Source organism: Billgrantia gudaonensis (genome assembly GCF_900100195.1).
GTDB lineage: Bacteria > Pseudomonadota > Gammaproteobacteria > Pseudomonadales > Halomonadaceae > Halomonas > Halomonas gudaonensis.
The window spans coordinates 1-114,017 of the sequence record NZ_FNES01000012.1; the positions used below are offsets into that span (position 1 = coordinate 1).

At 67.5% G+C, this 114,017-nt stretch carries 97 protein-coding genes, 1 pseudogene and 2 riboswitches (1 of these 100 running past the window's edge); of the genes and pseudogenes, 54 read left to right on the top strand and 44 right to left on the bottom strand.

Annotated elements, in window-relative coordinates; translation table 11 throughout:
* Positions 1–298, top strand: a 298-nt coding sequence (locus BLP96_RS13770; RefSeq protein WP_143005115.1) for an integrase core domain-containing protein, incomplete at its 5' end; no start/stop codon positions are given.
* A 633-nt stretch (positions 299–931) separates the two neighbouring features.
* On the opposite strand, the gene trpC is transcribed toward BLP96_RS13770, so the two are convergent.
* From trpC to gph, 5 genes are all read right to left on the bottom strand, one after another.
* Positions 932–1,741, bottom strand: a complete 810-nt coding sequence (gene trpC, locus BLP96_RS13780; protein WP_089687120.1) for an indole-3-glycerol phosphate synthase TrpC — start codon at positions 1,739–1,741, stop codon at positions 932–934.
* A 25-nt stretch (positions 1,742–1,766) separates the two neighbouring features.
* Positions 1,767–2,786, bottom strand: coding sequence for an anthranilate phosphoribosyltransferase (gene trpD, locus BLP96_RS13785; RefSeq protein ID WP_089687122.1), 1,020 nt, complete (start codon positions 2,784–2,786; stop codon positions 1,767–1,769).
* A 43-nt stretch (positions 2,787–2,829) separates the two neighbouring features.
* Entirely contained in the window at positions 2,830–3,414 is a 585-nt protein-coding gene (locus tag BLP96_RS13790; protein WP_089687123.1) for an anthranilate synthase component II, read from the bottom strand.
* Between the two features lie 78 nt (positions 3,415–3,492).
* A complete protein-coding gene (gene trpE, locus BLP96_RS13795) occupies positions 3,493–4,989 on the bottom strand; it encodes an anthranilate synthase component I (protein ID WP_089687317.1) in 1,497 nt (498 codons plus the stop codon).
* A 250-nt stretch (positions 4,990–5,239) separates the two neighbouring features.
* Positions 5,240–6,052 carry a phosphoglycolate phosphatase gene (gene gph, locus BLP96_RS13800; protein WP_089687125.1) on the bottom strand — a complete coding sequence of 271 codons (813 nt, stop codon included), beginning with the start codon at positions 6,050–6,052 and terminating at the stop codon, positions 5,240–5,242.
* A 104-nt stretch (positions 6,053–6,156) separates the two neighbouring features.
* Between gph and BLP96_RS13805 the strand changes: the two genes are divergently transcribed.
* Positions 6,157–7,455, top strand: coding sequence for an NAD(P)/FAD-dependent oxidoreductase (locus BLP96_RS13805; protein WP_089687126.1), 1,299 nt, complete (start codon positions 6,157–6,159; stop codon positions 7,453–7,455).
* Here BLP96_RS13805 and BLP96_RS13810 read toward each other — a convergent pair.
* Both BLP96_RS13810 and rpe read right to left on the bottom strand, forming a co-directional pair.
* Positions 7,442–7,717 (bottom strand): GIY-YIG nuclease family protein, encoded by a 276-nt coding sequence (locus tag BLP96_RS13810; protein ID WP_089687128.1) that lies wholly within the window; start codon positions 7,715–7,717, stop codon positions 7,442–7,444. The two genes, BLP96_RS13805 and BLP96_RS13810, sit on opposite strands and share 14 nt — an antisense overlap.
* Entirely contained in the window at positions 7,714–8,415 is a 702-nt protein-coding gene (gene rpe, locus BLP96_RS13815) for a ribulose-phosphate 3-epimerase (protein ID WP_089687130.1), read from the bottom strand. Before rpe ends, BLP96_RS13810 begins: the two co-directional genes overlap by 4 nt.
* Positions 8,416–8,582: 167 nt before the next feature.
* Here rpe and cysP point away from each other — a divergent pair, with 167 nt between their 5' ends.
* The 5 genes from cysP to BLP96_RS13840 all read left to right on the top strand — a co-directional run bounded on the left by cysP (position 8,583) and on the right by BLP96_RS13840 (position 13,059).
* Positions 8,583–9,593, top strand: coding sequence for a thiosulfate ABC transporter substrate-binding protein CysP (cysP, locus tag BLP96_RS13820; RefSeq protein ID WP_089687132.1), 1,011 nt, complete (start codon positions 8,583–8,585; stop codon positions 9,591–9,593).
* The gene (gene cysT, locus BLP96_RS13825; protein WP_089687134.1) at positions 9,590–10,447 is read left to right on the top strand and encodes a sulfate ABC transporter permease subunit CysT; all 858 of its coding nucleotides are present in this window, start codon (positions 9,590–9,592) and stop codon (positions 10,445–10,447) included. The genes cysP and cysT overlap by 4 nt, the downstream gene beginning before the upstream one ends.
* Positions 10,447–11,274, top strand: coding sequence for a sulfate ABC transporter permease subunit CysW (cysW, locus tag BLP96_RS13830; RefSeq protein WP_089687136.1), 828 nt, complete (start codon positions 10,447–10,449; stop codon positions 11,272–11,274). The genes cysT and cysW overlap by 1 nt, the downstream gene beginning before the upstream one ends.
* Entirely contained in the window at positions 11,271–12,380 is a 1,110-nt protein-coding gene (locus BLP96_RS13835) for a sulfate/molybdate ABC transporter ATP-binding protein (protein WP_089687138.1), read from the top strand. Before cysW ends, BLP96_RS13835 begins: the two co-directional genes overlap by 4 nt.
* Before the next feature lie 88 nt (positions 12,381–12,468).
* Complete coding sequence (locus tag BLP96_RS13840; protein ID WP_089687141.1) at positions 12,469–13,059, top strand: YajG family lipoprotein; 591 nt, start codon at positions 12,469–12,471, stop codon at positions 13,057–13,059.
* A gap of 33 nt (positions 13,060–13,092) precedes the next feature.
* Here BLP96_RS13840 and BLP96_RS13845 read toward each other — a convergent pair whose 3' ends face one another.
* Both BLP96_RS13845 and BLP96_RS13850 read right to left on the bottom strand, forming a co-directional pair.
* Positions 13,093–13,731 (bottom strand): class I SAM-dependent methyltransferase, encoded by a 639-nt coding sequence (locus BLP96_RS13845; protein ID WP_089687143.1) that lies wholly within the window; start codon positions 13,729–13,731, stop codon positions 13,093–13,095.
* 86 nt (positions 13,732–13,817) lie between these two features.
* Entirely contained in the window at positions 13,818–14,447 is a 630-nt protein-coding gene (locus BLP96_RS13850; protein WP_089687319.1) for a TIGR04211 family SH3 domain-containing protein, read from the bottom strand.
* Between the two features lie 427 nt (positions 14,448–14,874).
* Here BLP96_RS13850 and miaB point away from each other — a divergent pair, with 427 nt between their 5' ends.
* From miaB to lnt, 5 genes are all read left to right on the top strand, one after another.
* Entirely contained in the window at positions 14,875–16,224 is a 1,350-nt protein-coding gene (gene miaB, locus BLP96_RS13855) for a tRNA (N6-isopentenyl adenosine(37)-C2)-methylthiotransferase MiaB (protein ID WP_089687145.1), read from the top strand.
* 88 nt (positions 16,225–16,312) lie between these two features.
* Entirely contained in the window at positions 16,313–17,413 is a 1,101-nt protein-coding gene (locus BLP96_RS13860) for a PhoH family protein (protein WP_089687147.1), read from the top strand.
* Positions 17,410–17,925 carry an rRNA maturation RNase YbeY gene (gene ybeY, locus BLP96_RS13865; protein WP_089687150.1) on the top strand — a complete coding sequence of 172 codons (516 nt, stop codon included), beginning with the start codon at positions 17,410–17,412 and terminating at the stop codon, positions 17,923–17,925. The genes BLP96_RS13860 and ybeY overlap by 4 nt, the downstream gene beginning before the upstream one ends.
* Positions 17,922–18,785, top strand: a complete 864-nt coding sequence (locus tag BLP96_RS13870) for an HlyC/CorC family transporter (RefSeq protein ID WP_089687152.1) — start codon at positions 17,922–17,924, stop codon at positions 18,783–18,785. Before ybeY ends, BLP96_RS13870 begins: the two co-directional genes overlap by 4 nt.
* A 33-nt stretch (positions 18,786–18,818) precedes the next feature.
* Positions 18,819–20,288 carry an apolipoprotein N-acyltransferase gene (gene lnt, locus BLP96_RS13875; protein WP_089687154.1) on the top strand — a complete coding sequence of 490 codons (1,470 nt, stop codon included), beginning with the start codon at positions 18,819–18,821 and terminating at the stop codon, positions 20,286–20,288.
* A gap of 15 nt (positions 20,289–20,303) precedes the next feature.
* Here the strand turns inward: lnt and BLP96_RS13880 are convergent, their stop codons facing one another.
* The 5 genes from BLP96_RS13880 to BLP96_RS13900 form a co-directional block, all read right to left on the bottom strand.
* Entirely contained in the window at positions 20,304–21,152 is an 849-nt protein-coding gene (locus tag BLP96_RS13880; protein WP_089687156.1) for a 3-hydroxybutyryl-CoA dehydrogenase, read from the bottom strand.
* A gap of 14 nt (positions 21,153–21,166) precedes the next feature.
* Positions 21,167–22,798, bottom strand: a complete 1,632-nt coding sequence (locus BLP96_RS13885; protein WP_089687159.1) for an acyl-CoA synthetase — start codon at positions 22,796–22,798, stop codon at positions 21,167–21,169.
* An 88-nt stretch (positions 22,799–22,886) separates the two neighbouring features.
* Positions 22,887–24,677, bottom strand: a complete 1,791-nt coding sequence (locus BLP96_RS13890) for an acyl-CoA dehydrogenase (protein WP_089687161.1) — start codon at positions 24,675–24,677, stop codon at positions 22,887–22,889.
* Between the two features lie 132 nt (positions 24,678–24,809).
* Entirely contained in the window at positions 24,810–26,240 is a 1,431-nt protein-coding gene (locus BLP96_RS13895; RefSeq protein WP_089687163.1) for an MFS transporter, read from the bottom strand.
* Positions 26,241–26,388: 148 nt separating this feature from the next.
* A complete protein-coding gene (locus BLP96_RS13900; protein WP_089687165.1) occupies positions 26,389–27,093 on the bottom strand; it encodes a class I SAM-dependent methyltransferase in 705 nt (234 codons plus the stop codon).
* Positions 27,094–27,133: 40 nt separating this feature from the next.
* On the opposite strand from BLP96_RS13900, the gene BLP96_RS13905 reads away from it, so the two are divergent.
* The 3 genes from BLP96_RS13905 (at position 27,134) to BLP96_RS13915 (ending at position 28,922) form a co-directional block, all read left to right on the top strand.
* Positions 27,134–27,526 carry a VOC family protein gene (locus BLP96_RS13905; protein WP_089687167.1) on the top strand — a complete coding sequence of 131 codons (393 nt, stop codon included), beginning with the start codon at positions 27,134–27,136 and terminating at the stop codon, positions 27,524–27,526.
* A gap of 82 nt (positions 27,527–27,608) precedes the next feature.
* The gene (locus tag BLP96_RS13910; protein ID WP_089687169.1) at positions 27,609–27,986 is read left to right on the top strand and encodes a DUF4870 family protein; all 378 of its coding nucleotides are present in this window, start codon (positions 27,609–27,611) and stop codon (positions 27,984–27,986) included.
* A 6-nt stretch (positions 27,987–27,992) separates the two neighbouring features.
* Positions 27,993–28,922: a lysophospholipid acyltransferase family protein gene (locus BLP96_RS13915; RefSeq protein ID WP_089687171.1), complete on the top strand. Its 930-nt coding sequence runs from the start codon at positions 27,993–27,995 to the stop codon at positions 28,920–28,922.
* 3 nt (positions 28,923–28,925) lie between these two features.
* Here BLP96_RS13915 and BLP96_RS13920 read toward each other — a convergent pair whose 3' ends face one another.
* The gene (locus BLP96_RS13920) at positions 28,926–30,332 is read right to left on the bottom strand and encodes a mannose-1-phosphate guanylyltransferase/mannose-6-phosphate isomerase (RefSeq protein ID WP_143005116.1); all 1,407 of its coding nucleotides are present in this window, start codon (positions 30,330–30,332) and stop codon (positions 28,926–28,928) included.
* Positions 30,329–31,897, bottom strand: a complete 1,569-nt coding sequence (locus tag BLP96_RS13925; RefSeq protein WP_089687176.1) for a sulfatase-like hydrolase/transferase — start codon at positions 31,895–31,897, stop codon at positions 30,329–30,331. Before BLP96_RS13925 ends, BLP96_RS13920 begins: the two co-directional genes overlap by 4 nt.
* Positions 31,898–32,082: 185 nt before the next feature.
* On the opposite strand from BLP96_RS13925, the gene BLP96_RS13930 reads away from it, so the two are divergent.
* Genes BLP96_RS13930 through BLP96_RS13945 form a run of 4 tightly spaced genes read left to right on the top strand, consistent with a single transcriptional unit; the run spans position 32,083 to position 37,115 of the window.
* Positions 32,083–33,630 (top strand): OpgD/OpgG family glucan biosynthesis protein, encoded by a 1,548-nt coding sequence (locus tag BLP96_RS13930; RefSeq protein WP_089687178.1) that lies wholly within the window; start codon positions 32,083–32,085, stop codon positions 33,628–33,630.
* The gene (gene mdoH, locus BLP96_RS13935; protein WP_089687180.1) at positions 33,602–35,503 is read left to right on the top strand and encodes a glucans biosynthesis glucosyltransferase MdoH; all 1,902 of its coding nucleotides are present in this window, start codon (positions 33,602–33,604) and stop codon (positions 35,501–35,503) included. Before BLP96_RS13930 ends, mdoH begins: the two co-directional genes overlap by 29 nt.
* A complete protein-coding gene (locus BLP96_RS13940) occupies positions 35,500–36,303 on the top strand; it encodes an FkbM family methyltransferase (RefSeq protein WP_089687182.1) in 804 nt (267 codons plus the stop codon). Before mdoH ends, BLP96_RS13940 begins: the two co-directional genes overlap by 4 nt.
* Positions 36,300–37,115: a creatininase family protein gene (locus BLP96_RS13945; protein ID WP_089687184.1), complete on the top strand. Its 816-nt coding sequence runs from the start codon at positions 36,300–36,302 to the stop codon at positions 37,113–37,115. The genes BLP96_RS13940 and BLP96_RS13945 overlap by 4 nt, the downstream gene beginning before the upstream one ends.
* Here BLP96_RS13945 and BLP96_RS13950 read toward each other — a convergent pair.
* Positions 37,090–38,196: a GTP cyclohydrolase II gene (locus BLP96_RS13950; RefSeq protein ID WP_089687186.1), complete on the bottom strand. Its 1,107-nt coding sequence runs from the start codon at positions 38,194–38,196 to the stop codon at positions 37,090–37,092. The two genes, BLP96_RS13945 and BLP96_RS13950, sit on opposite strands and share 26 nt — an antisense overlap.
* 86 nt (positions 38,197–38,282) lie before the next feature.
* On the opposite strand from BLP96_RS13950, the gene BLP96_RS13955 reads away from it, so the two are divergent.
* On the top strand, positions 38,283–39,125 hold the full coding sequence (locus BLP96_RS13955; RefSeq protein WP_089687321.1) for a RibD family protein: 843 nt from the start codon (positions 38,283–38,285) through the stop codon (positions 39,123–39,125).
* A 60-nt stretch (positions 39,126–39,185) separates the two neighbouring features.
* Here the strand turns inward: BLP96_RS13955 and BLP96_RS20385 are convergent.
* From BLP96_RS20385 to BLP96_RS13975, 5 genes and pseudogenes are all read right to left on the bottom strand, one after another.
* Positions 39,186–40,076, bottom strand: a pseudogene (locus tag BLP96_RS20385) (lysylphosphatidylglycerol synthase transmembrane domain-containing protein); the annotation flags it as partial.
* Positions 40,073–40,948, bottom strand: a complete 876-nt coding sequence (locus BLP96_RS20390) for a class I SAM-dependent methyltransferase (protein ID WP_245682260.1) — start codon at positions 40,946–40,948, stop codon at positions 40,073–40,075. The gene BLP96_RS20390 and the pseudogene BLP96_RS20385, both read right to left, overlap by 4 nt.
* A complete protein-coding gene (locus BLP96_RS20395) occupies positions 40,945–42,039 on the bottom strand; it encodes a glycosyltransferase family 4 protein (RefSeq protein WP_245682261.1) in 1,095 nt (364 codons plus the stop codon). Before BLP96_RS20395 ends, BLP96_RS20390 begins: the two co-directional genes overlap by 4 nt.
* Positions 42,036–42,434 carry a 6-pyruvoyl trahydropterin synthase family protein gene (locus BLP96_RS13970; RefSeq protein WP_089687188.1) on the bottom strand — a complete coding sequence of 133 codons (399 nt, stop codon included), beginning with the start codon at positions 42,432–42,434 and terminating at the stop codon, positions 42,036–42,038. Before BLP96_RS13970 ends, BLP96_RS20395 begins: the two co-directional genes overlap by 4 nt.
* 28 nt (positions 42,435–42,462) lie before the next feature.
* On the bottom strand, positions 42,463–43,440 hold the full coding sequence (locus tag BLP96_RS13975) for a zinc-dependent alcohol dehydrogenase (RefSeq protein WP_089687190.1): 978 nt from the start codon (positions 43,438–43,440) through the stop codon (positions 42,463–42,465).
* An 87-nt stretch (positions 43,441–43,527) separates the two neighbouring features.
* Between BLP96_RS13975 and BLP96_RS13980 the strand changes: the two genes are divergently transcribed.
* From BLP96_RS13980 to BLP96_RS14000, 5 genes are all read left to right on the top strand, one after another.
* Positions 43,528–44,268 (top strand): CDP-alcohol phosphatidyltransferase family protein, encoded by a 741-nt coding sequence (locus BLP96_RS13980; protein ID WP_089687192.1) that lies wholly within the window; start codon positions 43,528–43,530, stop codon positions 44,266–44,268.
* 51 nt (positions 44,269–44,319) lie between these two features.
* Positions 44,320–44,441, top strand: a riboswitch (TPP riboswitch).
* A gap of 76 nt (positions 44,442–44,517) precedes the next feature.
* Positions 44,518–45,186 (top strand): thiaminase II, encoded by a 669-nt coding sequence (gene tenA / locus BLP96_RS13985; RefSeq protein ID WP_089687194.1) that lies wholly within the window; start codon positions 44,518–44,520, stop codon positions 45,184–45,186.
* 140 nt (positions 45,187–45,326) lie between these two features.
* Positions 45,327–45,439: riboswitch (TPP riboswitch) on the top strand.
* 75 nt (positions 45,440–45,514) lie between these two features.
* Complete coding sequence (thiC, locus tag BLP96_RS13990; RefSeq protein WP_089687196.1) at positions 45,515–47,404, top strand: phosphomethylpyrimidine synthase ThiC; 1,890 nt, start codon at positions 45,515–45,517, stop codon at positions 47,402–47,404.
* A gap of 137 nt (positions 47,405–47,541) precedes the next feature.
* On the top strand, positions 47,542–48,768 hold the full coding sequence (locus BLP96_RS13995) for a Card1-like endonuclease domain-containing protein (RefSeq protein WP_089687199.1): 1,227 nt from the start codon (positions 47,542–47,544) through the stop codon (positions 48,766–48,768).
* A 152-nt stretch (positions 48,769–48,920) separates the two neighbouring features.
* Entirely contained in the window at positions 48,921–49,784 is an 864-nt protein-coding gene (locus BLP96_RS14000) for a diacylglycerol/lipid kinase family protein (protein WP_089687200.1), read from the top strand.
* Positions 49,785–49,837: 53 nt separating this feature from the next.
* Here the strand turns inward: BLP96_RS14000 and BLP96_RS14005 are convergent, their stop codons facing one another.
* Positions 49,838–50,338, bottom strand: coding sequence for a porin family protein (locus BLP96_RS14005; protein WP_089687202.1), 501 nt, complete (start codon positions 50,336–50,338; stop codon positions 49,838–49,840).
* Between the two features lie 203 nt (positions 50,339–50,541).
* Between BLP96_RS14005 and BLP96_RS14010 the strand changes: the two genes are divergently transcribed.
* Complete coding sequence (locus tag BLP96_RS14010) at positions 50,542–51,717, top strand: acetate/propionate family kinase (protein WP_089687204.1); 1,176 nt, start codon at positions 50,542–50,544, stop codon at positions 51,715–51,717.
* A complete protein-coding gene (gene pta, locus BLP96_RS14015; protein WP_089687206.1) occupies positions 51,714–53,897 on the top strand; it encodes a phosphate acetyltransferase in 2,184 nt (727 codons plus the stop codon). The genes BLP96_RS14010 and pta overlap by 4 nt, the downstream gene beginning before the upstream one ends.
* Here pta and BLP96_RS14020 read toward each other — a convergent pair.
* From BLP96_RS14020 to BLP96_RS14035, 4 genes are all read right to left on the bottom strand, one after another.
* On the bottom strand, positions 53,887–54,705 hold the full coding sequence (locus BLP96_RS14020; RefSeq protein WP_089687209.1) for an ABC transporter permease: 819 nt from the start codon (positions 54,703–54,705) through the stop codon (positions 53,887–53,889). The genes pta and BLP96_RS14020 overlap by 11 nt on opposite strands.
* 3 nt (positions 54,706–54,708) lie before the next feature.
* Positions 54,709–55,959, bottom strand: a complete 1,251-nt coding sequence (locus BLP96_RS14025; protein WP_089687211.1) for an ABC transporter permease — start codon at positions 55,957–55,959, stop codon at positions 54,709–54,711.
* Positions 55,960–56,040: 81 nt separating this feature from the next.
* Entirely contained in the window at positions 56,041–57,114 is a 1,074-nt protein-coding gene (locus tag BLP96_RS14030; protein WP_089687213.1) for an ABC transporter substrate-binding protein, read from the bottom strand.
* A 97-nt stretch (positions 57,115–57,211) separates the two neighbouring features.
* On the bottom strand, positions 57,212–58,330 hold the full coding sequence (locus BLP96_RS14035; RefSeq protein WP_089687215.1) for an ABC transporter ATP-binding protein: 1,119 nt from the start codon (positions 58,328–58,330) through the stop codon (positions 57,212–57,214).
* Positions 58,331–58,588: 258 nt separating this feature from the next.
* Here BLP96_RS14035 and BLP96_RS14040 point away from each other — a divergent pair, with 258 nt between their 5' ends.
* Together BLP96_RS14040 and BLP96_RS14045 are read left to right on the top strand one after the other, a co-directional pair.
* Positions 58,589–59,191, top strand: coding sequence for a class I SAM-dependent methyltransferase (locus BLP96_RS14040; RefSeq protein WP_089687217.1), 603 nt, complete (start codon positions 58,589–58,591; stop codon positions 59,189–59,191).
* A gap of 117 nt (positions 59,192–59,308) precedes the next feature.
* The gene (locus BLP96_RS14045) at positions 59,309–60,433 is read left to right on the top strand and encodes an aminotransferase class V-fold PLP-dependent enzyme (protein ID WP_089687219.1); all 1,125 of its coding nucleotides are present in this window, start codon (positions 59,309–59,311) and stop codon (positions 60,431–60,433) included.
* Positions 60,434–60,508: 75 nt separating this feature from the next.
* Here BLP96_RS14045 and BLP96_RS14050 read toward each other — a convergent pair whose 3' ends face one another.
* From BLP96_RS14050 to BLP96_RS14060, 3 genes are all read right to left on the bottom strand, one after another.
* Positions 60,509–61,204, bottom strand: coding sequence for a CBS domain-containing protein (locus BLP96_RS14050; RefSeq protein WP_089687221.1), 696 nt, complete (start codon positions 61,202–61,204; stop codon positions 60,509–60,511).
* Positions 61,205–61,309: 105 nt separating this feature from the next.
* Entirely contained in the window at positions 61,310–61,678 is a 369-nt protein-coding gene (locus BLP96_RS14055; RefSeq protein ID WP_089687222.1) for a glutaredoxin family protein, read from the bottom strand.
* Between the two features lie 60 nt (positions 61,679–61,738).
* Positions 61,739–64,066 carry a mechanosensitive ion channel family protein gene (locus BLP96_RS14060; protein ID WP_089687323.1) on the bottom strand — a complete coding sequence of 776 codons (2,328 nt, stop codon included), beginning with the start codon at positions 64,064–64,066 and terminating at the stop codon, positions 61,739–61,741.
* 133 nt (positions 64,067–64,199) lie between these two features.
* On the opposite strand from BLP96_RS14060, the gene BLP96_RS14065 reads away from it, so the two are divergent.
* Together BLP96_RS14065 and BLP96_RS14070 are read left to right on the top strand one after the other, a co-directional pair.
* Positions 64,200–65,216 (top strand): amidoligase family protein, encoded by a 1,017-nt coding sequence (locus BLP96_RS14065; RefSeq protein ID WP_089687224.1) that lies wholly within the window; start codon positions 64,200–64,202, stop codon positions 65,214–65,216.
* Positions 65,213–65,887 (top strand): gamma-glutamyl-gamma-aminobutyrate hydrolase family protein, encoded by a 675-nt coding sequence (locus BLP96_RS14070; protein WP_089687226.1) that lies wholly within the window; start codon positions 65,213–65,215, stop codon positions 65,885–65,887. Before BLP96_RS14065 ends, BLP96_RS14070 begins: the two co-directional genes overlap by 4 nt.
* A 51-nt stretch (positions 65,888–65,938) precedes the next feature.
* Here the strand turns inward: BLP96_RS14070 and BLP96_RS14075 are convergent, their stop codons facing one another.
* Positions 65,939–66,370, bottom strand: coding sequence for an OsmC family protein (locus BLP96_RS14075; RefSeq protein ID WP_089687230.1), 432 nt, complete (start codon positions 66,368–66,370; stop codon positions 65,939–65,941).
* A 151-nt stretch (positions 66,371–66,521) separates the two neighbouring features.
* Here BLP96_RS14075 and BLP96_RS14080 point away from each other — a divergent pair, with 151 nt between their 5' ends.
* Positions 66,522–67,409, top strand: a complete 888-nt coding sequence (locus BLP96_RS14080) for an aldo/keto reductase (RefSeq protein ID WP_089687231.1) — start codon at positions 66,522–66,524, stop codon at positions 67,407–67,409.
* 3 nt (positions 67,410–67,412) lie between these two features.
* On the opposite strand, the gene nfi is transcribed toward BLP96_RS14080, so the two are convergent.
* Entirely contained in the window at positions 67,413–68,096 is a 684-nt protein-coding gene (gene nfi / locus BLP96_RS14085) for a deoxyribonuclease V (RefSeq protein ID WP_245682263.1), read from the bottom strand.
* Positions 68,097–68,171: 75 nt separating this feature from the next.
* Between nfi and BLP96_RS14090 the strand changes: the two genes are divergently transcribed.
* The 3 genes from BLP96_RS14090 (at position 68,172) to BLP96_RS14100 (ending at position 73,241) form a co-directional block, all read left to right on the top strand.
* Positions 68,172–69,434: an exonuclease SbcCD subunit D gene (locus tag BLP96_RS14090; RefSeq protein WP_089687236.1), complete on the top strand. Its 1,263-nt coding sequence runs from the start codon at positions 68,172–68,174 to the stop codon at positions 69,432–69,434.
* Positions 69,431–72,736 carry an AAA family ATPase gene (locus BLP96_RS14095; RefSeq protein ID WP_089687238.1) on the top strand — a complete coding sequence of 1,102 codons (3,306 nt, stop codon included), beginning with the start codon at positions 69,431–69,433 and terminating at the stop codon, positions 72,734–72,736. The genes BLP96_RS14090 and BLP96_RS14095 overlap by 4 nt, the downstream gene beginning before the upstream one ends.
* A gap of 91 nt (positions 72,737–72,827) precedes the next feature.
* Positions 72,828–73,241 carry a gamma-glutamylcyclotransferase family protein gene (locus tag BLP96_RS14100; protein WP_089687240.1) on the top strand — a complete coding sequence of 138 codons (414 nt, stop codon included), beginning with the start codon at positions 72,828–72,830 and terminating at the stop codon, positions 73,239–73,241.
* 16 nt (positions 73,242–73,257) lie between these two features.
* On the opposite strand, the gene BLP96_RS14105 is transcribed toward BLP96_RS14100, so the two are convergent.
* Positions 73,258–73,677, bottom strand: a complete 420-nt coding sequence (locus tag BLP96_RS14105) for a SpoIIAA family protein (RefSeq protein WP_089687242.1) — start codon at positions 73,675–73,677, stop codon at positions 73,258–73,260.
* A gap of 346 nt (positions 73,678–74,023) precedes the next feature.
* Between BLP96_RS14105 and BLP96_RS14110 the strand changes: the two genes are divergently transcribed.
* Entirely contained in the window at positions 74,024–74,611 is a 588-nt protein-coding gene (locus tag BLP96_RS14110) for an NAD(P)H-dependent oxidoreductase (protein WP_089687245.1), read from the top strand.
* A gap of 102 nt (positions 74,612–74,713) precedes the next feature.
* On the opposite strand, the gene BLP96_RS14115 is transcribed toward BLP96_RS14110, so the two are convergent.
* Positions 74,714–75,073: a DUF1428 domain-containing protein gene (locus BLP96_RS14115; RefSeq protein ID WP_089687325.1), complete on the bottom strand. Its 360-nt coding sequence runs from the start codon at positions 75,071–75,073 to the stop codon at positions 74,714–74,716.
* A gap of 190 nt (positions 75,074–75,263) precedes the next feature.
* Here BLP96_RS14115 and argE point away from each other — a divergent pair, with 190 nt between their 5' ends.
* Complete coding sequence (gene argE / locus BLP96_RS14120) at positions 75,264–76,418, top strand: acetylornithine deacetylase (RefSeq protein ID WP_089687247.1); 1,155 nt, start codon at positions 75,264–75,266, stop codon at positions 76,416–76,418.
* Positions 76,419–76,535: 117 nt separating this feature from the next.
* Here the strand turns inward: argE and BLP96_RS14125 are convergent, their stop codons facing one another.
* Entirely contained in the window at positions 76,536–78,236 is a 1,701-nt protein-coding gene (locus BLP96_RS14125; RefSeq protein ID WP_089687249.1) for a DEAD/DEAH box helicase, read from the bottom strand.
* Positions 78,237–78,646: 410 nt separating this feature from the next.
* On the opposite strand from BLP96_RS14125, the gene BLP96_RS14130 reads away from it, so the two are divergent.
* Positions 78,647–79,096 (top strand): YaiI/YqxD family protein, encoded by a 450-nt coding sequence (locus BLP96_RS14130; RefSeq protein WP_089687251.1) that lies wholly within the window; start codon positions 78,647–78,649, stop codon positions 79,094–79,096.
* Between the two features lie 172 nt (positions 79,097–79,268).
* Here the strand turns inward: BLP96_RS14130 and BLP96_RS14135 are convergent, their stop codons facing one another.
* Both BLP96_RS14135 and BLP96_RS14140 read right to left on the bottom strand, forming a co-directional pair.
* Entirely contained in the window at positions 79,269–80,273 is a 1,005-nt protein-coding gene (locus BLP96_RS14135) for a glutathione S-transferase family protein (RefSeq protein ID WP_089687327.1), read from the bottom strand.
* Positions 80,274–80,353: 80 nt separating this feature from the next.
* Positions 80,354–81,271 carry a LysR family transcriptional regulator gene (locus BLP96_RS14140; protein WP_089687253.1) on the bottom strand — a complete coding sequence of 306 codons (918 nt, stop codon included), beginning with the start codon at positions 81,269–81,271 and terminating at the stop codon, positions 80,354–80,356.
* 98 nt (positions 81,272–81,369) lie between these two features.
* Here BLP96_RS14140 and BLP96_RS14145 point away from each other — a divergent pair, with 98 nt between their 5' ends.
* From BLP96_RS14145 to BLP96_RS14155, 3 genes are all read left to right on the top strand, one after another.
* Positions 81,370–82,233: a pirin family protein gene (locus BLP96_RS14145; protein WP_089687255.1), complete on the top strand. Its 864-nt coding sequence runs from the start codon at positions 81,370–81,372 to the stop codon at positions 82,231–82,233.
* A 204-nt stretch (positions 82,234–82,437) separates the two neighbouring features.
* A complete protein-coding gene (locus BLP96_RS14150) occupies positions 82,438–84,159 on the top strand; it encodes a peptidoglycan DD-metalloendopeptidase family protein (RefSeq protein WP_089687257.1) in 1,722 nt (573 codons plus the stop codon).
* Positions 84,160–84,247: 88 nt separating this feature from the next.
* The gene (locus tag BLP96_RS14155; RefSeq protein ID WP_422666824.1) at positions 84,248–86,104 is read left to right on the top strand and encodes an ABC transporter ATP-binding protein; all 1,857 of its coding nucleotides are present in this window, start codon (positions 84,248–84,250) and stop codon (positions 86,102–86,104) included.
* A gap of 1 nt (position 86,105) precedes the next feature.
* On the opposite strand, the gene BLP96_RS14160 is transcribed toward BLP96_RS14155, so the two are convergent.
* A complete protein-coding gene (locus tag BLP96_RS14160) occupies positions 86,106–87,689 on the bottom strand; it encodes a L,D-transpeptidase family protein (RefSeq protein WP_176761531.1) in 1,584 nt (527 codons plus the stop codon).
* A gap of 138 nt (positions 87,690–87,827) precedes the next feature.
* Between BLP96_RS14160 and BLP96_RS14165 the strand changes: the two genes are divergently transcribed.
* From BLP96_RS14165 to BLP96_RS14175, 3 genes are all read left to right on the top strand, one after another.
* Positions 87,828–88,544, top strand: coding sequence for a murein L,D-transpeptidase catalytic domain family protein (locus BLP96_RS14165; RefSeq protein WP_089687263.1), 717 nt, complete (start codon positions 87,828–87,830; stop codon positions 88,542–88,544).
* A gap of 276 nt (positions 88,545–88,820) precedes the next feature.
* Positions 88,821–90,173: a NarK family nitrate/nitrite MFS transporter gene (locus tag BLP96_RS14170; protein ID WP_089687265.1), complete on the top strand. Its 1,353-nt coding sequence runs from the start codon at positions 88,821–88,823 to the stop codon at positions 90,171–90,173.
* A 144-nt stretch (positions 90,174–90,317) separates the two neighbouring features.
* Positions 90,318–91,439 carry a histone deacetylase family protein gene (locus BLP96_RS14175; RefSeq protein WP_245682264.1) on the top strand — a complete coding sequence of 374 codons (1,122 nt, stop codon included), beginning with the start codon at positions 90,318–90,320 and terminating at the stop codon, positions 91,437–91,439.
* 10 nt (positions 91,440–91,449) lie between these two features.
* Here BLP96_RS14175 and BLP96_RS14180 read toward each other — a convergent pair whose 3' ends face one another.
* From BLP96_RS14180 to BLP96_RS14195, 4 genes are read right to left on the bottom strand one after another with little or no spacing between them, the layout of a single operon-like run.
* Positions 91,450–91,809 (bottom strand): AtuA-related protein, encoded by a 360-nt coding sequence (locus BLP96_RS14180; protein WP_089687267.1) that lies wholly within the window; start codon positions 91,807–91,809, stop codon positions 91,450–91,452.
* Complete coding sequence (locus tag BLP96_RS14185; protein WP_089687269.1) at positions 91,793–93,184, bottom strand: acyclic terpene utilization AtuA family protein; 1,392 nt, start codon at positions 93,182–93,184, stop codon at positions 91,793–91,795. Before BLP96_RS14185 ends, BLP96_RS14180 begins: the two co-directional genes overlap by 17 nt.
* Complete coding sequence (locus BLP96_RS14190) at positions 93,181–95,073, bottom strand: TRAP transporter permease (protein WP_089687271.1); 1,893 nt, start codon at positions 95,071–95,073, stop codon at positions 93,181–93,183. Before BLP96_RS14190 ends, BLP96_RS14185 begins: the two co-directional genes overlap by 4 nt.
* A 21-nt stretch (positions 95,074–95,094) precedes the next feature.
* Positions 95,095–96,060 (bottom strand): TAXI family TRAP transporter solute-binding subunit, encoded by a 966-nt coding sequence (locus BLP96_RS14195; protein ID WP_089687272.1) that lies wholly within the window; start codon positions 96,058–96,060, stop codon positions 95,095–95,097.
* A 174-nt stretch (positions 96,061–96,234) separates the two neighbouring features.
* Here BLP96_RS14195 and BLP96_RS14200 point away from each other — a divergent pair, with 174 nt between their 5' ends.
* From BLP96_RS14200 to BLP96_RS20500, 6 genes are all read left to right on the top strand, one after another.
* Entirely contained in the window at positions 96,235–97,125 is an 891-nt protein-coding gene (locus BLP96_RS14200) for a LysR family transcriptional regulator (RefSeq protein ID WP_089687274.1), read from the top strand.
* Positions 97,126–97,197: 72 nt separating this feature from the next.
* Positions 97,198–97,887, top strand: coding sequence for an SDR family oxidoreductase (locus BLP96_RS14205; protein ID WP_089687276.1), 690 nt, complete (start codon positions 97,198–97,200; stop codon positions 97,885–97,887).
* A 36-nt stretch (positions 97,888–97,923) separates the two neighbouring features.
* Positions 97,924–98,406: a peroxiredoxin gene (locus BLP96_RS14210; RefSeq protein ID WP_089687278.1), complete on the top strand. Its 483-nt coding sequence runs from the start codon at positions 97,924–97,926 to the stop codon at positions 98,404–98,406.
* Positions 98,407–98,514: 108 nt separating this feature from the next.
* Complete coding sequence (locus BLP96_RS14215) at positions 98,515–99,372, top strand: ATP-binding protein (protein ID WP_245682265.1); 858 nt, start codon at positions 98,515–98,517, stop codon at positions 99,370–99,372.
* A complete protein-coding gene (gene nosR / locus BLP96_RS14220; RefSeq protein WP_089687282.1) occupies positions 99,369–100,697 on the top strand; it encodes a response regulator c-di-GMP phosphodiesterase, NosR family in 1,329 nt (442 codons plus the stop codon). The genes BLP96_RS14215 and nosR overlap by 4 nt, the downstream gene beginning before the upstream one ends.
* Entirely contained in the window at positions 100,694–105,325 is a 4,632-nt protein-coding gene (locus tag BLP96_RS20500) for an EAL domain-containing protein (protein ID WP_340147976.1), read from the top strand. Before nosR ends, BLP96_RS20500 begins: the two co-directional genes overlap by 4 nt.
* A gap of 20 nt (positions 105,326–105,345) precedes the next feature.
* Here BLP96_RS20500 and cobA read toward each other — a convergent pair whose 3' ends face one another.
* Complete coding sequence (gene cobA / locus BLP96_RS14230) at positions 105,346–106,248, bottom strand: uroporphyrinogen-III C-methyltransferase (protein WP_245682266.1); 903 nt, start codon at positions 106,246–106,248, stop codon at positions 105,346–105,348.
* Complete coding sequence (locus tag BLP96_RS14235; protein WP_089687284.1) at positions 106,236–108,953, bottom strand: nitrate reductase; 2,718 nt, start codon at positions 108,951–108,953, stop codon at positions 106,236–106,238. The genes cobA and BLP96_RS14235 overlap by 13 nt, the downstream gene beginning before the upstream one ends.
* A gap of 386 nt (positions 108,954–109,339) precedes the next feature.
* On the opposite strand from BLP96_RS14235, the gene BLP96_RS14240 reads away from it, so the two are divergent.
* From BLP96_RS14240 to nirB, 4 genes are all read left to right on the top strand, one after another.
* Positions 109,340–109,936, top strand: coding sequence for an ANTAR domain-containing response regulator (locus BLP96_RS14240; protein ID WP_089687286.1), 597 nt, complete (start codon positions 109,340–109,342; stop codon positions 109,934–109,936).
* Positions 109,936–110,967, top strand: coding sequence for a CmpA/NrtA family ABC transporter substrate-binding protein (locus BLP96_RS14245; protein ID WP_089687288.1), 1,032 nt, complete (start codon positions 109,936–109,938; stop codon positions 110,965–110,967). Before BLP96_RS14240 ends, BLP96_RS14245 begins: the two co-directional genes overlap by 1 nt.
* A gap of 239 nt (positions 110,968–111,206) precedes the next feature.
* On the top strand, positions 111,207–112,520 hold the full coding sequence (locus BLP96_RS14250) for an NAD(P)/FAD-dependent oxidoreductase (protein ID WP_089687290.1): 1,314 nt from the start codon (positions 111,207–111,209) through the stop codon (positions 112,518–112,520).
* Positions 112,517–114,017, top strand: partial view of a nitrite reductase large subunit NirB gene (gene nirB / locus BLP96_RS14255; RefSeq protein WP_089687292.1) — the 5' portion only. It continues 1,046 nt past the right edge of the window; 1,501 of the gene's 2,547 nt are visible here — the first part of the coding sequence; the start codon lies at positions 112,517–112,519; the stop codon falls past the right edge of the window. Before BLP96_RS14250 ends, nirB begins: the two co-directional genes overlap by 4 nt.

Below are 114,017 nucleotides of genomic sequence, written 5' to 3' on the forward strand. Positions count from 1 at the left end.
CCGGCCGGGCTTCCCCGCTGACGGCTTCGCCACCCTGGCCGAGGCTCAGGACTGGGTTCAGCAATTTACCGAGTGGTACAACCACGAGCACCGGCACAGCGCCCTTCGCTACGTCACGCCGAGCCAGCGTCATAACGGCGAGGCCAAAGGCATCCTGGCCCAGCGCCGGGAGGTCTTCGAGGCGGCGAAGCAGCGTCACCCGGAGCGCTGGTCGGGTGACATCCGGAAGCTCAGCCTGCCTGAGATCGTGCACCTGAATCCCGAGCGGGACCCAGTGCCGCAGGCAGCAGGGTTTTAAAGAGCCAGAACTATTTCATATGCCAACTATGTTGACAGACTCCGAAGGCGATTGATCGCTCTCGCTACGATGTGGAAGTGGTCAATCTCGGCAACGACAAAGGGAGAATCGCCGAAGCCGAGGCGGCCGGGGTCAAGTCGGTCCCGGCTCTTGTATTGGAAGGTGCTCCGTTTCACATCAACTTTGGAGCGAGCATCTCCGATTTGAAGTAATCGTTTCCTGCACTTGCGGCGCCTCTGGTTGTTGAGGCGCCGCACCTTGAACCATTCTCCTAGCGTCGCCTCTAGCATTCCGGGCACGCTACCGCCCCTACCCTGCACGCTGCGATGGCACCCGCCATCCATGCGGTAGTGCCTTCTTGCTTGGCGGTCATCCCTGCCACCTCAGAGAAAACAAGTTATGTGAGTGAAAGTTGATCTGCAAAGCGGAAGGGGGCGTTTGCGGATCATCGGCTCGCTCTCTGCAGGCTCAGCGTCATGCAAGGCCTCCCGGGGCAAGGCTCCGAGACGTGCCGAGACCCCATCAACAGGGGGTAGCGTAGCAGCGATGAGCGGGATGGATGCGAGACCTGACAAGCCAACGGGCAGCCCTGGGGCTGCCCGCTGAAGGTCGATGGGTGCAATAAGCGGAAGCCTAGAAGAACAATCGCCGCAGCGCTTCGCCGGGCTCGGCCTCGCGCATGAACGCCTCGCCGACCAGGAAACCGTGCACGTCGTGCTCGCGCATGCGCAGCACGTCGTCGCGGGTGTGGATGCCGGATTCGGTGATCACCGTGACGTCCACGGGGATGCGCGGCAGCAGTTCCAGGGTGGTTTCCAGGCGCGTGTCGAAGGTGTGCAGGTTGCGGTTGTTGATGCCCACCAGGTCGATGCCCAGGGCCAGCGCGCGCTCGAGTTCCTGGGCATCGTGCACCTCCACCAGCACGTCCATGCCCAACGCCACGGCCTGCTGGTGCAGGTCGGCCATGCGGGCATCGTCGAGCGCGGCGACGATCAGCAAAATGCAGTCGGCGCCGATGGCGCGCGCCTCGCTGACCTGGTAACCGTGCACGATGAAGTCCTTGCGGATCACCGGTAACTCGCAGGCTTCGCGCGCTTCGATCAGAAAATCCTCGTGGCCCTGGAAGAAGTCGGCATCGGTGAGCACCGAAAGGCAGGCGGCACCGCCGGCGGCGTAGCTGGCGGCGATCTCGCCGGGCTGGAAGTCCTCGCGAATCACGCCCTTGGAGGGCGAGGCCTTCTTGATCTCGGCGATCACCGCCGGGTCGCCGTCGCCGAGATGGCGGTTCAGCGCGGCGACGAAGCCCCGCGGGGCGCTCTGCTGCCGGGCCAGGGTCAGCAGCTCGGCTTCGGAAATGGCGCGCTGGCGCTCGGCGACCTCTTCGTCCTTGCGGGCAAGGATGCGGGTGAGAACGGTCGGAGTGGCGTCCGGGGAGTGGCTCATGGTGTCACGCTCCTCGATGGGGGCTTCAGGGCGTCAGCACCCGGGTGAAGTCGGCGAGTTCCTTCATCTTTTCCTGCGGCAGCTTGGAGGCCTGGGCATCCTGGGCCATGAGCACGCCTTCCTTGAAGCTGTCGGCGATGCCCGAGCAGTAGAGCGCCGCGCCGGCATTGAGGGCGACGATGTCGGCGGCCGCCCCCTCGCCGACCAGCGCCTCGCGCACCAGGCGCAGGCTGTCCTCGGCGCTGACCACCTTGAGCGGGGCGAGCTCCTGGCGCTCGATGCCGACATCCTCGGGGGCGATGGTGTATTCGCGAATCGTACCGTCCTTGAGTTCGGCCACGCGGGTGGGTGCGGCCAGCGAGATCTCGTCGAGGCCGTCCTCGGCGTGCACCACCATCACGTGGCGGCTGCCCAGGGTCTGCAACACTTCGGCCATCAGCGGCACCAACTCGGGGGCGTATACGCCGAGAAGCTGGTTGGGCGCACCGGCCGGATTGGTGAGCGGGCCGAGGATGTTGAACAGGGTGCGCACGCCCATCTCGCGGCGCGCCCCGATGGCATGACGCATGGCCGGATGGTGGTTGGGGGCGAACATGAAGCCCACGCCCACCTGCTCGATGCAGCGCCCCACCTGTTCCGGCGAGAGATCGAGATGAATGCCGGCGACGTCGAACAGGTCGGCGCTGCCCGAGGACGAAGAGACGCTGCGATTGCCGTGCTTGGCCACGTGGGCTCCAGCGGCCGCGGCCACGAAGCTCGCCGCCGTGGAGACGTTGAAGAGGTTGGCGCCGTCGCCGCCGGTGCCGACGATGTCGACCACGTTGTCGGCATGCACCCGAACCGGCTTCATCAGCTCGCGCATCACCTGGGCGGCGGCGCTGATCTCCTCGGCGGTCTCGCCCTTCATGGCCAGGCCGATCAGCAAGCCGCCGATCTGGGCGTCGGTGGCCTCGCCGGTCATGATCTGGCGCATCACCGAGTGAGTGGCCTCGAAGCTCAGGTTCTCGCGGCGCATCACCGCGGCGATGGCGTCTCGCATCTGCATGGGCAGTTCTCCTAATGATCAGGCGCGGTTCGGCGGGCGCGATTCATTGACGCTCGAGAAAATTGGCCAGCAGCTCGTGCCCCTGGCGGGTCAGGATCGACTCAGGGTGAAACTGCACCCCCTCGATGTCCAGTTCGCGGTGACGCAGCCCCATGATCAGCCCCGGGGTCACGTCATCGTCGTCGGTCCAGGCAGTCACCTCGAGGCAGGCCGGCAGGCTTTCGGCGGCCACCACCAGGGAATGATAGCGCGTCACTTCCAGCGGGTCTTCCAGGCCGGCGAAAACGCCCTGGCCGCGATGGCGGATGCGCGAGGTCTTGCCGTGCATCACCTGTGGGGCGCGCACCACCTCGCCGCCGTAGACCTGGCCGATCGCCTGGTGGCCCAGGCACACGCCGAGAATGGGAAGGCGCCCGGCGAAGCGCTCGACGGCCGCCATGGAGATGCCCGCCTCGTTGGGCGTGCAGGGGCCCGGCGAGATCACCAGGTGGCTGGGCGCCATGGCCTCGATCTCGTCCAGCGTGATGGCGTCGTTGCGGTAGGTCACCACCTCGGCGCCCAACTCGCCGAGGTACTGCACCACGTTGAAGGTGAAGCTGTCGTAGTTGTCGATCATGCAGACTTTCATGACTCGTTCTCTCTCAGGCCCCTGGGGCACTCGCCCGACCGTGGTCGGACGCGGGGAAATCGGGGGGTGGCGGCTCGTCTACTCGAGGTTGTCGAGGCCGCGTTCGGCCATGGCCACGGCGCGGAAGATGGCACGGCCCTTGTTGAGGGTCTCCTGCCACTCCAGCTCGGGCACGGAGTCGGCCACCACGCCGGCGCCGGCCTGGACGTGGAGCTCGCCGTCCTTGATCACCGCAGTGCGGATGGCAATGGCGGTGTCCATGTTGCCGTGCCAGGAGAGATAGCCCACCGCCCCGGAGTAGACGCCGCGCTTGACCGGCTCCAGCTCGTCGATGATCTCCAGGGCGCGGATCTTGGGGGCACCGGAGAGCGTGCCCGCCGGAAAGGTGGCGCGCAGCACGTCCATGGCCGAAAGCCCCGGCTTCAGTCGCCCGGTGACGTTGGAGACGATGTGCATGACGTGGGAGTAGCGCTCCACCGCCATGTTGTCGGTGACCGTCACCGAGCCGGTCTCGCTGATGCGCCCCACGTCGTTGCGGCCCAGGTCGATCAGCATCAGGTGCTCGGCGCGTTCCTTGGGGTCGGCGAGCAGCTCGGCCTCCAGCGCCCGGTCCTCGGCCTCGCTCTTGCCGCGCACCCGGGTGCCGGCGATGGGCCGCACCGTCACTTCGCCATCTTCCAGGCGGGTGAGGATCTCCGGCGAGGAGCCCACCACGTGGTGGTCGCCGAGGTTGAAGAAGAACATGTACGGCGAGGGGTTGAGGCTGCGAAGCGCGCGGTAGAGATCCAGCGGCGAAGCGCGGTAGGGAATCGACATGCGCTGCGAAGGCACGCACTGCATCACGTCGCCGGCCAGCACGTACTCCTTGATGCGCTCCACCGCCGCCTTGAAGCCTTCCTCGGTGAAGCCGGAAGTGAAATGCCCCTCTTCCACCGCCGCCGCACCGCTGCCGGGACTGGTGGTGTTGAGGGTGGCGCTGCGCAAGCGGATCTCCAGGCGCTCGAGACGCTCACGGGCGTTGGCGTAGGCATCCTTTTCGGCCGGGTCGGCGTGGGTCCACAGGGTCAGGCGACCGGAGAGATTGTCGAAGACCACCAGCTCGTTGCACACCATCAGCAGGATGTCGGGCACGCCCAGCGGGTCGGGCTTGGCGGCCACCTGTGGGCCCCGCAGGCGCGGCTCGATGTAGCGGATGGTGTCGTAGCCGAAGTAGCCCACCAGCCCGCCGTCGAAACGCGGCTGGTCGTCGAGGCGCGGCACCTTGAAGCGTGCCTGGAAGCGTTCGATCCAGGCCAGCGGGTCGTCGACTTCTTCCGCCTCCACCACGCGCTCGTCGATCAGGTGACGCACGCGAAAGCCGCGCACCTCGACCCGCTCGGGGCTGGGCAGGCCGATGATCGAGTAGCGGCCCCATTTCTCGCCGCCCTGCACGGACTCCAGCAGAAAGGTCCAGGGAGAGTCGGCGAGCTTGAGGTAGGTGGAGAGCGGCGTGTCGAGATCGGCCAGCACCTCGCGGGTGACCGGAATGCGGTTGTAGCCGGCGTCGGCCAGCTCACGGAAACGTTCGGGGGTCATCATGCCCGAAATCCTCGATGTAGCGGATTGGCGATGAGGGCGCACGGGCGCCACGGCTCAGCGAAGCGGGGTGAGCGTCACCATCGCCAGCCGCCCCGAACGGGCGGTTGGGCAGGGGAACGAGCGACGCGCGGTGCGTCGTCGTGAAGCGTGGTGTCCGGCTGAGTGCGGGTGGTCATCGGATGGCGTCCGCTGCTTGTCGCAATAACGGGTTGAAAAGGCTCTACCCTTCACCTTGGCCGAAATCACGTTAAACGAGTTGGGCCAGCGATTCAACCAGACCGTCGGGGCCACTGTCGCGCACCGGCTCGCCGTGATTGTAGCCGTAGGGCACGGCCAGGGTGCGAAAACCGGCCGCCCGCCCGGCGGCGATGTCGTGACGCGAATCGCCCACCATCAGACAGGCCGCCGGCGGCACGCCGAAGTGCGCGGCCACGTGGAGCAGCGGCGCGGGGTCGGGCTTCTTCCGGGGCAGCGAGTCGCCGCCCAGGCACAGCGCGAAGTGCCCCTCCAGGCCGAAGCCGGCGAGAATCGGTGCGATGAAGGCCTCGGGCTTGTTGGTCACCAGCGCCAGCGTAAAGCCTGCCCCACGCAGGCCGTCCAGCGCCTCGCGCACGCCGAGGTAGAGCCGCGTGCGCGAACTCGGGTCGCGGGCGTAGTGCTCGAGGAAGGCGGCATGGGCGCGCTCCAGCAGGGCATGGTCGACCGACAGCCGATCACTGCCGGTGGCACCAGGCGAGGCGACGGGGACCGATCGCAGAGGGGGTCCTATGCCAGGGATGGCATCGGTAGCGCCCAGGGAGGGGTTCACAGCGCCCCCTCGGAGATCGGTCGCCGAATCGGCCTCGCCGTTACCGCTACGGGCCACGTGCTTCAGCGCCCGCTCCATCAGCACCCGCGAGCCGTTGCCCACCCAGTCGCGCACCTTGGTCTCGCCCGCCGCGGGCAGACCGAGATCGCCGAGGGCGGCGTCCACCGCCACGGCCAGGTCGGGCACGGAATCCACCAGGGTCCCGTCCAGATCGAAGGTCACCAGGCGAATGCCGGCCAGGATGGGATGCATGCGCTGACTCCAGGATTGAAAAAGTCGTATTGTGCCGCACGGGCCATGGGCAGGGAATGCCAGCAGGCCTATGCTGTTGTTTTCACGTGCCAAGGAGTGCCCTCATGAGCAAACCGAGAATCGTGGTGGTCGGCGGCGGCGCCGGCGGCCTGGAACTGGTGACCCGCCTGGGCCGGCGCCTGGGACGACGCGGCCGGGCCGAGATCGTGCTGGTCGACCGCAGTCCGACCCACATCTGGAAGCCACTGCTGCATGAGGTCGCCACCGGTGCGCTGGACTCCGGCCTCGACGAGATCGCCTATGCCAGTCATGCCCGCGGCAATGGCTACCGCTTTCAGCGTGGCACCCTGTGCGGGCTCGATCGACAGCAGCGCCGGCTGCAGCTCGCCGCAGTGCTCGACGACGACGGCCAGGAGATCCTGCCGCCCCGCGAGCTGGCCTACGACCGGCTGGTGCTGTCGTTGGGCAGCGTCAGCAACGACTTCGGCACCCCGGGGGTGGCCGAATACTGCCACTTCATCGACAGCCCCGAGCAGGCCGAAGCCTTCCGCCGCGACATGCTCGCCACCTTCCTGCGCTACAGCGCCACCGTGCAGCACCAGGCGCCGCAGCTGAGGGTGGGCATCGTGGGCGGCGGCGCCACGGGAGTGGAGCTCGCCGCCCAGCTCTACGACGCCCTGCTGATGCTGCACAGCTACGGGGTCACCGAACTGGACCGCCACCAGCTCGACGTACACCTCATCGAGGCCGCCGAGGACGTGCTGCCGGCCTTGCCCGAACGAGTCCGCCAGGCCGTTCGCGAGGAACTCGAGGGCCTCGGCGTCCAGGTGCACACCGCCACGAAGGTGACCGAGATCGACGCCGATGCCATTCACACCGCCGACGGCCGGCACATCGCCACCGATCTCAACGTCTGGGCGGCAGGCATCAAGGCGCCCGACATCCTCGCCGAGCTCGACCTGACCCTGGCCAAGGGCCAGCGCATCGCCGTGCACGAGACCCTGCAGAGCGTCGACGACCCGAACGTCTTCGCCTTCGGCGACTGCGCCAGCTGCCCGCAGGCCGACGGCGGCACGGTGCCGCCTCGCGCCCAGGCCGCCCATCAGCAGGCGCAGCGGCTCTACCGTAACCTGCTCGCGCAACTCGACGGCCGGCCGCTGAAGCCGTTCGTGTACCGCGACCGCGGCTCGCTGATCTCACTCGCCCACTTCGATGCAATAGGCACCTTGATGCGCGGCGCTTCGGCACGCCGCCTGTTCGTCGAGGGGCATCTGGCCAAGTTCTTCTACGCCTCGCTCTATCGCCTGCACCAGCGCGCCATTCACGGCAACCTGAAGACGGCGGTGATCGTGCTCGTGGATGGACTGAACCGGTTCATTCGGCCGCGTCTCAAGCTTCATTGAGTCGTCGCCGAGCCAGCCAGGCCCGCTTGGCGGCGGGCGAGAGCCGCTTCACGGCGGCTTCGAGGCGCTGTGCCTCGCCGCGGCCGCCCACCGCTTCCTGGTGGAGCAGCGTCAAGGGGCCGCGGCCGCGCAGCGCCTTGGCGCCGCGCCCCTCGGCGTGTTCGACCAGGCGCCGTGCCACGTCGGTGGTAACGCCGGTGTAGAGCGCCCCGCCGGCGGTCTCGATCACGTAGAGGTACCAGCAGGCGGCGGCTTGACTCATCGCGCCGTGGCGAGCTGCTCGCGCATGGCCCGCAGCACGCTGTCGTAGCGATGCGGATCGCTCGCCTCGGCGGCCTTGAAGATGGCCGAGCCGGCCACGAAGGTATCGGCCCCTGCGCGGGCGATCTCGGCGATGTTGTCGACCTTGACGCCACCGTCGATCTCCAGGCGAATGTCGCGTCCCGAGGCATCGATGCGGCGGCGCGCTTCGCGGAGCTTGTCGAGCGTACCGGGAATGAACGCCTGTCCGCCGAAGCCGGGGTTGACGCTCATCAGCAGGATCATGTCGACCTTGTCCATCACGTAGTCGAGATAGGCGAGCGGCGTGGCCGGATTGAACACCAGCCCCGACTGGCAGCCACCGTCGCGGATCAGCGAGAGCGAACGATCGATGTGGTCCGAGGCCTCGGGATGAAAGGTGATGTAGCTCGCCCCGGCGTCGATGAAATCGCCGATCAGCCGGTCCACCGGCTTGACCATCAAGTGGGCGTCGATGGGCGCGGTGACACCGTGCTTGCGCAGCGCCTCGCACACCATGGGCCCGATGGTCAGGTTGGGCACGTAGTGGTTGTCCATGACGTCGAAATGGACGATGTCGGCACCGGCGGCCAGCACATTGTCCACTTCCTCGCCGAGGCGAGCGAAGTCGGCGGAGAGAATCGAGGGGGCGATGAGAAAGTCGCGGGAAGCATCGGTCATGGCGAGTCCATCAAGCAGGTTGGCTCAGTCGAGGAGACGCACAGTTTATCAGGGGGCAGAGAGAGCCACACATATATTATCAAATAGAATAAAAGATCCCATTGTAATTCCAACAAGCTAGAATTAGCCTTGCCGACCAAGGTTCAAGAATTCAAGGAGTCTCTGGCATGGCATTGCTATCGACACTGCGCCGCTCTGCGCTGATCGCGGCACTGGGGGCCAGCCTGGCCACCCCGGCGCTGGCCGCGGAACGCGAGCTGCTCAACTCTTCCTACGACATCGCCCGCGAACTCTTCGCCGCCGTGAATCCCGAGTTTCAGGCCTGGTGGCAAGCCGAGCACGGCGAGGAAGTGACCATCAAGCAATCCCACGGCGGCTCCTCGGCCCAGGCCCGGGCCATCCTCCAGGGGCTGCGCGCCGACGTGGTCACCTACAATCAGGTCACCGACGTTCAGGTGCTGGCCGACGCCGGCCTGGTGGCCGAGGACTGGCAGCAGCAGTTGCCCAACAACGCCTCGCCCTATTATTCCACCACCGCTTTCCTGGTGCGCAAGGACAATCCCAAGGGCATCGAGAACTGGGACGACCTGGCACGCGAGGACGTGGAGATCGTCTTCCCGAACCCCAAGACGTCGGGCAACGGCCGCTACACCTACCTGGCCGCCTGGGGCTTCGCCGATCAGGCCTTCGACGGCGACGAGGAACGGATCCACGACTTCATGCGCACCTTCCTCGGCAACGTGGAAGTGTTCGACACCGGCGGTCGCGGCGCCACCACCAGCTTCATCGAGCGCGGCATCGGCGACGTGCTGATCAGCTTCGAATCCGAGGTCAACAACATCCGCGGCGAGTACGGCAGCGACGACTACGACGTGGTCGTGCCGCCGGTGAGCATCCTCGCCGAGTTTCCGGTGGCCGTGGTCGAGGAGAACGCCGAACGCAACGGTACCGAGGAGCTGGCCCGGGGCTACCTGGAATACCTCTATACCGAGGAGATGCAGCGCCTGCTTGCGGGCTTCAACTATCGGGTGCACCACGAGGCGGTGGTGGACGAGTTCGCCGACCAGTTTCCCGAGACCGAACTGCTGACGGTGGAAGAGATCGTCGGCGGCTGGGATGAGGCCATGGCGACCCACTTCGAAAGTGGCGCCCTGCTGGATCAGCTGCAACGCCGATGAGCACGCTGGCATCACTGGCCGGCAGCGCCCCGAAACGGGTGCTGCCCGGCTTCGGCCTTTCGCTGGGCATCAGCCTGACCTTCGTCTCGCTGGTGCTGCTGCTGCCGCTGACCGGACTCTTCGGTCAGCTGGCCGGGGTCAGCCTCGCCGAGTATTGGGCCATCGTCACCGATGGGCGGGTGGTCGCCAGCTACCTGGTGACCATCGGCGCCGCCGCCGTGGCGGCGCTGGCCAACGCCGTCTTCGGCTTGCTGCTGGCCTGGGTTCTGGTGCGCTACGACTTTCCCGGCAAGCGCCTGCTGGATGCGCTGATGGACCTGCCCTTCGCCCTGCCCACGGCCGTGGCCGGCATCACGCTGGCCACGCTCTACTCGAGCAACGGCTGGATGGGCGGACTGCTAGCCCCACTGGGGCTCGAGGTCGCCTACACCTGGGTGGGCATCGCGCTGGCCATGGCCTTCACCAGCATTCCCTTCGTGGTGCGCACGGTGCAGCCGGTGCTCGAGGACATGCCCCACGAAGTGGACGAGGCCGCCATGACGCTGGGTGCCCGCGATGGAGTCGCCTTCCGGCGAGTGATCCTGCCCCATCTGTGGCCGGCACTGGTCACCGGCACGGGGCTCGCCTTCGTTCGCTCGCTGGGCGAGTTCGGGGCGATCATCTTCATCGCCGGCAACACCCCCTACGAGACCGAGATCACTGCGCTGATGATCTTCGTCCGGCTGCAGGAGTACGACTACGCCGGCGCCTCGGCCATCGCCTCGGTGGTGCTCGCCGTCTCCTTGCTGCTGTTGCTGGCCATCAACGTCTGGCAGGGCCGCTTCGTCAGACGCCTGCACGGAGGAAACGGCTGATGCAACGTATCGGTGATGCCCCGGCGGTGCGTCGCGGCCTGATCCTCGCTGCCGTGGCGCTGGCCGGACTCTTCCTGCTGCTGCCGCTGGTGGCGATCTTCGCCCAGGCCTTCGCCGAAGGAGTGGGCGCTTTCTGGAGCAACGTCAGCGACGAGTACACCGTCGCGGCCATCGCCCTCACGCTGTTCGTGACGCTGATGACCATCCCGGTCAACCTGGTGTTCGGCGTGGCCCTGGCGTGGCTGGTGACCCGGTTCACCTTCCCGGGGCGGCGCCTGCTGCAGACCCTGATCGACATCCCCTTCGCGGTGTCGCCGGTGGTGGCGGGTCTGGTCTACCTGCTGCTCTACGGGCGCAACGGCTGGATCGGTGGCTGGCTCGACGCCCACGACATCCAGCTGATGTTCGCCTGGCCGGGCATTCTGATGGTGACCATCTTCGTCACCTGCCCCTTCGTGGCCCGCGAGCTGATCCCGCTGATGCAGGCCCAGGGCTCCCGCGAGGAAGAAGCCGCGGTGACGCTCGGCGCCCGGGGCTGGACGCTGTTTCGCCGGGTGACGCTGCCCAACATCCGCTGGGCGCTACTGTACGGGGTGATTCTCACCAACGCCCGGGCGGTGGGCGAATTCGGCGCCGTCTCGGTGGTTTCCGGAGCCATCCGCGGCGAGACCAACACCCTGCCGCTGCACGTCGAGCTGCTCTACCAGGACTACAACACCGTGGGCGCCTTCGCCAGCGCCGCCCTGCTGGCGCTGATCGCCCTGTTCACCCTGGCCGCCAAGGCCGGCCTGGAATGGCGCGCCGCGCGCCGGGAGGCTATTGCATGAGCATCCGTCTTCACAACGTCGCCAAGACCTTCGGGAAGCCGGGACGCCAGACCCGCGCGCTGGAGCCGGTGAACCTCGACATCCACGACGGCGAGCTGGTCGGGCTGCTCGGCCCCTCGGGATCGGGCAAGACCACTCTGTTGCGCATCATCGCCGGACTGGAGAGCGCCGACCGCGAACCCGCCGGACGCATCCTGTTCGGCGACCGCGACGTCACCCAGGTCCACGTGCGCGACCGTCGCATCGGCTTCGTCTTCCAGCACTACGCACTGTTCCGCCACATGACGGTGTTCGACAACGTGGCCTTCGGTCTCACCGTGCTGCCGCGCAAGAGCCGCCCGAGCAGCGGCGAGATCCGCGCCCGGGTGCTTCGCCTGCTGGAAATGGTGCAGCTCGAAGCCTTCGCCAGCCGCTATCCGGCGCAGCTCTCCGGCGGTCAGCAGCAGCGCGTGTCGCTGGCCCGCGCTCTGGCGCTGCGCCCCGACGTGCTGCTGCTCGACGAGCCCTTCGGCGCCCTCGACGCCAAGGTGCGCCAGGAACTGCGCCGCTGGCTTCGCCACCTGCACGACGAACTGAACTTCACCAGCGTCTTCGTCACCCACGACCAGGAGGAGGCGCTGGAGCTCTCCGACCGGGTGGTGGTGATGAGCAACGGCCGCATCGAGCAGATCGATGCCCCGGATACGCTCTACCGCGCGCCCGCCAATCGCTTCGTGTTCGAGTTCCTGGGCGACGTCAATCACCTGGAGGGCGAAGTGCGCAACGGCGTGCTGACCTGCGGCGATGCGCGACTGGCGGTGGAGCTGCCAGACGGCCCGGAGGAACTGCTGCTGCGCCCCCACGAGGTGCGATTGACCGAGGCGCCCAACGCCGAGGCCCACCTCCCCGTCACGGTGACTGCGATTTCGCCGGTCGGCGCCGAGGTACGCGTCGAACTCGAAGCGGATTGGCTCGCCAAGCCGTGGCTGGCCACGGTACGCCACGCCGACTTCGAGCGTCTCGAGTTGGCGCGCGGCCAGCGTCTGTTCGCCGTGCCGCGCCGCTGGCACCGCTTCCCCGAGAACCGCGACGCCGCAACCCACAGGACGTCAGAAGCCATTTCCTGATCGCCCCCGGCAGGCGCTATACTCGCCACGCGACAGGCCACCGACCTGTCGCGACTTGGCAAGGTGTTATCACGACCGGGAGATTCTCATGCTTGGACACCACCTGGGGCGCCTCGCGACCGCCCTGCTGGCCACCCTGGTACTGGCCGGCTGTGCCAGCCCGCATTATCTGCAACTGGACCCCAAGCGCAGCGCCGAGGTGCCTCAGGCCGGCAGCGGCCAGGCAGTGACCGTCAAGGCCGCCGATGCACGCGAAGACGAGGTGATCGGGACGCGCTCGGGCGATGCCATGTCCACGTCGGTCATCACCGTCACGCCCCGTGAGTTGACTCCCCGTCTGCAGCGCGAGGCCGAGCGCGCGGTTCGCGACATGGGCTTTTCGCCCACCACGGAGGCCGCCCCCGACCGCCCCTCCCTGACGCTCACCCTCCAGCACCTGGGCTACGCACGCGGGGACGGCCAGCCGCTGCTCGGCGAGGCCCGGCTGGAAGCCGTGCTCGAAGCCAAGGCCGTCAACGGCGGCACCACCTACACCGGCACCTACACCTCGCGGCGAACCCAGAGCTTCGCTCTGCGCCCCAACCGCGAGGAGAATGCGGAAATGCTCAACGAACTGATCGGCAACGCGCTGGACCGCGCCTTCCGCGATCCCGAGCTCGGGCAACTGCTCGCACGCTAGTCGGTCAGATGCGACCGACTCCCAGCGCGGCAGTCACACCCTTGGCCCGCGGCGCACCAATGCCCATGCGCTTTCTCGGAAACCGCTGCCGGGCTCCGGTTCGCCGTCTTCCAGATGCGTGATCCGGAAGTTGGGCTCGAAGAGTTCCCGCACCTCCGCGGCATCCGTGCTGTAGGGAGGCCCCCCGGTGTCGCCCGGCGCTCGTGTCAGGCTGATCAACAGACCGGGGGAACCGGGGGGAATCAGCTGAGCCAGATGGAAGGCATAGCGCTGGCGGGTGGCATCGGGCAGCGCGATCAACGCCGCCCGGTCGTAGAACGCACCGATCTCGGCGGCCTGCTCGATGTGGAAGTGGAAGAAGTCGCCGCACCACAACTCGACACTGCCTTGTCGGCAGATGGTGAAAGGCTCCTGACGGTAGCGCGACACCGCTCCGTCCCCTTCGGCCACGAACTGTTCGATGGCTTCCTCGGCGAGTTCGATGCCCAGCACCGGATGGTCATGGCGAGCCAGCCAGCGCATGTCGAGGCTCTTGCCGCATAGCGGTACCAGCACCTTGGTGCCGGGGCGTACGCCGAGCCGTGGCCAGTAGCGCATCAAGGCGGGATGCGTCGCATCGCGATGAAAGCCGATGCGCCCTTCGCGCCAGCGGTCGCGCCACTCCTGTCCCATATCGTCTCCTCGAGGATGCCTGGAGCCCGTCGGATGCATCCGATCGTCGCGCCTCGCCGTCGATCGGCGTCGAGTCCGGCAGGTCGCTAGAACCAGCGGTCGTTCTTGCGCCGTTTCCGCGGCAGGTGGGGAACGATCAGCCCCACCAGCAGGCCGGCGCCGGCTACGCCGCCGCCGTACATGAAGTAGCGGATCAGCAGGTCTTCTTCCTGGGTATCGAGGCGTGCCTGAAGCTCGCGAATGGTCGCGCTCGACTCCTCTTCCTGTCCCTCCAGCTGCCGGTTGCGCTCCTCGAGCTCGGCGATGCGCTGCTCACGCGTCTCGAGGGTTTCCGTCATGCTGGCCACCCGGTTCTCCCAGGTGTCGTTGATGCTGGCGAGCTCCGCTTCCAGGGTCTCCACCCGCGATTGCAGCTCCGGCAACCGCTGCTGGGCGCTGGGCTCCTGCTGCAGTTCTTCGCTGAGCACCCAGACGGTTTCCCCATCGCCGTTCTCGACGCGGCTGTAGTCGCCACTGGTCTCGAGCACCGTGACCGGTTCGCCGGCGGTGAGGGTGCCGACGATGCGATAGCCGTCGGTGGGGCCGCTGCGTACCCAGGTGGTCAGTTCCTCGGAAACCCAGTGGGTCGCGCCGTCATCCTGCTGGGCGGCGATGGGCAGGGCGCAAAGCCCCAGAATCGCTCCCGCCAACAGCGTCTTGCTTCGTTGCATGATCATGCCGTAGTCCTGACTGTCGAAGGCTCCTGCGGCAACCGTTCTACCGCGATCCATGCCATCGCCCAACCTCCCGTTGCGACGATGACCGATGAGACCTGTGCCACTCGGGCAGTTGTTCACAGATTCTGTGGACAACCATCGGGAAAAACGCTGGAGAGATGCTGCCAGGTACCGTCCCCCGGGCCCTACGGCACCTTGATCATCACATGACCGACCCGATATCGCGACGCGACCCTGGCCATGGAGCACCGGCCGCGGCCGGCTGACAGGTTACCACAGCCGAAGTGGAACCAGGGCCAGCCCGCGCTGGCCCCGCCTCCGGTGCTGGCGTATAATGACCGGCCTGCGCAACGGCCCTGCGCCACATCCTCGCGACGTTCCATTCACCGGTGACACGCGTCGGGCAACCGACGAAGACCCTATTCTTATGGCGAAGAAACTCTTCATCAAGACGCACGGCTGCCAGATGAACGAGTACGACTCCGCACGCATGGCGGATCTGCTCGGCGAGTCCCACCAGCTGGAGCTGACCGACGACGAAGGCGAGGCCGACGTCATCCTGCTCAATACCTGCTCGATTCGCGAAAAGGCGCAGGAGAAGGTGTTCCACCAGCTCGGCCGCTGGAAGAAACTCAAGGAGGCCAACCCCGATCTGGTGATCGGCGTGGGCGGCTGCGTGGCCAGCCAGGAAGGCGAGAATCTGCGCAAGCGCGCACCCCACGTGGACATGGTGTTCGGGCCGCAGACGCTGCACCGCGTACCCAACATGCTCGAGCAGCGCGGCAAGAGCGCCCAACCGATCTCGGTGGTCGACGTCACCTTCCCCGAGATCGAGAAGTTCGATCACCTGCCCAAGCCGAGCTCCGACGGCGCCACGGCCTTCGTGTCGATCATGGAGGGCTGTTCGAAGTACTGCACCTTCTGCGTGGTGCCCTACACGCGCGGCGAGGAGGTCTCGCGGCCCTTCGAGGCGGTGATGGACGAGGTGATTCACCTGGCCGATCAGGGCGTGCGCGAGATCAACCTGCTGGGCCAGAACGTCAACGCCTATCGCGGCCTCAACCGGCTGGGCGACGAGATCGACCTGGCCGAACTGATCGCCTGCGTGGCGGCGGTGGAAGGCATCGACCGCATCCGCTTCACCACCTCGCACCCGGTAGAGTTCTCCGACAGCCTGATCGAGGCCTATGGCGAGATACCCGAGCTGGTCAGCCACCTGCACCTACCGGTTCAGGCGGGCTCCAACCGCATTCTCGCGGCCATGAAGCGCGGCCACAGCGTCGAGGAGTACATCGACAAGCTGGAGCGCATCCGCGCCCTGCGGCCCGACATCAGTTTCTCCTCGGACTTCATCATCGGCTTCCCCGGCGAAACCGCGGAGGACTTCGAAGCCACCATGGACCTGATCCACCGCATCGGCTTCGACCACTCCTTCAGCTTCGTCTACTCGGCGCGTCCCGGTACCCCGGCGGCGGACCTCGCCGACGACACCCCGGAGAGCGTCAAGAAACAGCGCCTGGCGATCCTGCAGGAGCGCATCAACCAGCATGCCATGCAGATCAGCCGCCGCATGGTGGGCACCACCCAGCGCATTCTGGTCACCGGCTTCGCCCCCAAGGATCCCGGCCAGCTCTCCGGACGCACCGAGAACAACCGCGTGGTCAACTTCCGCGCCGCCAACCCCACCGAGCTGATCGGTTATTTCGTCGACGTGGAGATCAGCGAGGCGCTGCCCAACTCACTGCGCGGCGAGCTCGCCTCTCCCGAACTATACTGACGCCAGCGAGCCATCTTCACGCATTGCCCCGGCCATGGCCGGGGCAGTAAGCTGGCGCCATCACACGCAACGCAGGGATTCTTCCGCCTTGAGCCAGCATGCCACTCAGGCCAATCGCGTCATCACTCTGAGCCTCGAACCCAACGATCCCCAACGTCTGGCCAAGCTGTGCGGCCAACGCGACGAGCACCTCAAGCTCGTCGAATCGCGCCTCGGCATCACCCTGCGCAACCGTGGCAACGTCTTTCAGCTGGCCGGTCCCGGTCAGCGTGTCAAGGCCGCGGCCAACGTTCTCGAGCACCTCTACCGCGAGGCCGAGGCGAGCGACCTCTCTCCCCACACCGTGCATCTTTTCCTGCAGGAATCCGGCCGCGAGGCACTGGAGGAGGAAGAGGGGCACAACGACGACGAGGTGCTGCTGCGAACCCCCAAGCAGCTGATCAAGCCGCGCGGTGCCAACCAGCAGGGCTACGTCTCGAGCATTCGCGCCCACGACATCAACTTCGGCATCGGTCCCGCCGGTACCGGCAAGACCTATCTGGCGGTGGCAGCGGCGGTGGAAGCCCTCAACCAGCAGGAGGTGCGCCGCATCCTGCTGGTGCGCCCGGCGGTGGAGGCCGGCGAGAAGCTCGGCTTCCTGCCCGGCGACCTGGCGCAGAAGATCGACCCCTACCTGCGCCCGCTCTACGATGCGCTCTACGAGATGCTCGGCTTCGAGCAGGTGGGCAAGCTGATCGAGCGACAGGTGATCGAGATCGCCCCGTTGGCCTACATGCGCGGGCGTACGCTGAACAACGCCTTCATCATTCTCGACGAGAGCCAGAACACCACCCGCGAACAGATGAAGATGTTCCTGACCCGCATCGGCTTCGGCTCCACGGCGGTGATCACCGGCGACATCACCCAGGTCGACCTCCCGCGGGGCCAGAATTCCGGCCTGATCCAGGTGCTGGAAGTCCTCAAGGGAACGCCCGGCATCGGCGTCACCCACTTCTCCGCCAAAGACGTGGTGCGCCATCCGCTGGTGCAGCGCATCATCGAGGCCTACGAGAGCTTCGAGGCCGATCAGGAGGCGCAGGAGCGCGCCCAGCGCGAAGCGCGCGAGACCCTCCGGCAGGAGCGGCTGGAGCAGGCCCGGCAGAACAAGCGGCCCCCCGACCAGGGCAACGACGAGCGCAACGAATCATGACGGCGCCGCTCATCGACCGACAGGTCGCCGTCGAGACCGGCGGACTTCCGACCCAGGCCGAACTCGAGGCCTGGGTCGATGCCGTGCTCGCTCGCTACCCGCAGGAGTCGCGCCACGAGTTGACCGTGCGTTTCGTCGACGCCGCGGAGAGTCAGGCGCTGAATCGCGACTATCGCGGCCGCGACCGGCCAACCAACGTGCTCTCCTTTCCGTTCGAGGCACCGCCGGGCCTCGCACTGCCGCTGCTCGGCGACCTGGTGGTCTGCCATCCGGTGGTCGAGCGCGAGGCTGTCGAACAACGCAAGCCGCTTCGCGATCATTACGCCCACCTGGTCATTCATGGCACGCTGCACCTGCTGGGCCATGATCACATCGACGACGCCGAAGCCGAGGCCATGGAACGGCTGGAGCGCGAGCTACTGGCCGGCCTGGCCATTCCCGATCCCTACGTGCCCCGATCCGCCGCAGGTACGCCACCTGCCGACAGCGAGAACGAGAGACCCGACCCATGAGCGAAGACCGATCGAACGGCCCAGGCAACCGATCCTGGCTCGACAAACTGCTCGGCGCCCTCTCCGGTGACAACGACGAACCCAGTTCGCGGCTCGAACTCCTGGAGTTCCTCCGCCAGGCGGCCAGCCGCCTCAAGCTCGATCAGGACGCCATGCGCATCATCGAGGGCGCGATGCAGATCAGCGACCAGCAGGTTCGCGAGGTGCTGATTCCGCGCTCCCAGGTCGCCGCCATCGCCGTCGACCAGCCCATCGACGAGTACCTTTCGCTCATCAGCGATACCGGCCACTCGCGCTATCCGGTGATTGGCGAGAACCTGGACGAGGTCAAGGGGCTGCTGCTGGCCAAGGACCTGCTGCCGTTGATCAGCCGCTCGGCCGAAGAGCGCGAGGGCTTTCGCCTCGAGGAAGTGCTGCGCCCGGCGATGTTCATTCCCGAATCCAAGCGCCTCAACAGCCTGCTCAAGGAGTTCCGCGACACCCACAACCACATGGCGGTGGTGGTCGACGAATATGGAGGCACCGCCGGCATCGTCACCATCGAGGACATCCTCGAGCAGATCGTCGGCGACATCGAGGACGAGCACGACACCGAGGAGGAGGACGACATCCGCGACCTGGGCGATGGCCGCTACGCCATTCGCGCACTGACGCCCATCGAGGAATTCAACGAGCGCTTCGGCACCCGTTTCTCCGACGAGGAATTCGACACCCTGGGCGGCCTGGTGATGCAGCGCTTCGGGCACCTGCCCGGACGCGGCGAGCATGCCGAACTCGGCGGCTGGCGCTTCACCGTGCTCAATGCCGACAACCGCCGCATCCGCCTGCTCGAGGCCGCTCCCAGCACCGACCCCGAATAGCGAGCCAAACGGTATCATCCACAGGGACGAACGATGACCGAGACGCGCCTCTCCCCCGCCCTGCACTACCTGGCGGCCCTGGCCGCCGGGGTACTCACCACCCTCACCGCTGCCCCGTTCTCGCTCTGGTGGCTCGGCCCCGTGGCCGCCGGCCTGATGTACGTCGGCCTGCATGGTCTGACGCCCGGCCAGGTCGCGTTGAAGGGCTGGAGCTACGGGGTGGGCCTGTTCGGTTCCGGCGCCTCCTGGGTCTATGTCTCCATCCACGATTACGGCTATACCGGCGTCCCGCTGGCGCTGGCCCTGACCTCTCTCTTCGTGGCCGGCCTGGCCCTGTTCTTCGCCGTGACGCTGTGGCTCTACCGCCGGCTCACCGGGCCACGCCTGGCGTGGCTCTCCTTCGCCGGCGCCTGGGTGCTCGGCGAATGGCTGCGCACCTGGCTGTTCACCGGCTTTCCCTGGCTGTTGCTCGGCACGGCCCAGGTCGATTCGCCGCTGGCGGGCTGGGCACCGGTCGGCGGCGTCTACGCCCTGTCGCTGATCGTCGCGCTGACCGGCAGCCTCGGCGTGGAGTGCCTGCGCCGCCGCTGGTGGGCGGCCGCCCCCATCGCCGCACTGTGGCTCGCGCCGCTGGCCCTGCCCGGCCAATGGACCTCCCCCGCCGGCGATCCGCTCGGCGTGGCACTGCTGCAGGGCAACCTGCCGCAACTGATCAAGTGGACGCCGGAAGGACAGCGCACGGCTGCCAACACCTATCTCGAGCTGACCCGCGAGCTGGATGAGCGCCACGACCTCGTCGTCTGGCCCGAGGCGGCCCTGCCGATGCTCGAGGAGGAAGCGCGTCCCATCCTGGAACGCGCCCAGGCGAGCCTGCCGCCGGAAACCGCCCTGCTGACCGGCATCCTGCAGCGCGACGACGAGGGACTCTTCTTCAACAGCGTCATCGGCCTGGGCAATGCCGAGGGGCAGTACCGCAAGACGCACCTGGTGCCCTTCGGCGAATACCTGCCGCTGGAGACGCTGTTGCGCGGCGCCATCGCCTTCTTCGACCTGCCGATGCCGGCCATGACGCCGGGCCCTGCACAGCAGAGGCCCATCGAGGCGGCCGGTACGCGGCTCGGCAACGCCATCTGCTACGAGATCATCTATCCCGACCTGGTGGCGAGCCGTGCCCGCGATGCCGAGATGCTGCTGACGGTGTCCAACGACACCTGGTTCGGCGCCTCCATCGGCCCCCTGCAGCACCTGCAGATGGCCCGCCTGCGTGCCCTGGAGAACGGCCGTCCGGTGGTACGCGCCACCAGCAACGGCGTCACTGCGGTGATCGACGCCCAGGGGCGAGTCATCGCCCGGGCGCCGCAGTTCGAGACGACCACCCTAACGGCCGAGGTCGTCCCCACGAGCGGCCACACGCCCTTCACCCGCACCGGTAGCTGGCCGGTTTGGCTGCTGGCCGCGCTGCTGGTGCTGCCCGGTCTGAGCCGACGCCGAAAAGACGCGTAGCGCTCGAGCCGGCCGCTATTCGTAGACGTGGAAGCCGCGGCCGCTCTTCCTGCCAAGATAGCCGGCGGCCACCATGCGCTTGAGCAGGGGGCAAGGACGGTACTTGGGATCGCCGAAGCCCTCCTGCAACACCTCCATGATCGCCAGGCAGACGTCCAGGCCGATCAGGTCGGCAAGCTGCAGCGGGCCCATGGGATGAGCGGCACCGAGCTTCATGGCCTCGTCGATGGCATGCGGCGTGGCGGCCCCCTCCTGCACCAGGAAAGCCGCTTCGTTGATCATCGGCACCAGCAGGCGATTGACGGCGAACCCCGGCGAGTCGGCGATGGCTACCGGCGTCTTGCCGAGATCCTTGGCCAGCTGCTCGATGGTGGCCACGGTGGCGTCCGAAGTCTGCTCGGCGCGGATCACCTCGACGAGCCTGAGCACCGGCACCGGATTGAAGAAGTGCATCCCCACCACGCGCTCGGGACGCTCGCACACCGCAGCGAGGCGGGTCAGCGACAGCGACGAGGTGTTGGAGGCGAGTATCGCCTCATGGGTGAGGCGGCTGAGATCGCCGAACAGCTTCTCCTTGAGCGCCGGCTGCTCGGGAGCGGCCTCGATGATCACCGCACAGTCGCACAGCGCATCCAGAGCCGTAGTGGTGGCCAGCCGGTCCAGCGCGGCATCCTTCTCCACCTCGCTGAGCTTGTCCTTGGCCACCAACTTGCCCAAGCCCTTGTCGATGGCCGTCCTCGCGCGCTCGAGCTGCGCATCGGCCACGTCGTAGAGCTGGACGGGAAAGCCGCTGGCGGCCACTACCTGGGCGATGCCCTGACCCATGGTGCCGGCGCCGACGACACCGATCGCTCGTTGACTCATGCTGTCTCTCCCGTTCACTGCTGGCGCGCCTGTTCGCGCAGCACGAATTTCTGAATCTTGCCGGTGGACGTCTTGGGCAGTTCGGTGAAGATCACCGTCTTGGGCACCTTGTATCCGGCCAGATGCTCGCGGCAGTGGGCGATGATGTCGGCCTCGCTGACCTCCCCATAGCCCGTCTTGAGCTTGACGAAGGCGCACGGCGTCTCGCCCCACTTCTCGTCGGGCTTGGCCACCACGGCCGCTTCCTCCACGGCCGGATGGCCGTAGATCGCATCCTCGACCTCGATGGTGGAGATGTTCTCGCCGCCGGAGATGATGATGTCCTTGGAGCGGTCCTTGATCTCCACGTAGCCATCGGGATGCCACACGGCCAGATCGCCGGTATGGTACCAGCCGCCCTCCAGCGCCTGCTCGGTGGCCGCCTCGTTCTTGAGGTAGCCCTTCATGACGTTGTTGCCGCGCATCAGTATCTCGCCGATGGTCTGGCCATCCTTGGGCACCGGTTCGAGGGTGTTGGGGTCGGCCACGCACAGCGCCTCGAGCATGTGATAGCGCACGCCCTGACGCGCCTTTATCTTGGCGCGCTGCTCGAGCGGCAGCTCGTCCCACGCCTCGCGCCAGGCGCACACCGTCACCGGGCCGTAGACCTCGGTGAGGCCGTAGACGTGGGTCACCTCGATGCCGAGCGTCTCGACGCCGGCGATCACCGAAGCGGGCGGCGCGGCGCCGGCGGTGGTCACCTTCACGGGATGATCGAAGTCGCGCTTGTCGGCCTCGGGCAGATTGACCAGGCCGTTGAGCACGATGGGCGCGCCGCTGAAGTGGGTCACGCCCTCGTCGGCGATCAGGCTCATGATCCGCTTCGGATCGACCTTGCGCAGACAGACGCTGACGCCGGCGTTGGCGGCGATGGTCCAGGGGAAGCACCAGCCGTTGCAGTGAAACATCGGCAGCGTCCACAGGTAGACCGGGTGGTGCGGCATGGCCCATTCGAGGATGTTGCTCACCGCGTTCAGGTAAGCGCCGCGATGGTGGTAGACGACCCCCTTGGGCTTGCCGGTGGTGCCGGAGGTGTAGTTGAGCGAGATCGCCTGCCATTCGTCCTCGGGCAGGCGGTACGGGTACTCGGGATCGCCTTCGGCGAGCAGGGCTTCGTACTCGACCGCACCGATGCGGCGCGCTTCGCCCTCGAACAGGGCGTCGTCGACGTCGATCACCAGCGGCTTGATGGCCAGATCCGCAATGGCCTCCTCGATCACCGGCGCGAATTCCGGGTCGACGAGCACGGCCCGTGCCTCGCCATGCTCGAGCATGTAGGCGATGGCCGCTGCGTCCAGACGGATGTTGAGCGTGTTCAGCACGCAGCCGGCCAGCGGCACCCCGAAATGGGCCTCGAACATCGCCGGCACGTTGGGCAGCATCGCCGCCACCGTTTCGCCGGGCCTGATGCCGCGTTTCTCGAGCGCCGAGGCCAGCCGGCGACAGCGCGTCCAGGTCTCGGCCCAGTTGCGCCGGACCTCGCCGTGGATCACCGCCGGGTAGTCGGGATAGATGGAAGCGCTGCGCTCGATGAAGGTAAGCGGCGAGAGCGCGACGTGGTTGGCCGGCGTCTTGGGCAGGCCCTGTTCGAAGAGGCTGTCGTTCATGCTGTGTGGGCTCCGTGATGGCATTGTCGTTATGCTGACGCGATGATGGGGACCGGCGCTGCGGGAACGGAGCGCCGGGCCTCACCGGTCACTGAGAGCGGGCGTCGAAGGCGGCCAGGCTTTCCATGCCGGCCTCGATCACCGCGCGCTGGGCGCGCCCCACCGGCAGCCAGTGGCGAATGGCATAATCGGCGCTGGCCAGCTTGGCGGCGTAGAAGGGCTCCTGGCTGCCGGCCTTGATGGCGGCCTGGGCCTTGAAGGCCGCACGCCCCATCTGCCAGGCGCACAGCACGTGGCCGACGAGACTCAGGAAGGGCGTGGCATAGGCCTGGATGGCATCCGCTCCCTGGGCGGGATCGGCGCCCTGCTCCAGCACCGCCGCGAAGGCGGCACGCAGATCGGCCACCCCAGCCGCCAGGCCGGGGCTCAAGTGGGCCAGTTCGGGGCTGGCAGCCAGCGCCTGAGCGGTCGCCTCGACGTCGTCGATCAGCCTCGCCAGGGCCGCCCCGCCGTCGCGCTGCAGCTTGCGCCCGGCCAAGTCGAGCGCCTGGATGCCGTTGGTGCCCTCGTAGATCGGCGCGATGCGCGCATCGCGCAGCAGTTGGGCGGCGCCGGTCTCCTCGATGTAGCCCATGCCACCGTGAACCTGCACGCCCAGCGAGGCGATCTCCACGGCCTGATCGGTGGAGAAGGCCTTGACCACCGGGATCAGCACGTCGACCCGCGCCTGGGCGGCACGCCGCTCGGCCTCATCGGCAGCGTGGCGCGCCACGTCGAGTTCGGCAGCGCAGGTCAGGGCCAGGGCGCGTAGAGCATCGGTGCGTGCCCGCATGGAGAGCAGCATGCGGCGCACGTCGAGATGCTCGCTGATGGAGCTCTCGCGGCCGTGGGCTTTGCCCTGAACGCGCTCCAGCGCATAGGCGAAGGCGTGCTGGCAGGCGCGCTCGGCCACGCCGATGCCCTGCACACCCACCTTGTGGCGCGCCTCGTTCATCATGGTGAACATATGGTTGAGACCGCGTCCCTCGTCGCCCACCAGATAGCCGATGGCCCCATCGTTCTCGCCGAAACTCAGCGTGCAGGTGGGCGAGCCGTGGATGCCCAGCTTGTGCTCGATGGCCGCGCAGATGACGTCGTTGCGCCGGCCCAGGGAACCCTCCTCGTCGACCAGGAACTTGGGCACCAGGAACAGCGAAATGCCCTTGTTGCCCTCGGGGGCGTTCGGCGTGCGCGCCAGCACCAGGTGAACGATGTTCTCGCTGGCCTCGTGCTCGCCCCAGGTGATGAATATCTTCTGGCCGAAGAGGCGATACTCGCCGGGCACGTCGTCGCTGGGCACGGCGCGGGTGCGCACCTTGGAGAGATCGGAGCCCGCCTGGGGCTCGGTGAGATTCATGGTGCCGGTCCAGAAACCTTCCACCAGCCTGGGCAGGTAGATGGCCTTCTGCGCCTCGCTGCCGTGGTGAGCGAGCGCCTCGATGGCCCCGGCAGTGAGCATGGGGCACAGGCCCAGGGCCATGTTGGCGCCGTGGAGCATCTCCTGCACGCTGCTCGCCACCACTTCGGGCAGACCCTGCCCGCCCTGCGCCTCGGCCACGCCGATGCCGTTCCAGCCGCCCTCCGCATAGGCCCGGTAGGCCTCGGCAAAGCCATCGGGCAGGGTCACTCCACCGTCGTCGCGGCGCGTGCAGCCCTGGCGGTCGCCGCTGACGTTGAGCGGTGCCCAGACCTCACCGGCGAGCTTCCCGGCCTCCTCCAGCACCGCCTCGACCAGCTCCGGGCTCGCCTCCTCGAAAACGGGCAACGAGAGAGAGCGATGCTCGAGCAGTTCCTCGAGCACGAAACGCAGGTCACGGACGGGGGGAGAAAAGGAAACCATGGCAACACCTCAGGGAAAATGATAACGGCGATAGTAGATTCCCTACTTTACGTTAACCATTAGCCCAATGTCGCATGATCGGCAGCCCCACTGTGCCCGGCGGGGACATCGGCAGCACGCCATGCGTGGCGATCAGCCATGGTATCCGGACTGCGGCGACTCGGTCAGGGTTTCGCCTTCCCGGTCGGCACCGTCATCGCTCGATGGTGCAGCGGCCTCGTCATAGTAGACGATATGCGGCTCGTCGGCCGGTGGTGGGCCCACCAGCGGCTCGACGACCGCCACCTCGGGCACGGCAGCGGAGAGATCCTCGACGTGTTCGTGCTCGATGGCACCCTGCACCAGCTCCTCGGTGACCACCAGTTCGGCACCCACCGACGACATGGGCGTGGTCGGCGCGAAGGGCGCCACCGGCACCGGCGCCGGGCGTACGCTGCGCCGCCAGGCGAAGAAACCCACCAGGAATAGCCCCAACCCCCCGAAGGCCCAGAACAGCCCGGCATCGCCCATGACCACCATCAGCGGCGAGACCAGCGAGGGGCTCAGTGCAGAGCCGATGGCATTGATCAACAGCAGCCCCTGGCTCATGCGCACCAACGCCCCGGCCGGGGCGCGGTCGGCGGCATGGCCCACCGCCACCGGATAGAGCGAGAAGACACCGCCCCCGAGCAGGAACAGCAGCCCCGCCAGCAGCCAGGAGGTCATCGGCAACAGCAGCACGGCCACAGAGATCGCCGTGCAGAAGCCGCCGATCAGAATCAGCACCATCTGCCGGTCATGGCGATCGGACCAGCGTCCCACCGGGTATTGCAGCAACAAGGCACCGAGCACCACCACGGCCATCATCTGGCCGACGCGGTCCACCGTGAAACCGACACGCTGCAGGTAGAGCGGCAGCAAGGTGTAGACCGCCGCCACCGCCAGTCCCGAGCCGAAACTGCCCATCACCCCGGTGGGCGTCAGCGTGATCAGGCGCAGCGGCGAGAGCGGCTCGGCCTTGTCGATCAGCGGCGAGACCCGTGGAATCATCGCCATGGGCAGCACGGAGAGGGACGCCAGCATGCCGATGACGATGAACGAGGCCGAACCGCCCATGGCCTCGGTCAGCCCCAGCAGCAGCTGGCCGAGAACGCCCGCGGCGTAGAGCGAGATCATGTACAGCGCCAGCAAGCGGCCGCGCACCTTAGCCTCGCCCGCGGTGAGCAGCCAGCTCTCGATGACCAGATACACGCCCACCGTCGCCCAGCCGCCGATCAGGCGCAGGCCGAACCAGGCCCAGGGCTCGGCGACCAGCCCCTGCAGCAGCACCGTGACCGCCACCAGCGAAGCGAAGCTGCCGTAGGCGCGGATATGGCCGATGCGCAGCAGCAGCCGGTCGTTGAGCATGGCCCCCAGTGCCAGGCCGATGAAATAGGCCGACGACACCCAGCCGATCACCATCGGCGACTCCCCGGCGGCATCCAGGCGCAGGGTGATCACCGTGGCCAGGAAACCATTGCCGATGCCGAGTATGAACAGCCCCAGCAGGGGCGCCAGGGCCATGGCCAGCAGTTGCCGCGACATGTTCTCGCCTCGCTTGGGAGTCAGCACACAGGATGGTCGATACGCCGGAAAAACGCCCGCCACCGTCGTGCCGACCGGCACGCGTCAATGGGCCGAGCGAACGAACGGCGCGGCGGAGATCATACGCCCAAGGCCCTGCGAGTCAACGTCAGTGACGAGATTTTCCGCCGTATAACAGGGTGTTATCGAAATCGCTCAATAACCCGGCGGTCGCGTTCGTTTTCTGCAGCAGTACCACGTCCGCCGCGGGAAATTCGACGTGCAAGCCAAGCCTACGTGCCACCCAGCAAAAGGTCGCCTCGCTGAAGAAGCACACGTGGGTAGGATCCTGGATGTAGTGCCAGCGGGCGAACGCCTCGCGGGACCGCACGCGCTTGGTCATGATCCCCAGCCAGCCGTCGAGGGCGAGTCTCTCGACCAGCCGCACCAGCTCACGGCCGGGGGCTTGCAGATGCTCCACCACCTCGGTGGCGGTGATGAAGTCGTAGGTGTCGCTCAGTACGCTGGCGTCCGGCGCGTAGTAGGGGTCGTAGATGGCCATGGGATGGCCGGCCTCGGCAAACATCACCGACAGGGTCGGCCCCGGGCCGGCACCGAAGTCGAGCCCGCATGCATCGGGCGCGAGCCGCTCGCGCAGCGGCATGAAGAGCCGCGACAGGAAGCGTCGATAGCCGGGATCGTCGGGATGGTTCTCGTGCTTGTCGTACTCGGCCTTCTCCGCCGCCGGCGACAGGTGGAACGCCGGGGGTACGAACACCAGCTCGCAGCGCTGGCAGCGGTGATACGCACGCCGCGCATCGCGGTGATAGGGTAGGCAGTCGCGGGATGCGCATAGCGGGCAAGTCTGCATCATCGTATCCTCTGTGCCAGAACCTTCCTCCAAGGAGAAACGAATGCTGTCAGGTCTGGACCACCTGGTCATCACCGTGACCGACATTTCCCGCGCCGTGGACTTCTACACCCGAGTGCTCGGTCTCGAGGTTCGCTACCGCGACCGCGAGCGGGTCGACCTGATGCTGGGCGACATCGCCCTGCGCCTGCACTGGACGGCCACCGACATCGAGCCGCGCGCCGCCACGCCCACCCCCGGCAGCCTCGATCTGTGCCTACGCAGCCTGCTGCCGCTGGACGAAGTGGCACGCCACCTGGAGGCGCTGGACGTCGCCGTGGAACTGGGCCCGGTGGAGCGCCAGGGCGCCACCGGGCCCATCGAATCGCTCTACCTGCGCGACCCCGACGGCAACTTGCTGGAGATCAGCCGACCGACGCGGCCCAGCGTGAGCTAAAGCTAGAACCAGCCCCCGGCTGGCATTGTCGCTCACGCCCGGTATCATTGGCGCCAATCAACGTCGTCGCAGCGGGAGTCCCATGAACGACCCAGCACACTCCGACCGGCATGCCGCCGAGCCCGGCAAACGCACCGACACCACCCTGCCCATCGTCGTCTACGCCCTCTTCCTGGCGGGCATCGTCAGCGGTGGTCTCACCGCCTTGGTGGGCGTGGTGATGGCCTACGTCTACCGCGGCGAAGGCCCCGCCTGGCTCGACGACCACTACCGCTTCCTGATCCGCACCTTCTGGATCGGCGTGCTCTATTTCGGCGTCTCGGGGGTACTCACCCTGGTGCTGATCGGCTTTCTCACCTGGCTGCTGGCGGTGCTCTGGCTGGTCATCCGCTGCGTGAAAGGCATCAAGCGCCTCCAGGAGCACCGCGCCCCGGATGACGTGACGACCTGGCTTTTCTAAGCGCCCATGGCCCGTCGTGACCCTCGCCTCGCCGTCCTTCAGGCTCGCGTCATCACCGCTCTGTGGGGTGTCCTGGCCAATCGCCGCTTGCCCACGCTATGGCGGCTCGCCCGGTTGACCGGTCCGCTGGTCCACGCATTCAGCCGTCGCGAGCGCCAGGTCACCGAGATCAATCTCGCCCAGGTCTACCCCGAGCTCGCCGACAAGGACCGCCGGCGCCTGGCGCGCGCGAGCCTCACCCACTCCGCCGCCACCATGCTCGAGCTGGGCCTGGCCTGGATGGCGCCGCCGAAACGGGTGGAAGCCAGCATTCTCGAGGTGCACGGACGCGAGCTGCTCGACGCCGCGCGCACCGAGGGGCGCGGCGTCATCGTGCTCGCTCCCCATTTCGGCAACTGGGAAGTGCTCAACTTCTGGCTGTCCGGCCACTTCCCCTTCACCGCCATGTACGAGCCGCCCAAGATCGCTCCTCTCGACCCGGTGATCCGCCAGGGTCGCGAGCGCATGGGTGCCCGGCTGGTGCCCACCAACCCGCGTGGCGTAGCGGCGCTGCTCAAGGCGCTCAAGCGCAGCGAAGCCGTGGGCATCCTGCCCGACCAGGAACCCTCCTGGGGCAGCGGCGTCTTCGCCCCCTTCTTCGGACGGCTCGCCTACACCGCCACCCTGCTGCCCAAGCTGGTGGCGCGCACCGAAGCGCGAGTGGTCACCGGCGTGGCACGCCGCCTGCCCGGCCGCGGCTTCGCCATCCACTTCCTGGCCGCCGACGAGCGCGTCTACTCGACGGACGAAGGCGAGTCGGCCAGCGGCGTCAACGCCTGCGTGGAAGCCGCCATCGCCCTCGACCCCGCCCAGTACCAGTGGGAGTACAAACGCTACCGCAAGGTGATCCAGCAGCAGGAAGGCCGCCCCGACTATCGGCGCTACCGGATCTATTGAGCCTCACTCTCGCCCGTAGCGGTCGTCCAGGCGCACGATGTCGTCCTCGCCCAGGTAGTCGCCGGACTGCACCTCGATCAGTTCCAGGTCGCCCGGACCGGGGTTGGCCAGGCAGTGCACGCGCCCCACGGGAATGTCGATGGATTGCGTCGCCGCGAGAGACAAGGCCTCGTCATCCAGGGTGACCCGTGCCGTGCCGCCGACCACCACCCAGTGTTCGGCGCGATGGCGATGATACTGGCGCGACAGCCGTGCGCCGGGCTTCACGGTGAGGTGCTTGACCTGATAGCCCGGCCCGGCCTCGAGAATCCGATAGCGCCCCCAGGGGCGATGCACGGTGGCGTGCTGGGCCACCTCGGCTCGGCCCTCGACCGTCAGGCGGTCGACCAGCTGGCGCAGCTCCTGGCCGCGACGTCGGTCGGCCACCAGTACGGCGTCCGCGGTGGTGACGATCGCCAGGTTCTCCACGCCCAGCGTGGCCACCAGCTGCCCCTCGGCGTGCACTAGCAGATTGCGGCTCGCCGCACAGCGCACCTCGCCGCGCAGGGCGTTGCCGTCGGCGTCGTGAGGCAACGCTTCCCACAGCGCCTGCCATGAGCCGATGTCGCTCCATCCCGCCGCCAGCGGCACCGTGGCGGCGCGTGCGGTGCACTCCATCACCGCCACGTCGATGGACCGATCGGGACTCGAAAGGAACGCCTCGGCGCCGGGGCGCAGGAAATCACGGTCTAGGCTGGCCGCGGTCATGGCACGGCGGCAGGCATCGAGAATCGCCGGTTCCAGACGTGCCAGCTCGTCGAGGTAGACGTCCGGACGCAGCACGAAGAGTCCGCTGTTCCAGCAGCACTCTCCCTCGGCCAGCAGCGCCTCGGCAGTGGCCGCATCGGGCTTCTCCACGAAGGCCGCCACCCGTCGCCCACCCTCGGAGAGCGGCGCGCCGGGACGAACGTAGCCGTAGCCGGTTTCGGCGCGGTCGGGCACCACGCCAAGGGTGGTCAGCCAACCCTGTTCGGCGAGCGCCAGGGCCCGGGCGAGACTCGCCTGAAAGGCGGCGCGGTCGAGGATGCAGTGGTCGGCCGGCAGCACCACCAGCGGATGGCGCTCGTCGCGGCGCTGGACCAGCAGTGCCGCCAGGGCGATGGCCGGCGCGGTGCCACGCCCTTCCGGCTCGAGCAGCAGGGTCGCGTCGGCCACGCCGGCCCGGCGCAACTGCTCGGCAGCGAGGAAACGGTGATCCTCGTGGCAGATGACGATGGGCGGCGCATGATCCAGCCCCTCGAGTCGCGCCAGGGTGGCAGCCAGCAGCGGCGCGTCGTCGAGCAGCGAGAGGAACTGCTTGGGCCGCTGGTGACGCGACAGCGGCCACAGCCGCGTACCGGCGCCGCCGGCCAGTATCACCGGGGTCATCATGAGCCGAACTCCTCGTGCAGCCAGTCGCGCAGCCGGTCCATCCCGGGGTGGCTGTCGCGCTGGGGTGGCAGCAGGCCGGGCACGAAGCCACGGGCCCGGAAGGGGGCGAGCAGTGCCGGATCAGCAGCGATGACGTGTACCGGAACGCCATCGCTGGCCGCATCGCCGGTGATCAAGGGGGCCGACTGATGGTCGCCGAGCAAGATCACCAGGCCGTCGTTGCCGACATGCTCGGCGATCCATTCGAGGCTCGTCTCCAGCGAGTAGGCCACCGCGCGGGCGTAGTGTTCGCGAACTCGCCGGGTATCCTGCCACAGCGTCTCGGGGGCTTCGCCGGCATCGGCCCAGCGCGCGAACACGCGGCCATCACCCACCGACTGCCAATCCTCCAGCACCGGCAGGATCGGCGTCCAGGGCGCATGGCTGCTGATCAGGGCGATCTGGGCGAACACGGGCGAATCGACCGGGCGCAGCGCCTGCTGGAAGCGGTGCAGGGTGTACTGGTCGGGCATGGTCACCCAGTTCAGGGCGGGGCCTTCGTAGCCGAGCGCCTTCGCAGGGTACAGTGCGTCGAAACCGTAGGCTTCTCCCTCCGGCCAGGCCCGCGTGATGGCGGGCATCACCGCCAGGGTGTGGTGCCCGGTGGCGCGAAAGTCGTCGACCAGCGTCGGCCGCTCGCTGTCGAGCAGCAGTCGGTACCACAGATCGTTGTCGATCCGCAGGCCGGACAGCACCGTGGCATGCGACAGCCACGACTGCCCCCCGCGCACCGGAGCCGCCAGAGTGCCGGAGACCGCTGCCAGGCCGGCACCCGCCAGGCGCGGCTCCATCTGCCTGAGCCGCTGACCCACCACCTCGGCGTAACGCGGCTGCTCGAGCGCGCTGACCCCGTAGGATTCGACGAAGACCAGCAGCACGTCGCGCCCGGCGAGCCCCGGCAGAGGCCGCGCCTCTCCCGGACGCTCGGCCAGCGTCTCGGCGAAGGCGCGCCGGGCGCGATGGGTATCGATCAGCTGCCGCACCTGGAAGCCGAAAGTGTCGACCAGCGGCGTGCGCGTCACCACCAGCGGCCGGGCGTGCTGCCACTGGGCGACGATCAGAGCGGCACTGGCCACCGCAACCCCCCCGGCCAGCCAGCGCGTCGAACCGAACCGCGCCGTGCCGGGCAGAGCTGACAGAGCGCGCCCGAGCCATCCGACAAGCAGTACCAACGCCGCCATGCCGGCCGGGATCGCCAGCAGTGCCAGTAGAGCGCCCAAGCTACCGGCCAGCAGATCGAAGACGGAGCGCAGCAGCGGCCAGTCGAAGTAGAGATTGAGCGAGCGCCCCAGTGCCTGGTAAGTCGCCGCATCGCCGAGACCGACCAGCACGCCCAGCAGCACCAGCGCGGTCAACGACCAAGCGAGCCGGCGGCTGGCCGCACGCGCCGGCAGCAGGGCCAGCACGGCCACCACCAGCAGCGCCTCCAGGGCGACCCAGCGCGTACCCGGCTCGCCGTAGCGCAACCACAGCGGTACCAGCAGCAAGGCATCGAGCAACAGGACGGCGGTCAATACAGGGCGCATTCTTTTTTGTCTTCCGTTCCTTCGTCTTTTCGAAGCAGGGTAACGCAGCGCGACGCTATGTACACTACAATGCCCTTGTACAATTATCGTATCGTTTACACTTGGACACCGAGATGCCGTGCAGGATGCCCACAAACCGACGACACTTCACGTTGAGGGATCATCGCACCCGGGAGGAAGGAACCATGTCACCCATTCTCCCGACCATGGGCGTTGCGCTGCTGATGCTTTGCGGCAGCGCCCAGGCTACCACCGAGGACGAGGTGGCCGCCCTGTTCGACCGGGTCACCGAGCGGGCCCAGACGCTGGCCGACGACGAGTATCGCGAGGATAGCGGCGAACTGCCCGCCGCCCTGCGCGATCTCGACTACGACACCTACCGGCAGATCCGCTTCCGCCCCGAGGCGGCCCTGTGGCGAGACGAGGCCCTGTTCAGCGTGCAGCTCTTCCATACCGGCTTCCTGTTCGATGCACCGGTCCAGCTGCACGTGGTGGAAGACGGCGAGAGCCAACCGCTCGCCTTCGATCCCGCGCGCTTCCGCTACGACGACGCGGCCGCACCGCTTGCCGACGCGGACCTCGACGGCGCCGGTCACGCCGGCTTTCGCCTGCACTATCCGCTCAACGGCGCCGAGTACCACGATGAGTTCGCCGTCTTTCTCGGCGCCAGCTACTTCCGCCTGGTGGGGCGCGACCAGGGCTACGGTCTCTCGGCGCGGGGCTTGGCCATCGACGTCGCCACTTCCGGCGGCGAGGAATTTCCCGCCTTCCGCGAGTTCTGGCTGGTCGAGCCCGACCCCGACGCCACCCGGATGACGGTGCTGGCGCTGCTCGACAGCCCTTCGCTGGCAGGTGCCTACCGTTTCGACATCGTGCCCCGCAAGAACGTCGAGGTCACCGTCGAGAAACGCCTCTTCGCCCGCCGCGACGTGGAGAAACTCGGTGTCGCCCCGCTCACCAGCATGTTCGCCCACGGCGACACCACGCCCCGCCCGGTAGACGACTACCGCCCCCACGTGCACGACTCCGAGGGGCTGCTGATGCACACCGCGGGCAGCGAATGGATCTGGCGACCGCTCAACAACCCCCGCGAGCTGCGCGTCACCTCGCTGCGCGACGACGGGCCACGCGGCTTCGGTCTGGTTCAGCGCAACCGCGACTTCGATCACTACCTCGACCTGGAGGCGCGCTACGAACGTCGCCCCAGCCTGTGGGTGGAGCCTCTCGACGACTGGGGCCCCGGCGGCGTGGAACTGGTGGAGCTTCCCGCCCCCGATGAGACCCACGATAACATCGTCACCTACTGGGTCGCCGAGGCGCCGCTACGCGAGGGCGAGTCGCGCACCCTGCGCTACCGCATCCGCACCTTCGACGCCAATCTTCCCGAGCAGCACCTGGCCCGGGTGGTGCGTACCCGGCAGGGATGGGGCGGCGTTCCCGGACGCGCCGATCCGGCCCCGGCCAGTCGCCGCCACTTCATGGTCGACTTCCGCGGCGGCGAGCTGGAGGGGCTGGCGGCGGACCAGCCCGTCACCGTCAACGTCGAGGCGAACCGGGGCGAAGTGCGCCACCGCCAGGCACAACCGCTGCCCGACGGAAGCGGCTGGCGCGCCTCCTTTCGCCTCGACCCGGACGGCGAAAGACCCGCCGACCTGCGCCTGCACCTCAGCCTGCGCGACCGAGTGATCAGCGAGACCTGGAACCATGTCTGGTACCCCTCCGAGTCGCGCTGAGTCGTCCCGTCCAGCCGTTGCACCGCTACCCGGACTGGGCGTGCGGCGCGGTCTGCTGGCCTTTGCCGTGGGCGCCACCACCCTGGCCGGTGCCGGCCTGATGGCACGCATCCTCGCCGCCGACGGCCTGGCCGTTCTCGAGCTGGCGCTGCTGTCGCTGTTCACTCTCACCTTCGCGTGGATCGCCCTCGCCTTCTGGTCGGCGCTGGCCGGCTTCGTGCTCTGCCTGACACGCCGAGACCCGCTCACCCTGGCGCCTCTGCCAGCCCGGATGGATGAGGAGGGCATGCCGCTGCGCCGACGCACCGTGCTCGCCATGCCCATCCACAACGAAGTCCCGCAGCAGGTCGTCGCCGCCCTGGAGGCCACCGCCGAGTCGTTGATCGCCACCGGCGAAGCGCACCACTTCGAAGCTTTCGTGCTCAGCGATACCACCGACCCGACCATCGCCGATGCCGAGGCCGACGCCGTGGCGGCATTGCAGCGCCGGCTGGCGGGGCGGCTGCCCCTGCACTACCGACGCCGAGCCGACAACGCGGGCCGCAAGGCCGGCAATCTCGCCGACTTCTGCCGCCGCTGGGGTGGTCGCTACGACTTCCTGATCGGCCTCGATGCCGACAGCCGCCTCACCGGCAGTTGTCTGGTCGGCCTGGTGCGCGCCCTTCAGGCTCGCCCGGAAGTGGCGCTGATCCAGACAGTGCCGCTGCCTGCCCGCCAGTCCACCCTGTTCGGCCGGCTCTCCCAGTTCGCCGCCGCCCTCTACGCGCCGATGCTCGCCGCCGGCCAGAGCGTCTGGCAGGGCGACACCGCCAACTACTGGGGCCACAACGCCATCCTGCGCCTCGACGCCTTCACTGCCTGCGCCGGCCTGCCACCTCTGCCGGGCCGCCCCCCGCTGGGCGGCGAGATACTCAGCCACGACTTCGTCGAAGCGGCACTGCTGCGCCGCGGCGGTTGGCAGGTGCAGCTCGACACCCGCCTGGGCGGCAGCTACGAGGAGATGCCCGGCAACCTGCTCGACTATGCGCGCCGCGATCGCCGCTGGACCCAGGGCAACCTGCAGCATCTACGCTTGATCGCCGTTCCCGGCCTGCATCCGCTGAGCCGCCTGCACTTCGTGATGGGCGCCATGGCCTTCGTGGCCTCCCTGCTGTGGCTGGCCATCCTGGCGCTGGGCAGCCTCGACGCCGCCCTGCGCGCCCACCAGGCGCCTAGCTACTTCCGCGAGGCGCCGCAACTCTTCCCGATGTGGCCCGAGGCGCACCCGGAGCTGATCGCCAGTCTCTTTGCGCTGACCCTGGCACTGCTCTTCGCCCCCAAGCTGATGGGGCTGACGCTGGCCCTGGCCCGGCGCGCTGCGGCATTCGGCGGTGCCTGGCGCCTGATCGTCTCGGCGCTGGCCGAGGCGCTGGTCGCCGTGCTGCTCGCCCCCCTGATGATGGCCTTTCACAGCCGCTTCGTGATCGAGGTGCTGGTCGGCGGCCGCACCGCCTGGACGGCCCAGCCCCGCGAGGGGCGGCCGGTGCCCTGGCACGCCGCGCTGGTTCACACGGCACCGTTCACCGTCCTGGGCGTCGCCTGGGCCGCGGCAATCCACGTCTACGCCCCGCTGCTGTTCTGGTGGCTGGCCCCGATCTGGGCGGGCCTCTCCCTCGCCCCGCTGCTGGTACGTCTGAGCGGCGTTCGCGTCGATGCACTCATCCGCCGGGAACTGCTGGCCACGCATCGCCCGGCAGCGGATACCGCGCTGCTGAAGTACGCCTCGGCATCGTCCGACCTGCCGAACGCCACGCCGCTACCGCCACCGCCGGAGATGCCGCGCACCATGCTCGAACAGCCGCTGCTGGGCCGCCGGGGAGCGCGAAGTCGATGAGCCAGCGCCCCCTCGCCGCCCGGCTGCGTCAGGGTCTGGGCATCGCCCGCTCGCTGGCCGTCTATTGGCGACCCGGCCGCCAGCCCGGCCTGCGCCGGCTCTACGCCGACTTCCTGGGCCCCGGCGACCTGGCCTTCGACGTGGGCGCCCACCTCGGCGACCGCACCGCCGCCTTCGTCGGGCTGGGTGCCCGCGTAGTGGCCCTGGAACCACAGCCGGCGCTCTACGCCTGGCTGAACCGCCTGGTGGGGCGGCGGCCCGGCGTCACCTTGCTGGCCTGCGCTGCCGGGGCTGCGCCGGGCCAGGCCGAGCTCGCCGTGAGCCGCGCCACGCCCACCGTCTCCACGTTGGCCGAACGCTGGCGCGACACTCTCGCCGCACGCAACCCCGGCTTCCGTCAGGTACGCTGGGAGGAGCGCGTCACGGTACCGGTCACCACGCTGGACGCCCTGATCGCCGAGTACGGCGAGCCGCGCTTCTGCAAGATCGACGTGGAAGGCTTCGAGGCGCAGGTGCTCGAGGGCTTGAGTCGGCCGCTCGCGGCGCTGTCGGTGGAGTTCGTCGACGGCGCCCTGGAGGTGGCCGAAGCGTGCGTGGCGCGCCTGGAAGCCCTGGGCGACTACCGCTTCAACGCCATTGCCGGCGAAAGCCGACGCTGGCGGTGGGCCGAATGGCAGTCTCCGGCGGCAGCCCGCCAGTGGCTCTCCGACGGTGCCGAGGGCCTTGCCTCCGGCGATCTCTATGCGCGCCGAGTGGATACGACGGCCCAATCTTCAGCCATCCAGGAGCGTCGAGCATGAGCGAAACCCGCTTTCCCCGCTGGCAGGACCTCACCAGCCGGGAGCTGGCCTGCCTCGACCCCGACAGCGTGGCCGTAGCGGTCGTCGGGGCCATCGAGCAGCATGGCGCCCACCTGCCGCTGGCCACCGATCTCGACATCGGCGAGGGGCTGCTCGACGCCGCCCTGGAACGCCTGCCCGACGACCTTCCTCTGGTGGTGCTGCCCAGCCTGGCCGTGGGCACCAGCGACGAGCATCTGAGCTTTTCCGGAACCCTGAGCCTGCCGCCCCAGGTCGCCATCGCCACCCTGGAAGCACTGGGCGACGGCGTGGCAAGAGCCGGACTGTCGAGACTGGTGTTGCTCAACGGCCACGGCGGCAACAACGCGGTGATCGACATCGCCGCCCTGGCACTGCGCCGTCGCCATGCCCTGCGCGTGGTCAAGGTGCACTACCCACGACTGTCACCCCCACCCGAGCTGCGTGCCGCGCTGCCCGACGCGGAGTGGCGCCATGGCCTCCACGGCGGAGCGCTGGAGACGGCCCTGATTCACCACCTCGCACCGCACAAGGTGCGCCTCGACGCCCTCGACCGCCCGCCCTCGAGCGGCGAGGCAATGGCCGACGCCGGCTGGCTGCTGGCGCCCGAGGGCGCCGCCCCGTTCGCCTGGCTGGCCGAGGACCTGCACCCCGGCGGCGTGGTGGGCGACGCCACTCTGGGCACGGCGACCCTCGGCGCTCGACTGGCCGCGCACTATGGCGAGGCGCTGGCGCGGGTCATTGGGGAAACCCATCGAGCGCCGCCGCTCAACGCCGCGTCGCCTTGCCGTTGAGCACCCCCTCCAGCAGGTGGCCGGCACGCTCCGCCTTGGCACTCAGGTAGCGCCGATTGTGGTCGTTGAGGGTGCCGTAGAGTGCCTGACGCGACACCACCTCGATGCCGCCGGCGGTCAGGGCGGCGACCTTGCGCGGGTTGTTGGTGAGCAGTTGCACGCGGTGGATGCCCAGCGAGGCCAGCATGTCCACCGCCACCGCGTAGCGCCGCTCGTCCTCGGCGAAGCCCAGGCTGTGGTCGGCATCCAGCGTGTCCAGGCCGGCGTCCTGGCGGGTATAGGCACGCAGCTTGTTGGCCAGACCGATGCCACGCCCCTCCTGCGCCAGGTAGAGCAGCACCCCGCCACCCAGCGCTTCGATCTCGGCCACGGCGTTGCGCAGTTGCTCGCCGCAGTCGCAGCGCAGGCTGCCGAACAGGTCGCCGGTGAGACAGGCGGAGTGCAAACGCAGCGGCACCGGCCCGGCAGCGGCTTGCGGTTCGCCGATCACCACCGCCACGTGCTCGCGCAGGCCATCGGGCTCGCGGAACAGGATGAAGCGGCTGTCGAAGGCGTCCTCCAGGGGAATGCGCGCCTCGCTGATGCGCTTGAGCAGCCCGTGCGTCTCCTGGCAGCGCGCCGCCGCCTCGGCGGGCACCTCGAGAAGGGTGCCGTCGGCCACCTCGGCGGCCACGGCATCTCGCCGGGCGGGAGCTACCCGCGCCACCAGCGCGGCGGGAATCAGCAGGGCCCGGCGCATCAGCGCCAGGGCGGCACGCTCTGCCGGGTCGGCATCGACCAAGGCATCGGCCCAGACACCCAGCTCCGGCTCGGCGCCGAACGCCACCGCCGCCAGACGCTCGCCCTCGAGTCCGGGCGGCAGGGCGAGCAGCGCCGGGGTCGCGCGGGGGTGGCCCAGCCAGGCCAGACGATGGCGGCTGAGCACCAGCGCCGGCGGCGAACCGGCCCGGTCAGCGAGAGTCGCCACCGCGGTGTCGGCGGCGCCTTCCACCGGCTGCACCAGCAGCGGCGCCGACGCCTCGCCGATCAGCACCGGCAAGCCGCGTCGCAGATCGAAGATGGCGCGTTCTACCTGATGCATGTCGCACTCCTTGGGCGCCCTCTGCCGCTTGTGAAGACGCGGCGTTCGACGCATCCTGCTCGATGACATTCCACGACGGAGCCAGCATGCGCGACCCCGCCTCTGAACTCGATCTCGCCACGGCCTGGGATCAGTTGCAGCGAGAAGCCCGCGGCACGGCCACGGATGACCGCGTCGTGCGTTTCACGGCGGCAGGCGGCTGGCAAGCCACGTCGCCGGTGAACGCGGCGGCGCGCGCCTTGCTCGATAGCCTGGCTCCGGTGGCGGCCCGGCACGGACGTCTGGCCATCGCTCAGCTCGGCCAGAGCCTGGACGGGCGCATTGCCACCGAGAGCGGTCACTCCCACTACGTCAACGGTCGCGAAAGCCGGGTCCATCTGCACCGTCTGCGCGCCCTGGTCGACGCCGTGGTGGTGGGCGCGGGCACCGCGGCCGCCGACGACCCCCAGCTCACCGTGCGCCACGTGACCGGCCGCCACCCGGTGCGGGTGCTCCTCGACCCGCACGGCCGGGTGCCCGCCGAACTGCACCTGCTGAACGACGCCACCGCACCCACGCTGCATTTGATCGGCGAAGGGGTCGTCCGGCCGGACGCTCAGGCCGCGCACGTGACCCGCCTCGCCCTGCCACTCGACGATGGCGGCTTCCCTCCGGCCGACGTGCTCGATCTGCTGGCCTCGCGCGGGCTGACGCGGGTGCTGGTGGAGGGCGGTGGCGTCACGGTGTCGCGCTTTCTCCAGGCCGACGTGCTCGACCGCTTGCACCTGCTGGTGGCACCGCTGCTGATCGGCTCCGGCCGGCCCGGCCTGACGCTGCCGCCCATCGTCACGCTGGCCGAGGCGCTCCGCCCCACCGCGCGAACCCTGCCCTGCGGAAATGACACCCTCTTCGACCTCGCCCTGCGCCAGCCCACCGCTTCCGCGCTCTGAGGCGCGGCGACGCCGCACCAGATCGACCAGCAGGCAGAATGCGCCGGGAAGGCTGGCCACCAGCACCAGGATGCCGTAGGTCGCCGAGACGGCGACGCCCTGAGCCGGGGGCAACCCCGCTACCGCCCAGATCAGGGCCGCGGCGCCCTCGCGCACGCCCCAGCCGGCCACCGCCACCGGCACCAGCATGGCGATGAGAACCGGCGGCGCCAGAGCCAGCAGCGTACCGAGAGGCAGCGTCACGCCGATCGCGCGTGCCGCGCAGACGAACACCAAGGCGTAGCTGGCTACCACCAGCAGCGAGCCGGCGAGCTGACGAGGCCACACCGAGGCGGCCAGCAGGCTACGCCGCAGGTCGTCGCCCAGCCCCGCCAGCAGACGGGGCGGCCGCCGAAGGAGCTGCCGAGCGCCTGCGGCAGCGATGACGCCGCCGAGCGCCAGCCCCAGCATCCCCAGCCCCAGAGCCAGCGACGAGATCGCCGTGAACGCACCTGCCATGGCCTGCAGAGCACGCCCCAGCAGGCCGTGCCACAACGGCGAGGCGAGCAGCACGGCCAGGGTGATCAGCAGCATGGCCAGTTGACCCGAGGCGCGTTCGATGACCACCGCCCGCCAGGCACCGCCGCGCTGCCCGCTGGTGCCGGCATGGCGCCAGGCGCGAGCGGCGTCGCCCATCACTCCACCGGGCAGCACCTGGTTGAGAAACAGCGCCAGGTAATAGTCGTGCAGCGAACGCCGCCAGCTGAGCGGCAAGCCCAGCAGTCGTGCCGTGAGCCGCCAGCGCCAGGCGCAGAGCGCCACCTGAGGCAGCGTCAGCACCAGTCCCAGCAGTACCCAGCCGGGAGCGAGACGCTCCACCGAGGCGAAGAGTTCACTGGGACCGAGCCACAGGGCGAGAACCGCCAGCAGCCCCAGGCTGCCCAGCACGCGGAAGAGCGGTGCGGTCGTCACGCCGTCGCCCCCGCGCCCGGCGTGGCGAAGAGGTCACGATGTCCCACCGTCAGGCCCAGCTCGCCCGCGGCGAGCTGGGCCCGTCGCGCGTCATGCCAGCGTGCCAGCCGCTCGGCCTGCTCGGGAGCCTGTTCCAGGGCAGCCGAGTGCCAGCCATCGAGCAGCGCCTCTGCCACGAGCCGCGTGGCCGCCTCGCCGCGTGGCACGAACCAGGGGGAATAGACGCTCACCACCCGGTAGCCCGCCGCCTCGAGCCGCTCGGCAAGCACCGCCGGCGCTTGGCCGCCCAGGGCGACACCCAGCCCCTTGTCGCGCCGCTGGTGGGCCTGGACCAGGGTGCGCACGGCAATGTCCTCGTCGCTATCGACGCGCTCGCCGCCGGCGTCGAGAAAAGCCCAGTCGCCATCCACCGTGAGCGTGATGAGCAGTGCCTGGCCCCGCGCTGCGCAGCCATCGACCAGGGCCTCCGCCCAGCTTCGAGAAACCAGGTCGCACAGCGCCGAGGCCACCACCAGGTCGGCATCGCGCAGCAGGGCATCGTCCACCGGCGTTAGATCGCGACGCTCGAGGCCGACCGCCACGCGACCACCTTCGGCATCATGCAGACGGGTTCGACCGGCACGTGCCAGCAGCTCATCGTCATGATCGACCAGCCGCCAGCGCTGCGGCCCGGGCAGTCGCGGCGCCAGAAAGCGCAGGTTGCTGCCGCTGCCGCTGCCCAGATCGACCAGCCGATGCACGCCGGGGCGAGCGGCCAGCCAGGCGGCGGCAAGGCCGGTGAGACAGCGGCTGCGCGAGCGGGCATCGAGGGCCTCGCGGCTGGCCAGCCAGTCGGCCGAGAAGTGGGCCGCATCGCCGCAAGCGTTCATCACGAACTCTCCGTACCGGTGGACATCACGGGGGTTGCGTCCAGTGCCTCGGCAAAACGCGCCCCGGCAATGGGCCAGTCGGTTAGCCGCTGGCGTGCCGCCCGGGCCCCGTCACGCAGGCGGCGACGCAGGGCCGGTTCGTCGAGCCAGCGAGCCAGGGCCGTCCGCAGTGCCGTCGCGTCGTCGGGCGGTACGGCGAGACCCGCCTCGGGCGGCAGGGTGTCGACCAATGCCCCGCCGGTGGTGGCGATCACCGGAAGGCCACGCGCCAAGGCCTCGCTGACCACCATGCCGAACCCCTCGTAGCGCGAGGCCAGCACGCCGAGATCGGCCGCCTGCCAGAGTTCGTCGAGCCGCTCGCCATCGAGCTCGCCATGCCAGGTGACTCGCTCGGTGAGCCGGCACTGCCGAGCGGCAGTGAACAGCCGCTGCGCCCAGACCGGATCACGTGCCGGGCTGCCCACCAGGTCGAGATGCCAGTCGCGGTCGGTGAGCCCGGCCAGCGCCTCGATCAGGCGGTCGTGGCCCTTGCGCGGCGTCAAGGTGGCCACGCACAGCAGCCGTTTTCCCCCCGTATCGGGTACGTCCGCCCGGGCCGAGGTAGCCAGGGGCGCGGGCTCGACTCCAGGCTCGACCACCCGCACCCGCTCGGCGCTCACCCCGTAGCGCGACAGGCCGCGTGCGGTATGGGCACTGGTCACGATCACCCGGCTCACCAGCGCAAGCGCGCGACGTTCGCTGGCGAAGAGGCGCTCGCGGTCGGCGGTTTGCAGACCGCTTTCATCGGCCAGGGGGTGGTGTATCAAGGCGGTCAGGTCGAGCCGGGCCGCGTGGCACGCCACGACGTCGGGCAGCCCACCCAGGGCCAGGCCGTCGATCACGACGCGAGCGCCATCGGGCAGGCCGGCCAGCGCCGCATCCAGACTGCGACGGGCATCGTCGTCGGGATCGGGAAAGCGTCCGGCAAGGCCTGTCACTGTCACCTTCCAGCCGCGCACACGCAGCTCGGCGACGATGCGCGCGTCAAAGAGATAGCCGCCGGTGAGCTGACCGGGGTCCCCGGCGACGATCAACTGCAGTTCGGGACGGCTCACAGCGCCCCCTCGTAGCTGGCCCAGGCAATGTGCGATTCATGGAGAGTGACGCGCAGCGCTTCGAGACCCTCGGCGCCCGGGCCCAGCTCGCCGTCGGCGATGGTCTTGGCCAAGTCGTCGAAGACGCGACGGGCCAGGAACTCGGTGGTGGTATTGCGTCCGTGGAAGGCATCGAGTTCGTCGAGATTGCGCAGATCGAAGGCCCCCAGCACGCGCTTCAGGGCGGCACCGGCCAGGCCGATGTCGACCACCAGATCGTCGGCGTCGAGCTCACGGCGCTGGAAGGTGGCGTCAACCACGTAGGTGGCACCGTGGGTGCGCTGGGCCGGCCCGAAGACCTCGCCGCGAAAACTGTGGGCGATCATGAAGTGGTCGCGAACGGTGAGGCTGTACATGCGGCTCTCCTGTCCATGTGGGTTGCGCTCAATCCTGTGGGTAGCGCAGGCGATGGCAGAGCACTTCGCCAGCGCTGGCGGCGAGCTCGGGCATCAGCTCCGGCAGGTCGCGGAAATCGCTTTCGCCGCTGATCAGGGCGTCGAGGCGGACATCGGTCAGCAGTTCCAGAGCCAGCGCCAGGCGGCGTCGATGATCCCAGCGTGCCGCGCGCTCGGCGGGCAGCCGCCCCACCTGGCTGGATATCAGTTGAAGACGCCGGGAGTGGAAGGCCTGGCCCAATGGTAAGCTGGCCTCGCGCTCGCCGTACCAGCTCAGCTCCACCACTCGCGCCTCGAGACCGGCGAGCTCCAGAGCCAGCCGCAGCCCCGCAGGGTTGCCACTGGCATGGAAGACGCGATCGCAGTCCGGCGCGGCACGCTCGGGGGAGGCGAAACCGACCCCCAGCCGCCGCGCCAGCTCGACTCGTTGCGTCGCCACGTCGATCAGTTCCACCCGCGTCCCGGGGATGGCGGCACATAGCCAGGCCACCAGCGCCCCCACCACGCCGGCGCCGATCACCGCGATGCGGTCTCCCGGTCCCGGGGCGCCGTCCCAAACGGCGTTGAGGGCAGTCTCCAGGTTGGCAGCGAGCACGGCTCGCGCTGCCGGCACGCCCTCGGGCAGCGGTATCACGGCCTCGACGGGTACCACGTAGCGTTCCTGGTGAGGATGTAAGCAGAACACCTCACGGCCCACCAATTCCGACTCGCCGGCCTCCACCACGCCCACGCTCACGTAGCCGTACTTGACCGGGCCGGGAAAGTCGCCAGCCTGAAAGGGAGCGCGCATGCGGGTGAATTCGCTCTCCGGCACTTGGCCGCGGAACACCAGCGCTTCGGTTCCGCGGCTGACGGCGCCGAAGCGCGCACGCACGCGCACCTCACCCGGCCCCGGCTCGGGCAGCCACTCCTCGCGCAGGGCACCATGGCCGGGAGAGAGGATCCAGAAGGCGGTGGATCGAGTCATGGAAGCATCCTGTCAGGGGCAACTATCTTCTACAATAATGGTACAAAAACTGATACATGAACAATATAGACTCGCCTGGAGCCCGTGATGTTCCTGCTGTTTCGTCAGCATAGCGACAAAGCGCCACCGGCCCAGCACCGGCCATCCACGCTCGCCGAGCTGCTGCTGGGGCTGGCGGGCGTGCTGGCCCTGGGTGGCGGCCTGGGCTTCGGGCTCGGCGCCTCTCCCGCCACTCTAGGTCTGGCCGTCGCCGGCTACGCCCTACTGGCCACCCTGGTGGCTCGGTTCCACCGCCATTCCTGGGGACTGGGCTGGGCCAATCGCATCACCCTGGCACGCGGCGTGCTGGTGGCAGTGCTGGCCGGCTGCCTCGCCGACCCTGCCTCGATCGCACGCCACGCCTGGCTTTTCGCCGCCACGAGCGGTATCGCCCTGCTGCTCGACGGCGTCGACGGCTGGGTAGCGCGCCGCACCGGCACGGCCAGCGCCTTCGGCGCGCGCTTCGACATGGAACTCGACGCCGCCTTCATCCTGGTGCTGTGCCTGGCTCTGCTGACGACCGGCAAGCTGGGCGCCTGGGTGCTGGCCATCGGTGTCATGCGCTATGCCTTCGTGCTGCTCGGTCGGCGCTGGCCATGGATGGCCGCCGAACTGCCGGAAAGCCGCCGGCGCAAGGCGGTTTGCGTGTGGCAGGTGGCGGTACTGCTGCTCGCCCTGCTGCCACCGATACCCTCCACACTGGCCGGCTTCCTGGCAGCCGGTGCCCTGCTCGGCCTGACCGCCTCCTTCGCGATGGACATCGTCTGGCTGCACCGCAACGCCAGATGAACGCAAGGTTCAACGGGCTGGCATTGCTTCGGTGACTTGCTACACTGCCAACGACGCTTGACGGGGTGCCGGTGAATCCGGCTGAGATGGCGCAGGTTCGAGAGAACGCAGCGCCGGTCCCGTGGAACCTGATCCGGTTGGCACCGGCGTAGGGAATCAGGCGATGGGCTGGCGCAAGCCTCTTCTCGGCGCAGCCCCTCCCCCATGTTCCCCGCCCCACCTCCGGATCCCGCCCCTACCGGAGGAACGATGGGTTACCGCTTCAGCGATCTGACCGCCGCCTGCCAGAGCGACTGGCGAGCCTACCTCGAACACGACTTCGTGCGGGGCCTGGGCGCCGGCACCCTCGAAGAGGGCGCCTTTCGCCACTACCTCGAGCAGGACTACCTCTTCCTGCTCCACTTCGCTCGGGCCTATGCCCTGGCCGCCTACAAGAGCCGTACGCTCGCCGACCTGCGGCAGGCCCATGAGGGCCTCAAGGCGATCCTCGACGTGGAACTCGACCTGCACGTGAGCTACTGCCGCGACTGGGGCATCGCCGAGGAACAGCTCGCCGCCTTGCCCGAGGCCCGCGCCACGCTCGCCTATACCCGCTACGTGCTGGATGCCGGTAGCCGCGGCGACCTGCTCGACCTGCACGTGGCACTCGCTCCCTGCGTGGTGGGTTACGGCGAGATCGCCAATTGGCTGAACGAGCAGCCCTCCACGGTACGCGGCGAAGCCAATCCCTATGACGCCTGGATCGCCATGTACGAGAGCGACGAATTCCAGAGCGCCATGCGCGCCGAGCTGGAGTGGCTCGACGCCCGACTGGCCGAGGTGAGCCCGGCCCGCTTCGAGGAGCTGTGTAGGGTATTCCGCGACGCCACGCGCCTCGAGATCGACTTCTGGCAGATGGGGCTCGATCGCGCAGACTAGCCCACTGCATGCAAGAGCGTTGCCGCTGCGAAGACATGAGGGGCGCCGAGGGCAGACCGAATGAGGAAGTTGGGCCTGCCCCGGATCAGCCCCGGGTTCGAGGCGGAAACGACCCAGCCCGCCAACGATGGCGGGCACCACCGCGCTTGACGGGGTGCCGTTGAAGACGGCTGAGATCATGCAGCACTCGAGCATGGATCCCGTTGAACCTGAACTGGCTAGGACCAGCGTAGGGATCAAGCGACACGCAGCGGGATGCCATCCCCCTGCCCCTGTCCTCCCCAAGCTGTCCTCCCTGACGACGCCATCAATCCCAAGGGAGAACACCATGAGCAAGACCGCCCACTTCCTCGCCGAGACCGCCAAGGTCGACGCCGCCGCCGTCCGGCCGCTGCCCGGCTCGCGCAAGGTCTACGTCGCAGGCTCGCGACCCGACATCCGCGTGCCCTTCCGCGAGATAACGCTGTCGCCGACCAAGACCTCCGGCGCCGACGAGCAGAATCCGCCACTGCTGGTCTACGACACCTCCGGCCCCTACACCGATCCCGAGACGACCAACGACCTGCGCCGCGGCCTTCCCGAGCTGCGCCGCGCCTGGATCGACGAGCGCGGCGACACCGAGTTCCTCGACGGCCCGACCAGCGAGTACGGCAAGCGCCGCGCCAACGACCCGACGCTCGCCCCGCTGCGTTTCGACCTGACCCGCACGCCGCGCCGCGCCAAGGCCGGGAAGAACGTCACCCAGCTGCACTACGCCCGTCAGGGCATCGTGACCCCGGAGATGGAGTTCATCGCCATCCGCGAGAACCAGCGCCGTCAGGCCCTGGGCACCGCAGAGGTCGAGCGCATCCTCGGTCACCAGCACCCCGGCCAGGGCTTCGGCGCCCGCCTGCCCGAGGAGATCACCCCCGAGTTCGTGCGTGACGAGGTCGCCGCGGGCCGCGCCATCATCCCCTGCAACATCAACCACCCCGAGTCCGAGCCGATGATCATCGGCCGCAACTTCCTGGTGAAGATCAACGGCAACCTGGGCAACTCGGCGGTCACTTCCTCCATCGAGGAGGAAGTCGACAAGATGACCTGGGGCATCCGCTGGGGCGCCGACACCATCATGGACCTCTCCACCGGCCAGAACATCCACGAGACCCGCGAGTGGATCGTTCGCAACGCCCCGGTTCCCATCGGTACGGTGCCGATCTACCAGGCCCTGGAAAAGGTCAACGGCGTCGCCGAGAACCTCACCTGGGACATCTTCCGCGACACCCTGATCGAGCAGGCCGAACAGGGGGTGGACTACTTCACCATCCACGCCGGCGTGCTGCTGCGCTACGTGCCGCTCACCGCCAAGCGGGTCACCGGCATCGTCTCCCGCGGCGGCTCGATCATGGCCAAGTGGTGCCTCTACCACCACCAGGAGAGCTTCCTCTACACCCACTTCGAGGAGATCTGCGAGATCTGCAAGCGCTACGACGTGGCCTTCTCGCTGGGCGACGGCCTGCGCCCCGGCTCGGTGGCCGACGCCAACGACGCGGCCCAGTTCGCCGAGCTCGAGACGCTGGGCGAGCTGACCCGCATCGCCTGGCAGCACGACGTCCAGGTGATGATCGAGGGCCCCGGCCACGTGCCCATGCACCTGATCAAGGAGAACATGGACAAGCAGCTCGCCGAGTGCGACGAGGCGCCCTTCTATACGCTGGGGCCGCTGACCACCGATATCGCCCCCGGCTACGATCACATCACCTCGGGCATCGGCGCGGCGATGATCGGCTGGTACGGCTGCGCCATGCTCTGCTACGTCACGCCCAAGGAGCACCTCGGCCTGCCCAACAAGGACGACGTCAAGACCGGCATCATCACCTACAAGATCGCCGCCCATGCGGCGGACCTCGCCAAGGGCCACCCGGCCGCCCAGCGTCGCGACAATGCGCTCTCCAAGGCGCGCTTCGAATTCCGCTGGGAAGACCAGTTCAACCTCGGCCTGGACCCGGACACGGCCCGCGAATACCACGACGAGACCCTGCCCAAGGACTCGGCCAAGGTCGCGCACTTCTGCTCCATGTGCGGTCCCAAGTTCTGCTCCATGAAGATCAGCCAGGAAGTCCGCGACTACGCGAAGGACAAGGGTCTCGACGGCGACCGGGAAGCGGTGATGAAGGGCATGCAAGAGCAGGCGGAGAAGTTCCGCGAACAGGGGGCGGAACTCTACAAGGAGGTGTGACGCACCCACGACGCCGGTCCCGCGACCGGCGTTTTTTCGTTGGCCGATCGCCACTCGGGGGCGACAGGGGTGCATCGACGGTTGTAGCCTGAAGGGCACCGGTGTGCGCATCCCGAGCGGACGAGAGGAGCAAGGCCATGCCCCACCTGCATGTCGCCCTGGTGAGCGAGCGTCCCGAGATCACCCTGATCCCCCTGCTGCAGCTGCGCCCCGAGCGCGTGATCCTGGTCGCCACCCGCCAGCGACGGCCGGTGGCGGAACGTCTCGAGATCCTGCTCGGCCGTGAGCTGCCCGTCACCACCGAGCTGCGCCGGATCGACGACCTGCCTTGCCACGACCCGCAGCTCGTTCACGCCTTCGCCAACGAGCTGGCCGACGAGCTCGTCCGACTGCAGGCCACCACAGCGGAGCTGACCGTCAGCTACCACCTGGGCGATGCCCCGCGCCTCACGGCGTTGCTATTTCAGCATGCCCTGCAGCGCTGCCAGGCCGACGGTATCGATGTCGACCTGACCGCCGGCGCCCTCTACCGTCTCGGAACGGGGCAAGATCCGCAGGCATTCGAAACCCTCGCCATCGAGCCTCTGCTCGACTGCGACCTCTACCTGCTGGCCAACGGCTACAAGCGTACCCAGGCCCGTTCCGACCATGCGACCTGGCGCGAAGCCGCCGAATCGCGGCGCCCCCTGACCCGTTACCTGGCCCACCATGCCGACCGCCTGGGCGAGCTGCTGGCCGAACTGGCCGCGCTCGTGCGTGGCGACAGTGGTCAGCCGGTCATCGTCGATGACGCTGCCGAGGGTCCGGTACTCGACCCCGACGCCCGATACCAGCGGCTGAGCCTGCCACCGGCCTTTCCGGAAACGGATGCCCTGAGCCGGCTGGCCGAGGCCGGCCTGATCGAGTGGTCGAACCGGTCACCGCGGCGCCTGGGCTTTGTTTCGCTGCTGGCAGCCCAGTACCTGAGCGGCCAGTGGCTGGCCGAATACGTCTGGCTTTGCGCCCGCGACGCCGGGATGGAAGCGCATTGCGGCGCTCACCTGCTCGACCTCAGCGGCCGTCACAACGACGCTCCCGCCGTGCTCGACGTCCTGGCCTTGCATCACAATCAACTGCTGATGATCGCCTGCCCTCCCTTCCCCGCCCGGCCGTCGGGTGGGCCTTGCAATGCCCTGCACGACCTCCACGCGCTGACCGATCACACCGCCGGCTTGGCAGGCACGCGGCTTCTGGTCAGCGCCGGCCCTCTGGACACCGCTCGTCAGCGCGCCAACCGGCTCGGCGCTGCGGTGATGGAAGGCAACGTGCTCAAGCGGCTGCCGGTTCGCCTGGTGCAGTGGCTGGAAACCGGCTGCTGGCCCTAGGCCTCGTCCGAAAACTGGCTGCGCTCGCCGAGCTTTCAGACAACGCCTCGACATCCGGTCGCCACTACCGGCAAGCCGCACGCCGGTCGCGATCTCGCGATTTCGACCGCCCGCGATATACTGCATTCGTCATAGGCTCCCGAGAGAGACGCATGCATTTCTGGTTGATCGCCAATGCCAAGGCCGGCGATGGCTCCCGAGGCCAGGCTTTCTGGCTGGACCATCTCCGCCAGGCCGGCCTGACGAACGTGACGCTGTGCGACCTCGGCGACGACGACTGGGAATCGCAGGTACGGCCGGGAGACCGGGTGCTCGTGGCAGGAGGCGACGGTTCGGTCAGCCGCTTGGCCAGGGTATGCCTGGAACGCGAGGCCACTCTGGGCGTGTTGCCCTCGGGCACCGCCAACGACTTCGCCCGCAACCTCTCCCTGCCGGAAGATCCCGAAGCACTGTGCCGCCTGATGATTTCCGGCGCGCCGCGCCGGGTCGACGTGGCCTGGATCGGTGAGCACCTGTTCCTCAACGTGGTGCATATCGGCCTGGGCACGCTACCGACCACCCAGGCCTCGCCGCGCCTCAAGCAATGGTTCGGGCGCTTCAGCTATCTGGCCGTGCTGCTGCGCAAGCTGAAATTGCAGCGCGGTTTCAAGGCCACGATCGAACACGCCGAGGGTCGCAGCAGGGAACGCTGGCTCACCATCGCCATTGCCTCGGGCGCCTACTTCGGCGGCGGCCAGCGCATTCCCAACGCCTCCTTGACCGACGGCAGGCTGACCCTGGCCGCCATTCGTCATGGCTCCCTGCCACGCTTGCTGCGCCTGCTGCTGATCACGCGTTTCACCAGCCAGCCGTTGGAGAACGAAGAGGCCGTGCTGACCCTGGCCCCGACCGACTGCCGGATTCGGCTCGCACAGCACAAGCTGGTCACCGCCGATGGCGAACGGTTGGGAAGATTCAAGGAACTGCGATTCACCACCACGCCCCGGGCACTGAGCGTGATCGGCGAACCGCAATAGGCGTATCGTCGAGATGCGTTGCAGGGCAGGCCCTGCAACGCTAGGCGAAGCGGTCAGAAACGGTAGCGCAGGCCGACGCTGGCCGCATCGAAGGTATAGTTGGACTTGTCGAGATAGCGCATGTAGTCGGCACCGACCGCCAGATTGGGAGCGACATCGAACTCGGCACCGGCGCCGTAGGAGAAGTCGCTCTCGCTGTCGGCGTCGAAATCGACCTCGGTGAAGCCGGCCAGGCCGAAGAGACGGAACTCGGGCCCCACCGGTACGATGCCCTTGGCATAGGCGCCTACCAGATAGTCGAGCTCGGCGGGGCCATCGGATCCCCCGGTGCCGAGGTGCCCTTCCACGGCGAAGTAGTCGTTGAATTGCATGCCGCTGTTGACGCGCAGGCCGACGTCGTCTCGGTCGGAACCGCCGTCGGCATCGAGTTCCCAGAACATGGCGTCACCGCCAATGTAGCCACGTGGCTGACCAAACTGCTGGGCCTGCGCGGCGGAAACCATCAGACCAGTGAGAAGCACGCTGGAAACGGCTGAAACGAAAAAGGTTTTCATACCTCACCTCCAGTTAGGAAACAGTGTTTCCCCATGCCTTAGACAGTTTGGCTCAGTGTCCGCGGCTTGGCAAGCCGGCTCGGCGAACATTTGGACCGATGCCGTTCTCCGTGCCAGGCTTGATCGAGCGCAACCCATCGGCAGCGCCCCGGCCGAGCGGCCATGGTAGACTAAGGTCTAACGTTTCGTTTCAGGGAACCTCGATGCACGCCCCGACACTGGTCATCAACTGCGGTTCGTCCTCGATCAAGTACGCCCTCATCCCCGCTTCCGCCGAGTCCCCGCGCCAGTTCGGCCTCGCCGAGCGCCTGGGCAGCGCTGAAGCCATCCTGAATGGCACGGACGGCCGCGGCGAGAGTTTCGCTCGTGCGCTGCCCGGCGCCGACCACGCCACCGCCCTCGAGACGATCCTCGGCTGTCTGGAGGGTCAGCATCCCGGCGCCGTGGGCCATCGCATCGTTCACGGCGGCGAGCGTTTCACCCGCGCCGTGCTGATCGACGATGACGTGGTGGCGGAAATCGAAGCCACCGCCGCACTGGCGCCGCTGCACAACCCGGCCAACCTCGAAGGCGTCATGGCCACCCGGACCCTTTTCCCGCAGTTGCCCCAGGTGGCCGTCTTCGATACCGCCTTCCACCAGAGCCTGCCGCCGCGCGCTTACCGCTACGCCCTGCCGGAAGCGCTCTACCGCGACCACGGCATTCGTCGCTATGGCTTCCACGGCACCAGCCACGCGCATGTCAGCAGCCGTGCCGATGCCCTGGCCGGCATTCGGGGCGGCTGGCTGACCGCCCACCTGGGCAACGGTTGCTCGACCTGTGCGGTGTGGCAGGGCGAGAGCCTGGACACCAGCATGGGCCTGACGCCGCTGGAAGGGCTGGTGATGGGCACGCGCAGCGGTGACGTCGACCCTGGACTGCACGCCCACCTGGCGCGCCAGCTCGGCTGGTCGCTGGATGACATCGACCGAGTGCTCAACCGCGACAGCGGCCTGGTTGGGCTATCGGGACTCTCCAACGACATGCGCGAGCTGGAGCAGGCGGCCTCGGAGGGACACGCCGGGGCGAGGCTGGCCATCGAGGTCTTCTGCTATCGGGTGGCCAAGTCGCTGGCCGCCCTCTCCTGCGCACTGCCACGCCTCGACGGCATCGTCTTCACCGGCGGCATCGGCGAGAACGCGTCGGCCGTGCGCCAGCGCATCGTCGCGGCCCTGCCGCACTTCGGCATCGCCCTGGATGACGATGCCAACGACGCCACGGTGCGCGGCCGCGAGGGACGCATCGACGCGGGCGGCCCTCAGCTGTGGGTGATCCCCACCGACGAAGAGGGCCGCATCGCTCTGGAAACCCGCCAGCTGATCGAGGAAGCCTGCGCATGACACCCCGCGAAGCGACGCCGCACCCCCAGGTTCTGCTGATGGTGCCCACCAGCGTGGGCGTGGGCCTCACCTCGGCGAGCCTGGGCCTGATCCAGGCGCTCGATACCATCGGCCTCAAGGCCGGGTTTCTCAAGCCGTTTCGCCAGGATGAGCTCAACGGCTCTGGCGCGGACCGCTCCACCGCTCTGGTGACCAGCACCCTGGGGCTGCGACCGCCGGATCCCATGCCGCAGGCCGACATGGAGCGCCTGCTCCGGCATGACCGCCAGGACGTGCTGATGGAGCAGGTGATCGATCTCTACGACCAGACCATCGAGCGCCACGCCAGTGGCGCACCGGACGTCATCGTCGTCGAGGGGCTGGCACCCACTACCCACGGCACCTACGCCACGGCTCTCAACGCCCAGCTCGCCCATGCGCTCAACGCCCGCATCATCCTGGTGGGCAGCGGCGACTGCGACGACCCCCAGGCGCTGGCCGAGCAACTCGACATGCACGCCCAGAGCTTCGGTGGGCTGAGGTCGAGCCGCACCCTGGGGTGCATCCTGATGCGCATGCGCAACCTGCCCGGCGCCGAGACCACCGCGGCCCTGGCCCCCGGCTCGCCCGGCCCGTTGCACGACGAGGCACTGCTCGCCGCCTTGCGGCGCTACTCGCCGACGCTGGCCACCGACCGCTTCCACCTGATCGGCGTGGTGCCTTACAACGCCACGCTCACCGCTCCGCGCGTGCTCGACGTGGCCCGCGCGCTGAATGCGCGCTTTCTCAGCGAAGGCGAGGCGGCCAGTCGCCGGGTGCTATCGACCAGCCTGTGCGCGCGCAGCGCTGCCAACGCCCTGCACGTCTTCCGACCCGGCAGCCTGATCGTCGCCTCCGGCGACCGCGACGACATCGTCCTCGCCACGGCCCTGGCCACCATGAACGGCGTGCCCATGGCCGGCGTGCTGCTCACCAACGGCTACATGCCCAACGACAACATGGTGGAGATGTGCCGTCCGGCACTGAAGACCGGCATGCCGGTGCTCGCCGTGGACACCGACAGCTTCACCACCGCCAAGGATCTCGCTGCCATGAGCAACGACATCCCCATGGACGACCTGGAACGTGCCGAGCAGGTGACGCGCTTCGTGGCCGGACACATCGACCTCGAGTGGCTCAAGGAAAACCTGAGTCGTGGTTATCCCGACCGCCTGTCGCCTTCCGCCTTCCGGCATCAGCTGGTCAAGCTGGCTCAGGCCGCCAACAAGCGCATCATCCTCCCCGAAGGCAGCGAACCGCGCACCGTGGAGGCCGCGTCCATCTGCCAGCGTCGCGGCATCGCTCGCTGCGTGCTGCTCGCCAAGCGCGACGAGGTCGAGGAGGTGGCCCGCAACCGTGGCATCGACCTGCCCGAGGGGCTCGAGATCATCGATCCCGATGGCATCCGCGATCGCTACATCGCCCCCATGGTGGAACGGCGGCGCGGCAAGGTGAACGAACTCACCGCCGAGGCACAACTGCAGGACAACGTGGTGCTCGGCACGATGATGCTGGCGCTGGGCGAGGTCGACGGCCTGGTCTCGGGCGCCGTTCACACCACCGCCAACACCGTGCGCCCGGCCTTCCAACTGATCAAGACCGCCCCGGGCTACCGGCAGGTGTCGTCGATCTTCTTCATGCTGTTGCCCGAGCAGGTGGTGGTCTACGGCGATTGCGCAGTGAACCCCGACCCGGATGCCGAGACGCTGGCCGAGATCGCCGTGCAGAGCGCGCGCTCCGCTCAGGCCTTCGGCATCGAGCCAAGGGTCGCGATGATCAGCTATTCCACCGGCAAGTCGGGCAGCGGTGCCGACGTGGAGAAAGTCCGCCGGGCCACCCAACTGGCCCGTGAGCAGGCACCGCACCTGCTCATCGACGGCCCGCTGCAGTACGACGCCGCAGCCATCGAGAGCGTGGGTCGCCAGAAGGCGCCGGACTCGCCGGTGGCCGGACGCGCCACGGTCTTCGTCTTTCCCGACCTGAATACTGGCAACACCACCTACAAGGCGGTGCAGAGAAGCGCCCGGGTGGTGAGCGTGGGCCCCATGCTGCAGGGCCTCAACAAGCCGGTGAACGACCTTTCACGCGGCGCGTTGGTCGACGACATCGTCTACACCATCGCCCTGACCGCCATCCAGGCGGCGCAGACGCCTACCCCTTGAGGCGTTCGCTGCGCCGGCGCAGCAGCTCCATGGTCACCAGCAGCAGCGTGGAAAGCAGGATGAGGATGGTGGCCATGGCAGCGATGGCCGGGCTGATGTTCTCGCGAATGCCGGAGAACATCTGGATCGGCAGGGTACGCTCGGTGGGGCTGGCGATGAACAGCGCCACCACCACCTCGTCGAAGGAGGTAGCGAAGGCGAACAGCCCACCCGAAACCACCCCGGGGACGATCTGCGGCAGCACCACGGTGAAGAAGACACGCATGGGGCTCGCCCCCAGACTGGCCCCGGCGCGCATCTGGTTGAAGTCGAAGCCCTGCAGGGTAGCGTTGACGGTGATCACCACGAAGGGCACGCCCAGCACCGTGTGGGCCAGCACCAGTCCGGTGTAGGAGTTGAGCAACCCCACCTGGGCGAAGAAGAAGTACATGCCCACGGCGACGATCACCAGCGGCACCACCATGGGCGAGATCAGCAACGCCAGGATCACTCCCTTGCCGGGAAAATCGGCGCGGTTGAGCCCCACTGCAGCCAGCGTGCCGAAGGCCATGGCCAGCAGCGTGGCCAGCGGCGCCACGATCAGGCTGTTCTTCAGCGAATCGAGCCAGGGGCCGGCACTGAAGATCTCCTGGTACCAGCGCAGCGACAGCCCCGGCAGCGGATAGGTGAGAAAGGACCCGCTGCTGAACGACAACGGGATGATCACCAGCACCGGCGTGATCAAAAACAGCAGTACCAGGCCGCAGAAGCTGCGGAAAACCCAGAACCAGATCCGCTCGACCGGCGACGCATAGGGTGGCAAAGCCATGGTTCAGCTCCCGATCATCTGCTTGCGGTTCACCAGGCGGTGGTAAACCAGGTAGAGCAGCAGGGTCACCGCCAGCAGGATGCTGCCCAGTGCCGCCGCCATGCCCCAGTTGTTGGTGGTGTTGGTGTAGTAGGCCACGTAGTAGCTGACCATCTGGTCCGCCGGACCGCCCACCAGAGCCGGGGTGATGTAGTAGCCCAGCGCCATGATGAACACCAGTATGGTGCCAGCCGCTATCCCGGACACCGTCTGCGGCACGTAGACCTGCCAGAAGGCGGCGAACGGATGCGCACCGAGCGATACCGCGGCCCGCTGATAACTCGGCGATATGCCCTTCATCACGCTGTAGAGCGGCAGCACCATGAAAGGCAGCAGAATGTGCACCATGGCGAAGAACACCCCGGTGCGATTGAAGACCAGCTGCAGCGGGGACTCGACGAGCCCCAAGGTCATGAGCGTCTGATTGGCCAGGCCGTTGGACTGCAGCAGGATGATCCAGGCTGCGGTACGTACCAGCAGCGACGTCCAGAACGGCAGCAGTACCAGAATCATCAGCAGATTGCTGGTCTTCGCCGGCAGCGTGGCCAGCAGGTAGGCGAGCGGAAAGCCCAGCGCCAGACAGATCAGGGTGACGCCGCCGGCGATGACCAGGGTGCGTTGGAAGACGGCCTGGTAGAGGCGATCCTCTTCGTCGACACGCTGGACCTCGCCATCCGCACCGCGCTCCAGATCGAGCGAGGCGAGAAGGTAACGATCCGTGCGCGGCGGTGCGGCCGCCTTGATGCCTCGCCAGGTTGCCGTATCGCCCCAGGCCGAGTCGATGTCGATGAGGGTTTCCCGCCAATCGTCGCTTTGCGGCGGCAGCGCCATCAGGGTGCGCATCAGCAGGCCACGATAGCCGGAATCCTCGTAGTTGAGGCGGCGTCCCACGCTGCCCAGCCCTCCGCCGCTGCGCGAGTCGCGAAGCTCATCGGCAAAGGCGGCGAAGGTCGCTTCGTCGGGCAGGCCCTCGCCGTCCCACTGCGCGAGCGATGCAGCCGTCTGCGGCATGACCTGGCGCAGGCTGCCGTTGTCGACGCTGTTGAACAGCATGTTGCCGATGGGCACCACGAAGACCACGAGCAGAAAGAGTGCCAACGGAGCCACCAGGCCGACCGCCTTGAGCTTGCGCAGCCGCTCGGCACGCCTCAGCCGTGACTTGAGATTGCTCTTGGACGGAGCGGCAGCGCCGCCATCGAGTGTGGTGGTGGTCATGAGTTCCCCAGGCGGTGAGAATCGGGTCGGGCAGACACGCAGTGGCCGCGTGGCGCCATGCTGGCGCCACGCAGCTTGCGATTACTGAGCCGCCCAGGCGTTGAAGCGCTGCTCCAGCTCTTCGCCATAGCTGACCCAGAAGGCCGTATTCATGGCCAGGGCACCGTCGAGGTTGTCAGCGTGAGTAGGCATGCGCCGTGCCTGCTCATCGTCGAGCTCGTCGAGGGCATCGGGGTGCACCGGGCCATAGGGGATTTCGCTGGAGTACACCGCCTGATTCTCGGGCTGGCTGGCGAACTCGATGAACTGGTAGGCCTCATCGACGTAATCGCTGCCCGCCACGATCGCCCAGTAGTCGAGATCGTAGATACTGCCGTCCCACACGATTTCCAGGGGAGTGCCCTCTTCCTGGGCGGCGGCGATGCGGCCGTTGTAGGAAGAGGTCATCACCACGTCACCGGCCACCAACCACTGGGGCGGTTGAGCGCCGGCTTCCCACCACTGGATGTGCTCCTTGATCTCGTCGAGCTTGGCAAAGGCGCGATCGACACCCTCGTCGGTGGACAATACGTCGTAGACTTCGCTCGCCGGCACGCCGTCGGCCTGCAGGGCGAATTCCAGCGTGTACTTGGCGCCACGGCGCAGCCCGCGCTTGCCGGGGAAGTCTTCGACGTTCCAGAAGTCCTCCCAGGAAGTCGGGGCGGAGTCGAGCTCGTCGGCATTGTAGGCGAGCACCGTCGACCAGACGAAGGTGCCGACCCCGCAATCGTTGAAGGCAGAATCGATGAGCACGTCGCCCAGGCCCAAGCGCTCCCAGTCGATGGGCTCGAACAATCCCTCGAAGCAACCCCGCACGAGCTCCGGCGACTCCATCTCTACCAGGTCCCAGCTGACGTTGTCGGTCTCGACCATGGCACGGATGCGCGACAGCTCGCCGTTGTAATCCCCCGGCGTGAGCTCGATGCCGGAGCTTTCCTGGAAGGGACCGTAGTACGCCTTCTCCATGGCATCGCCGGAGGCCCCGCCGAAGGAGATCACGGTCAGCGCCTGGGCCCCGGCCGACATGGCCAGGCCGGCGGTGAACAGGCCGCCCAGGGCCACGCCACGGGCCAGACGCGTGATGGGCTGCGATGGATGGTTCAAGTCTCGCTTCATCTTACTCTCCCGGTCGCAAGCGACCTTTCCATTGTTGTTGAGGGTCCAGCGATTGCCCTGCCCGAATGGGCAGGCAGGCCCCAGCCGGCAAGCCGACTCAAGGCGCATCCAGGGCGCGCACGTCTTCGTCGCGCCAGCCGAGCTCGACGGTATCGCCCGGTTGCAAATGGCTGTCGAAGGCATCCACCGGCACCCGTGCCACGAAGTCGTCGTTGCCGGGCAGTGCACAGCGCACGCGCAAGTGATCGCCCAGGTAGATGAACTCGTGGACCCGTGCCGAGAGGCGGTTGGGCAGGTCCCGCGCCGCGCCGTTGAGCTTGATCCGCTCGGGGCGGATCGACAGATGGGTGGCATCGCCCACCGCCAGGGCCGGGCCGAGCACGGCGCCGGTAGCGGCACCTTCACCGAAGGAGGCGCGACAGCGTTCGCCCTCCACCGACTCGATGCGCCCGGCCAGGGTGTTGTTCTCGCCGATGAACTGGGCAACGAAGGCGTTGGCGGGGTACTCGTAGAGGTTGCTGGGAGTGTCGATCTGCTGGATCACGCCGTCGTTGAACACGGCCACGCGATCCGACATGGTCAGCGCCTCGCTCTGGTCGTGGGTGACGAACACCACGGTCAGGCCCAGCTGTTCGTGGAGGTGCTTGATCTCCAGTTGCATCTGCTCGCGCAGTTGCTTGTCGAGCGCCCCGAGGGGTTCGTCCATCAGCACCAGTTGAGGTTCGAAGACCAGTGAGCGAGCCAGCGCCACGCGTTGCTGCTGGCCACCGGAGAGTTGCGCCGGGCGTCGCTTGGCGAAGTCGCGCAACTGGATCATGTCCAGAATCTCCGACACCTTGCGATCGGCTTCGGCAGCGGGCAGGCGGCGCGTCTTCAGCGGGTAGCGAATGTTCTCCTCCACCGTCATGTGGGGAAACAGCGCATAGTTCTGGAACACCATGCCAAAGTTGCGCTTGTGGGGCGGTACGCTGTTGAGGCGCTGATCGCGCAAGAAGATATCGCCGCTGGTCGGCACCTCGAAACCGGCCAGCATCATCAGGCAGGTGGTCTTGCCGGAGCCGGAGGGGCCGAGCAGGGTGACGAATTCACCCGGCTCGATCGCCAGATTGAGATCCTTTACCACCAGGGTCTCGCCGTCATAGGTCTTCTGCACGGCGGCAAAGCGGATCAGCGGCGTCGAGGCATCGGAGCTGTGGTCATTGGGATTGTTCGGCATGAGTTCATCCGCGGCGTGGCAAGGAGGCGCGGTGACGTCAACAATTTAAGACGATCACGCAAAATTTCTACGTTCCACGCTAAGCAGCGACGGCAACGCCGTCAAGTATATTCCACATACACCTTTCGCCGCATTTCAACGCACACAGGACGCACCGCACGCATGCCGACATCGTGAGTCCACGTTCGCCACCGATCAGCGTCATGGCCGACAGACTGCTAGAGTGGAGAAACACATTGGTCATCAGGAGACACGCCCATGACGGTGCCCGACCGCCCCGCCGCCCCAGCTCGATCGCCCGAGCGCGCCCAGCTCTCGCTGTTCGCGCGCAACTTCTTCAAGCATCCGCGGATGCTGGGCTCGATCATCCCCAGTTCGTCGTTCCTCGTGCGGCGGCTACTCTCACGGGTGGACTGGGAGGGCGCTCGGGTCATCGTCGAATACGGTCCCGGCGTGGGCACCATCACCCGCGAGATCCTCAGGCGCATGCACCCCGAAGCCACCCTGGTGGTGCTGGAAACCAACGACGACTTCGTGGACTTTCTCGAGCGGGCACTGCCCGACCCGCGACTGCAGGTGGTCAAGGGCTCTGCCGAGGCGGTGCAGGCCGAGTTGCAGCGCCTCGGCCTGCCCGCGGCCGACCACGTGCTGGCCGGAATCCCCTTCAGCACCATGCCGGCGGCGCTGCGCGAACGCATCCTGACCGATACTCAGGCCGCCCTCTCTGCCCAGGGCAGCCTGCTGATCTACCAGTTCTCTTCACGGGTACGCAGCGACCTGCAGCGAGTCTTCGGCCAGGTGGAGAGCGATTTCGAACCCTTCAACATCCTGCCGGCTCGCCTCTTCTACTGTCGGCGGTGAGGGCAGTTGAGGCATCACCGCCTCGCTCGCTGGCGCAACACTGGTCCAGCGCCCTCTTTGGGCCTATCCTCTGCGGCTCGACATTGCCAAGGTTCTGACACCCAAACGGAGATTGACATGGCCGCCTTGCTTCCCAACGTGGACCCTGACGGACTGCTCGAATACTCGGTGGTCTATACCGATCGCTCGCTCAACCATATGTCCCAGCGCTTCCAGGGCGTGATGCGCGACATCGCCGCCACTCTCAAGCAGGTCTACGGGGCTCACAGCGCCATCATCGTGCCCGGCAGCGGCACCTTCGGCATGGAAGCCGTGGCCCGCCAGTTCGCCCCCGAAAAGCGCTGCCTGGTGATCCGCAACGGCCAGTTCAGCTACCGCTGGAGCCAGATTCTCGACATGGGCGATATCCCCGCGGCGACCACGGTGCTCAAGGCACGGCGCCTGAACGCCGACGACCCGCAGTCGCCCTTCGCGCCCGCTCCCATCGAGGAAGTCGAAGCAGCCATTCGCGACGAGCGCCCCGAGATGGTGTTCGCGCCCCACGTCGAGACCTCCGCCGGCATCCTGTTGCCCGACGACTACCTGAAGCGCGTTGCGGCGGCGGTCCACGAAGTGGGCGGGTTGTTCGTGCTCGACTGCATCGCTTCCGGCACGCTGTGGGTCGACATGGCCGAGTTGGGCATCGACGTGCTGTTGAGCGCCCCGCAGAAAGGCTGGAGCGGCCCGCCGTGCTGCGGCATGGTGATGCTATCGGCCCGCGCCCGTGAAGCCATCGAGGGGACCGTCAGCTCGAGCTTCGCCTGCGACCTCAAGAAGTGGCTCACCATCATGGAGACCTACGAAGCCGGCGGCCATGCCTACCATGCCACCATGCCCACCGACGCCCTGGCACGACTGCGCGATATCATGGCGGAAACGGCCGACTACGGCTTCGACAAGGTGCGCGACGAGCAGTTGGCACTCGGCGAGAGCATCCGCGCCCTGCTGGCCGACTCCGGTTACCGGAGCGTCGCGGCGCCCGGTTTCGAGGCCCCCGGCGTGGTGGTGTGCTACACCCGCGATGCCGGTATCGTCGGCAAGTTCGCCGCCGCCGGCGTACAGGTCGCCGGCGGCGTGCCGCTGATGTGTGGGGAGGGCGACGACTACCAGGCCTTCCGCGTCGGGCTGTTCGGTCTCGACAAGCTGCACCAGCGCGAGCGCAGCGTGAGCCACTTCGCCGCTGCTCTCGAACGCATCGGTTGACGGTCAGGCTCCTGACGACGCAGCGGGGCGACCGACAGGCCGCCCCGCTGCGCTAGAAGGGATCTCCCGGCAAGCTCAGTAGCCACCCACCCCTTTCGGCACCAGTCCCAGGTTGTTCTCGATCTTCTTGACCCCCGGGGTGTTCTCCGCCGCCACCTGGACGGCCATCTTCTCCTCCTGGCTTTCCACCAGGCCCCACAGCTGCACGACACCGTCCGCGACGATGACGTTGATGCGGTCGACCCACACGCTGGTGTTCTTGTCGACCTCCTCGAGGATCGCATCGCGAATCTCACGATCGTCGGCGGTGACCGGCGTTTCGGCATCCGGCGCGGTGGCCGAGAAGCCGCGCAGCAGATTGGCGCGGCTGACGATGCCCACCAGGCGCCCATCGCGCAGCACGGGAACGCGCTTGATGTGGTGCTTCTCGAGCAGGCGCGCGACACGGTTGAGCGGCGTGTCCTCGGTAATGGTGATGAGTTCGCGAGTCATGATCTCGCTGGCCTTGCGGCCATGGGACTTGACGTACTCGCCGGCGTCGCCGGCTCCGTGGAACAGCGACTTCAGCCACCAGGACTTGCGCCGATCGGTGCCGTTCTCGACTCGGCGCATCAAATCCCCCTCGCTGACGATGCCCAGCACGGTCTGTTTCTCGTCGACCACGGGGACGGCGCTGATGTGGTTCTCCAGAAGCAGACGGGCGATCTCGCGAACGTCGGTATCGGGCCCGACGGTGATGACATTGGGGGTCATGACATCGACAGCTTGCATGAGAGGTTCTCCAACGGTGAACGGGAATCAGGGGTTCGAGACACAAACCGTTACGCCCTTTCAGCGTAGCAAGCCGCTGACCATCGCGTCTTGATGCAAGACAACTCAAGTGGCGAAGCGTCGTCTGAGGTAGTCGCGGATCGCCGCCACGCCCAAAAGCCAGTCGTCCTCGCCACCGTCATGGGCGATCCGCAGGCAGGGCACCTCGATCCGGCCCGTCGCCGCCTGCAGCGCACGGCGATGTTCGGGGTCGATCTGGACGTCACGCACCGCGATGTCGAGCCCCAGCCGCGTGATCTCGCGGCGAACCTGGATGCTCTCCGGCGAATTGCGCGACTGATAGAGCGCCAGAGCACGACACTCGCTGTCGACACGCGCCTGGGCGTCGGGGTCGCGAGCCACCTCCTGGGTCGTGCCCAACTTGCGGGCCACCCATTCGACCGGCGCCAACAGAATCTTGAGCGGAGACGTCATGGCTACCTCCCTTTCCGGCCTTTGCTTCGACAGTCGCGACCGGCAATCGGCTCGCAAGGCCTACCCCGGATCGGGTGAAGCACCGCGGGCACTGACGTCACCCTGCGGATCGGCAACGCCCGCTTCGCCGCGCTCTCGGCCCGCGGCATCTCGGGCACCCTGGGCATCGCCCCATTCGGCGGAGCCATCCAACCGGCCGCCGCCATGACCCTCCATGGCGACGCTCAGACGCGGTACGCCCAGGTCGACGCCCTGCTCTTCCATGCGCTGCTTGAGCAGCAGGTTGAAGGCCCGTGCCACGTCCCACTGCATTTCCGGCGCGGTGCGAAAGCGCATGCGCAGGATCGGACAGCCATCCTCGAAGGCATGGATGCCCTGCATCTCCAGCGGCGACCAGATGTAGTGGCGCATCATCGGATCCTGACGCAGCGCCTGGGCGGTTTCCTGCATCAGGGTGATGGCGTCGTCGATCTTCATCTCGTAGGGAATGCGGATCTTCATCAGCGCGATGCCGAACTGGCGCGACATGTTGTGGATCGACTCGATGCGGCTGAAGGTGATGATGTGCACGATGCCGTCGAGGTCACGCAGGCGCACGGTACGCAGGGTCAGCCCCTCCACCGTGCCCATGTGGCCGTTGATCTGCACGAAGTCGTCCACGGCCAGCGAGTCCTCGATGAGGATGAAGATACCGGTGATCAGATCCTGCACCAGGGTCTGGGCGCCGAAGCCCAGCGCCAGGCCGATGACACCGGCACCGGCGAGCAGCGGGGTGACGTTCACGCCCAGGTTCGCCAGGCCGACGATGGCGGCGATGATCACGATGGTGGCGAAGATGACGTTGCGGATCATCGGCGTGATCGTCTGGGCGCGTGCCTGATTGACCCGCCGCCCGCGGGAACGCGCCGACGAGACCAGCGCCCGCTGAATCGCCGTATCGGCGAAGATCCATGCCAGCCATGCCAGCAGCACCGTCAAACCGATGGCCAGCAGCGCCTGGCCGATGCGCGCACTGGCCACCGCCTGCTGCCCCACACCGAACAGCGAACCGCCCCACACCTGCAGCGATAGCTCGACGAAGGCCACCCAGGTCACTGCATGCGAGAGCGCATAGCCGAAGCGCTCGAGGCGCTTGCGATAATCGCTGAACCGTCGACGTCGTGTGCGCCGCTCGCCATGACGGCGAATCAGCCCGGAGACCACCAGGGTGAGCACCAGCAGTGCCGCGGAGATCACCGAGCGCGCCAGCGCCGTGCCCACGTCGCCCACGGTGACGAAGATCGCCAGCAGCGAGCCGCCCACCATCAGCAGGGCCGGCACGTGCCACAGGCCGCCCAGCACGCGGATCACTTCGGCCTTGCTGCCACTGTCGCGGCGCTGACGGTAGGGCCGGTTGCGGATCAAGTGCTCGATGGGGCGCTTGAACATCAGGATGAAGCGCATGGAAAGCAGTGCCGCCAGCATGTTGGCCAGCACCGAGCCGAGCCCCGCCAGCTCGGCACCGATCACCGCGGCCAGACGCGCCGAGTTGAGCGCATCGCCCAGGGCGATCAGCGCGCCGATCACGAACAGACGGCGCAGCCCACGCTGCTGAATGATGCGCACGGCGTTGAAGCGATGACCGCGGGTGAACACCGAGACCACGCACTCCACCACGACCGACAGAGTTCGTCCACACAGCGAGACATAGGCGATCACCAGCGCCAGCGAGCGACCGGCACTCTCCGGCAACAGCTGGGCCAGCCCCAGCACCAGCAGGAACGCCAGCGCCCAGGGCAGCATGCGGCGCAGGAAATGCACTGCGAGCAGCCAGCCGCGAGGTTCGCGGGGCAAGTCGAGCGGCCAGCGACGACGGCGAGCCAGCATGCGCCCCAACGCGATGAGGATCACCAGCAACCCCACCCAGATGCCCAGCAGCACCAGGCTCTCGATGGCCAGGCGCATCAGTTCGCTGGGCCCGATACCCAGCACCAGATCGCGCAAGTCCTCCCACCCCCGTTGCAGCTGACGGCGCCAGTCGTCGACCGGTGACTCTCCCGACTCCGCCTGCTCCCCGAGGTCGTTGAGCGTTTCGGCCAGGGCTCCCAGCAGTCCCTGCGGCGACGCGATGGGCGAGCCTTCGGCCTGCTGGGCATGGACCTCACGCAGCTCGCGCAGGTTGGTCAGCAGCCGCTCGCGCTGCTCGCCATTTTCGAGGGTGGCAATCACTTCATCCAGCGAGCGCTGGAAAGCCTCGGGATCATAGTCCTCTTGCGACGAGCCATTCTGGCCCAGCGCCTGTAGCGGTAGCGACTGAGCCACCGACGGGCTGGTCAGGCCCAGTGTCAGCCCTCCCAGCAGCAGCAACAGGAACAGTCGGCTGGCGCCCAGGCGCCCCCAGGCGAGCATGGCATGCAAGCGTTCACCAGACATGGGCTCTTCGTCCTTTCCTAACGCATGACGACACAAGCGTTTCGCTGGATTCGTCACCCCTTGACCGATAGGCTGGCGGTGACCGTCAGTTGTGGAACAGGATGCCCGCATGTCACCGCAATCACCACCCGAAGCCCGTAACTTCGAGGGAAAGAACCGCAGCGTGGGGGTGGAGATCGAGTTTGCCGGGCTTCCGCCTTGGGAAACCGCCGAACTGGTTCGTGGCTGTTTCGGCGGCACGATCCACGAAATCAGTCCCCACCGGCTGCGCGTGGTGGAAACCCGCTGGGGCGACTTTCTCGTCGAGCTCGACACTCAGTACGCGCATCCCGACGAGAAAGTGCTCCATGAGGCTCCCAAGCGGGACACCGAGTGGGAGCGTCAGCGCCATCAGATGCGGGTGGATTTCCACAGCAAGACCCGCGAGCTGATCGGCGACGTGGTCACCGGCCTGGTGCCGACGGAGATCGTCTGCCCGCCGGTTCCCTGGGATGAGCTGGACAGCCTGGATGCCCTGTTCGCCGCGCTGTTCGCCCGCGGCGCCAAGGGCACCGATGCCAGCCTGCTGTATGGCTTCGGCCTGCACCTCAACCCCGAAGTGGCAAGTCTCGAGGTGGCGCACATCGTCGATCAACTGCGTGCCTACCTGCTGCTGGCCGAGTGGCTGCGCAAGGAGATCGACATCGACATCACCCGCGAGGTGCTGCCCCACGCCAACCCCTTTCCCAAGGATTACGCGCTGAAGGTACTGGATCCGGGCTATGCCCCGAGCCTGGACGATTTCATTGCCGACTACATCGAGTTCAATCCCACGCGCAACCGCGAGCTGGATCTCTACCCGCTGCTCGCCTACCTGCGTCCGGACTACCCCCACGAATTGTTCTCCGACAAGCTGGTCAAGCCCCGCCCCACTTTCCATTACCGACTACCCAACGCCCAACTCTCCCTGCGCGGCTGGGGGGCCGTCACGGAGTGGAATCGCTGGGTGGCCGTGGAGCGCCTCGCCGCCGACCAGGCAACGTTGCGCGAGCGCGCCGCCCGCTACGTCAGCTATCACACCCAGTCGCCACTGGTGCGTGCCTTCCAATGGCTGAGCGACTGGCTGCGTCGCCGGATCACCTCATGACGCGACCGCACATCGGCATCACCACCTCAGATCACAAGAGCCGCATCGCCTGGTGGTTCGACTGGTTCGCCGTTTGGCGCCACGGCGGTCGACCGTTGCGTCTGTCGCCGTCGCGCCCCGTTCCCGCACGGCTGGACGGATTGATCGTCGGCGGCGGCGACGACATTCAGGCCCACCTGTACGGTGGGGAGGTGCAGCTCGACGTACGCGTCGACCCCGAGCGCGATGAGCTGGAGCTCGACCTCCTGGACACCTTCATTCCCCTCGGCACGCCCGTTCTCGGCATCTGCCGGGGCGCCCAACTGCTCAACGTCCACCTCGGCGGCACCCTCGATCCGGACATCTACACCACCCACGAGGGCCTCAAGCGTCGACGCACCGTGCTGCCGCGCAAGACCGTCGACATCGTGGCCGACAGCCACCTCCACCGCATCCTCGAAGTCACCTGGTGTCGCATCAACAGCCTGCATCACCAGGCAGTACAGCGCACCGGTCGCGGCATCGACATCGTCGCCCGCGACCGCCACGGGCTGGTGCAAGGCATCGAGTCACGCGATCACGACTTCCTGATCGGCGTGCAATGGCATCCGGAATGGCTGATCTTCAACCGTCCCCAGCAGCGCCTGATTCGCGCCCTGGTGGACGCCGCCCGGCGTGCCGGTTCGACGTGAAACGGCCCCTGAGCGGGGCCGTCGTGGAAACGAATGCGCGACTTTCGCACGTCACGCCTCGAGCTTGGCATCCAGGGTGATCTCGGCATTGAACAGCTTGGAAACCGGGCAGCCCTCCTTCGCCTTGTTGGCAGCATCCTGGAACGCCGCCTCATCGGCGCCGGGAATGCTGGCCCGGGTTTCCAGATGCACTTTAGTGATGCTGAAGCCCCCGGCGTCCTGCTCCAGCGAGACCGTCGCCTGGGTACCGATGCGCTCCGGCGTCAGCCCCGCCTCGCCCAGCACCATCGACAGCGCCATGGAGTAACAGCTGGCATGGGCCGCACCGATCAGCTCCTCGGGGTTGGAACCGGCCGTCCCCTCGAAGCGCTGAGCGAAATTGTAGGGGATGTCCTTGAGCACGCCGCTCTGAGTGGATACCTGGCCCTTGCCATCCTTGAGGCCGCCTTGCCAGATCGCACTGCCTGTCTTGTTGATGCTCATGTCGACTCCTTGTGTTGTCGGGGATGAGGCGTTGCCACTACACCATAGACCATGGGGATGACAGGCTCCGGTGACAAGGGTGCATTGCCGACACGCTCCTGCCCCACCACAATGGATGGACCCCATCGCCACTGCCGAAGGTCCGCCACTCATGTCGCCTGCCACCGCTCGTGTCACGCTTGCCGCCACTGCCTACGAACCCGCCGTCGAGCTTCCCGCCATCGGCCAGGGCACCTGGCACATGGGCGAAGGGCTCACGCCTCGCCGTGACGAAGTACGTGCCCTGCAGCAAGGGCTCGACCTCGGGCTCACGCTGATCGATACCGCTGAGATGTACGCCGACGGCCGTGCCGAAGCGGTGGTGGGAGACGCCCTGGCCGGCCGACGCGACGAGGCCTTCCTGGTTTCCAAGGTCTATCCCTGGAATGCCGGGCGCGACTCGGCCATCGCCGCCTGCGAGCGCAGCCTCGCGCGCCTGCAGACCGACCGTCTCGACCTCTACCTGCTGCACTGGCCGGGCAGCGTGCCACTGGAGGAAACCCTCGAGGCCTTCGAGCGCCTGCGCGAAGCCGGCAAGATTCGTCGCTTCGGCGTTTCCAACTTCGACGTCGACGAACTGGCGGCGCTGCATGCCCTGCCCGGCGGCGAGGCCTGCGCGGTCAACCAGGTGCTCTACCACCTCGGCTCGCGGGGCATCGAGCACTCGCTGCTACCCTGGCAGCGCCAGCGCGGCATTCCCGCCATGGCCTACTGCCCCCTGGCTCAGGCCGGCGGCCTGCGCGACGACTTGCTCGGTCACTCCACCGTGATGGGGATCGCCGCACGCCTCGGAGTGACGCCTGCCCAGGTACTGCTCGCCTGGACGATCCGCCCCGTCGACGGCGATCGCGACGTCATTGCCATCCCCAAGGCGGCTCGCCCCGAGCACGTGGAGCAGAACGCCGCCGCCCTGCACGTGAAACTCGACGATGACGCCTACGCGCGCCTCGACGCCGCCTTTCCGGCACCGAGACACAAGGTGCCGCTGGATATTATATAAAGGTCATTGCCCCCGACGGGATGCCAGCCGGTCGGCCAGCCGTGTCGGCTCCGGCAGCTTGGTGCGGCCCAGGCAGTGGATCACCCAGTCGAGTGCCGTGGGCAACGAGATCCGGTGACCGGGAGAGACGAAGACCGGCTTAACCCCGCTGCGCGAGCGCAGCACCGCACCGATCACCTCATGGCCGTCGGTGAGCGGCGTCCAGTCGCCGCGCTCCGGGCCGGGTTCGGCATGCCGGCCGCACAGCCGCGACTTGGCCACGCCGATGGTCGGCAAGTCGAGCCACAGCCCCAGGTGGCTGGCTACGCCGAGGCGCCGCGGATGGGCGATGCCCTGGCCATCGACCATGACGAGCTGCGGCTGCGTTTCCAACTCGTCGAAGGCGCCCAGTGCCGCCGGTAACTCGCGAAACGACAGCAGCCCCGGAACATAGGGCATGCGCGTCGGTTCGCGATGCACTACCCGCTCGACGACCGTCCACTCCCGCTCACTGCCGCGGGGCCAGGCCAGCACCACCACCGCCGCGCGGGTGATCGCGCCCGACTCCTCGAAGCCGATGTCCACTCCGGCGATATGGCGCACCTCGGCGAGGCGATCGGCCCGTTCCACGCGACCGGCCAGTCGTCGCTGCAGGGCGATGGCCTCGGCCGGGGCCAGGTTCCAGTCGTGCAAGGGGCTGGTCGTCATGAAGGCTCCCTGAATCGTCGGCGTCCCTCGGGTTAGACTACGGCTTTTGCCGAGTGATGGAACACCGGAGGGGCCATGCTCACACTGATCCACACCGCCGACTGGCACCTCGGTCAGAGCTTCCACGGCCAGGAGCGCCATGCCGAGCATCGCGCCTTCCTCGCCTGGCTGCTCGATACCCTGGAAGCGCGCCGCGCCGATGCCCTGCTGGTGGCCGGCGACCTCTTCGACGTGGTCAACCCCTCGCTGGCCGCCCAGGAGCTGCTGTACGACTTCATCGTCACTGCCCACGAACGCCTGCCCTCACTCGACATCGTGCTGATCGCCGGCAACCACGACAGCGGCAACCGCATCGAACTGCCCGCCCCGCTGATGCGCCGCCTGCGTACCCACGCCCTGGGCCGGGTGAGCTGGCTCGACGACGGCAGCCTGGACGCCCAACGCCTGCTGGTACCGCTCACCGATGTCACCGGCGAGACCCGCGCCTGGTGCCTGGCGTTGCCCTTCCTGCGCCCCGCCGAAGTCACCGGCCGCGGCGGCCAGGCCGAAGGCGACGCCGGCGAAGCGCCGAACGACTACCTGGCCGGCATCACCCGCGTGCACGAGCAACTGATCGCCGCCGCACGCCAGCGCCGCCAGCCGAACCAGGCGCTGGTGGCCATGAGCCATGCCCACCTGCGCGGCGCCGCCGTCTCCGAGGCCAGTGAGCGGCCCATCGTCATCGGCGGCGAGGAATCGATCTCCGCCGCGCTCTTTCCCGCCGACATCGCCTACGTGGCGATGGGGCACCTGCATCGCGCCCAGCAGGTCGGCGAGTCGCGCATCCGCTACAGCGGCAGCCCCCTGCCGCTGGACTTCAGCGAGACGCACTACCCCCACCAAGTGGTCGAGGTCCGGCTGGAAGGCGCACGACTGGCCGACATCGAAACGCTGCCCGTGCCCCGCCCGGTGGCCATGCACCGCATCGGCCCCGCACCGCTCGAAACGGTGCTCGCCGAGCTCGAAGCCCTGGAGCACGACCCAGCGCTGGATAGGCAGCACTGGCCCTGGTTGGAGGTGCGCGTCGCGCTCGAAGCCCCGGTTCCCGACCTTCGGGCCAGGGTCGAAGCCGCGCTGAAAGGCAAGGCCGTGCGCCTGCTCCGGCTGGAACGTCGCCTGCCGCGAAGCGAGGACGGAGCTGCGCCGGCTCGGGTCGATCTCGAGGCTCTCGGCCCTCGCAAGCTCTTCGAGCGTACCTGGCAGGCTCGCTGGGGCGAACCGCCGGATGAACGGGTACTGGCCGACTTCGACCGCCTGCAACAGGAGGTGCTGGACGATCAAGGGGATGAACGCCGATGAAGATCCTCGCCCTGCGCCTGGCCAACCTCGCCTCCCTGCCCGGCCCATTGGAGCTGGACTTCACCGCGCCGCCGCTGGCCGAGGCGGGGCTGTTCGCCATTACCGGCCCCACCGGCGCCGGCAAGAGCACCCTGCTCGATGCCCTCTGCCTGGCGCTCTTCGGCAGCACGCCGCGGCTGCGTCAGGCGCCGGGTCGCGAGGCGCCGCTGCCCGACGTAGCGGGCGAGACGGTGAACACCGCCGACCCGCGCACCCTGCTCCGCCGAGGCACCGCAGGCGGCCATGCCGAGGTGGACTTCCTGTGCCGCGACGGACGCCGCTACCGAGCCCGCTGGGCGGTGCGGCGCGCCCGCCACAAGGCCGACGGCCGGCTCCAGGCCGCTGAGCAATCGCTCACCGACCTGGAAGACGAGCGCCTGCTCACCACCCAGAAGCGCGAATTCGACCGCCTGCTGCCGGAGCGCCTGGGGCTGACCTTCGATCAGTTCACCCGCGCCGTGCTGCTCGCCCAGAGCGAATTCGCCGCCTTCCTTCAGGCCGACGACAACGAGCGCAGCGACCTGCTCGAACGCCTGACCGGCACCGCAGAGTATTCAGCGATCTCCATGGCCGCCTATCGCCGCGCCCGCGAGGCCAAACGAACGGTGCACGCCCTCGAGGCCAAACTCGCCGACGACCTGCCCGCCGAGCCTGAAACGCGCAGCGAACTGGAGCGCAACGCCGAGGAAGCCGAGGTCCGGCTCACCGACGTACGGCAGGAGGCCAAACGTCTGGAGGCGCAGCAGCAATGGCACGCCACGGACGACCAACTGCGCCTGGCGTACGACGAGGGGTACCAACGAAAGCTGGCGGCCGAAAGCGAATGGCAGGCGCTGGCAGGCGCTCGCACCGACCGGCAATGGCGCCGCCTGCTCGCCCCTCAGCGCCATCGCCTCATGCGCCAGGCCGAACTGCCCGGCGAGATCGCCACGCTGGAGGAGAGCCACGCCGCCACTTGCCAAGCGCTGGAGGAAGCCAAGTCCCAGCAGCAGACCGCCACCGAACGGCAAGACCGGGCCGAACGGGCGCTGAATGAAGCCATCCAGGCGCGTCAACGAGCCGAACCCGCCTTGCGCCAGGCCCGCGAGCATGCCCAGGCACTCGCCACCCTCGAGCATCAGTTGGCCGAATCCGAAAAGACCCGCCAGGAACACGAACGCCAGGCCGCGCAACTCGCCGAACGGCGCCGGCGTACCGAAGACGAACAGCAGCAGCTCATTCGACGGCGCGACCGATGGCAAACCGCCCAGCGCCAGTTGATGGGCAATCACGAGACACTGGAGCGCGCCCGCCAGGCGATCCAACACGACCGGGAACGGGCCGCCGCATGTGGCCTGGCCCTCGGCCAGCTGGCCAGCCGTTGGCAGGAGACGCGCCGCGCCGAGGAGACACACCGCCAGCTTAACCGGCGGATCGAGGAAGACGAGCGGCGCCAGGCACGGCTTCGGGAACGGGGCCAGGCGGCTCGCCAACGTCTCGACTCGGCCCAGGCCCACTTAGACAGCGTCTCCGCCCTGATCGAACGTAGCCGCGCCGTGCGCAGCGAAAGCGTGGCGACGTTGCGCGAAGGCCTCCGCGAGGGCGACCCCTGCCCGGTGTGCGGCGGCCTCGATCACCCCTGGCGCCACCAGCCCCCGGCCACCCCCGAAGCGGCCCAACTCGCCGCTCAGCAGAAGGCGGAAGACGAGCAACTGACCCAAGCGCAGCAGCAGCGCGACCAGGCCCAGCAGGAGCGCGACGAACTGTTGGGCGAGTACCGTGCCCTGGAGACCGCACTGGCGCAGCGGCGCAACGACCTGAAGGAAGTGGAACGGCGCCTGGCCGATGCCCGGCAGACACTGGCCGACCATCCGCAGCATGACGAACTGGCCGCCATCGACGCCGCCGAGCGCGACGTCTGGCTCGCCAATCGGCAGCAAGCCTGCGAGGCGGCACAACGGCGCAACGCAGAGACGCTGCAGCAGTTGAGCCAGGCCGAAGCCGAATTGGCCCCGCTGGAGGACGAACTGCGCCAGATCGAGCTCGCGCTCACCCGGCTCCAGGCACAGCAAACGGCTCTCGACGACGAACGGGCGAAACTGGCCGACCGGCTCCCTCCCCTGCGCCAGCACCACGACGCGACCCGTACCGAACTCGAGGCCCTGCTCGGCGATCACCCCTCGCCGGACGCCTGGCAGCAACGGTTGGACCGGCATCAGGAGCAGGCACGCCAGGCGCGCGACGAGGCCCAGATGCATTGCACTGCCGCCCAGCAAGCGCACCAACGCCTCGCCCAGCAGGCGCAACACGAGGCTGAACGACTCGCTCGGCTTCGCGATGAGCAGCGAGCGTTGGAGCGCGAACTGACCGAATGGCGCCAGGCCCACGCCGAGCTAGACGACGCCACCCTGGCGCGGCTGCTCGCCCAGCCGGAGGACGAGGCCGGGCGCCAGGAGCAGCAACTGGACGCGGCCGAGGCGGCGCGCCAACGCACCCACGCCAGCCTAGCCGAGCGTCGAACGGCGTTGATTGCACACCGTCGCGACCAGCGGCTGGCCGACGCCGACACGGGCGACGAAACCCTGCTGCAAGAAGAAGTGGAGGCCGAGATCCAGCGCCGCCGGACAGCACTGGACGAAGCCCGGAAGGCCCTGGCACCACGGCTCGAGGAAGCCCAGCAGGTCCGCGACGAAGCCATTCACGCCCTGCGCGACGACGACCGACGCCGGCAACGTCAGCAAGCAGCCCAGGCCGAGTTGAAAGCCGCTCGGCACGAGCATCGCCGCTGGGGCCGGATCGACGAGTTGATCGGCTCCGCCGACGGCAAGACCTTCCGGCGCATCGCCCAGGCCTACAATCTCGAGCAGTTGCTGGAGCACGCCAACCTCCACCTGGCCGGGCTGAGCCGCCGCTACCGGTTGATTCGCGGCGGCAGCGAACTCGGCCTGCTGGTCGAGGATCGAGACATGGCCGACGAACGCCGCTCGGTGCACTCCCTTTCCGGCGGCGAGACCTTTCTGGTCTCGCTGGCCCTGGCGTTGGGGTTGGCCTCCATGGCCTCCGGCGAGCTGACGATCGAGTCGCTGTTCATCGACGAGGGTTTCGGCAGCCTCGACCCGCAGTCGCTGGCGCTGGCCATGGAAGCCTTGGACGGCCTGCAGGCATTGGGCCGCCGCGTGGGGGTCATCTCCCACGTGCAGGAGATGCACGAACGCATTCCGGTCCAGATCCAGGTGCAGCCAGAGGGCAACGGCACCAGCCGAGCCAGGCTGGTCAGCACATGACCGTTCCGGAGGCACGTCGGACCCTATCGCGAGTCCAACATGGGCGACCGGGACCGAACCCGACGACGACGCATTCAGGAGGCCCTTGACGATGCACACCCCAGCCCTCGCCGTTACCCGTACCCCACTGGTGGCCGTCTACGGCACCCTCAAGCGCGGGCTGCGCAACCATCACTGGCTGGAAGGCGCCGACTATATCGGCAGCGATACCCTGACCGGCGCCACCCTCTACGACCTAGGGCCCTGCCCCGGCGCCAAGCTCGAACCCTCGAACGGGATCGAGGTGGAGGTGTACCGGGTCGATGCCCGCCTGCTCGCCGGCCTCGACCGCCTCGAAGACTACCGAGTGCGCCGGCCTTCGACCGGGCTCTACGACCGCACCATCCACCGCACGTCCTACGGCGCCGCCTGGCTCTACCTCTACAACCCCGACGTCACCGGGTGTCCGGCGATTCGGGAGGGCGGATGGTGGCCGGGCCACGCTGACCCGCGAAGCCTGGGCTGAAGCAGACTCGGCGACATCAAGCGCCGTGGTAGCCATCTTCTTCCGGGTTCGCATGGTCCCCCTTGGGCAACTCGCCGACCCATTGCTTGGCGGCGGCATACTCGCGGTGGGGGAAGGTACGCACCTCCAACGCCCTGAAGAGCCGATCCTCCAGGTGGGCGACATGCTTGATCCACTCCTTGTCGGTGATCACGGCGGCGCGATGGTAGCGATCGAGGTCGCCGAGCTGAGTCAGGCCGTAGCCGAGATCCTTCAGCAGAGCGGTGAGGGTCATCCAGCGCAGGTCGTCGAGCTCGACCAGCAGGCTGACGCGAGGGTGGCTGCGCTTGGCAGCTTCGATGGCGTCGATGGCCTGCTGCAGCTCCCGGGCCGTGACGACCCCGCCGACCTTCATGGCCACCACGTGTTCCGCCGGGTGGGTAATGAACTCCAACATAGTGGTCTCCCTGGAGTCATGAACAATGGGCGCTCGTCCGTCAGGCGTCGACGCAATGCCTGCCCTGTCGCCACGGACACGCTTATTGGGTGTGGCGCACCAGGAAGAGTTCCAGCATCTCACGCCTGGGCGTCGCGATACCGCTGTTCGTAGCGTAGTTCAGCCCGACCAGGTGGCCTCCCGAATGCCGCGCCCCGCGGCTGCACCGCCGAGCTCAGGGACACACGAACGACATGGCGATGGCAGGAACGAGACGGCCAGCTGATATCGATCAAGTCCGAGTTCTCACCGTACGGCTAGGCTGACTATCAGGCCCTCCCTCAGCTTGCCTCGAGAACCCGCCGCCATGAGCCAACGAATCCTGATCCTGCAAGGACACCCCGACAACGGTACCACCCACCTGTGCCATGCACTGGCCAACCGTTACCGCAACGGCGCCGAAGAAAGCGGCCATGACGTGCGCCAGATCGACCTGGCAACACTCGAGTTTCCGCTGCTGCGCAGCCCGCAGGAGTGGAAAGAATCTCCACTACCCACATCGCTGGCGGCTGCACAGCAGGACATCGGCTGGTGCCGACACCTGGTGCTGTTCTTTCCGCTGTGGCTTGGCGACATGCCAGCCATGGTCAAGGCCTTCCTGGAACAGGCGTTGCGCCCCGGCTTCGCCTTCGAGTACGTAGAGGGCAATCCGCTGGGCAGGAAAGGCCTGACCGGGCGTTCGGCGCGGGTGGTGGTGACCATGGGCATGCCGGCACCGATCTACCGCCACCTCTACCGGGCCCATAGCGTCAAATCGCTGGAGCGCAACATCCTCGGTTTCGTCGGTATGTCACCGGTTCGCGAAACGCTGATCGGCAGCGTCGAAACGATGAGCGATGCCACGCGCGACAAATGGTTTCGCAAGCTGCATGTCCTCGGCGCCGAGGCCCGATGAAGCCGCGAGCCTGGCTGCACGGACGAGGCAGACAGCGGGACGTAGCGGCACGGCGTATCAGGTTCCGGTTACAGCCCTCACGGTGAGCGGACATGGGCGAGCTCAAAGCCGAATCCGCTCCATGAACCCGCCCCAGAACAGCCTCTCGACGTCGAAGGGCAGCTTGGCGTGGTCCACCATGTCGGCAAGGCGCGGGTCGTTCATGACCTGCTCCAGAATGCGGTTGCGATCCTCGCGGGAAGCGTAGCGTACCCAGGCGAAGATCACCGTTTCGCCAGGCTCGAGCTCGACGTTTTGCGAAAACGAAGCGCGCTCTCCGGGGCGCAGGTCGTCGCCAACGCACTCGACGTACTCCAAGGCGCCGTACTCCTTCCAGATCTCACCGGCTCGACGGGCCAGGCGCAGGTAATCGTCCAGGCGGCCGAGGGGTACCGGTATGACGAAGCCGTCGACGTAACTCATGGCATCCTCCTCGGAGGGTTGCGGGCGGTGGGTGAACATCGCGAACGTCCAACTCCATTGGAGTGGCTTCGGTCGATTCACGTTCCCTTCCCCACCGCGGATCCACACCCGTCTCCCCTCGCCCCGGCATCGTGGTAGGCTCGGCATCATCGACCCTGACATCGTCGCGCATGCTGCACGAGGAGCGCCAATGACTGCCACCGAGATCCTGGAACGCCTGGTGGGCTTTGCCACCGTGTCGCGTGATTCCAACCTTGCCCTAATCGAGTGGGTGGAAGCCTTTCTCGACGAACACGACGTCGAGCACTGGCGCATCGAAAGCGACGATGTGAGCAAGGCCAACCTGCTGGCCCGCATCGGCCCAGCAACAGCAGGCGGCGTGGTGCTTTCCGGCCATACCGACGTGGTGCCGGTGGACGGCCAGCCCTGGTCCAGCGACCCCTTCACCCTGGTCGACAAGGGCGATGGCCGCCTCTACGGCCGCGGCACCTGCGACATGAAGGGTTTCCTCGCCTGCGCACTGGCTCAGGTGCCTAGCTGGACGGGTCGCCGACTGGAGAAGCCCATCTGGCTGGCGTTCTCCTACGACGAGGAGGTGGGTTGCATCGGTGCCCCACGCATGATCGAACGGCTGCTGGCCGACCACCCACGCCCCGCCGCGGTGATCGTCGGCGAGCCGACGCTGATGCAGCCGGTGGTCGCCCACAAGGGCGCCACCAACCTACGCACCACGGTGACCGGGCGGGCCAGCCATTCCAGCCAGGTCGATCAGGGCGTCTCGGCGATTCACGTCGCCGCACGGCTGGTGACCAAGATCGAGGACGTGATGGCCGAGCTCAAGGCCGAGGGGCGAGTCGACGAGGCTTTCAACGTGGTCCACTCAAGCCTGCACGTGGGCAAGATCGCTGGTGGCACGGCGATCAACATCATGGCTAGGGAGTGCACCTTCGAATGGGAGATTCGCCACCTGCCCCAGGATCGTTTCGAGGATCTGCTCGGTCGGGTCGATGCCTATGCCGCCGAACTGCAAGCCGAAATGCGCCGCCGGGCACCGGAAGCCGGCATCGCCACCGAGGCGCTCAACGTCACGGTGCCGGCGCTGGCCGACGACAACAACGCCGAGGTGCTCAGCCTGTGCCACGAGCTGCTGGGCGAGCGCCCGGCCGGCGCCGTGGCTTACGCCACCGAGGCCGGGCAGTTCCAGCGCGAGGGGCTGCCCACGGTGATCTGCGGCCCAGGTAGCATCGGTCAGGCCCACCAGCCGGACGAGTACATCGAGCGCGAACAGCTCGAGGCCGGCGAACGCTTCATGGTGGCGCTGGGCGAGCGACTCGGCCACGCCTGACATCGCCACCAGGCGGCACTCCATTCTGGGCGGTACCCCCCAAAGCGACAGCGCCCCCGCACCGTAGGCGGTGCGGGGGCGCTGTGCGAAAGCGGCCGGGAGAGCCCCCGGCAGCGATCAGGCGCGGTCGCGGCGGCGGATCGGCGCCTCGCCATCGATGCGTCGACGCGGAGCGCGCTCGGGCGAACCGTTGTCCTCGCGGATCTCCAGCGGGCGGCCGGCCACCCGGGCGCGAGCCATCTTGGCCAGAATGCTGGCCGGCAGCGAGCTGGGCAGCTCGACCACGGAGAAGGCATTGCGGATGTCGATGCGGCCGATGCGATTGCCCTCGATACCGCCCTCGTTGGCCAGCGCCCCGACCAGTTGGCCCGGCTTGACGCCGTCCTTGTGGCCCACGGCAACGCGGTAACGCGTCATGCCTTCGCTGGGGCCGCGGTCGCGACGCGGCGGCTTGCCGTCGCGCGGGGCACGCTCGCTGCGCTCCTTGCGCGGCGCCTGCAGACGACCGATGGGTGCCTCGTCGGCACGCGCCAGACGGGCGAAGGCACAGGCCAGTTCGATGGGATCGTGGCCTTCTTCCACCAGGCGCTCGACCAAGGCGCGCTGCTCTTCGGCACCGGCGGTCAGGGCGGCGATCACCTTCTGATGGAACGCCTCGTCGCGATGGGCGCGGACGGCAGCTTCATCGGGCACTTCCATCTCGGTCATCTTCTGACCGGTGGCCTGCTCGATCCAGCCCACCTTGCGACCTTCACGGAAGCCCACGAAGGTGATCGAGATACCGGTACGCCCGGCGCGACCGGTGCGACCGATGCGGTGGGTATAGGCCTCGGAGTCCTGGGGCAGGTCGTAGTTGATGATGTGGGTCAGGCGCGGCACGTCGAGGCCGCGAGCGGCCACGTCGGTGGCGATCAGCACATCGACCTTGCCACGCTTGAGGCGCTGGATGGTGCGCTCGCGCAGGCTCTGATCCAAGTCGCCGGAGAGGCTGGCCACGTTGATGCCGCGGGCGGAGAGCTGCTCCATCAGGGTGGTGCAGGCCGCGCGGGTACGCACGAAGACGATGGCACCGTCCACCGGTTCCACCTCGAGAATGCGTGCCAGGGCCTCCAGCTTGGCACCGCCATCGACACGCACCAGGCGCTGCTCGATGTTCTCGCCCGTGGTGGTGCGCGACTCGATGGCCACCTTCACCGGATCCACCAGGTAGCGATTGACGATGCGCTCGATCTCGGCCGGCAAAGTGGCGGAGAAGAATACCCGCTGGGCGTCCTTGGGAGTGTCGGCGACCACGCGCTTGACGTCGTCGATGAAGCCCATGCGCAGCATCTCGTCGGCTTCGTCCAGCACCAGGGAGCTCAGACCCTCGAGCTTGAGGCTGCCGCGATCCAGGTGATCGATGACTCGCCCGGGGGTACCTACCACCACCTGGGCGCCGCGCTTGAGGGCCTGCAGCTGGTCGCGATACTCCATGCCGCCGCACAGGGTAGCCACTTCCAGACCCTTGAGGTTCTGGCCGTACTTGCTGAAGGAGACGGCCACCTGCTGGGCCAGCTCACGGGTCGGCGCCAGCACCAGCACCTGCGGCTCGCGACGGGTCAGCTCGAGACGCGAGAGCAGCGGCAGAGCGAAGGCTGCCGTCTTGCCGGTACCGGTCTGGGCCTGGCCCAGCATGTCGCGCCCTTCCAGCAGTGCCGGAATGGTTTCGGCCTGGATGGGGGAAGGGGTCTGGTAGCCCTGGGTCTCAACGGCGGCGAGAACGGCAGGCAGCAGAGCGAGGTCGCCGAAGCTCGGCGAGGCGACGGAAGTCGAGGTCATCAATCACACCTTGGTAGGCCGGGGTTACCGGCGAAAGTTCGGTGGCGTCCCTGACGCGTGCAATACGTTCAGGCGCGCTGCAACCGCTACGGGCAGCGCGGGACATCGGAGTCGGGGACGCCGGTCGCACCTGGCATCGGGTCCACGCCATCGGCAAGGACCGCTGTGGCGACCGTCTGCGCCGATCTCGCCCGGTTGGCGGATCTCGGTGGCGCGCCATCTTCACAATTCGAACGCTGCGGCTCAGTTCATGCGTCACTGTTGCCTGGCGTTTCGGCGCCGATCCTGCTGGTGACAGCAGTGGCGTCGTCATGATGGTAGGGTCAGCACATGCGAGGAGCGCGCATGCTACCATTGCCCACCCCTCGTGACCAGCCCTTCGCTGCCCATCCTTTTCTTCAGGAGCGCTCATGCCGACACTCTGGGTCGATGCCGACGCCTGCCCAAGGGCGGCTCGCGACATCATCGTGCGCGCCGCGGAACGTACCGCGACCCCGGCCTGCTTCGTGGCCAATCACCAGATCCCCTTGCCGCCATCGCGCTGGGTCAAGTCGCTGGCGGTGGCCAGCGGCTTCGACGCCGCCGACGACGAGATCGTCGAGCGCATTCAGAGCGGCGACTTGCTGATCACCTCGGACCTGCCGCTGGCCATGGCGGCCATCGAGCGTGAAGCGAAGGTGATGACCACCCGCGGCGAAATGCTCGACCAGAGCAACATCAAGGCCAGAGTGCAAATGCGGGACTTCATGGAGACTCTACGCGCCAGCGGCGAGCACACCGGCGGGCCCAAGGGCTATTCGGACGGCGACCGGCGCGAGTTCGCCAATGCGCTGGATCGCTGGCTGGCGAAACGCGCCTGAAGCGGGCTCGGGCTGCGGGCTGCGGGCTGCGGGCTGCGGGCTGCGGGCTGCGGGCTGCGGGCTGCGGGCTGCGGGCTGCGGGCTGCGGGCTGCGGGCAATCGTCCAACTCGCCCCTCGAAACCCGCAACTCGAAACCCGTGGCTCGAAACCCGTGGATCGTGGCTCGTGGCTTCACGCTTTCTCGCGAATCCCCTTCCCCGGCAGCCGCTCGCGGTCATGCGGACGCTCGAGCTCGAGGCGCGGTCCCACTGGGACGATGCGCGTGGGGTTGATGGTGTCGTGGCTGTAATAGTAGTGACGCTTGATGTGGTCGAAGTTCACCGTCTCTTTCACGCCCGGCCATTGGTAGAGCTCGCGCAGGTAGTTGGAGAGGTTGGGGTAGTCCTCGAGGCGGCGGATGTTGCACTTGAAGTGGCCATGATAGACGGCATCGAAGCGCACCAGAGTGGTGAACAGACGGATGTCCGCTTCGGTGAGCCACTCGCCGGCCAGGTAGCGGCTTTCCGCCAGGCGCGCTTCCAGGCGGTCGAGCGCCTCGAACAGTGCCGTCACGTGCTTCTCGTAGACCGCTTGCCGCGTGGCGAAGCCTGACTTGTAGACTCCGTTGTTGACGTTGTCGTAGACGTCGGCATTGACCGCATCGATGGTCTCGCGCAAGTCCGACGGATATAAGTCGAGACGATTGCCGGTCAGCTCGTCGAAGGCGCCGTTGAAGATGCGCACGATATCCGCCGACTCGTTGTTGACGATGCGCCCCTCGTGCTTGTCCCACAGCACCGGCACGGTGACCCGACCGGTGTAGTGTGGGTCGGTGAGAGTGTAGAGCTCGCGGTGGTAGGCCACGCCGTTCACCGGGTCGCCGCTGGAGCCTTCCGCTTCGTGGTAGGTCCAGCCCTGATCGAGCATCAGCGGGCTGACATGGGAAACCCCGATCAGCGCGTCGAGCCCCTTGAGCCGGCGCATGATCAGCGTGCGGTGAGCCCAGGGGCAAGCCAGTGAGACATAAAGGTGGTAGCGGCCGGTCTCGGCGGTCAGCCCGGGCTGGCCGTCGGGGCCGTCGTTTCCGTCAGGAGTGATCCAGTCGCGCAGTTGCGCGGATTCGCGCACGAACTCACCGCCGTGCTTGTCGGTGTCGTACCACTGGTCGTGCCAGACGCCGTCGATCAGCAGGCCCATGGTCACCTCGTCGTTCATTGGGAATGTGCCTACAGGGTAAGGCGAAGGGCCCGCCGCTCAAGCGCGAGTTTTGCGTTCGTTCATTCGACGGACTCGAACGGTTGCCTCTCGTTGCAGGTTTCCACGACGGCGAGTTTCAACGCATCGGCCATCGCGTGGGTCGCCGGCCCGGCACGATCCCGGTCGCGATGGATCAACTGCACCGGGTACTCGCGCACGCCGCCGGCCATCAACGGCAAAGGCTTGAGCCGCCCTGCCGCCAGCGCTTCGCGCAACCGCGTCTCGGGTATCCAGGCGAAACCGAGGCCCCGCTCGAGCATGTCCAACGAAGTCTCGAGGTGGCTCACCGTCCAGCGCTGCTCGGCCTTGAGCCAGCCGGAATCCATCGACTGACGCTGCCCCGAGTCGCGCACCACCAGCTGGCGATGCCGCGCAAGATCGCGCAGGTCGAGTGGGCGACTCAGACCGTGCAGGGGGTGGTCGGGATGAGCTACGGCATGAAAGCGCACGGTGACCAGCGGTTCGCCGAGGAACCCCTGGGCGGCAATCCCCGAGACCACCAGATCGGCGCGTCCGTCGTAGAGCATCTCGACACCGCCGTTGAGTACGGTCTCATGCAACTGAACGCGCACGTAGGGATAGTCCGCCGAAAAGCGGCTCAGCGCCTGAGCCAGGGCATCGGCGGGAAAGATCTGGTCCACCGCCAGCACCACCTCGGCTTCCAGCCCCTCGGAGAGCCGACCGGCGACGTCTTCCAGCGCCTCGGCGCTCTCGATCAGCTGACGGGCCCGGCGCAGCAGCATCTCGCCGGCCTCGGTGAGCCGCACTTGACGCCCCACCGGTTCCAGCACTCGAACGCCCAACTGCTCCTCGAGCTTGTGAACGGCATGGTTGAGCGTCGAGGGGCTCTTGTGTACGGCTTCCGCGGCGCGCGCGAAACCGCCATGCTCCACCACCGCTGCCAACATCTGCCACTGGGCCAGGGTCACTCGCGACATGTTCGAATCCCTCGAATCGTATCTGCGAAACTATGCGCTTAATTTTCGAAAATGCCGTCCTAGAATGCCAGGTAAACCCAACGACGGGGAATGAACGCATGAATGACACCCTGACCGCCGGACGCACCCGGCAGATCGATCGGCGCCTACGCAGCCACCCCAGCCAGGACGGCGACGGCGTGAAGATCCAGCGCATCCACGACTTCGGCGGCGGACTGGATCCCTTCCTGATGCTCGACGAGCTGGGATCCGACCGCGCCGACGATTATCTGGGCGGCTTCCCGCCGCATCCTCACCGTGGCATCCAAACCCTGACCTACGTGATTCACGGCGGGTTGACTCACGAAGATCATCTCGGCCACACCAGCACCATTCGCGCCGGCGATGCCCAGTGGATGCATACCGGACGCGGCATCGTGCACTCCGAAATGCCGCTGACCGACAGCCACGGGCTGCACGGCTTTCAGCTGTGGCTCAACCTGGCGGCCCGCGACAAGATGTCGCCGGCCACCTATCGCGACGTACGTGCCGCCGACATGCCCCACCTCACTGCCGAGGGGAGCGAACTGATCGCCCTGGGCGGGCGCTGGAGCCGCGACGACGGCGAAGCCGTCGAGGGGCCTCTGGACGCGCTTGCAGGCAGCGCTGCCATCGCCCATGTGCGCCTCGCGGAGGGGGCGCGGCTGTCGCTTTCGCTGCGTAGCGACACCCTGGCGGTCTACGTCTTCCAGGGCGAGCTGCAGATCGGCGACGAAAGCGTGGCAGCCGGCGAACTGGCGCGCCTGGGGCCCGGCGATACCCTGACGCTGGCCAGCCGACACGGCGGCGAGGCGTTGCTGCTCGCCGGCACGCCCCATCGTGAGCCCATCGCCCACTATGGGCCCTTCGTGATGAACGACATGCACGAAATCGAACGAGCGCTGGCAGACTACCGTAACGGCACCTTCACGCAAGGCGGATAGGGTTGCCTTTCGAACGCCGTTCGCGTTCAATGGAGTTGGTTAAGGAACAGCGTTCACGCATAGACCGCCTTGCTTGTGCCGCCCTATCGGGGCACGAGCAAGGGGTTTATGTATGTATATACAGACTAGGCAGGTCATACTTCATGGGTTAAGGTTCCGGAGGCTTTTTTCGCTTTTTCCACTTATTAGTCATGGCCGATACCCATGTTGCGAATCCTCCATTCGCTGCCCCGCACCCATAAGTTGCTATTGTTACCCGTTGCCACCATGGTCACGGTGCTGGGCGCTCAGAAGATCATCACCCTGGTAGGGGATACCCAAGGTCCGGACCCGGTTGCCGACACTCACTTCCTGCCATTGTCGCCCGAGAGTCGCCCCGGTCTCCCCTCCCTCAATACCGAACACCTCCCCGTCGCCGATGCCATTGCCGTCGCCAGCCAGGCACTCGACGCTACCCGCGAAACGATTCCTCTCTCTCAGCTCGTTCCCAGCGAAATCGTCGAACTGGAAAGTCCCGCCGGCAACGACGAACCGAATATAGAGACGGCCGGCGAGCCACTCACGGCCGGCCTGTCGCCAGCTACGCAGGAAGGCGATACCGCTCCCTCGCAGATCGACGACGCCGCACTGCACATTGCGCTGGTTCTCGGCACTCTGACCAGTGGCATGCTCGACGACTCGATACCGGCAGGCGACGACACGCCTGCCACGTCTTACGACGACGTCTCCGACGAAGAGCTGGCGCTGTTCGACGAAGGCCCGATCATCCTCGAAGAGGAGATCGCCGCCAGCGAACCCTACGTGCCCGAGTGGGAGACCTACACCGTGGAGTCCGGCGACACCTTCGTCGTGCTGGCCCAGAATCGCCTCGGCCTGGGCTATGGCGAGGCGATGGAGCTGCTGGAAAGCCTGCCCGAACCGCGCCTGCTGACTCACTGGCGCCCCGGCAACCAGTTCGAGTACCAACTCGACGAAGAGGGCCAACTGGCCCTGCTGCGCATGATGAAGAACGGCCGTGAAGGGGTGATCGTCGAACGTACCGATGAGGCGTTCGACGTGGCGACCATCGAGCGCACCGGCGAGGCAGCCCAGCGCCTGTTCGCCGGTACCGTCAGCGGCAGCTTCGTGCGTTCGGCGCAGGCCACCGGCCTCTCCATCAGCGAGGTTACGCAAGTCTCTCGTCTCCTGGAGAAAAAACTCGACTTTCGCCGCGACACCCGTCGCGGCGACGAGTTTCAGGTCCTGGTGGAATCCGACGTCATCGATGGCGAGAGCTTCGATTCCCGCGTGCTGGCCGTCCGGTACCTGGGTGAGCGCATGAACCTCACGGTGGTGCGCAACAGCGCCGACAATAACTTCTACACCCCGGATGGCGCGAGTCTCGATCCGGCCTTCCGCCGTCGCCCCTTTGACGGTAGCTATCGCCTGAGTTCGTCATTCAATCCCAACCGCAAGCATCCGGTGACCGGGCGCATCAGCCCCCACCGCGGCACCGACTTCGCCATGCCCATTGGCACGCCGATCGTCGCTCCGGCCAATGGTCGCGTCGAGAAGGTCGGCAACCACCCTCTGGCCGGTCGCTACGTGGTGATCCGTCACGACAACGGCTACCGCACGCGTTATCTGCACCTGTCACGGCAGCTCGTCAGCCGTGGCGAGCGGGTGACCATGGGCGAGCGCATCGCCCTTTCCGGCAACACCGGCCGCAGCACCGGCCCCCACCTGCACTACGAGGTCCATGTCAACGACTCGGCGGTGGATGCCATGAAAGTCTCGCTGCCCGAGAACACGAGCCTCTCCGGCGAGGCGCTGGCGGCCTTCCAGAACGAGGCCGAGCCTCTGCTGGCCACTCTGGAGAGCGGCGAAACCGGCCCGGTGGTGGCCAGTACCGCCAGCGAACGTGAGGCGGCCGACGACGATAGCTGATCGCCCCATGAGCGCCCTGTCGATGCCCCGCCGTCCAGCGGGGCATCGACGTATCGCTTCCGCGACTGCCGCCTGACCGGAGCTCCAAGTGTCCCCTCCTCGTCGGCAACGCGCCTTGCCAACCCCACCGCCCGACAACCGACTCGCTGCCTTCTTCGGCGTTTTCCGCTACAGCCGCCGCGCCCTGACGCTGGTCTGGCAAACGTCACGCTGGCTCACGCTGGGGCTTGCCCTCTGCACCCTGGTTGCCGGGGTGCTGCCGGCCGTGGCTGCCTGGCTCGGCCAACTGATCGTCGATGCCGTGGTGGCGGCCATGGAGCGCCACGAAGCCACAGGCGAGGTCGACTGGTGGGGCGTGCTGCGCTACGTGCTCGCCGAGGCCGGCGTCATCGCCGCCATCGCCCTGGCGCAGCGCGGACTCTCGGCGCAGCAATCGCTGCTGCGCGCCCTGCTCGGCCAGAAGGTCAACGTGATGATTCTCGAGAAGGCGGGCACGCTCTCGCTAGCCCAATTCGAGGATTCGGAGTTCTACGACAAGCTCACCCGCGCCCGCCGCGAGGCCTCCACCCGACCGCTGGGCCTGGTCAACAAGACTTTCGCCCTGCTCCAGAACGCCATCTCCCTGGGCAGTTTCGGCGTATTGCTGGTGGGGTTCTCCCCCTGGGCACTGCTCGTTCTGGTGACCGGCGCCCTGCCGGTGTTCATTTCCGAGGCCAAGTTCTCCGGCGACGCTTTCCGCCTGTTCCGCTGGCGCTCGCCACAGACCCGCATGCAGATGTACCTGGAAACGGTGCTGGCCCGCGAGGACAGCATCAAGGAGGTCAAGCTATTCGGCCTCGAGCCGCTGCTACTGGGCCGCTATCGCGATATCTTCGACACCCTCTACGCCGAGGACCGGCGCCTGACGATCCGCCGCGAAACCTGGGGCTTTCTGCTCGGTCTGCTGGGCACCCTGGCCTTCTACGCCGCCTACGCCTGGGTCGTGGCCGAAACCGTCACCGGCGCGCTGACACTGGGCGAGATGACCATGTACCTGATGGTCTTCAAGCAGGGACAGGCGGCGCTGTCGGCGAGCCTCACCGCCATCAGCGGCATGTACGAAGACAACCTCTACCTTTCCAACCTCTACGAATACCTCGAGCAGCCAACGCCCCGCGACGCCGGCACCCTCACCCGGGGCGAGCGCCCCGGCGACGGTATCCGCTTCGAACGGGTGAGCTTCACCTATCCCGGGGCGAAAACGCCGGCCCTCAGAGACATCACGTTGCACCTGGCGCCGGGGCAGAGCCTGGCACTGGTGGGCGCCAACGGCTCGGGCAAGACCACCCTCATCAAGCTGCTCACCCGCCTCTACGAGCCCAGCCACGGACGCATCCTGCTCGACGGCAGCGATCTGCGCGACTGGGACATCGCCACGCTGCGTCGGCGCATCGGGGTGATCTTTCAGGATTTCGTACGCTATCAGCTCAAGGTCGGCGAGAATCTGGGCGCCGGCGACGTGGCCGCCTTCGAGGACGAGGCGCGCTGGCGCGAGGCAGCCCGTCGCGGCCTGGCCGAGGACTTCATCGCCGACATGCCCGGCGGCTATCACACCCAGCTGGGACGTTGGTTCAAGGGTGGCCAGGAGCTCTCCGGCGGCCAGTGGCAGAAGATCGCCCTGTCGCGGGCCTACATGCGGTCAGGTGCCGACATCCTGGTGCTCGACGAGCCCACCGCCGCCATGGACGCCGCCGCCGAAGCCGAAGTCTATGCCCAGTTCCGCGAGCATGCTCACGACAAGATGACCTTGCTCATCTCGCATCGCTTCTCCACGGTGCGCGCCGCCGACCAGATCCTGGTGGTCGACGGCGGCGAGATCATCGAGCGCGGCGACCATGCCAGCCTGATGGCGCAGAACGGCCGGTATGCCAGGCTGTTCCGATTGCAGGCCAGGGGGTATCGATGAGTCAAGGAGTCAGTGGCCGATCCAGTGCCTCGAGCAACGCATCGTCGCGATCATAGATATCCGGCCGGAAGGCCAGGGCACCATCCTCGGACGGATGCACCGTCCAGTAGTGGAGAACCACCGGTACGTGCCGGGCCAGCGACACGTTACGGGTATCTCCGCTGGCGATGAGCGCTGCCAGGTTTCGCTCGGTACCCGTGTCGTCGAGCAGCCTCTGAGCGAAGGTCTCGGCCTGCTCGACGCGAATGCAGCCGGAACTGAAAGCACGCTGCTGCCGAGCGAACAATCCTTGCGCCGGGGTGTCGTGCAGGTAGACCAGGTGGTCGTTGGGAAAGCGGATCACGACGCGTCCCAGTGCATTGTTGGGCCCCGGCGCCTGGCGCAGGATCACGTTGCCGGGGCTCGCCCAGTCGATCGACCAGGGATCGAGAGGCTCGCCGGAAGGGCTGAGCACCTGAATGCGCTCCCGCCACAGGTAGCCCAGGTCCTCGCGCACCTTGGGAAGTACGTCCTGGCGCAGGATGGTCGGCGGAATCGTCCAGCTAGGATTGACGGTCAGATGGGTGATCTCGGAGCGCAGCGACGGCGTGCGCCGGTAAGGGCGTCCCACCACGATTCGCGATCGCCAGATATCACCGCTGGGACGGAAGTAGCTCAGCCGGTAGCCGGCGATGTCCACCAGCACGAATACCTCCGGCAGTCCGTGGAGAAGCCAGCGTGCCCGCTCCAGGTTGAGGCGGATCTGATCGATGCGTCTCGCGACCGGAACGTTGAGCGCGGCACGAGTCTCGCGACCGACGATGCCGTCCACCTCGAGCAGGTGACGCCGCTGAAAACGCTTCACCGCTGCGGCCAGGGCATCATCGAAGCGCTGCGGATCGGGCCTATCCTGAGCGGCATCGACCGCCATCACCTCCAGCTCACCGATGATGGCCAACCGTTCACGCAGTCGCTCCACGTCGGCATGAACGTCGCCAGGTCGCAGCGCGACATCGCGCTCGGGCAGGGTCGGCCAACCGCCCAGTCGCTGGATGTTACGGTAGCGCGCCAGCCCCGCGCGCAGGCGCTCATAGGGGGCATAGTCGGGCCGCGCCTGCTCGAACGCCTGCTCGAAGCGCTGGCCGTCGACGGCTTGCGATACGCTTGCCATATCCAGCGCCGGCGCCCTGATCGGCACCTCCCAGGCGGGATCGATCGCGTAGGGATCCACCTTGCCGCGCTGCAGGTGTTCGAGAGCCGTGAGCAATGAGCGGCTTGCCGCCAGCTCGAAGCGGGCCCGCGCCTCGTCGTCCGCCGCTAGCTGGCGATATTGCGCCAGCAGGCGATCGGGCCGGTAGTCCTGGGGATCGAGGCCGTCACGGTCAAGAGTGTGCAGAGCCGCCGCGAAGGCTGCCACCTGCTCGCCATTTTGCCAGGCGGGTCGGGCGTCTCGCGCAGCATAGAAAGCCTGAAGCTCGTCGCTCTCCCCCTCCAACTGGCGCTCCAGCTCCCTGCTCAGCGGCAGGACCTCGTCACCCTCCGTCAACGCCGCCGATACTGGGCTCGACAGCATCAATAGCACGCCTATTGCGACAATGACCCGCATGGTCGTCCCCTGTTTCGTTGATTCGTGCGCTAGCCATCCCTGCCTTGCTGGTCATAATAGCCACAGTCGCGGGGCTACAGAGAAGTCAGCCCCATTTCGATCGCCTGATGCACGCAGACTCGACGAGCCGGAGAGCCCATGCCCCGCTTCACCCTGCTGCCCGTTATCGGCCTTGCCGCCCTGCTACTGTCGCTGCCCGCCGCCAGCGGCGATTTTTTCGTGCGCGCACGCCTCGCCCCCGACGGCGCTCCCTCGCCGCTGGCATCCACTCTGACGCGACTCGCCCCCCAGGCCGATCCCCTGGTGCTCGAGCTGGCTGCCTCCGCGCTCGCCTGTGCCGATCCGCACGCCGAACGCCTGGCGGTCATCGACTTTTCGCTGCCCTCCACCAAACCGCGCCTGTGGGTCTTCGACCTCGACGAGCGACGCCTGCTTTTCAAGGAACTGGTCTCCCATGGCCAGGGCTCCGGCAATGCCATGGCCACCGCCTTCTCCAACGTGCCCGAAAGCCACCAATCGAGCCTGGGGCTGTTCCGCACGCGAAACAGCTACGTCGGTCGCAACGGCTACTCTCTGCGCCTGGAAGGGCTCGAAGCCGGTATCAACGACCTCGCCTTCGAGCGCGCCATCGTCATTCACGGTGCCGACTACGTCAGCGAAGCGTTCATCGAGAGGACCGGGCGCCTGGGGCGCAGCTATGGCTGCCCGGCCGTTCGTCAAGACATCGCCGCTCCGCTGATCGACAGCCTCAAGGAGGAGCACTACCTGTTCGCCTACTATCCGGACCCGGCCTGGCTGAGGGACTCCGCCTTTCTCGACTGCTCGAACGACGACCGCCAGTTCGCCATGCAGTGAGCACCTGCCGGGCACCATCCCGGGGCACGTGGTCGCTGCAATGCACCATGACGCCCCTTCTCGTGTCCGATCAGCCGCCCGCCCAGCCCCGACAGTTTTCGCAACACACTGCCAATAAAGCAGAAAATGGATATTGGCAAGATTATCGCTTGAGACAAGTCAAGACTGGGTAGGCGTGGACCAGGCTCTCCGACCCGGGAGTACGAGTGCGTCGAACCTGACCTTCAACGCCGAAGGACACGTTCATGCATTCGCTGCCCCAAGAGGTCGACGCCCATGGAAATCTTCGGCAAGGCCAACAGGATCCGCCTGTTGAGCTTCAACACCCCCCAGATGCGAGCCTTTCACTTCTCGTGGTTCGCCTTTCACATCTGCTTCTTCGGCTGGTTCGGCATCGCCCCGCTGATGGCGGTGGTACGTGACGATCTCGGCCTGACCAAGACTCAGATCGGCAATACCATCATCGCTTCGGTGGCCATCACCGTGATCGTGCGCCTGGCGATCGGCGTACTGTGCGACCGCATCGGCCCACGCAAGGCCTATACGTGGCTGCTGTGTCTCGGCTCGTTGCCGGTAATGGCCATCGGTCTGGCCGACAGTTTCGAGACCTTCCTGCTGGCGCGCCTGGCCATCGGCGCCATCGGCGCTTCCTTCGTCATCACTCAGTACCATACCTCGGTGATGTTCGCCCCCAACGTGGTGGGCACCGCCAACGCCACCTCGGCCGGCTGGGGCAATCTGGGCGGGGGAACCACCCAGATCGTGATGCCGCTGATCTTCGCCGGCGTGCTGATGCTCGGCGTGAGCGAAACCCTCGGCTGGCGGCTGGCCATGGTGGTGCCGGGCATCGTGCTGTTTCTCACCGGCATCGCCTACTACCGTTTCACTCAGGATGCCCCCAACGGCAACTTCGACGAGCTGAGAGCGCGCGGCGAACTCCCCGCCGCCAGCGGCGAACATGGCATGGGCCAGAGCTTCAAGGCGGCGGCCAAGGACATCCGCGTCTGGGCGCTGTTCGTGGTCTATGCCGCCTGCTTCGGCGTGGAGCTGACCATCAACAACATCGCCGCCATCTACTTCTTCGACAACTTCGATCTGACGCTGGCCACCGCCGGCCTGATCGCCGGGCTGTTCGGTCTGATGAACCTCTTCGCGCGCACCCTGGGCGGCATCTTCTCGGATCTCTTCGCCAAGAACGGCGGTCTCAAGGGACGCGTGCGCTGGCTGTTCATCGCCATGCTGTGCGAGGGCATCGCCCTGATGTTCTTCTCGCAGATGCACGTGCTGGCACTGGCCATCGGCATCATGCTGGTGTTCAGCCTCTTCGTGCAGATGGCCGAGGGCGCCACCTTCGGGGTGGTACCGTTCATCAACAAGAAGGCGCTGGGCGCGGTGGCCGGCATCGTCGGCGCCGGCGGCAACGCGGGTGCCGTGGCCGCGGGCTTCCTGTTCCGCTCGGAATCGCTCAGCTACCAGCAGGGGCTCTTCTACCTGGGCATCGCGGTGGTGCTCGCCTCGCTATGCTGTCTCGCGGTGCGCTTCACCGAAGCCACCGAAGCCGAGGAAGCCAAGGCCTACACCGACGCGGTGGGCGACGACACCGGCGCCGGCGCCCTGTCGCTGCGCTGAAGCCCCCTGTCGTCGGGCCACCTCTTTCACCGTCATGCAACGCCGCCCGCGTGGGCGGCGTTGCGGTCGTAGTGCCACCACGGATTGCCAGAACGGCTATGCTGGAATCAGGCGCCTCCGTCTCATGTCTTTCAGGAGCATTCCGTGGCCGACCCGAACAGCGTGATCGCCTTTTACGATGAACGCGTCCTGGCCCATCAGCCCGATTCCGAAGCCCCCTTCCTACCCGGTCGCATGGACCGGCGGGTTCGCCAGTTGCTCTCGTCCCTGAACGTGCCGTGGAAGTACCCGGAACACGCCGGGCGGCTCACCACCATTCGCCACCTACTGGAGCTCGAACCGGTGCCCGGCTTGCAGTTCGAGTGCGGCAAGCCGGCCACACGAGAACAGCTGGGACGCGTGCATACCAGTTCCTACCTCGAGCGCATCTTCGAGCTGCGCGGCAAGAACGCCTGGCTGGACATGGACACGACGGCCGTCTCCCCCGGCAGCGTCGATGCGGCCGAGGTGGCCGCCGGCACTGCCATCGCCGCCGTCGAGGCCGTGTTCCAGGGTCGCTGCGAGTCGGCCTTCGCCCTGGTGCGCCCGCCCGGCCATCACGCCGAACCGGTGCGCGCCCGCGGCTTCTGCCTGTTCAACAATGTGGCGGTCGCCGCCGCCCATGCCCAGGCCGCTTTCGACTGTCAGCGAGTGATGATCGTGGACTGGGACGCCCACCACGGCAACGGCACCCAGGACATCTTCTGGGCCGACCCCGACGTGATGTTCTTCGACATCCATCGCGCCTCGCCTTTCTACCCCGGCTCGGGGCAGTTGGAGGACATCGGCGAGGGCATGGGGGAAGGCACGACCGTCAATGTGCCCATGCCGGCGGGAGCCGGCGACCGCGCCTACCTCAAGGCCTTTCACGAGATCCTCGAGCCCGCTGCCGATTGGTTCAAGCCGGACCTGATCCTGGTGTCGGCCGGCTTCGATCCGCACAGCTTCGACCTGGCGCTGAACGTCACCTACGAAGGCTTCGCGGCCATGACCGGAATCCTGCAGGATCTGGCTCGCCGGCACTGCCAGGGGCGCCTGGTCTTCGTGCTGGAGGGCGGCTACCACCTCCTGTCCTTGTCGCGCGGCGTCAAGACGGTGCTGGAAGTGCTAGCCGGCGGCACCTTTCCGGAGCCAGGCACCGCCGGTCTCGCCGAGGTCGAAGCCGCAGCCGAGTTTCACCGCCTGGCGTTCGTCGCTGCCAACGAGGGGTCCGACCTCGAGTCCTGAGGCTGTTCGCTCAGCTCTCTGGCGGGGCCGGCAGGACGACCTCCATGCCGAGCAGCAGAAAGGAGAGCGTCTTGCCGTGACCGTCGAGATTGAGCGCACCGTTGACGCCACCCTGCAGCACGTCGTCGATCACCAGGTTCATGCCCGCCAGGCCCGGCATCAGATAGCGGCGCACGCGGCTGGCGCCGCGGTGGGCGAACAGGGCCAGCACGCGCGACTCGGTGACCTGTTCGACCAGCAGCGGGTAGTCTCGCTCGGCATAGGCGAACAGCGCGAGGTTGAGCCGGTCGCCCTTGTCGCCGGCCCGCGCGTGGGCCAGACGATGCAGCGGCACGCTCGCCGACGTAGCGACCTCAGTGACTGGCGGCATGGGCTTCGCTCCTCTCGTCGAACAGGGTCGCATGGGCAACCACGTCGCTGCGCTTGACCAGGTAGGAGGCCGTGCACACGCGGCGCTGGAAGTGGCGACGCACGCCGCCACCGCCCGCGGGCCCCGCGCAGTAGAGCGCCAGCAATTCCTGGGTGGCGCGCTCGACCCAGCGGCGCTCGGGGTGCTCGACGGCCAGGCGCAGGCGATAGTCGCCCGACTCGCTCGGTTGCCGTTGCGCCTGCAGCTCGCCGTCGTCGCTGTCGAACACGCTGGCATGGCCGATCAGATCCAGCCGCGAGCGCAGCTCGGGCGGCACGCGAAAGCCCAGCCGCTCGCGGAGCACTTCGGCCGCCAGTTGGGCGCGGGCCAAGGCATTGGGCCCGGCGTAGGAGATCTCCGCCTCGCCCTGCCAGCCGCCTTCGTAGCAGACGGTGGTCTTGAGCCGTTCCGGTGCCGGTTTGCCACGGATTCCGCTGACCGCCACTCGATCGGGTCCCACCTCGCGCACCACGACCCGGGAGAGATCCACCACCACATCCGGCGTCAGGTAGTTGGCAGGGTCGTGCACCTCGTAGAGCAGCTGTTCCTTGACCGTACGCTCGGTCACCAGGCCGCCGGTGCCCGGGGGTTTGGTGACCGTCAGGCTGCCGTCCTCCTCCACCTCGATGATGGGATAGCCCACCGTGGCCAGTCCGGGCACGTCCTTGAACCCCGGGTCGGCGAAGTAGCCGCCGCTCACCTGGGCGCCGCACTCCCCGAGGTGTCCGGCCATCATGCCGGCGGCCAAGCGGTCCCAATCGTCCCAGGCCCAGCCGAAATGGTGCACCAGCGGGGCCAGGAACAGCGCCGGGTCGGCGACGCGCCCGGTCACCACCACCTCGGCCCCTTGCGCCAGAGCCTGCACCAGGGGAGCCGCCCCGAGATAGACGTTGGCCGAAATCAACGCCTGGGCACCCGGCAGCTCACGGTTTTCCGCCTCCCAGCGCTGCAAGTCGAGGCCCGCCAGGCGATCGCGAATGTCGTCCCCCTCTACCAGGCCGATGCGCGCCGTCTCCCTGCCCACCGCCGCGGCCAGCGAGCGCACGCGCCGGCATGCCCCCAGCGGATTGGCGGCGCCGAAGTTGCCCAGCACGCGAATGCCATGGGTCAGGCAGTCGCCGAGCACGGGAGAGAGCAGCTCATCCAGCAGCGGTTCATAGCCCTTGTCGGGATCGTCGCGCATGGTGCGATGGGCCGCCGCCAGGGTGCGTTCGCCCAGGGTCTCGAAGAGCAGCGCACAGGGCTGGCCACGCCGAATCAACTCGGCCACCACCGGAATCGCCGCATCGGTGCGGTCGCCGGAGAAACCCGCGCCGCTTCCCAGCAGAAAGGTCATGAGTGAGTCTCCTTGGCCGGTAGCTCCCCGGCAGCGCAGCGGCGCGTGCCTCGCCGCCGCATGCCGTACAGCGCCACCAATGCCAGCAGCGCCGCAGTGGTGGTGAGCCAGCCCGGCGTCAGCGCCAGACCGATCACCAGCACCAGGCCGGCGACGTCGAGCCAGCGATGGCCGGTGATCGCCACCCGCGACATCAGCGAGGCGAAGGCCAGCACGAAGACCACGCCCTGACAGATCGCCAGCAGGATGTCGACCGCGCCACCGAAGCCGGCCAGGGCCGGATAGATCAGCAGCAGGAAGGGAATCACGTAGATGGCCGCCGCCAGGCGCACGGCCTCGCCGGCCGCCGGCAACCAGTTGGTGTCGGCGATGCCCGCCGCCACGAACACCGCCACGCACACCGGCGGCGTGATGACCGACAGGGTAGCGAAATAGAACACGAAGAGATGGGCGATCAGCGGCTCGACGCCGATGGTGGTGAGAGCCGGCGCCAGCACCGAGGCCACCAAGACGTAAGCGGCGGTGGTGGGAATGCCCATGCCCAGGATCAGGCACACGCCGCCGACGATGCCCGCCACCAGGAACAGCGACTCGCCGCCCACGTTGACGATCAGGCTGGCAAGCGTCACCCCGATGCCGGTCATGCCGATCATCGCCACCAGGATCTGCGCCCCGGCGAGCAGCACGCCGATGATCACCATGCCCCGGCCGGCATCCATCAGCCCCGACAGCAGATTGGCGAAGATCTCGCGCCACGCCATCCGCGCCAGCAAGGCAAAGGGCACGAAGGTGAGCACCGTCATCAGGATGCCGTAGAACGCCGACATCTGGATCGAGTGCCCCGAGAGCACGCCGTAGAACAGCCCGCCCAGCGCCGCGAGAATCGGCACGATGCGTGCCGGACGCAGCACCTCGGCCCAGTTGGGCAGCTCATCGTCGGGCACCACGCGCAGCTGGCGTCGTCTGGCCACCAGGTGGATGGTCAGGAACACGCCCAGATAGAAGAGAATCGCCGGCAGCAGCGCCGCCAGGGCGATGCGCACGTAACTCTCGCCGAGGATCTCGGCCATGATGAAGGCCGCCGCCCCGAGGATCGGCGGGGCGATCTGCCCACCGGTGGAAGCCACGGCCTCCACGCCGGAAGCGAAGGGCCGGGGGTAGTCGAGCCGTTTCATCATCGGAATGGTGAAATTGCCGGTGGTGGCCACGTTGGCCACCGCACTGCCGCTGACCATGCCGAACAGCCCCGATGCCACGGTGGCCACCTTGGCCGCGCCCCCCGGCGAGCGCCCGCTGATGCGCAGGGCCAGATCCATGAAGGTCTGCCCGCCACCGGTGTGCAGCAACAGGCAGCCGAACAGCACGAAGGCCGCGATGGTGGTGGCGGCGACTCCCACCAGCATGCCCCATACGCCCAGGTCGCCGAGATAGATGGTTTCGGTCATGTAGGCCAGATCGAAACCGCGATGTCCCAGCGGGCCGGGGATGAGCGCCCCGAACCGGGCATAGGCCAGGCCGGCCACCACCAGCAGCGGAAAGATCGCCCCGATGGCCCGCCGCGACAGCTCGAGGATTGCGACCAGCAGCACGCCGGTGAAGAGCATGTCACGCGGCCCCGCCCAGGGCAGTTCCACCAGGATGTGCTCCTGGTTCATCACCACGTAGCCGCAGGCCAGCACCACGCCTACCGCCAGCGACGCGTCAACGGCCAGGCCCAGGGGCCGCCAGCGGGTGCCGGCCCCCAGGGGATACACGGTCAGCCCCAGCAGGATCACCAGCGCGAGAAAGATCCCCCGCTGGATCAGGCTTTCGAAGGGGCCGGTGGCCGAGGTATAGAGGATCAGCCCGCCCAGCGTCAGGGCCAGGACTCGGGTCAGGTTCTCGCGCATGGGAAGTTCCTCGGCCGAGCCTTATTCCGCGGGCTGCAGAGCGTCGGGAATCTCCATCCCTTGCTCTTCGAAGTAGCGGGCAGCACCGGCATGCAGCGGCACGGTTCCTACATCGAGGGTCATCTCCGCCAGGTCGGCACCCTTGACCGCGGAGAAGGCGTTGGCCTGGGGCTCGGGGTTCTCCATCACCGCCTTGACGATCTGGTAGGCGGTCTCCTCGTCCATGTCCGGATGGGCATGCACGGCCACGCCGAAGGCCCAGGTGGTATAAGCGGGAACGCCCTCACCCGCGCCTTCGGGAATGTCCACCACGGCAATGTCGGGCATCTCGCTGCGCAAGGTCTCGGCCTGCTCGTCGCTGAGCGAGAGCACCTCGATGGGCGTGAAGGTGGCGATGTCCATGGTCGAGCCGTCCAGGCGGTTGCCGACCCCGGACTTCACGTAGCCGGCGATGCGATCGTCCTTGATGGAGTCGACCACGTCGGTGGTGGAACCGCGCACGTACTCGGGGGCGATGCCGAGGGTTTCCAGCACGGCCTCGGTGGTGCTCTCGGTGGCCGAACCGGTGATCCCCGGATTGAGGCGTACCCCGTCCAGATCGTCGAGGCTCTCGACCCCGGCGTCTGCGCGCAGCACCACGTTCTGCGGCGCCACGGTGTAGACCCACAGCAGCCGGCTATCCACGGCACGGTCTGCGAAGTCGCCTTGCCCCGCATAGGCATGATAGCCGGTGTTGGTGGTCACCAGCCCCATGTCGATCTGATCTCGGCTGAGCCGGCGCAGGTTGTCGACGGTGGCACCGGTCTCGGCGACGGAGGAACTCACGCCGTCGAGCTCGCCGTTGATGATCTGGTTGACCGCCACGAAGTAGCCGTAGTGGCTCGACGAGCTGGAGGTCGAGCCGATCAGCAGGCGTTCCTGGGCGGGAACGGTGGCAGCGGTGAGGATGGCGGCACTAGCGGCCGCAGCGGTGAGCAGCGTTTTCATGGTTGGCTCCTGCCCGCAATCGGGCTTGTTGTTGTCACGGATTGCGCCATGGGCTGCGCAGCCGGGGATCGGCGTCCCCGCATGGCGGCGGCCCGGTCATAGCACACTGGCAGCATGGACACCGTCTTATTTTTTGTATATTGAATTGTTTTTAAAATCTGTTTTACTTTCTAAATGAAACCCAGCATCCGTCAGCTCAGCGCCTTCGTGGCCGTGGCGCAGTCGCGCAGCCTCGCCGAGGCCAGCGAGCGCATTCACCTTTCCCAGCCCGCCATCTCCATTGCCCTGCGCAAGCTGGAAGAGAGCGTGGGTGGCGCGCTGTTCTCGCGCACCACCCGCCAGCTATCGCTGACCCCGGAAGGCGAAGCCTTTCTCCCCGTGGCCATACGTCTACTCAACGACTGGACGGAAGCCTTCGAGGATCTCGACGACCTCTTCTCCAAGAATCGCGGCAAGGTCACCGTGGCGGCCTTGCCCACGCTGGCCGCCGGCCTGCTGCCGGGCATCATCGCCGCCTTTCACGACCGTTACCCGCGCATCAACTTCGCCTTGCACGACGTGCTCGCCGAGCAAGTCAACGCCATGGTGAGAGAAGGCCGCGCCGATCTGGGGCTCTCGGTGCCACCCCTCGACGCCGAGGAGTTCCACTTCGAGCCGGTGCTGGAGGACCGCTATGTCGCCGTCTGCCCCGCTGGCCATGCGCTGCTCGCCCAGCCACAGGTCGAGTGGGCGCAGCTCGCCGGCCACCCCTTCATCGGCATCCACCGCCTGTCCAGCTCCCGCCAGGACATCGACCGCATCATGGCTGACGTGGGCAAGACGCTCGACATTCTCTGCGATGCCAGCCAGATCGCCACGGTCGGCAGGATGGTGGCCGCCGGCGTCGGCATCAGCGTTCTGCCGGAGCTGAGCTTCCGGCAGATCGCCACCCACGGCATCGAGTATCGGTCGCTGGTGCAGCCCCACATCGGACGCCCGCTCGGCATCATACAGCGCCGTCGTCACCCGCTTTCCGCCGCTGCGGCGACGCTTCGCGAGATGATCGTCGCTCAGGCCGAGGCATGAGCACTATTTGCAGCACGTCGACGCTGTGGCCATGCTGAAAGGGATGTCCACTGACTGGCACAGGAGACGAGCATGCAAGACCGTGTATTGCTGATCACCGGCGCTTCCAGCGGCATCGGCGCGGCCACCGCCCGGGCCGCCTCGAGGAACAACTACAAACTGGTTCTGGCGGCCCGCACGGAATCCAAGCTGGAGGCCCTGGCCCGCGAACTCGGCCCGGAGAACGTGCTGACCGTACGCGTGGACGTCACCGACATGGCCGACCAGCAGGCGATGGTGGAGCAGGCGCTGGAGCGTTTCGGTCGCATCGATGCCGTGTTCGCCAACGCCGGACGCGGCGGCTCGCCCGGCGGCTTCAGCGGTGCCGACCACCAAGCCTGGCGCGACATGATCCTGACCAACGTCTACGGCGTCGGGCTCACCCTCCAGGCTACCCTGCCGGCGCTGCGCAGAAGCCGCGGCCACGTGCTGCTCACCGGCTCGGCGGCGGGGCGTGCCACCATCCCCGGTTCGATGTACAGTGCCACCAAGTGGGCGGTGACCGGCATCGGCTACAACCTTCGCGAGGAGCTGCGCGGCAGCGGCATCCGCGTGACGCTGATCGAACCCGGCATGGTCGACACGCCCTTCTTCGACGAAGCGCCGGAACATGCGCTCGAGGATCGCGATATCGCGAATGCCGTGCTCTATGCCCTGAGCCAACCGGCCCACGTCGACGTCAACGAGATACTCGTGCGTCCCACTCCGCCGGAAACCGACTGAACCCGGCCCCCTTTCCCCCGACATCAGGAGTCGTCAATGTCCCTCTCCGTAGGCGATACCCTTCCCGACATCACCTTGAAGACCCCCGGCCCCGACGGCCCCGAGGACATCCGCACCGGCGAACTGTTCGCTGGCAAGCGCGTGGTGCTGTTCGCCGTGCCCGGCGCCTTCACCCCGGGTTGCTCCAATACCCACATGCCGGGCTTCGTGGTCAATGCCGACAAGATCCTGGCCAAGGGCGCCGACGTCCTGGCCTGCCTGTCGGTGAACGACGCCTTCGTGATGGGCGCCTGGCAGAAGGACCAGAACGCCGAGCATATCCTCATGCTGGCCGACGGCAATGCCGACTTCACCCGTGCCATCGGCATGGACCGCGACGCCAGCGCCGGCGGCATGGGCGTGCGCAGCTACCGCTACGCGCTGATCGCCAACGACGGCGTGGTGGAATATCTGGGCGTCGACACCCAGCGCGGCGTCGTGGAAGACAGCAGCGCCGACGCCATCCTGGCTCATCTATAAAAGTGGTATCCCACACTCAAGAAATGGCCAATCATGCCGAATAAATAGCAGGAGGTATCCGACTCCCGGCCAGGCATGCCTGGCCGGCCGAAACGCTCAGGGGGTGACATGTCTCATGCCGAGCATCAGCGCGCGGCCCAGCTGTTGCGTGACCTGGAACAGGCCAACAGCCAGCTGCTGCAATCCGAGAAGCTCGCTTCCATCGGCCAGCTCGCCGCCGGGGTCGCCCACGAGATCAACAACCCCATCGGCTACGTCTTCTCGAACCTCAAGACGTTGGCCGACTATGTGCGCGATCTACTGGAAATCATCGACGCCTCTGACCGAGTCACTTCCCTGGAAGAACTGCAAGCCCTCAAGCAACGGCTCGATTACGGCTACATTCGTGACGACGTTCGGGCACTGATCAGCGAATCCGAAGAAGGCATCGAACGGGTCAAGTCCATCATCACCGCCTTGAAGGACTTCTCGCACATCGACGAGGAGGACTTCGTGGCCGCCGACCTCCACCGCGGCCTGGAAACCACGCTCAGCCTCGTCAACAACGAGCTCAAGTACAAGGCCGAGGTGATCAAAGAGTACGGCGAGCTTCCCCCCGTGGAGTGCCTGCCGTCTCAGATCAACCAGGTGGCGCTGAACCTGCTGACCAACGCCGTCCAGGCCATCGACGGGCGCGGGCGCATCGTCATCCGTACCGGCTGCGACACCGAACGCGCCTGGTTCGAGATCGAGGATACTGGCCACGGCATCCCCGCCGAACACCGCGAACGCCTCTTCGAACCCTTCTTCACCACCAAACCGGTAGGCGAAGGCACCGGCCTGGGGCTGGCGCTCTCCTCGAGCATCGTGCAGAAGCACGGTGGCCGGATCGAAATGGCGAGCGAACCCGGCCGGGGCAGTCGTTTTCGGGTATGGTTGCCGATCCATCAGCCCCATGACTCAGCGCCGGAGCCCGATCCGCGATGACCGACACGCCCACCGCCACTCTGCTGCTTGTCGACGACGAGCCCCACGTGCTCGCCGCCTTGCAACGAGAGCTGCGTCACGAGGGCTACCGCCTGTTGACCGCCAACGATGGCGAGGCAGCGCTCGCCCATCTGGCCACCGAGCCCGTCGACGCCGTCATCTCGGATGCGCTGATGCCCGGCATGGACGGCATCGAAATGCTGGCGCGAATCCAGCACGAACATCCCGACTGCCTGCGCCTGCTGCTCACCGGCAAGGCCGACCTGAACGCCGCCGTGCGTGCCATCAACGAAGGGCATGTCTATCGCTACATCGCCAAGCCCTGGGATGCCACCGAGCTGCGCCAGACCCTTCAACTGGCGCTGGCCCACCAGCAAGCCCAGCGCGAGCAGCAGCGCCTGGAGGCGCTGACCCAGGACCAGAACCGCGAACTCAGCGAACTCAACGCCACCCTGGAGCGGCGGGTCGCCGAGCGCACCGCCGAGCTCCAGCAAACCGCCGACATGCTCGACGCCGCCTACGGCGAGCTGGAGCAGAGCTATGTCACCGCCACGCGCGTGTTCTCCTCGTTGATCACCCAGCGTCTACCGAAAGACTTGCAGACCAATGCCACGGTGAGCGAACTGCTCAAAGCCTTCGCCGACCAGCACGAGCTCGACGAAGAGACCCAGCGCGACCTGCAGATGGCGGCGGCCCTTTACAACCTCGGCAAGCTGACCTGGAACGACCACCTGCTGACCGCGCCCTCCGAGCGCCTCTATGCTGCCGACCGCGATGCCTACCGCCGCTACCCGGAAAGCGGCGAGAGCCTGCTGATGGCCCTGGAACATCTGGAAGGGACGGCGAAGATCATCCGTCATCATCGCGAACGCTGGAACGGCAGCGGCTATCCCGACCACCTCCGCGAGCACGCCATTCCCTATGGCGCCCGACTGCTGGCGCTGGCCGTGGATTTCGTCGAACTGCAACGCGGCATGATCCTGCCGCGCAAGGTGCCCCGGCACAGTGTCCTCGCCCTGCTGGAAAAGTTCGCCGGCCGCGTCTACGACCCGGCACTGGTTGCGCCGTTCGTGGAACTCTGCGTCGAGCATGCCCCCGACTTGGGACTGGGCGGCAAGAAGGTGCTGTCGCTGGAAACCGCGCGTCTGGAGCCCGGCATGCAGCTCGCCCAGGACCTGCTCTCGCCCAGCGGTACGCTATTGTTGAATCGAGGCAAGGCGCTGTCGCGTAGCCTGATCGACAAGCTCATGCGCCTGGAAGAGCTGGAAGACGTGCGGCTCGAACTGCTGGTGCATCCGCCCGAAGCAACCGAAGACGAGCCTTGACCTCGTTTCGAGAGGCGACGTTGAACGACAACGAGACGACAACCACTCCCCTGTATCGCACCGCCACCGTCACCATGGTGGCGCTAAGCTGCCTCGGCATCGGCCTGTTCGCTCTGGTGGATGCCGCCGTTTCTGCCTTTCCCGTCTCCATTCGTCCGCTGATCAACCCCGATGGGGGTCTGGCCACGGCCTTGCTCGGTTTAGCGCTGCTCTTCGGTTGCCTAGCACGCACTCACAGCGCACGTCTTGCAGCATTGGCCCTGTTCGGCGTGGCGGCCACCAGCCCGTGGCGAGCTTTCCCCGGCAGCATGCCGGATGCCATGGCACTCATGTTCGCCTTTCTCGCCCTCAGCTTGCTGGCGAGTGGCTGCCGCAACCACCGGCTTCGAAACGTCGCACGTTTCCTGGCCTGGCTGACCGTGCTGTCTGGCAGCGCTTTCCTGCTCACCGGCTGGCTAACGCCCTTGCCGGAGGCACTGTTCACCCACACCACTACGGCAGTGATCGCCGGGCTGGTCGTCACTGCCGGTGGCGCGGGCATCCTGGTGCAGCACCGGCTGCATCGCCAATCCCCGATGCGCTTTTCAAGACTGCCGCTGGCGACCGGCATCCTCGGCTCCTTGCTGGCGGTGAGCGGCTGGTACTTCCTGAGCAGCCAGAGCCTGCAACGATTGGAAGGAGACGTCGCATACACGCTCTCACACGCGAAAACCACGATCCGGCACGATATCGAGGATCATGTCCAACTGCTGCAGCGGCTGGTTGGACGCTGGGAAACGCTCGGGCGAATTCCTGCCGCACCACTGCGCCAGCACGAACTCGACAGTTACCTGGACGACTTCCCTTCGCTGGACTTCATTGCCGTGCTGGATGACGAGTTCCAATTTCTGGAAGGACAGTCGCACCACCCGGAGCTCGATGACGACGAGATCGTCAACACCCTATCGTCGGCCAGCGTGGCCACCTGGCTTCCCGACTCTCCGGCAGCCCGCCGAGCCCTCCATAGCACGGCCATCCGTGGTTCCCAAGGGGAAAACTGGTTGCTGCTGGCCCTCCCCCTATCGCTGTCGTCGCCACACTGGCTGGTGTCGAGCCTCGATGTGGCCACATTGCTCGAGCGCCACGAGTCACATACCGGTCCTTTCCATCTCCAGGTGGCACATGCAGGGGAGATGCTTTTCGACTCCCTCGAGACGACGGCCGACCAGGCGCTGCAGGCCATCGACCAACAGCACATCGAGCTGCCAGGTGGCGGCGAGTGGACCCTGACCGCCGCCCTGCCGCGCTCGCGCCTTCAGCTCAGTGCCGTCGTGCCGACCCTGACGCTGCTCAGCGGCCTGCTGTTCACCTATCTGCTGATGATCAGCCTGGGCCTGAACCAGCTCTCCCGAGAGCGCCGCCACCGGCTGAACGCCAGCCATCGCGCCCTCGAGCAGACGATGAAACAGCGCGACCAGTTCTTCACGCTGTCGCTGGAACTCTTCTGCCGCGTCGACCTGGAGGGGCGATTCCTGCAGGTGAATCCGGCATTCCAACAGTCCCTGGGGTTCAGCCACGATCAACTCATCGGAAGCACCTACGGCCGGCTGATCCATCCCGACGACCAGCCGCTGATCGCCCAGGCCATACAGGCACTGGCCGGAGGAGACAGGATTCAACAGCTGGAAGCCCGCGTCATCGATGCCCGCGACGAGACGCACTGGGTCGAGATCAACGCCGCCCTTGGCGACGAGTCGGTCATCTACGCCGTGGCACGGGACGTCACCCTGCGCAAGCAGGCCGAGGCACAGCAGGTTCGCGACCGGAGACTGTTCCGTATCGTCGGTCGCACCGCTCAGATCGGTGGCTGGTACTTCGATCTCAGCGAGGGACGACCGATCTGGTCCGACGAGGTGTGCGCCATTCACGACGAGCCTGCCGGCTTCCAGCCTACCCTCGAGCAGGCCATCGCCTACTACAAACCGGCCTACCGCGAGCGCCTGCAGCAGGCTTTCGAAACCTGCGTGCGCGAGGGCAAACCGATCGACGACGTCTTCGAGATCGTCACGGCCAAGGGTCGCCATCGCTACGTGCGCGTCATCGGCGAGGCGATGCGCAACGAGCAGGGTGAAATCATACGTGCCCAGGGCTCGACCCAGGACATCACCGAGCGCAAGCGCCTGCAGGACGAGGTGCACCAGCTCGCCGAACGACTCACCACTACGCTGGAGAGCATCACCGACGGCTTTTTCACCCTGGATGCCGAGTGGCGCTTCAGCTACTTGAACCACGAGGCGGAACGGCTCCTGCAGCGCTCGCGACAGGAGCTGCTGGGTCAGGATATCTGGCAAGCCTTTCCCGAGGCAGAGGGCACGCTTTTCGAAACGGAATACCGGCGTGCGGTCGCCGACGGTATTTCCGTCACCTTCGAGGAGTACAATCCGCGGCTCGATCTATGGGTGGAAGTGCATGCCTACCCCTCCGACGAAGGGCTGGCCGTCTACTTCCAGAACATCAACGCTCGCAAGGCCGCCGAACGCCAGCTGCGCATTCTGGAGCGCGGCATCGAGTCCAGCGTCAACGGCGTCGTGATCGCCGACGCCCAACAGCCGGGCTACCCGATCGTCTATGCCAATGCCGCCTTCGAAAAGATCACCGGCTACACCCGCGAAGAAGTGATCGGCCACAACTGCCGCATGCTGCAGGGCGAGAACACCGATCCCGACGCCAAACGCGCCCTGCGCCTGGGCATCGAGGCACGGCGCACGCTTCACGTCACGCTGCTCAACTACCGCAAGGACGGCTCGCCCTTCTGGAACGACCTGTACATTTCGCCGGTATTCGACGACCCGGGCGAGGTCACCCACTTCATCGGCATCCAGAACGACATCTCCACGCAACGCGAGTACGAGTCTCGGCTCGCCTATCATGCCAGCCACGACGCGCTCACCGGCCTACCCAACCGCGCCCTTCTCGAGGACCGCCTGGCCCAGAGCAGCCAGTTCGCCCATCGCTATGCGCGCAGCCTGGCCGTGCTGTTCGTCGATCTCGACGATTTCAAGCCGATCAACGATACCCTGGGCCACGAGGTCGGTGACCACATTCTCATCGAGGTCGCCCGTCGCCTGGAAGCCGGGGTACGCCCCGGCGACACCGTGGCCCGCTTCGGCGGCGACGAATTCGTCATCCTGCTGCCCGACCTGGCCCACCAGGACGACGTCCTGCCCATCGTCGAACGACTGCTCGACAGCGTCGCCCGCCCCTACCGCGACGGCGACAGCGAGCTGCGCCTGACGGCGAGCATCGGCATCGCCCTGCGCCAGGACGACGACCTACGGCCCACGCGTCTCATCCAACAGGCCGACCTGGCCATGTACAAGGCCAAGCGCCACGGGCGCAACACCTACCAGTGGTTCACCCAGGATCTCAATCACAAGGTCAGCCAGCGCGTGACGCTGCGCAACGCCCTGCAGCGCGCCATCGAAGAGGAGCAGTTCGAACTCCACTATCAGCCGCAAATCCACGGCGCCAGCGGCTCGGTGATCGGTTTCGAGGCGCTGATCCGCTGGCGCCATCCCGAGCGCGGCTACGTTTCACCCATGGAGTTCATCGGGCTGGCAGAGGATACCGGCCAGATCATCCCCATCAGCGACTGGGTGCTGGCTACCGCCTGTCGCGACAACCGCCATCTCAACGAGCTGGGGCTGGGCCCATTGGTGATGTCGGCGAACGTCTCACCCATGCAATTCCAGCGCAGCCGCTTCGTGAGTCATGTCCAAGACACTCTGGCCACTACCGGACTGGCACCCGAGCTTCTCGAGCTGGAACTCACCGAGGGCGTGCTGATGGACGGCTCCGAAGGCGTGATCGACACCCTGCACGTCCTGCGCGAGCAGGGCATCAAGATTGCCATCGATGACTTCGGCACCGGCTTTTCCAGCCTAAGCTATCTGAAGCAGCTGCCCATCGACAAGATCAAGATCGACCGTTCCTTCATTCGCGAGGTGATCAGCGACCATCGAGATGCCGCCATCGTCAAGGGCATCATCTCCATGGCCAGCTCGCTGCCGGTCAAGGTGGTGGCCGAGGGCGTGGAGACCCAGGCACAGCACGCCTTCCTGCAGAAGCTGCCGTGCGACATCTATCAGGGCTACTACTTCGCCCGCCCCATGCCGCTGGACGAGCTCGAGGGCTTCCTGCACCAAAATCGTGCCGCCCAGCGCCTACGCCTGGCACGCGAGAACGGCGAAGCCGGTAAACCCACGGTGCTGTTGCTCGACGACGAGGCCAACATCCTGAACGCCTTGACTCGCACGCTGCGCCGCGATGGCTACCGCATCCTCGCAACGGAAAGACCCCAGCAGGCTTTCGAGCTGCTGGCTACCGAAGACGTTCAGGTCATCATCAGCGACCAACGCATGCCGGAGATGAGCGGCACGGAATTCCTGCGTCGCGTCAAGGAACTCCATCCGGATACGATCCAGATCGTATTGTCGGGCTACACCGACCTGAAGACCGTGACCACGGCAATCAACGAAGGCGCCATCTTCAAGTTCCTGACCAAACCCTGGGACGACGAAGAGTTGCGCCTGGTGGTGCAGCAGGCGTTTCGCAAGGCGGCATTGATGCAGGTTCAGGCGCCGTCTTGATCGACCGACGACGCAGCCATTCAGTCAGGCCGGGCATTGACACCGCTGAGCGGACTCGCCGGGCTGGTCTCGCAAAGCCGTACCACGCTGCCCACCACGATCAGGCAGGGCGAGGGCAGCGGCGAAGCGGCGAGCTTATCGGGCATGTCGGCCAGGGTACCGACCAGTGCCCGCTGCTCGGGCAGGCTGGCGTTGGCCACCAGCAGGATCGGCCAGTCGTCGGGCAGGCCGCCATCGCGCAGCTTGCGGCAGATGGTTTCCAGCTTGCCCAGCCCCATGTAGAACACCAGCGTTTCATCGCGGCGGGCCAGTGCCTGCCAGTCGGGCTCGCCGCCCTGCCGGCACAGTTGAGCGGTGACGAAACGCAGCTGCTGGGCGTGGGCGCGATCGGTGAGTGGAATGCCCAGCGCCGCGCTGGCCGCCGAGGCGGCGGTGATGCCCGGTACGATCTCGGCGGGCACTTCCGCCTCGGCCAGCGCCGCGAGTTCCTCGCCCAGGCGGCCGAAGATGCCGGGATCGCCGCCCTTTAGGCGCACCACCGACTTGCCCTCCTGCGCCAGCGCCACCAACCGGGCGCCGATTTCGCCCTGGGGCACGCTGTGCTGACCGCGCGCCTTGCCCACGTAGTAGCGCTCCGTGCCCGCCGGGATCAGCGCCAGCACCTCGTCGCCCACCAGGCGGTCGTAGACCACGGCATCGGCCTCGCCGAGAAGCCGCGCCGCCTTCAGCGTCAGCAGCTCCACGTCGCCGCTGCCGGCCCCCACCAGGTAGACGGTGCCGGACCGGCACCGTCGCGCAGACACCCCCGTGCGGTTCCCCGCCGGCACACCCGAGCGGGAGGCAGCGGCCCGGCGCGGTTGGACGAGCCGTGCCAGGACGGCATTCAGACAGGTCTTCCACCGCCCCTTGCTCATGACGCGCATATCGCCGTCTCCTCCTCGATCATCGCCTTCAGCTCGGGAACGCAGCTGCCGCACTGGGTCCCGCAGGCCAGCCGGGCGCCCAGCGCCTCGACGCTGCGGTCGCCGCCGCGTATGGCTTCAAGGATACAGCGCTGGCCCACCTGATGACAGCTGCATACCAGCGGGCCCGCGTCGGCAGCGCCGTCGTCGCAACCGGCCAGCAACCGACGGCGCCGGACGGTATCGAGCGCGTCGCCGCAGGCGGCCTCGGCGAAGCGCTCGTCCAGCCAGCCGAGCCCCGGCAGCTCCGCCGGTGGGCCCACCATCAGCCACCAGCGCAGCCGCCCGGCCTCGTCGAGCCCGGCGGCCCGCAGCCGGCCGCCGGTCGGGTCGTCGCACCACAGGCTGGGCGCCACGGGCAGCACCCGCTGCACCCAGGCCAGCCAGTCACGCGTCTGCCCCGGCTCGCCGCCGGCGAGCTGCCAGCGTTCGGCATGGCCCAGGGGAATTCGCGACCAGTAGATGGCCCCCTCACACCACCAAGGCTCGTCCGCCAGGTCGTCGGCCACCAGCAGAGTCGCCTCCCAGCCAAGCGTCAGGGGAGCGATAGCCACGGCACCGTGCTTGCTCTCGGGCTGGCCGGAATGGGGATCGAGGTGGGCGGCGAGCAAGCCGTTGCAGCGCGCCTGCTTGCTGAAGCGGTCGCTCCAGTGCATGGGCACGAACACCTCGCCGCGCCGCTGGCCGCGTGCCAGACGTATCCGGCCCAGGTAGTCGCCACCGGCGCCGCTGAGCCGCGCCAGCTGCCGGTCGGTGACGCCATGGGCCAGGGCGTCGTCCGGGTGCAGCTCGATGAAGGGTTCCGAGCGGTGGTTCATCAGCCTTGGCGCCCGGGCGGTGCGCGTCATGGTGTGCCACTGATCGCGGATGCGCCCGGTGTTGAGGCGCAGCGGCCGAGCTGCGCTGAGCGCCTGGGCCGGCAGCTGCGACCGCACCGGTACCAGACATGCCCGGCCGTCCGGCGTGGCGAAGCACCCGTCGGCGAACAGCCGCGGCGTACCCTGAGGGGTGGCGGCGGTCACCGGCCACTGGATCGGCGCCAGGGCATCGTAGCGCCCACGGTCGAGTCCGGCGAGGCCCGAGATATCGAACAACCGTGCCCCATCCTGGCTGAGGTCGGCGTCGTTCTCGAAGCCCGAGAGCCGCGCATGCTCGGCGAAGATCTCGCTCGGGTGCGCATAATCGAAGGCCGCGCCGAAGCCGAGCCGACGCGCCACCTCGGTCATGATCCACCAGTCGTGGCGCGCCTCCCCAGGCGGCGGCACCAGGCCGCGCTGACGCGAGATGCAGCGTTCGGAGTTGGTCACCGTACCGTCCTTCTCCGACCAGCTCGACGCCGGCAGAACGATGTCGGCGTAGCGCAGCAGGTCGGTGTCGGTCACGCACTCGGAGACGATCACCAGCGGGCACTTGGCCAGCGCCGCGCGCACCCGCTCGGCCTTCGGCAGGCTCACCGCCGGGTTGGTGGCCATCACCCACAGCGCGCGTACCTCGCCGCGCTCGATGGCCTCGAACAGCGCCACGGCCTTGTGCCCGGGACCCTCGGGAAGCTCGGGCAGCGCGCCTTCGGTGGCCCAGAAGCGCGTGACGCGATCCCGTGCGCCGGGGCTGTCGTAATCCATGTGCGCCGCCAGTTGGTTGGCCAGCCCCCCGACCTCCCGGCCGCCCATGGCGTTGGGCTGGCCGGTGATCGAGAAAGGGCCGGCACCGGGCAGGCCGATCTTGCCGCCGGCCAGGTGGCAGTTGATGATCGCCCCCGCCTTGTCGGTACCGCTCGACGACTGGTTGATGCCCTGGGAGAACAGCGTCACCACGTGCAGATGGCTGGCGAACCAGTAAAAGAAGGTTTCCAGCCGCTCGCCGTCCAGGTCGCAGTCGGCGGCGATGGCCTCGAGGCGGCAATCTTCCTCGCGAGCCGCGGCGAGCGCCCCTTCCAGCCCCTGGGTGTGGCGTTCCAGGTAGATATCGTCGAGCTTGCCCTCGTCGGCCATCCATGCCAGCAGGCCGGTGAACAGCCGGGCGTCGCTGCCGGGCGCGAGCCCCAGGTAGAGATCGGCGATCTCGCAGCTGTCGGTGACCCGCGGGTCGATCACTACCACGCGCAGCAACGGGTTGTCGCGCTTGGCGACCTTCAGGCGCTGGTAGAGCACCGGGTGGTTCCACGCCAGATTGGAGCCCACCAGCACCACCAGCTCGGCCTCTTCCAGGTCTGCGTAGCAGCACGGCACCCCATCGGCACCGAAGGCACGCTTGTGGGCCGCCACCGCCGAGGCCATGCACAGCCGCGAGTTGGTATCCAGGTGCGGCGTGCCGAGAAAGCCCTTGAAGAGCTTGTTGGCGACGTAATAGTCCTCGGTGAGCAACTGCCCGGAGAGGTAGCCCGCCACCGCCGCCTTGCCGTATTCGCGCCGGGTCGCGGCGAGGCGCTCGGCCACTGCGGCCAGCGCCGTCTCCCAGTCCGTCTCGCGGCCGTCGACTCGCGGACGAACGAGCCGCCCATGATCGCCCAGCGTCTCGTGCAGCGCCGTGCCCTTGACGCACAGCCGGCCGAAATTGGCCGGATGCCCTTCATCGCCGGTCACGCCGACGACCTGGCCGTCGTCGATCTCCGCCCGCACGCCACAGCCGACGCCGCAGTAAGGGCAAGTGGTTCGCGTTGCTTGCATGAAGCTCTCCCAGGCGATGTTCAGTCGAGACCTCTCGGCAACGACGACGCCCGCTCGTGCCTCCCCTGGCAGGGAAAAGCACGGCGGGCGTCGTTGCCGGGGAGACGACTGCGCCTCCCTTGAGTGTTGTCCTGAACCAAGCAAGCGGCATGCCAACGCTCCCCAATGCCATCATCACCGGTCGGTTGGGTCATTCGACCGTGCGCTGCGGTGCCGGAAATGCACCAGCGCTGGCGAATGCTGCGTGCTTTCGCACCGCGGCAGTGCAGCATTGGCGCTACCGTCGATCCCTCCATGGCCCTCATCCTCGCCATTACCGACCAAAGGGGAACCTGGAATGCATCTTGCTTGAGAGAGGGAGAAGCCACCCAAAGAGCCGAGCCGCCATGCCCGAACCCCTGAAGATCCTGCTGGTCGACGACGAACTCGTGCGCACCACCATGGTCGAGGAGGCCCTCACCCAGGAAGGCCACGAGGTGATCTGCCACCTGACGAGCGCGGCCAGCCTCAACGCCATGGTCGAACGCCACGGCCCCGACGTGGTGATCATCGACATGGAATCTCCCGACCGCGACACCCTCGACAGCATGGCCCTGCTCAACCGCGAGAACCCGCGCCCGGTGGTGTTCTTCGCCGATCAGCACGACCCCGACACCCTGCAGGCGGCGCTCAAGTCCGGCGTCAGCGCCTACGTGGTCGACGGTTTGGTGCCGAGCCGGGTCAAGTCGATCATCGAGGTCGCCGTGGCACGCTTCGATGCCTACCAGTCGCTGCGCCAGGAGCTCGACCGCACGCGTACCCAACTGGCCGAACGCAAGCGCATCGAACGCGCCAAGGGCCTGCTGATGAAGCACCAGGACTGCGACGAAGAGCAGGCTTACCGCATGCTGCGCAAGCTCGCCATGGACCGTGGCCAGCGCATCGGCGACGTGGCCGACAGCGTCATCGACATTCTCGAATGCCTCGACAAGGGAGCCTTGTAATGGGAACCAACGACGCCGCCACCCCGCCCCCGGAACGCGAGCGCGTGACGCTGGGCTTCATCCCGCTGCTCGATGCCGTGCTGCTGGTGGTGGCCCGCGAGAAGGGCCTGTTTGCCGACCAGGGGCTGGACGTGAACCTCTCCCGCGAGAACGCCTGGTCGACGCTGCGCGACAAGCTCGCCGCCGGGCTGCTCGACGGCGCCCACCTGCTCGCCCCGCTGCCCCTGGCGATGAGCCTCGGCCTGGGGCGGGCGCCCTGCGACACCCTGGCGCCGGCCACTCTCTCCCGCAACGGCAATGCCCTGGTGCTCTCCACTGCCCTGTGCGAGCGCAGCGGCGCCGCCTTCGACGACGACCCGGCCGCCAGCGCCCGCGCACTGGCGGCCTGGCTGGCGGCATCGCCTCGTCAGCGGCGCCCGCGCCTCGCCATGGTCTACCCCTACTCCTGCCAGCACTTCTTGCTGCGCGACTGGCTGGCCTGTGGCGGCCTGGCCCCCGAACGCGATCTGGACCTCGTGGCCCTGCCGCCGCCGCGCATGGTCGCCGCGCTGCGCGAAGGGCAGATCGACGGCTTTTGCGTCGGCGAACCCTGGGGCAGCCTGGCCCAGCACGACGGTGTCGGCCGCATCGTGGCGAGCGGCGCCCAGCTATGGCCGGAACACCCCGAAAAGGTACTCGGCGTGACGCGTCCCTGGGCGCACCGCTACCCAGGCACCCTCGCCGCCCTGCTGCGCGCCCTGCAGGCGGCCAGCGACTGGCTGGCCGAATCGCCCGCCCATCGTCGCCAGGCGCGAGACTGGCTTGCCCTGCCGCCCTATCTCGACCGCTCGGTGAGCCACCTCGAGACCCTGCCGCTGGCCGAAGCCCCCATTCACCAGCGCCTGTTCGGCGGCGATCTGCTGTGCCCCGACCTTGCCGCCCTGGGCCGAATCGCCGATGCCGTGGCCAGTCAGGCCGGGCAGCCGCTGAACCGCAAGACCCTCGAGGCGTGCTACACCCCCGTGCATTACCAGGCCGCCCTGCACCGGTGAAGTGCAGCCCGCTTCCGGCGAAGCGCCTGAGGGCTCGCTCCAGTGGCTCTCCAATTCACTGACGAGGCAGGCAAAAACGGCAAGGACCGGGCACTTGGCCAGGTTCTTGATACACACGAAGCACAACCGGCAATCAACGACGATTGCCCCTTTTTCAGACGAAGACGTCTCTGCGCCCCCTCTGACGGGGTAGCGCCGAGGCGTCTTTTTCGTTTGCGTGATCGCGGAGGTGCCAGACCATGCGCCCAACCCAACCCCCCACCGGCGAACGGCTGGTGATCGTCGGCAACGGCATGGCCGGCCATCGGCTGGTGGAAACGCTGCTGGCCCGCCCCGAGCGGCCCGCCAAGATCACCGTGATCGGTGCCGAAACGGCGCCCGCCTACAACCGCATCCTGCTCTCGCCGCTGCTCGCCGGCGAGATGGAGCGCGACGCGCTGACCCTGCGCAACGCCGAATGGTACGCCGAGCAGGGCATCGAACTCGTCCTGGGCGAGCGCGTGGAGACGATCGATCGCGCCGCACGTCGGCTCACCACCGATGCCGGTCGCCGGCTCGGCTACGACCGCCTGGTGCTGGCCACCGGTTCGAACCCGGCCCGCCCGCCGGTGCCGGGACTCGAACTGCCCGGCGTTCACGTGTTCCGCGACCTGAACGACGCCGACGCCCTCACACGCGCCGCTGAAACCGGCCGCAACGCCGTGGTGATCGGCGGCGGTCTGCTCGGCCTGGAAGCAGCGGAAGGGTTGCGGAAAAGAGGGCAAGGCCAGCGCGGCATGCAGGTGAGCCTGCTGCAGCGCGACGACCGGCTGATGAACCGCCAGCTCGACCTCACCGCCGCCCGCCTGCTCGAAAGCGAGCTGCGCAGCCGCGGGCTCGACGTTCGCACCGGTGCCCAGCTGGAATGCTTGGAGGACGGTTCCGACGGCCGGGTGTGCGCCGTGCACCTGGCCGACGGTACCCGCCTGCCCGCCGACTGCGTGGTCGTGGCCATCGGCATCGTGCCCAACGCCGAGCTCGGCCGCATCGCCGGCCTCGAGGTGAACCGCGGCGTGGTCGTCGACGAGTGGCTCACCACCTCCGATCCGGCGATCCACGCTCTGGGCGAGTGCTGCGAGCACCGGGGCCGGACCTACGGCCTGGTCGAGCCCATCTGGCGCCAGGTCGAGGTGCTGGCCGACCGACTGTGCCGCCCCGCCACCGAGCGCATCGCCGGTTATGTCGAAGCACCCAGTGCCACCAAGCTCAAGGTCAGCGGGGTCTCGCTCTACGCCTTCGGCCCTACCGAACCCGAGGCCGACCACGAGGTACTCAGCTACCGCGATCCCCAGCAGGGCGACTACCGCCGCCTGCTGCTGCGTAACGGCCGCATCGAGGGTGCCGTGTTCTACGGCGACACCGCCGCCGGCCCCTGGTACTTCGAGCAGGCACTGGCCGGTACCGATCTTTCCGCCTGCCGCCAGGCACTGCTGCTGGGCGCTGCCGATGCCCAGGCACTGCTCGACGACGCCGCTACCGATTCCCCGACAAGCCCCGTCAAGGAGGCCGCATGAACACTGCCCATTCCGACAAAACCGCGCAACTGATCGTCATCGGCAACGGCATGATAGGCCACCACCTGGTCGAACAGCTGGTCGAACGGGGCGCTACCGAGCGCTATGCCATCACCGTATTCGGTGAAGAGCGCCACCTGGCCTACGACCGAGTCCACCTCTCCGAGTATTTCAGCGGCCGCGACGCCACCTCGCTCGCGCTCTCCACCGCCGACTACTACGCCGAGCACGGCATCGAACTGCGCCTTCACGAGGCCGTGACCGCCATCGACCGCGACGCCAGCGAGGTGGTCACGCCCCAGGGGCGCTACCGCTACGACCGGCTGGTGCTGGCCACCGGCTCCTACCCCTTCGTGCCGCCGATTCCCGGCAACGACCGCGACGGCTGCCTGGTCTACCGCACCCTGGAGGATCTCGACGCCATTCGCGCCGCGGCCCAGAACGCCACCACCGGCGTCGTGGTGGGCGGCGGCCTGCTCGGTCTGGAAGCCGCCAACGCCCTGCGCGGGCTCGACCTCGACACCGCCGTGGTGGAGTTCGCCCCGCGGCTGATGCCGATGCAGGTCGACAGCGAAGGCGGCGAGCTATTGCGCGAGAAGATCGAGGCGCTCGGCGTGCAGGTGCTCACCGGCCGCGCCACCCAGGAGATCGTCGACGGCGAGGCCAGCCGCCACCGCATGGTGTTCCAGGACGACAAGGTGCTGGAAACCGACCTCATCGTGTTCTCCGCCGGCATTCGCCCGCGCGACGAGCTGGCCCGCGACAGCGGCCTGGAGAGGGGCGAGCGCGGCGGCGTGGTGATCGACGACCGCTGCCTGACCAGCGATCCGTCGATACTGGCCATCGGCGAAGTGGCGCTGTGGCAGGGCAGCATCTTCGGCCTGGTGGCTCCCGGCTATCAGATGGCCAAGGCCGCCGCCGCCACCCTGGTGGAGGGCGATGAAACGTTCAGGGGCGCCGACATGAGCACCAAGCTCAAGCTGCTCGGCGTCGACGTAGGCTCCATCGGCGACGCCCACGGCGACCGCACCCCCGGCGCGCGCATGTTCCGCTACCTCGACCCGCTCAAGCAGCAGTACCGCAAGCTGGTGGTCTCCAGCGACGGCAAGCGCGTGGTGGGTGCCATGCTGGTGGGCGACAACGGCGTCTACGACACCCTGCTGCAGTACTACGCCAACCGCATAGAACTGCCCGCGGACCCAGCCGCGCTGATCCTTCCGGCCGGCGGCGAAGGCGCTCCAACCCTGGGACCGGACGCCCTGCCGGACACCGCCACCATCTGCTCGTGCCACAACGTCACCAAGGGCGATATCTGCGCCACCCTCGACGCCGGCGCCACCGACCTCGCCACCGTCAAGGGCGATACCAAGGCGAGCACCGGCTGCGGCGGCTGCGCGGCGCTGCTCAAGAGCGTGGTCGACCATGAACTGGCCGCCCGCGGCGTGGAGGTCGACCAATCCATCTGCGAGCACTTCGCCCATACCCGCCAGGAGCTCT

What these genes read in the sequence shown, in the direction of transcription:
- trpC (WP_089687120.1), bottom strand. Translation starts at nt 1,741, where the DNA reads ATGAGCCACTCCCCGGACGCCACTCCGACCGTTCTCACCCGCATCCTT.
- trpD (WP_089687122.1), bottom strand. Translation starts at nt 2,786, where the DNA reads ATGCAGATGCGAGACGCCATCGCCGCGGTGATGCGCCGCGAGAACCTG.
- BLP96_RS13790 (WP_089687123.1), bottom strand. Translation starts at nt 3,414, where the DNA reads ATGAAAGTCTGCATGATCGACAACTACGACAGCTTCACCTTCAACGTG.
- trpE (WP_089687317.1), bottom strand. Translation starts at nt 4,989, where the DNA reads ATGACCCCCGAACGTTTCCGTGAGCTGGCCGACGCCGGCTACAACCGC.
- gph (WP_089687125.1), bottom strand. Translation starts at nt 6,052, where the DNA reads ATGCATCCCATCCTGGCCGGCATTCGCCTGGTGACCTTCGATCTGGAC.
- BLP96_RS13805 (WP_089687126.1), top strand. Translation starts at nt 6,157, where the DNA reads ATGAGCAAACCGAGAATCGTGGTGGTCGGCGGCGGCGCCGGCGGCCTG.
- BLP96_RS13810 (WP_089687128.1), bottom strand. Translation starts at nt 7,717, where the DNA reads ATGAGTCAAGCCGCCGCCTGCTGGTACCTCTACGTGATCGAGACCGCC.
- rpe (WP_089687130.1), bottom strand. Translation starts at nt 8,415, where the DNA reads ATGACCGATGCTTCCCGCGACTTTCTCATCGCCCCCTCGATTCTCTCC.
- cysP (WP_089687132.1), top strand. Translation starts at nt 8,583, where the DNA reads ATGGCATTGCTATCGACACTGCGCCGCTCTGCGCTGATCGCGGCACTG.
- cysT (WP_089687134.1), top strand. Translation starts at nt 9,590, where the DNA reads ATGAGCACGCTGGCATCACTGGCCGGCAGCGCCCCGAAACGGGTGCTG.
- cysW (WP_089687136.1), top strand. Translation starts at nt 10,447, where the DNA reads ATGCAACGTATCGGTGATGCCCCGGCGGTGCGTCGCGGCCTGATCCTC.
- BLP96_RS13835 (WP_089687138.1), top strand. Translation starts at nt 11,271, where the DNA reads ATGAGCATCCGTCTTCACAACGTCGCCAAGACCTTCGGGAAGCCGGGA.
- BLP96_RS13840 (WP_089687141.1), top strand. Translation starts at nt 12,469, where the DNA reads ATGCTTGGACACCACCTGGGGCGCCTCGCGACCGCCCTGCTGGCCACC.
- BLP96_RS13845 (WP_089687143.1), bottom strand. Translation starts at nt 13,731, where the DNA reads ATGGGACAGGAGTGGCGCGACCGCTGGCGCGAAGGGCGCATCGGCTTT.
- BLP96_RS13850 (WP_089687319.1), bottom strand. Translation starts at nt 14,447, where the DNA reads ATGATCATGCAACGAAGCAAGACGCTGTTGGCGGGAGCGATTCTGGGG.
- miaB (WP_089687145.1), top strand. Translation starts at nt 14,875, where the DNA reads ATGGCGAAGAAACTCTTCATCAAGACGCACGGCTGCCAGATGAACGAG.
- ybeY (WP_089687150.1), top strand. Translation starts at nt 17,410, where the DNA reads ATGACGGCGCCGCTCATCGACCGACAGGTCGCCGTCGAGACCGGCGGA.
- BLP96_RS13870 (WP_089687152.1), top strand. Translation starts at nt 17,922, where the DNA reads ATGAGCGAAGACCGATCGAACGGCCCAGGCAACCGATCCTGGCTCGAC.
- lnt (WP_089687154.1), top strand. Translation starts at nt 18,819, where the DNA reads ATGACCGAGACGCGCCTCTCCCCCGCCCTGCACTACCTGGCGGCCCTG.
- BLP96_RS13880 (WP_089687156.1), bottom strand. Translation starts at nt 21,152, where the DNA reads ATGAGTCAACGAGCGATCGGTGTCGTCGGCGCCGGCACCATGGGTCAG.
- BLP96_RS13885 (WP_089687159.1), bottom strand. Translation starts at nt 22,798, where the DNA reads ATGAACGACAGCCTCTTCGAACAGGGCCTGCCCAAGACGCCGGCCAAC.
- BLP96_RS13890 (WP_089687161.1), bottom strand. Translation starts at nt 24,677, where the DNA reads ATGGTTTCCTTTTCTCCCCCCGTCCGTGACCTGCGTTTCGTGCTCGAG.
- BLP96_RS13895 (WP_089687163.1), bottom strand. Translation starts at nt 26,240, where the DNA reads ATGTCGCGGCAACTGCTGGCCATGGCCCTGGCGCCCCTGCTGGGGCTG.
- BLP96_RS13900 (WP_089687165.1), bottom strand. Translation starts at nt 27,093, where the DNA reads ATGATGCAGACTTGCCCGCTATGCGCATCCCGCGACTGCCTACCCTAT.
- BLP96_RS13905 (WP_089687167.1), top strand. Translation starts at nt 27,134, where the DNA reads ATGCTGTCAGGTCTGGACCACCTGGTCATCACCGTGACCGACATTTCC.
- BLP96_RS13910 (WP_089687169.1), top strand. Translation starts at nt 27,609, where the DNA reads ATGAACGACCCAGCACACTCCGACCGGCATGCCGCCGAGCCCGGCAAA.
- BLP96_RS13915 (WP_089687171.1), top strand. Translation starts at nt 27,993, where the DNA reads ATGGCCCGTCGTGACCCTCGCCTCGCCGTCCTTCAGGCTCGCGTCATC.
- BLP96_RS13920 (WP_143005116.1), bottom strand. Translation starts at nt 30,332, where the DNA reads ATGATGACCCCGGTGATACTGGCCGGCGGCGCCGGTACGCGGCTGTGG.
- BLP96_RS13925 (WP_089687176.1), bottom strand. Translation starts at nt 31,897, where the DNA reads ATGCGCCCTGTATTGACCGCCGTCCTGTTGCTCGATGCCTTGCTGCTG.
- BLP96_RS13930 (WP_089687178.1), top strand. Translation starts at nt 32,083, where the DNA reads ATGTCACCCATTCTCCCGACCATGGGCGTTGCGCTGCTGATGCTTTGC.
- mdoH (WP_089687180.1), top strand. Translation starts at nt 33,602, where the DNA reads ATGTCTGGTACCCCTCCGAGTCGCGCTGAGTCGTCCCGTCCAGCCGTT.
- BLP96_RS13940 (WP_089687182.1), top strand. Translation starts at nt 35,500, where the DNA reads ATGAGCCAGCGCCCCCTCGCCGCCCGGCTGCGTCAGGGTCTGGGCATC.
- BLP96_RS13945 (WP_089687184.1), top strand. Translation starts at nt 36,300, where the DNA reads ATGAGCGAAACCCGCTTTCCCCGCTGGCAGGACCTCACCAGCCGGGAG.
- BLP96_RS13950 (WP_089687186.1), bottom strand. Translation starts at nt 38,196, where the DNA reads ATGCATCAGGTAGAACGCGCCATCTTCGATCTGCGACGCGGCTTGCCG.
- BLP96_RS13955 (WP_089687321.1), top strand. Translation starts at nt 38,283, where the DNA reads ATGCGCGACCCCGCCTCTGAACTCGATCTCGCCACGGCCTGGGATCAG.
- BLP96_RS13970 (WP_089687188.1), bottom strand. Translation starts at nt 42,434, where the DNA reads ATGTACAGCCTCACCGTTCGCGACCACTTCATGATCGCCCACAGTTTT.
- BLP96_RS13975 (WP_089687190.1), bottom strand. Translation starts at nt 43,440, where the DNA reads ATGACTCGATCCACCGCCTTCTGGATCCTCTCTCCCGGCCATGGTGCC.
- BLP96_RS13980 (WP_089687192.1), top strand. Translation starts at nt 43,528, where the DNA reads ATGTTCCTGCTGTTTCGTCAGCATAGCGACAAAGCGCCACCGGCCCAG.
- tenA (WP_089687194.1), top strand. Translation starts at nt 44,518, where the DNA reads ATGGGTTACCGCTTCAGCGATCTGACCGCCGCCTGCCAGAGCGACTGG.
- thiC (WP_089687196.1), top strand. Translation starts at nt 45,515, where the DNA reads ATGAGCAAGACCGCCCACTTCCTCGCCGAGACCGCCAAGGTCGACGCC.
- BLP96_RS13995 (WP_089687199.1), top strand. Translation starts at nt 47,542, where the DNA reads ATGCCCCACCTGCATGTCGCCCTGGTGAGCGAGCGTCCCGAGATCACC.
- BLP96_RS14000 (WP_089687200.1), top strand. Translation starts at nt 48,921, where the DNA reads ATGCATTTCTGGTTGATCGCCAATGCCAAGGCCGGCGATGGCTCCCGA.
- BLP96_RS14005 (WP_089687202.1), bottom strand. Translation starts at nt 50,338, where the DNA reads ATGAAAACCTTTTTCGTTTCAGCCGTTTCCAGCGTGCTTCTCACTGGT.
- BLP96_RS14010 (WP_089687204.1), top strand. Translation starts at nt 50,542, where the DNA reads ATGCACGCCCCGACACTGGTCATCAACTGCGGTTCGTCCTCGATCAAG.
- pta (WP_089687206.1), top strand. Translation starts at nt 51,714, where the DNA reads ATGACACCCCGCGAAGCGACGCCGCACCCCCAGGTTCTGCTGATGGTG.
- BLP96_RS14020 (WP_089687209.1), bottom strand. Translation starts at nt 54,705, where the DNA reads ATGGCTTTGCCACCCTATGCGTCGCCGGTCGAGCGGATCTGGTTCTGG.
- BLP96_RS14025 (WP_089687211.1), bottom strand. Translation starts at nt 55,959, where the DNA reads ATGACCACCACCACACTCGATGGCGGCGCTGCCGCTCCGTCCAAGAGC.
- BLP96_RS14030 (WP_089687213.1), bottom strand. Translation starts at nt 57,114, where the DNA reads ATGAAGCGAGACTTGAACCATCCATCGCAGCCCATCACGCGTCTGGCC.
- BLP96_RS14035 (WP_089687215.1), bottom strand. Translation starts at nt 58,330, where the DNA reads ATGCCGAACAATCCCAATGACCACAGCTCCGATGCCTCGACGCCGCTG.
- BLP96_RS14040 (WP_089687217.1), top strand. Translation starts at nt 58,589, where the DNA reads ATGACGGTGCCCGACCGCCCCGCCGCCCCAGCTCGATCGCCCGAGCGC.
- BLP96_RS14045 (WP_089687219.1), top strand. Translation starts at nt 59,309, where the DNA reads ATGGCCGCCTTGCTTCCCAACGTGGACCCTGACGGACTGCTCGAATAC.
- BLP96_RS14050 (WP_089687221.1), bottom strand. Translation starts at nt 61,204, where the DNA reads ATGCAAGCTGTCGATGTCATGACCCCCAATGTCATCACCGTCGGGCCC.
- BLP96_RS14055 (WP_089687222.1), bottom strand. Translation starts at nt 61,678, where the DNA reads ATGACGTCTCCGCTCAAGATTCTGTTGGCGCCGGTCGAATGGGTGGCC.
- BLP96_RS14060 (WP_089687323.1), bottom strand. Translation starts at nt 64,066, where the DNA reads ATGCTCGCCTGGGGGCGCCTGGGCGCCAGCCGACTGTTCCTGTTGCTG.
- BLP96_RS14065 (WP_089687224.1), top strand. Translation starts at nt 64,200, where the DNA reads ATGTCACCGCAATCACCACCCGAAGCCCGTAACTTCGAGGGAAAGAAC.
- BLP96_RS14070 (WP_089687226.1), top strand. Translation starts at nt 65,213, where the DNA reads ATGACGCGACCGCACATCGGCATCACCACCTCAGATCACAAGAGCCGC.
- BLP96_RS14075 (WP_089687230.1), bottom strand. Translation starts at nt 66,370, where the DNA reads ATGAGCATCAACAAGACAGGCAGTGCGATCTGGCAAGGCGGCCTCAAG.
- BLP96_RS14080 (WP_089687231.1), top strand. Translation starts at nt 66,522, where the DNA reads ATGTCGCCTGCCACCGCTCGTGTCACGCTTGCCGCCACTGCCTACGAA.
- nfi (WP_245682263.1), bottom strand. Translation starts at nt 68,096, where the DNA reads ATGACGACCAGCCCCTTGCACGACTGGAACCTGGCCCCGGCCGAGGCC.
- BLP96_RS14090 (WP_089687236.1), top strand. Translation starts at nt 68,172, where the DNA reads ATGCTCACACTGATCCACACCGCCGACTGGCACCTCGGTCAGAGCTTC.
- BLP96_RS14095 (WP_089687238.1), top strand. Translation starts at nt 69,431, where the DNA reads ATGAAGATCCTCGCCCTGCGCCTGGCCAACCTCGCCTCCCTGCCCGGC.
- BLP96_RS14100 (WP_089687240.1), top strand. Translation starts at nt 72,828, where the DNA reads ATGCACACCCCAGCCCTCGCCGTTACCCGTACCCCACTGGTGGCCGTC.
- BLP96_RS14105 (WP_089687242.1), bottom strand. Translation starts at nt 73,677, where the DNA reads ATGTTGGAGTTCATTACCCACCCGGCGGAACACGTGGTGGCCATGAAG.
- BLP96_RS14110 (WP_089687245.1), top strand. Translation starts at nt 74,024, where the DNA reads ATGAGCCAACGAATCCTGATCCTGCAAGGACACCCCGACAACGGTACC.
- BLP96_RS14115 (WP_089687325.1), bottom strand. Translation starts at nt 75,073, where the DNA reads ATGAGTTACGTCGACGGCTTCGTCATACCGGTACCCCTCGGCCGCCTG.
- argE (WP_089687247.1), top strand. Translation starts at nt 75,264, where the DNA reads ATGACTGCCACCGAGATCCTGGAACGCCTGGTGGGCTTTGCCACCGTG.
- BLP96_RS14125 (WP_089687249.1), bottom strand. Translation starts at nt 78,236, where the DNA reads ATGACCTCGACTTCCGTCGCCTCGCCGAGCTTCGGCGACCTCGCTCTG.
- BLP96_RS14130 (WP_089687251.1), top strand. Translation starts at nt 78,647, where the DNA reads ATGCCGACACTCTGGGTCGATGCCGACGCCTGCCCAAGGGCGGCTCGC.
- BLP96_RS14135 (WP_089687327.1), bottom strand. Translation starts at nt 80,273, where the DNA reads ATGGGCCTGCTGATCGACGGCGTCTGGCACGACCAGTGGTACGACACC.
- BLP96_RS14140 (WP_089687253.1), bottom strand. Translation starts at nt 81,271, where the DNA reads ATGTCGCGAGTGACCCTGGCCCAGTGGCAGATGTTGGCAGCGGTGGTG.
- BLP96_RS14145 (WP_089687255.1), top strand. Translation starts at nt 81,370, where the DNA reads ATGAATGACACCCTGACCGCCGGACGCACCCGGCAGATCGATCGGCGC.
- BLP96_RS14150 (WP_089687257.1), top strand. Translation starts at nt 82,438, where the DNA reads ATGTTGCGAATCCTCCATTCGCTGCCCCGCACCCATAAGTTGCTATTG.
- BLP96_RS14160 (WP_176761531.1), bottom strand. Translation starts at nt 87,689, where the DNA reads ATGCGGGTCATTGTCGCAATAGGCGTGCTATTGATGCTGTCGAGCCCA.
- BLP96_RS14165 (WP_089687263.1), top strand. Translation starts at nt 87,828, where the DNA reads ATGCCCCGCTTCACCCTGCTGCCCGTTATCGGCCTTGCCGCCCTGCTA.
- BLP96_RS14170 (WP_089687265.1), top strand. Translation starts at nt 88,821, where the DNA reads ATGGAAATCTTCGGCAAGGCCAACAGGATCCGCCTGTTGAGCTTCAAC.
- BLP96_RS14180 (WP_089687267.1), bottom strand. Translation starts at nt 91,809, where the DNA reads ATGCCGCCAGTCACTGAGGTCGCTACGTCGGCGAGCGTGCCGCTGCAT.
- BLP96_RS14185 (WP_089687269.1), bottom strand. Translation starts at nt 93,184, where the DNA reads ATGACCTTTCTGCTGGGAAGCGGCGCGGGTTTCTCCGGCGACCGCACC.
- BLP96_RS14190 (WP_089687271.1), bottom strand. Translation starts at nt 95,073, where the DNA reads ATGCGCGAGAACCTGACCCGAGTCCTGGCCCTGACGCTGGGCGGGCTG.
- BLP96_RS14195 (WP_089687272.1), bottom strand. Translation starts at nt 96,060, where the DNA reads ATGAAAACGCTGCTCACCGCTGCGGCCGCTAGTGCCGCCATCCTCACC.
- BLP96_RS14200 (WP_089687274.1), top strand. Translation starts at nt 96,235, where the DNA reads ATGAAACCCAGCATCCGTCAGCTCAGCGCCTTCGTGGCCGTGGCGCAG.
- BLP96_RS14205 (WP_089687276.1), top strand. Translation starts at nt 97,198, where the DNA reads ATGCAAGACCGTGTATTGCTGATCACCGGCGCTTCCAGCGGCATCGGC.
- BLP96_RS14210 (WP_089687278.1), top strand. Translation starts at nt 97,924, where the DNA reads ATGTCCCTCTCCGTAGGCGATACCCTTCCCGACATCACCTTGAAGACC.
- BLP96_RS14215 (WP_245682265.1), top strand. Translation starts at nt 98,515, where the DNA reads ATGTCTCATGCCGAGCATCAGCGCGCGGCCCAGCTGTTGCGTGACCTG.
- nosR (WP_089687282.1), top strand. Translation starts at nt 99,369, where the DNA reads ATGACCGACACGCCCACCGCCACTCTGCTGCTTGTCGACGACGAGCCC.
- cobA (WP_245682266.1), bottom strand. Translation starts at nt 106,248, where the DNA reads ATGCGCGTCATGAGCAAGGGGCGGTGGAAGACCTGTCTGAATGCCGTC.
- BLP96_RS14235 (WP_089687284.1), bottom strand. Translation starts at nt 108,953, where the DNA reads ATGCAAGCAACGCGAACCACTTGCCCTTACTGCGGCGTCGGCTGTGGC.
- BLP96_RS14240 (WP_089687286.1), top strand. Translation starts at nt 109,340, where the DNA reads ATGCCCGAACCCCTGAAGATCCTGCTGGTCGACGACGAACTCGTGCGC.
- BLP96_RS14245 (WP_089687288.1), top strand. Translation starts at nt 109,936, where the DNA reads ATGGGAACCAACGACGCCGCCACCCCGCCCCCGGAACGCGAGCGCGTG.
- BLP96_RS14250 (WP_089687290.1), top strand. Translation starts at nt 111,207, where the DNA reads ATGCGCCCAACCCAACCCCCCACCGGCGAACGGCTGGTGATCGTCGGC.